This window comes from Micromonospora echinaurantiaca, from assembly GCF_900090235.1.
Classification (GTDB): Bacteria; Actinomycetota; Actinomycetes; order Mycobacteriales; family Micromonosporaceae; genus Micromonospora; species Micromonospora echinaurantiaca.
Map to the genome: position 1 here is coordinate 4,344,936 of NZ_LT607750.1, position 115,343 is coordinate 4,460,278.

Below are 115,343 nucleotides of genomic sequence, written 5' to 3' on the forward strand. Positions count from 1 at the left end.
GCGAAGACGAGCACCCTCCGGACGCACCCGGCAGCGTCCTCCGGTGCTCAGTCGTTCTCCCCGTCGGGGCCATCCCGACCGACGGTCCCGCCGCCACCCCGGCCGGGCGCCGCGAGCGCCAGCAGCCCGATCGCGAGGACCGCCAGGAGCGCCAGCAGCGGCGCCGTGACCAGGCCGGCCGACGGGGCGTCGAGGATCGCGGTGGCGACGAAGGCCTCGGAGCGGACTCCGACCGCCAGGAACGCCTGTGGCTCGGCGACCGCGTCCGCCTCGGGCCAGACCATCGGCCGGGCCGGCCCCGTGGCCGTCAGGTCGGCGCTGAGCACGGCGGCGGTCAGCAGCAACGCGCCCAGCACGGCCGGCACGCCGGAGCGCCACCGCCGGCCGGCGGCCACCACGAGCACCGCCAGCGCGGCGGCGACCGCCACCATGGTCGGCACCCGGGCGGCGAGCGTGACCAGCCGCCGGGCCAGCGTCCCGCCGCCGAAGTCGACGAGCAGGACGACCGCCACCACCGCGACGACGGCCCAGCCGATCCGGCGCGGCCACCGCGCCTCGGTCCGCGGCCGGTCGGCCAGTGTCAGCACCGTGCCACCGCAGATCAACGACACACCCAGCAACGTCGGCCAGTGCTCGGTGAGCTGGGCCGACAACGCCTCACCCAGCCAGGCCAGGTCGGTGCCGACCGAATACGGACCGGGCGTGCTCAGCGGCGCGTAGAACGGCGACAGGTACCTCGGCCCGCCCAAATCCCGGGCCGCCACCACGGCGTCGACCGCGAGTACGGCGACACCGGCAGCCACGGCGGGGCGGCCCCGCCCGCCGCCGAGCAGCACGATCGCGGCAAGGCCGGCGAGAGCCACGCCGGTCGCCTGCCCGGCGAGCACCGGCGCGTCCGACAGCGCGCCGAGGACGTGCACCACCGCCGCGCCGCCGACCACCGACCAGCACACCGTTCCCGCAGACAGCCGCACGGCGCACATCCAATCACGCCGATCCGGGTCGGCGCGCGGCGGTTCGACCGCGGGGAGCGCCGCCGCACTACGTGCCGAAGGCGCTGAGCTCGCGGGCCGGGACGGGCACCACCGCCATTGATGATCGACTTGTGTTGAGCTGATGACGGCGGACGGCAGGGTAGGCTCACCTTCCGGGGTGCCCGGGAGGCGACGCGACCCGAGGAGGCACGACATGGAGAAGGCCAAGGTCGAGCAGACCGGCACGAAGAAGCTCGCGCTCAAGGTCCGCAAGCTGGAGAAGCTGGAGACGACGGCCGTCCGCGACGCGGTCGGCGGCTGATTCCACGCCCGGCACTTCGGTCGCCATCAAACATCGGGGGTGGCGACCGAAGTGCCGTCTCCACACCAGGTTCCGTCCGGACCCGGTCCGGGTCGGTCCGGGTCGGGCCCCTGTCCCAGCGAGCGCTTGTGAGGTCGCGGATGCCCATACTCAGGCCGCGCGTCAAGAGCGTGCACCAGCCGTACCGCCTGCCGGGAGACCGACTGCTCATCGGCCTGATGCAGTACGGCGTGGCCGCCGAGATCCAGGACGACGAGGACGGCACCATCGCCCGGCTCCTGACGTTGCTGGACGGCACCCGCGACCTGGCTGAGATCTGCGCGGACCTCGCCGTCACTCACCCGGGTCTCGACGAGGAGAGCGTCCGCGAGGTGGTGAACCAGCTGATCGAGCAGGGGTTCATCGAGGACGCCGGCGCGCCGCTGCCCGACGGATTCCCGCCCGAGGCCGCCGCCCGGTACGACCGTGCACGACACTTCTACTCCTGGATCGACCCCGCTCCGCGGCAGTCGCCCTTCGAGGTCCAGGCGCGGATCGGCCGGGCCCGGGTCGCCCTGCTCGGCCTCGGTGGCACCGGTACCGCGGTGGCCGCCGGCCTGGTCGCCAGCGGCGTCGGCAGCCTGCACTGCGTCGACTTCGACGTCGTCGACGAGCCGAACCTGACCCGCCAGTTGCTCTACACCGAGCGCGACGTCGGCCAGCCGAAAGTGAAGGTCGCGGTGGAGCGGCTGCGGGCGATGAACTCCCGGGTGGAAATCACCGGTGAGGAGTGCCAGGTGCGCTCCGCCGAGGACGTCGTCCCCCTGATGGCCGGCTGCGACGCCTTCGTGCTCTGCGCCGACAAGCCCGTGCGGCTGATCCAGAGCTGGACGAGCGAGGCCGCGCTGCGTACCCAAACGCCCTGGTTCATGGCCCTCTACACCGGCCCGATGACCGTCGTCGGCTCGTTCCTGCCGTACCAAACCGGCTGCTACACCTGCCTGTGCCGCCGTCAGAACCAGCACGAGTTCTACACGAACGGCACGCCGCTGATCCAGGTGGAGCGGCCCAACGCAGTCATCGCAGCGAGCGCCAACGTCACCGGGCACATGTGCGCACTGGAGGTCCTCTACCACCTCGGCGGGCTGCCGCGGCAGGTCGTCGGGCGGGTCTTCCACCACAACGTCGCACGCTGGGAGCATCAGTACTTCGTGGACGTGTCGCGCGACCCCGACTGCCCCTCCTGCGGGCCCGGAGCACCGCTGACGGTGCGGAGATGACCGGGATGGAGGCGGCGTCGGCAGGGTCGGGCGTGGCGACCGACAGCCTTGTCCGGTTCCACCCGCTTCGGGTCCGTCCGTCCGACGACGACCCGGACATGGTGGTGGCGGGTCGGCCGGACGTCGGCGAGTTCGTGGAGTTGCCGGCGGTCGGCGCCCGGGCCGTCGAACTGCTCGACGCCGGGCTGTCGATCGGCGCGGCCGAGCACCGGCTCGTCACCGAACACGACGTCGACGTCGATTTGGTGGACCTGGTGGAGGCGCTGCGCGAGGCGGGCCTGGTCGCGAAAATCGACGGTCGGCCGGTCGTCGACCCGCACCGCCCGCTCCGACCGCACCTGCCCGGCCTACGGGCCGGGCACGTGAGCTGGCTCTTCGGCCCGGCGGCGAAGCTGGCCTACCTGGCGCTGGTCGCGACGACCCTGGTCACCGTCGTACGCGATCCCGACCTGCTGCCGTCGTACCGGGACTTCTTCTGGACCGACTACGTCGGCCTCGCCGTGCTGGTCAACACCGCGCTCTTCTCAGTCACAGTGACGATTCACGAGCTGAGCCACCTGGTCGCGGCCCGCTCGCTGGGCGCGCCGGCGCGGATCCGGTTCGCGACCCGGCTGCACCACCTGGTGCTGGAGACCGACGTGACGGCGATCTGGTCGGTGCCGCGCCGGAACCGGTACCGGGTCTACCTGAGCGGGCTGCTCTGGGACCTCGCCGTCGTCTGCGGCGCGCTACTGCTGATCGGGTACGCCGGGCCGCCGCCGCTGGTCGAAGGGCTGCTGGCCGCCGTCGTGCTGGTGATCGTCATGTCGATGGTGCTGCAACTGCACGTCTACATGCGCACCGACCTCTACTTCGTCCTGCTCGACCTGCTGCGGTGCCGCAACCTGTTCCACGACGGCCTCGCGTACGCCCGACACCTGCTGCGCCGGTGCGGCCACGCGGCGCTGCCCCGCCGGGTGGCGGCGGCCGGGACGGATCCGAGCGCCGAGCTGCCGGCGCACGAGCGCCGCGCGGTGCGGCTCTACTCGGCGGCGGTCGTGCTCGGCAGCCTGGTCGCGCTGGCCAGCTTCGTCGGCTTCGGGATCCCGATCCTGCTGAACGGGGCGGTCCAGGCCGGCTCGGCGGTGATCGCCGGCGCGACCGGTGGAAGCCTGCTCGCGGCCGTGGACGGGGCGCTGGTGCTGGCGGTCGAGGGCACCCTGCAGGCGATCTACCTCGGCACGCTCTACCGCCGGCACGCCCGTCGCCGCCGGACGCCGGCCAGCAACCGGGACGTGCCGCGGGCCGCGCCGATGCCCGCCGGCTGACCGGGCGGGGTGGCCCGCTCGGCCGGCCGCCACCCCACCCCGGGACGCCACGTTGCCCATTTCCCGCCCTCGCCTACTGTCGAGCCTGACACGGCGACCGCGAGCCACCGATCGCGGTCGCCCTGACCGGCGCTTCGGAGGGCGAACAGGTGCCAGCGGTGACGTTCCGGCTGCTCGGTCCGGTCGAGGTGCGCGTCGACGACCGGCCGGTACCCGTGGGCGGCCCGCGTAGCCAGGCCATGATGGCCGCGCTGCTGCTGGAAGCCAACCGCCTGGTCCCGGTCTCCCGGCTGGTGGACGCCGCCTGGGGCGACCATCCCCCGGCGAGCGCCGAGGTGCAGGTCCGCAACCGGGTGGCCGCCGCGCGGCGAGCGATGCGCGAGGCCGGACTTCCCGCCGACGTCATCGGCACCCAGGGCTCCGGCTACCTGCTGACGGTCGCCGACGGTCAGCTCGACCTGGACGTCTTCGAGGCACGGGTCCGCCAGTCCGACCGGCACCTCGACCAGGGCGCGCCGGAGGCCGCCGTGGCCAGCCTCCGGGAGGCGCTGGCGCTGTGGCACGGCCCGGCGCTGGACGGCCTGCGTACGCCGGCGCTGACCGCCGCCGCCCAACGCCTCGACGAGCGCCGGATGACGGTGGTCGAGCGGTGCCTCGATCTCGAACTGGGCCTCGGCCGGTACGACGAGGTGATCGGCCGGCTGCTGGAACTCGTCGAGGCGTACCCGTGGCGCGAACCGCTGGTCGGCCGGCTCATGCGGGCGCTGTACCTGACCAACCGGCCGGGCGAGGCGCTGGACCGCTTCGACCAGTTCCGCCGCCGCCTGGTCCAGGAGCTCGGCGTCGACCCGACCCCGGAGCTGGCCCGGCTACGCGACCTGATCCTGCGCAACGACCCCAGCCTCCAGGTCGTACCAGAGCCGGTGGTGAAGGACCTCCACCAGGAGGTCCGCCGCGGTGCGCCGCGGCCGACGGGCCAGCCGACCGCCGACGCCCGGACCAGGACCGCGGCGCCGGAGCGACGTGGTGCGTCGGCCGGCGAGGTGCTGTGGTTCGGGTTGCTCGGCCCGCTGCGGGTGGAACGCGACGGCTCGGCGCTGCCGGCCCTCCCACCCCGCTCCCGCATCGTGCTGGCCTGCCTGCTGGTGCGGGCCGGTGACCCCGTCGATCTCGACACCCTGGCGGAGGAGATCTGGGGCATGGATCCGCCCGCGGCGGCCCACGCCGAACTGCGCGAACTCGTCGACGCCGTCCGGCACCACCTCGGCCCGACCGGTCAGGACCTGCTGGTGCCCGCCCGGGACGGTTACGTCCTGCACCTGACGCCGGACCAGCTCGACGCGCAGACCTTCCGGCAGCTGACCGGCGCCGCCCGGACCGGCAACGATCAGGATCAGGCGCTGTCCCTGCTGGACCGGGCGTTCGCCCTGCGCCGCGGAGTGACGCTCGCCGACGTACGAACCGGACCGCTGCTCAGCTGGTACACGGCGCAGCTCGACGCGGAGTTCACCTACGCCGTGGAGGAGCAGGCCGCCCTGCTGTTGCGCCTGGATCGGGCGAAGGACGCGGTGCCGCTGCTGCGCCGGCACGTCGCCGCCAATCCGACCCGGGAACGGGCGCACGCCCTGTTGATGAACGGGCTCAGCCAGGCCGGCGATCCGGCGGGGGCGCTGGAGGCGTACGAACGTGCCCGGCTGGCCCTGCGTGAGCAGCTCGGCATCGAACCGGGGCCGGATCTGCGGCAGGCCCACCGTGCGGTGCTGACGCATGACAAGACGCTCTGGACGCCCGGCGATCCGGTCACCGGTCCGGCGCCGTCGGCGGAACCGGCCGGGGTCCGACCGCGGCAGTTGCCGCCCGCGCCAGCCGTACTGGTCGGCCGGGTTCGGGAGCGCACCGCCCTGCGGCTCGCCGCCGGTGCGTCCCGCACCGGAGCGCGTCCGGCCGTGCTCGCCCTCAACGGCCCCGCCGGCTCCGGAAAGTCGACCCTGGCGGTGTGGCTGGCGCACCGGTTCGCCGACCGGTTCCCGGACGGCCAGCTCTACCTGGACCTGCAGGGTTCCACCCCGGCGCTCACCCCGCTCACGCCGCTCGCGGCACTGACCCGGCTGTTGACCGGCCTGGGCCTGCCCGCCTCGGCGATCAGTGGCGACCACGCGGAGGCGACCGCCCAGTTCCGCTCCCTGTCGGCCAGCCGCAAGGTGCTGATCCTGCTCGACAACGCCATCGACGCGCACCAGGTCGCCACGCTGTTGCCCGCGTCGGCGGACTGCCTGGTGCTGGTGACCAGCCGGATAATGCTCAACTCGCTGGACGGCGCGGTGCACGTGCCGGTCGGCCCGCTGTCACCCGCGGAGTCCGTACGGATGCTCGCCGAGCTGGTCGGTGCGGAACGGGTGGCCGCGGAGCCGGAGCAGGCCGCCCGGCTCGGCCGGCTGTGCGAGCACCTTCCGTTGCCGCTGCGGGTGGTCGGTGCCCGGTTGGCCGCCCACCCGGCGCTGTCGCTCCAGCGGCTGGCGGACCGGCTGACCGACGAGCGCAACCGGCTGGACCTGCTGGAGCTCCCCCAGTTCAGCGTCCGGGCCTGCCTGCGCTCCGGGTATCAGCAGCTACACGAATCCGGGACCCTGGTGGACCAGCAGGCGGCCCAGGCGTTCCGCCTGCTGGCGGAGCTGGCCGTGCAGCCGTTCGACGCCGCCGCCGTCTCCGCGCTGTTGGACGTGCCGGCGGCCCGAGCCGACGCCGTCGTGGAACGCCTGGTCGAACTGCAGCTGCTGGAGCTGCTCGAGTCCGACCGGTACCGCCTGCACGACCTGCTGCGGCTCACCGGCCAGGAACTGATCGACGCCGACGGAGGCGGGCCCGAGACGCGCGCCGCCGCCGAGCGGATCATCGCCTACTACGTGGCGACCGCCTGGCGGGCGGCCAACATCGTCCGGCCGGGACCGCTCGACCGTGGGCCGGTCGAGTCCCCGCACGCGGTGACCTTCCCCGACCCGACGGCCGCCAACGGCTGGCTGGAGCGCGAACTCCCCACGCTGCTGGCCGTCGCCCGCCGTCATCCCGGCACGGCCGCACTGGATCTGCTGCGGGCGATCGGCCCCTACCTGGCGCCCCGGTCCCGTTGGGCGGAGCTCGGTGAGCTCGCGGCGCTCGCCCGGGACGCCGCCGCCGGCGATCTGGCGGGTGAGTCGCTGGCCCTGACCTCACTGGGGCTGGCCCGGCACCGGCTCGGTCACCAGCAGGAAGCGCTGGCGCAGCTCGAGGCCGCGCTGGCGATCCGGAAGCGGACCGGTGACCCGCTGCAGGCGACGACGTTGCAGATCATCGGGTTGATCTACTACGAGATCGAGCGGCCCGCCGACGCCGTCTCCTGTTTCGTCCAGGCGTACCGGCTGTACCGGAAGGCGGGTAACGGCTTCAACATGGCGGTCAGCCTGCACAACCTCGGCGAGGCGTACGACGTCCTGGGCCGCCCGGCGGCCGCGGAGCGCTTCGCCCGCCGCGCGTTGGCGGCCCGGCAGGCGCTCGGCGACCGGTTCCTGGCGATGTCCCGCGTGTCGGTCGGCCGGGCCCTGGTCCGGCAGGGCCGGGCCGAGGAGGCCGGCTCGTGGCTGGACCATGGCATCGCCGAGGCCCGCGAGGTGGGATACGGCGAGGCGGAATGGCACGGCCTGATCGTCCGGTCCGAGGTCGCGGTGCGCCGCGGCGAAGCCGAGGCCGCCCTCGCCGACCTGCACCGCGCGGGTCACCTCGCCGAGGGCCTGGGCCGCCCCTTCCTGTACGGCATCGTGCTGCGGCAGTCCGCCCGGGTGCACGAGATGACCGGGGACCTCGGCCTCGCCGAGTCGAGCCGGGCCGCCGCGCGGGAGATCCTGGACAACTGCGTGACCGGCCGCGATCCCGGGATCGAGAGGTTCCTGGCCGACACCGATCCGGACCGCCGGACGGCGCGTGCCGCCGACCACCGCCGGCCGGGCGACGGCGACCACGGCGGCGCGGACCGGTCCGGGGCGGCAGCCGTCGCTGGCCGGGTCGGCACCGTCGGCGTCCGGCGGCGGTGAGCGACGCTCAGCGGGCCCGCAGGTTGGCGCGCAGGGCGCCGAGGACCACGCCGGGCGTGGCCAGCGAGCGTGGGTGCGCGCGCATGGAGACGACGTCGTTGAAGCGCCGGGCGGTCGGCACGTCCGTGACGGTCGCCGTGACGATCTGCCGGCTGACCCAGCTGGAGAGCCGGTAGCCGCGCGGGTAGGGCCCGTCGACGTGCGGCAGCGCCAGGTCGGCGGAGGTCGACATCGACCAGGCGGCGTCGACCACCACCTTCTGCAGGGCGAGGAACTGGCGCGCGGGCACCCGCAGATCCGGCCCGGACCGCAGGTACGTCGACAGGCAGGCCGCGTGCAGCGCCGCCGCCGTCATCCCCTGCCCGTACACCGGGTTGAAGGACGCCACCGCGTCGCCGACGCTGATCAGCCCGGCCGGGAACCGCTGCAGCGCGGCGAACTCCCGCCGCCGGCTGTCGGCGTGGCGGTAGGTCTGCACGTCGCCGAGCAGTTCACTGCCGGCGACCTCGCCGAACTCCGGTGGGAACTGCTCCCGCAGCCGGCGGACGAAGTCCTCGGCGGTACGCCCCGGCCGGTTGTCGCCGTAGCCGGCCATCATGGCCATCCACCGGCCGTCCTCGATGGCGAAGAACGCGGCCCCGGCCACGTCGGACGCCACCCTCGGGGTGTGCAGCGCCATGACGACCGTCAGGTCCGGATCCGCCTCCCGGCGGCGGAACAGCGCCGTCGCGTAGTTGAGGTGCACGGTCATCCGCCGGGTGACCGGCCGCTCCCAGCCGGCCTGTTCCAGCCAGTCGGACAGCCGGCTCGACCGGCCCATGGCGTCCACCACGAGGTCCCCGCTCTCGACGCCGGACATCCCGTCGACGTCGAAGCGCACCCCGGTGGTCACGGCGCCGTCGACCACCAGGCCGGTGGCGCGGGCGGTGACCGTCTTGACGTTGGGCAGGCGGAGCACCTGCTGGCGGATCAGCCCTTCCAGCAGCGGCCGGCTGCCCGCCAGGCTGTCGGCGTCGTCGGGTACGACGACCTTCCGTCGGCCGTCGAGGTAGCTCCGCCGGGCTGCCGGCGGGGCCTCCACCGCCCCCTGGGCCAGGGCCTGCTCGCGGAACCCGGGAAACAGCTGCTCGAGCTGGAGGAAGCCGCCGGGCAGCAGCGCGTGCAGCTGCGTCCCCTGTGGCACCCCGGGCCGCCCGCCGGGCGCGTGCAGGTCGTCCCGGTCGAGGATGACGACGCTCTCCGCGTGGTCGGAGAGCACCCGCGCGGCGAGCAGCCCCGCGACGCTGCCGCCGACCACCACGGCCTTGCCCAGCACCGGCCACGACCGCTCGGGGGGTCGCACCGCGTTCAGCGCCGCGAAGACCCGAGCCGGGGAGAGGGACATGGTGCTCTCCAAGGGGTACGAGGTGTGGCCTCTGCTCGCCTGGCGGCGATCGTGCCTGGGCGGGCCGGCGGACGAGCCGCCCGACGATCGTCGCACGGACCACGGGCCACCGCCCGGACGGGTTTCCGACAAATCAGGCGTCGTACCGCCGCTGCCCGGCCGCACCATGCTGCTCGGCAGTGGGGCAGGGTCCGGCGGGTGTGCGGCCGGCCACCGGCGACGGTACCGACAGCCGGACCGACGACGGGCGGGCCGGTCGGCGTACGCCGACCGGCCCGCAGGTCGGGATCAGGCGAGGTCGAACCGGTCCAGGTTCATCACCTTGACCCACGCCGCGACGAAGTCCCGGGCGAACTTCTCCCGCGCGTCGTCGCCCGCGTAGACCTCGGCGAGCGCGCGCAGCTCCGAGTTGGACCCAAAGACCAGGTCGACGCGGCTGCCGGTCCACCGGACCTCACCCGTGGCGGCGTCGAGACCCTCGAAGGTGTTCGCGTCCTCGGACGTCGCCCGCCACGTGGTGCCCAGGTCGAGCAGGTTGACGAAGAAGTCGTTCGTCAGCGAGCCCGGGGTGCTGGTGAGGACACCCAGCGGCGACTGCTGGTAGTTGGCGCCCAGGACGCGGAGACCACCGACGAGGACGGTCATCTCGGGCGCGGTCAGGGTCAGCAGGTTCGCCTTGTCGACCAGGAGGAACTCGGCCGGCAGGCGGTTGCCCTTGCCGAGGTAGTTGCGGAACCCGTCAGCGGCCGGCTCCATCGCCGCGAACGACTCGACGTCGGTCTGCTCCTGGGTCGCGTCGGTGCGTCCCGGGGTGAAGGGAACGTCGATGTCGAAGCCGGCGTTCCGCGCGGCCTGCTCGACGCCGACGCCGCCGGCGAGCACGATCAGGTCGGCGAGCGAGACCTTCTTGCCGCCGGTCTGGGCGGCGTTGAACGACTCCTGGATGCCCTCCAGGGTGCGCAGCACCCGCGCCAGCTCGTCGGGGTCGTTGACCTCCCAGCTGTTCTGCGGCTCCAGGCGGATGCGCGCGCCGTTGGCGCCGCCGCGCTTGTCGCCGCCGCGGAAGGTCGACGCCGACGCCCAGGCGGTGGAGACCAGCTGGGGCACCGACAGGCCGGAGGCGAGGATCTGCGCCTTGAGGGCGGCGACGTCGTCGGCGTCGACCAGCTCGTGGTCCACCGCCGGGACCGGGTCCTGCCAGACCAGTACCTCGGTGGGGACCTCGGGGCCGAGGTAGCGCTGGATCGGGCCCATGTCGCGGTGGGTCAGCTTGAACCAGGCCCGGGCGAAGGCGTCCGCGAACTCGTCCGGGTGCTCGTGGAAGCGCCGGGAGATCTGCTCGTAGACGGGGTCGAACCGGAGGGCCAGGTCGCTGGTCAGCATCCGCGGCTCGCGGCGCTTGGTCGGATCGTGCGCCTCCGGCACCATGTCGCTGCCCGCGCCGTTCCTCGGCCGCCACTGGTTGGCACCCGCCGGCGACTTCACCAGCTCCCAGTCGTAGGCGAACAGGATGTGGAAGAACTCGTTGTCCCACCGGGTCGGGTGGTAGGTCCAGGTCACCTCGAGGCCGCTGGTGATCGTGTCCGCGCCCTTGCCGGTGCCGAAGCTGCTCTTCCAGCCCAGGCCCTGCTGCTCGATCGGGGCGGCCTCCGGCTCCGGGCCGACGTGGTCCGCCGGGCCGGCGCCGTGGGTCTTGCCGAAGGTGTGGCCGCCGGCGATCAGCGCGACCGTCTCCTCGTCGTTCATCCCCATCCGGCGGAACGTCTCGCGGATGTCCCGGGCCGAGGCGACCGGGTCCGGGTTGCCGTTCGGACCCTCGGGGTTGACGTAGATGAGGCCCATCTGCACCGCGGCGAGCGGGTTCTCCAGCTCCCGGTCGCCGGTGTAGCGCTGGTTGCCCAGCCAGGTGGTCTCGGGGCCCCAGTAGACGTCCTCCTCCGGCTCCCAGACGTCGGCCCGGCCGCCGGCGAAGCCGAAGGTCTTGAAGCCCATCGACTCCAGGGCGACGTTGCCGGCGAGGATCATCAGGTCGGCCCAGGAGATCCGCTGACCGTACTTCTTCTTGACCGGCCACAGCAGGCGGCGGGCCTTGTCCAGGTTCCCGTTGTCCGGCCAGCTGTTGAGCGGCGCGAAGCGCTGCATGCCGGCGCCGGCGCCGCCCCGGCCGTCGCTGATCCGGTAGGTGCCGGCGCTGTGCCACGCCATCCGGATCATCAGCGGGCCGTAGTGGCCGAAGTCGGCCGGCCACCAGTCCTGCGAGGTGGTCAGCAGCTCCGCGATGTCGCGCTTCACGGCGGCCAGGTCGAGGCTCTGGAACGCCGCGGCGTAGTCGAACTCCTCACCGAGGGGATTCCGCACCGCGGGGTTCTTGGCGAGGATCTTGAGGTTGATGCTCTCCGGCCACCAGCCGCGGTTGCCGCCGCCCTGCGTCGGGTGGGGGGCGCGACCGTGCGCGACCGGGCAGCGGGACTCGCTGCCCGCCTCCGCGTCGTGGACGACGGCCTCGTGGTGCTGGGACATCGGGTTCTCGGACAACGCATTCCTTCCGTGGTGGGCGGAACAGTGGGATCAGGAGTTGCCAGCGGTGGAGCAGTCGGGGCAGCGGCCCCGGTAGACGACCTCGGCCTCGTCGATCGAGAAACCGTGGTCGTCGGACGCGGTCAGGCAGGGCGCCGCGCCGACGGCGCAGTCGACGTCGGCGATCAGGCCGCAGGACCGGCACACCACGTGGTGGTGGTTGTCCCCGGTCCGCGCCTCGTAGCGGGCCACGCTGCCGGGCGGCTCGATGCGCCGCACCAGGCCCGCGGCGGTCAGCGCGCGGAGCACGTCGTACACCGCCTGGCGGGACACCTCGGGGAGGTGCCTGCGCACGGCACCGATGATCGCGTCGGTGTCGGCGTGCGGGTGCGCGTGCACCGCGTTCAGCACCGCCACCCGGGGACGGGTCACGCGCAACGCGGCCCCGCGCAGCATCTGCTGGAAGTCCAGAGCCGTGGCCACGCCCGGAAGTCTGGCCGGTTTTCTGGAATGAGTCAAGAAAAAATCTCGGACGTCACCTCGGCCCGGCCAGGGCCGTCCGCCCCCGCCAGCTCACCGGACCTCGGCGGGCGGGGTCCGGCCGCCATCGAAAGTCGTTTGCCGCCGTACGGCCGGCTCCGGCAGGGTGACCTCCATGACGTTCTGACGGACCCTCGCCACGCACCGAGGCCCCCGCAGCGCCCCCGCAGCGCCGCCAGGGCGCCGCCGTGCCCTTCCGTCCATCCCTCTCCCCGAGAAGTGAGCGTCGTTGTCCCAGCAGCACGTCCGGCAGGAGTCCCTGCCGCAGCCCACCTCCGCCACCGTCACCGTCTTCGCCTCCCCCACCAGCTGGATCGAGTCCGACGCGGTCGCCCAGTGCCACCAGGTCGCCACCCTCGACGGCATGATCCACGTCGCCGGCATGCCGGACCTGCACCCCGGCAAGGGCGCGCCGATCGGCGCCGCCATGACGTCGACCGAGCTGTACCCGTTCCTGGTCGGCTCCGACATCGGATGCGGCATCGCGGTGTTCCCGATCAACCTCCGGCGCGTCGTACCCGAGAAGCTCGCCGCCCGGTTCCCCGACCTGGACCGCGCGCTCGACCCGGACCGGGACGCCGACGACCCGGCCTGGTCCGTCCTGACCGGCGAGGTGCCCGCCGGCCACGTCGACGGGCTCGGGACGGTCGGCCGGGGTAACCACTTCGTCGAACTGGCCCGGATCGGCACCGTCTTCGAGCCCGGCCACGCGAGCCGACTCGGGCTCGACGCCGGCGACCTCGTGCTCGTCGTGCACAGCGGTTCCCGCGGGCTGGGCGAGCGCATCCTGCGGGCGCACACCGAGGTCCACGGCGCCGGCCCCACCCCGGACCCCGCCGCCTACCTGGCGGCGCATGACGACGCCGTACGGTGGGGATCGCTCAACCGGCGGCTGCTGGCCGCCCGGGTGGCGTACGCCCTCGGGGCCGAGCCGACCGAGCCGGTGGTCGACCAGTGCCACAACCTGGTGCAGCGCCGCGACGGGGTCTACCTGCACCGCAAGGGCGCGGCGCCGGGCGACGGCCGGGACGTGCTGGTCGCCGGCACCCGCGGCACCCCCTCCCACCTGGTGGCCGCCCACGCCGGGCCGGAGGCCAACCACTCGGTGGCGCACGGCGCGGGGCGGAAGATGTCCCGCGCCGACGCGCTGCGCCGGGGCCGGGTCAAGCACACCGTCGAGGAGCTGCGCCGCACCCCGGTGGGGTCGCTGGTGGTCTGCGGCGACCGCCAACTGCTCTTCGAGGAGGCGCCCACGGCCTACAAGCGCATCGAGCGGGTGATCGGCGACCTCGTCGACCACGGCCTGGCCAGCCCGGTGGCCACCACGGTTCCGGTGGTCACCTACAAGACGCCCGACGTCGGGTCCACGCCCCGGCCGGACCGCCGGGACGACCGCCGCCGGCGAGGCCGGCGATGAGCGTCCACCTGCTGCTCTCCGCCGGGGACGGGAACAGGGTCAGCACGGCGGTCCGGGCCACCCACCGCCCCACGGGCCTGGTCGTCGTGGTCGACACCGAACGGCGGTTCAGCCTCAACCGCCGCACCGCGATCGAGCTGCTGCGGCAGCGCGTGGAGCCGGGGGGACGAGGCGGCGCGGCAGGCCGCCGACACCGCCCGGTGGCGCATCCACGACGACCTCGTCCGCGGCCACCCCATCCGGGTCGAACGCCCGTGACCGCCGGCGCGACGGTTCGTCAGTGCGCCGCCACGACCACCGGGTCCGAGCCCAGCTCGGCGAGCCGGGCCGGCCGGACGACCACCAGCAGCACCGCCGTCGCGGCCACCATGCCACCGGCGACCACCACGGCCATCGCCACCGCGCCGGTGCCCAGCACACCGACCAGCGGCGCGGCCAGCGCGCCGACGCCGAACTGCACGGCGCCGAGCAGCGCGGAGGCGGTGCCGGCCGCCTCCCCGTGCCGGGACAGCGCCAGGGCCGGCGCGTTCGGCATGGCGAGGCCCGCGGCGGCGAGCACCACCCACAGCGACACCAGCAGGCTCGGCAGCCCGCCGAGCCCGGTCGCCGCGAAGCCGAGCATCGCCAGCCCCGCCGCGGTCCCCACGCCCAGGGCCACGACGAGGATCCGCTGCGGCGGATAGCGGCGCAGCAGCCGTACGTTGAACTGGGTCGCCGCGATCAGCCCGACCGCCCCGGCGCCGAAGGCCAGCCCGAACTGCTGCTCGTCCAGGCCGTACTGCTCCTGCAGCACGAACGACGACCCGGCCACGTACGCGAACAGCGCCGCCATGGCCAGTCCGGCGACCAGGACCAGGCCCACGAACGTCCGGTCCCGCAGCAGCGAACCGTACCCGCTCATCGTCGCGGCCAGCCCGAGCGGCCGGCGGCGATCGGCCGGCAGCGTCTCGCGGAGGCCGAGGACGGCGACCACGACGAGCAGCACCCCGAACGCGGCCAGGGCCACGAACACGCCGCGCCAGTCCGTCCAGCGCAGCAGCCCGCCGCCGAGGGTCGGCGCGAGGATCGGCGCGGCACCCATGACCAGCAGCAGCCGGGACAGCAGCCGGGCGAAGGCCGCGCCGTTGAACAGGTCGCGGACCACGGCCATCGCGACCACCGAGGCCGCCGCGACGCCGAGGCCCTGCACCACCCGCAGGGCACCGAGCACCGCGATGTTCGGTGCGACGACACAGAGCAGTGACGCCACGACGTGCAGCGCGATGCCGGCGATCAGCGGCCCGCGCCGGCCGACGGCGTCGGAGAGCGGGCCGATCAGCAACTGGCCGAGGGCGAGGCCGGCCAGCGTGCCGGTGAGGGTCAGCTGGACCGCGGCCGACGTGGTGTGGAAGTCAGCGACGATCGCGGGGAGCGCGGGCAGGTACATGTCGATCGTCAACGGCCCGACCGCGATCAGCGACCCGAGCACGAGGACCAGCCGCAGGCGTTGCCGGGCGCTCATCAGGTCACCGGGCGTCAGCGGAGCCGCCGCAGCCTCGGGGACGTCGACGGTGGCGGTCATCGGATCGACTCCGACCGGTCGGCGGGCAGTCGGGCGGGAAACAGGTCAGGAGTCACACCTGACTCCAAATCCGGATCCGGTGATCTGATTCCCGGTCCGGCCCGAGGTAACGGAGGTCACAGGCGATCGTCCGGCTCCGTCCTCAGGTCGGGGATGCGCCGGCGGGGCGCGGCGGAGTCGGCCGGGCGGCCAGCTGTCGGCTCAGCCGGCGACCGGGACCGGCGCGCTGAGGCCGCCGGAGTTCCCGCTGCGGTCCAGGCCGGACACGCAGTAGGTGAGCGAGCCCTCGGCCGGTGCGCTGCGGTCGACCCAGCCGGAGCCGCGGGTGGTGCCGACGAGCCGGGCGGTGTCGCCGTCCACCCGGTAGACGGCGAAGCTGGTCGCGCCGTCGCCGCGCCAGGCCAACGCGACTCCGCCGTCGTCCGCGCGCCGCACCTCGGTGACCGTGGGGGCGGCCGGGGGCGCCGCCGGTAGCTGCGCCATCGTGGGCACCAGCGCCGGGCCGGCGTAGTGCGCCGCGCGGTAGCGGCTGACCGCGCCGAGCCGGTCGGCGCGTACCTGCTTGGCGCTGAAGTGCACGCTTCCGTGCACGCCGTGCCGCCGGTTGAGGGCGAGCTGGCGGTCCAGCTCGGCCGGGTCGCGCCAGGCGCCGCGCTCGCCCACCCGGTAGTCGGCCTGGCCGATGTAGAGCTGCACCCGGGTGCCCTTCACGGTGGCCGTCCACCACGGCAGCAGCTTGGCGTAGTCGGCCTTGTCGAACCCGATGTGCCAGTAGAGCTGCGGCACGACGTAGTCGAGCCACTGCTCGCGTACCCAGAGCCGGGTGTCGGCGTAGATGGCGTCGTAGCTCTGCAACCCGGCGGTCGCCGAGCCGGCCGGGTCGGTGCGCTTGTTGCGCCAGATGCCGAACGGGCTGATGCCGAACTTCACCCACGGCTTGATCTCCTTGATCCGCTCGCTCATCTCGCGGACCAGCGTGTTCACGTTGTGCCGGCGCCAGGCGTGCTTGTCCGGGAAGCCCCGGCCGTACCGGGCGAACGCCGCGTCGTCCGGGAAGTCCTGCCCGGCCTCGGGGTACGGGTAGAAGAAGTCGTCGAAGTGGACCCCGTCGACGTCGTAGCGGCGGACCGCCTCCAGCATCGAGTCCTCGACGAACCTGCGCGCCTCGGGGATGCCCGGGTTGAAGTAGAGGCGGCTGCCGCGCTGGTCGGCGCTGGGGTAGGTCACCACCCAGTCGCGGTGTCGACGCAGCGGATGCGTCGGCGCCAACTGGTCCAGCCGGGGGCCGGGCCCGCCCACGGTGGCCGGCTGCCCGCCCCGGTACGGGTTGAACCAGGCGTGGAACTCCAGGTTGCGGGCGTGCGCCTCGGCGACCATGAACTCCATCGGGTCCCAGCCCGGGTCGCGGCCGTCGCGGCGCCCGGTCAGCCACTCCGACCAGGGCGCGTAGCTGGACGGCCAGAGCGCGTCCCCGCTCGGTCGCACGTGCACGAAGACCGCGTTGTGGTTGTTCCGGACGGCCAGGTCCAGCCAGGCCCGGAACTCCGCCTGCACCGTCTCGGTCGGCAGCCCGCGCCGGCTCGGCCAGTCGATGTTGTTCACCGTCGTGATCCACATCCCGCGCAGCTCGCGGGGCGCCTGGATGGGCCGCCCGGCGCAGTCGGCGGCGCCGCCGTCCGGGGTGGCGCGGACGGCGGCCGCGTCACCCCGCATACCCTCGCCGACGACCCGGTCCCGCAGCGACCAGGCGCCGGCCCCGACGGCCACCGCGAGCGCGACGAGCACCGCGACCGGGGCCTTGGTACGACGGCGGTGGCTGGCGGGAGCGGACGGTTCGGCGGCGGACATCGCCCCAGTCTGCCCAGCCCGGCCCGCCGGATGAACAGCCGGGCCGATTACTTAACGATCAGCTAAGCCGCCGCCGGGCCGAACGACACGCCGGTCAGCGCCTCACGCGGGCGCGGAGCCGGTCGACGTGGCGGCGGGCCGGGCGCCGACGCGGGTCACCAGGTAGCCGAAGGCTGCCGCGGTGAAGAACATGACGATGCCGTACACGGCCCCCGGGATCGCCATCCGGGTGTTGTCGAGCAGCGCCGGGCTGAGCGCGATCGTGATGGCCAGGGTGCTGTTGTGGATGCCGATCTCGAAGCCGGCCGCCGTCGCGGCCGGCCGGTCGACCCCGGCCAACCGTGGCACCCCGTAGCCGATCGCGAGGCTCAGCAGGTTGAACGCGAGCACGGCCAGGCCGACCGAGACGAAGTAGTCGGCGATGTTCTCCCGTTCGCCGAGCACCGCGCCGGCGATCACCGCGACCAGCACGACGACGGAGAGGATCCGGACCGGACGGTTGAGCAGTTCGGCGACGCGCGGCACCCGGGCCCGGATCAGCATGCCGATCGCGACCGGGACGAGGACGATGGCGAACACCTGCAGCACCTTGTCGAACTGCAGGCCGATGCTGCGCCCGTCGGCCAGGAAGTGTCCCGCCGACAGGTTGACCACGACCGGCAGGGTGAACACGGCGAGCACCGAGTTGATGGCGGTCAGGGTGATGTTCAAGGCCACGTGCCCGCCGAACAGGTGGCTGTAGAGGTTGGCGGTGGTGCCGCCGGGGGAAGCGGCCAGCAGCATCATCCCGACGGCCAGTTCCGGTGCCAGGTCGAAGGCGAGCACCAGGGCGAAGCAGAGCGCCGGCAGCAGCAGCACCTGGCACACCAACGCGATGACGGCGGCCTTCGGATGGTGGGCCACCCGGCGGAAGTCGTCGACGGTCAGCCCGAGACCCAGGCCGAGCATGATGACGCCGAGGGCGATGGGCAGTCCGATCAGGGTCAGCGCCGAGTCCATGACACGACATGGTGACCGCCCGGTAACCGCCTCACAATCCCCCGTGCGGCCGGCCGCCGGCGACCCGGGGGCCCTTGACCGGCGGCGGTGATCCGCTTAGCTTCATCGATCAGAAAGGTGTCTTAACTAATTCTTCGCTCCGTCCTCGTGGGAGTGCCGATGCGACCATTCCGTCACCGCCGCCTCACCGCCCTCGCCGCCCTGGTGACCGTGCTGGTCGCCGGCGCACCGCCGACCGCCGCGAGCGCGGGTGACGGCGGGCGACACTCCGCCGGTTACCACCGGGTCGGCTACTTCACCCAGTGGGGCATCTACGGTCGGGCCTTCCCGGTCCGCAAGCTCGACACCTCAGGGGCAGCGAGCCGGCTCACCCACGTCAACTACGCCTTCGGCAACGTCAGCGAGGACGGTCGCTGCTATCTGGACGGTGGGCCGGGCGAGGGCGACGCCTGGGCCGACTACCAGCGTCCGGTCCCGGCGGAGGAGAGCGTCGACGGCGTCGCCGACGCCTGGGGCGAACCACTCAACGGCAACTTCGGCCAGCTGGCCAAGCTGAAGGTTAAGCACCCCGACCTGAAGGTGATGATCTCGCTGGGGGGCTGGAGCTGGTCGACGTACTTCTCGAACGCCGCCCGCACCGACGCGTCCCGCAAGGCGTTCGTCGCCTCCTGCATCGACCTCTACCTCAAGGGCAACCTCCCGATCCTCGACGGCGGCAGCGGCGGCCCCGGTTCCGCCGCCGGCGTGTTCGACGGCATCGACCTGGACTGGGAGTGGCCGAACTGGCCGGGCGAGCCGGGCAACGTGGTCCGCCCGGAGGACCGGGAGAACTTCACCAAGCTGCTCGCCGAGTTCCGCTGGCAACTCGACGCGTACGGCCGGCAGACCCGCAAGCACTACCAACTGACCGCCTTCCTGCCGGCGAACCCGGCGGCGATGGACGCCGGTTACGAGGGCCGCAAGATCTTCCGGTACCTGGACTTCGCCACCGTGCAGGGGTACGACTTCCACGGCACCTGGGAGACGGTGACGAACCAGCAGTCGGCGCTGCGCGTGCCGGCGGGCGCGCCGGACAACCCGGACTTCTCCGTCGAGGTGGCCATCGACGGCTGGATCGCCCGCGGCGCCCCGCGCGGCAAGCTGGTCCTCGGCATCCCGTACTACGGCCAGGGCTGGACCGGCGTCACCGGCGGCGGCAACGGCCTGTTCCAGCCCGCCGCCGGGCCCGCCCCGGCCACCCACGCCGCCGGGTTCGAGGACTACAAGCAGCTCAAGACCCTGCCCGGCAAGGGCTACGCGGTCCACCGTGACCTGCGCGCCGGGCACGCCTGGCTGTTCGACGGTACGACCTTCTGGACGTACGACGATCCGGTGGTCGTGCTGCAGAAGACGCTGTACATCCGGCGGGCCGGCCTGGGCGGCGCGATGATCTGGTCGCTGGACGGCGACGACGACAACGCGACGCTGACCAGGACGATCAGCCTCGGGCTCGCCACCCGGTAGCCGTACCTCGGGCGGCCCGCCCGGCACTCCCGCCACCCGATCCGACGATCCCCACCGGTCCGCCGCCGAATCGCCCGGCGGCGGACCGGTGGCCGTTCGCCCGCGGACCGCGCCGACCGGTCGACCGGACGGCCGTTGGGGGTCCGGCCGGATCGCCCAAGGTCGGGATCGCCCCGGGCCGGGGTCGCTCAGGCCGGGGTCGCGCTGGACGGGCCGGCGCGCTCGTCGAGGTCGCCGTGGAGCGCATCGGGGGCGCGCATCCGCCACGCGTCGGTGACGAGTTCGTGCAGGCGTGCCGCGCTCACCTCCGCCAACCGCACCATGACCAGCGGCAACCCGTCATAGGCGGGCGTGGTGAAGAACAGCTCCGGCTCGCCGAGCAGGAGGGCCTGCTTCTCCGCCTCGTCGCCCACGTACAGCACCGCGATGTCGGTCCGGATGACCCGCGGCCGACCCGGGCTGCGCTCCGGATAGGACCAGACGAAGCCCTTGTCGGCCACCCGGAAGTCGAAGCCTTCGCTGTCGATCTCGATCACGTGCGGCAGGGCGAGGGCCAGGCGACGGACGTCGTCCGCGTCAGCCATCGACGTCGCCGCCGGAGGTCGCAACCCGCATGCGCACAGGTTAGCCGCCGCCCCGACCACGCCGACCACGTCGACCCGGCGTCCGTCGCCGGCTCAGGGCCGCGGGATGTCCAGCGCGCGCAGCGGATCGCCGCCGTCGACGAAGAGCCGGGCGGCCGCGGTGGTCGCCATCGCGATCCGGCGCAGCGCCTGCCGACCGGCCTCGGGGTGCCGCCCGTCCAGCGCGCCGACCCGGACGGCGAACACGATGTCGTACGGCTCCTCCCCCGGCTCCAGCACGAAGTCCTCGGCCGCTACCTGCCGGACGCTCATCCGGCCCGACCCGATCTCGGCCGCCGCCGCGGCCCGCGCCTGGTCGACGGCGCTGGCGGACCGGTCGATGGCCAGGATGTGGCCGGTGGTGAGCCGGGCGGCTACCGCGCGCGCGGCCGCGCCGGGACCGCACCCGATCTCCAGGACGCGGGAGTGCGGCTGGAGCGGAAGGGCGTCCACGATCGCGGCGAGGCGGGGCGACAGGCGGGCCGGCACGAGCGCCAGGATAAGCGATCCACTCCCGGTGGGCGGCCCGCCGACCGCGCCGGCGCACGCCGGCTCTTACTTTTAAGAAAGTTAATTGATAATCTCGCATTCATCGACGAGGAGGAATGTCATGGGACTTCGACGGACGATGCCCGCCGCACTGGCCGGCGTGGCGCTGGTGGCCACCCTCGCGGCACTGCCGGGAGTGGACGGTTTCGCGGCGACCACGACCGGCCAGCACACCATGATCGTCTGCACGGCGCCGGCCTGGGCGGAGGGCACCACCTACCCCGCCGGTAGCCGGGTCAGCTACGCGGGCCGGTCGTACCAGGCGTTGGTGACCCACACCCCACCACCGGGCGCCGGCTGGAACCCGGCCGCCACCCCGTCGCTCTGGACCGATCTCGGCGCCTGCGACGGCGCGCCGTCGCCCACGCCCACCGGCACCTCGTCGCCCACCCCCACCCCGACGCCCACCGCAACGGTCACCCCGCCCGGCCCGGAGACCTGTGCGGGCAAGCCGAAGCCGCCCGGCAAGGTGCTCCAGGGCTACTGGGAGAACTGGGACGGCGCCGCGAACGGCGTCCACCCACCGCTGGGCTGGATCCCGATCACCGATCCGCGGATCCCCGCACACGGCTACAACGTGATCAACGCGGCGTTCCCGGTGATCCGCGCCGACGGCACGGTGCTGTGGGAGGACGGCATGGACGCCACGGTACGGGTGCCCACCCCCGCCGAGATGTGCCGAGCCAAGGCTGCCGGGCTGACCATCCTGATGTCGATCGGCGGCGCCACCGCCGGAATCGATCTCAGCTCGTCCGCCGTCGCCGACCGGTTCGTCGCGACCGTCGTGCCGATCCTCAAGCGGTACAACTTCGACGGCATCGACATCGACATCGAGACCGGGCTCACCGGCAGCGGGAACATCTCCCAGCTCTCGACGTCGCAGGCGAACCTGATCCGGATCATCGACGGGGTGCTCGCGCAGATGCCCCCGACCTTCGGCCTCACCATGGCGCCGGAGACCGCGTACGTCACCGGCGGCAGCGTCACCTACGGGTCGATCTGGGGCGCGTACCTGCCGATCATCAAGCGGTACGCCGACAACGGGCGGCTCTGGTGGCTGAACATGCAGTACTACAACGGCAGCATGTACGGCTGCTCCGGTGACTCCTACCCCGCCGGCACCGTGCAGGGCTTCACCGTCCAGACCGACTGCCTCAACGCCGGCCTGGTCATCCAGGGCACCACCATCCGCGTTCCGTACGACAAGCAGGTCCCCGGCCTGCCGGCACAACCCGGCGCCGGCGGCGGCCACATGCCCCCGGCGACCGTGGCGCAGGCGTGGAACACCTACCGCGGCGGCCTGAAGGGGCTGATGACCTGGTCGCTGAACTGGGACGGGTCGAAGGGCTGGACCTTCGGCGACAACGTCAAGGCGCTCCAGGGCCGCTGAGCCGGGCGTGCGGATGCCAGGGCGCCGGGCGGAGCCCTGGCATCCACGGCCCGGTGCGGGCGGTCGCCGGCGGCTGCCGGCTCAGCGCCACGCCCCCGCCGCCACCGCCGCGGCGACGTAGGACTCGAAGTCCGCCGGCTCCCGGTTCAGCACCTGCCGGACGCCGTCCACCGGCTCGGCCAGGATCCCTTCCCGGGTGACCTCGAACAGCGAGCTGAGCAGCCCGACCCACGGGTCCTCGACGCCGCCCGCCCGCAGCTCCGCCTCGTACTCCGCCGGCGTCAGTTCCACGAAGCGCATCGGCCGGCCACTGACGCGAGCGATGATGTCGACCGCCTCGGCGTAGCTGACGGCGCGCGGCCCGGACAGCTCGTACGTCCGGCCGGCGTGCCCGTCCTCGGTCAGCAGCGCCACCGCGACCTCCGCCAGGTCGTCGGCGTCGACGAAGGGCTCCGGGACGCCGCCCGTCGGCAGCGCCAGCCGCCCGGCCAGCAGCGGCGCGTGGTACAGGTCCTCGCTGAAGTTCTGGGCGAAGTTGTTCGCCCGCATGATCGACCATTCGGCGCCGGAGTCGCGCACCGCGTGCTCCGTGGCGATCATGCTCTGGTCGGCACCCTCGCGCTGCGCCCACACGTCCACGCCGCGTCCGGAGAGCGCCACGAACCGCTCGACCCCGGCCGCCGTCGCGGTCTTGACGAACTCGGCGGCCAGGTCGGCGTCCTCCGGCGCCACCAGGTACGCCGCGCGTACGTCGCGCAGCACGGCGGGCCAGGTCGCGCGGTCGCGCCAGTCGAAGTGCGCCTCCCCGGAGCGGGACGCCGGACGGGTCGGCAGGCCCCGCGCCCGCAGCTGCCGCACCACCCGACGTCCGGTCTTGCCGGTGCTTCCCAATACCAAGGTCATTCCTGCGGTCATGGGTCCAGTCAACCGAGCCGCGTCCGGCCGGGACATACGTCAGCGGCTCCGGCGCATGTCCGTCCGGCTACCGTGAAACCCGTGGATGTGCTGGGAGATCTGCTGCGCGGGGTACGCAGCAACGGGGCCGTGCTGGGCGAGACGATGCTGTCCGCGCCGTGGTCGCTCCGGTTCGCCGACGGGGCGGACCTGACCCTGTGCGTGCTGACGCGCGGCTCGGGGTGGCTGGTGCCCACCGGCGGGGAACCGCGGCAGCTGCGGACCGGCGACATCGCGGTGGTTCGCGGGCCGGAACCGTTCCTGTTCGCCGACGGCCCGGCGCCGCGCGTCACACCGACCGACGTGCGCTGCCTGGACCCGGCGGCCTGCGACGCGGTCCGGTCCGAGATCTGCGCCGGCGACGGCGCCACCGTGCTGGCCGTCGGCGTGTACCGGAACGACCAGGACACCGGGCGTCGGCTGCTCGGCGCCCTGCCGCCGGCGCTCGTCGTGCCGGGGACCTGTGATGACAGCCTCCTGCGCCTGATCAGCGCGGAGATCACCGAGGATCGCGCCGGGCAGACCGTGGTGCTGGACCGGTTGCTCGACTGGCTGCTGGTCTGCACGCTGCGGGCGTGGTTCGACGGTCCGGACGCCGCGCCGCCCGCCTGGTACCGGGCGCTCGCCGACCCGGTCGTCGGCCCGGCGCTGCGCGCGATGCACGAGGACCCGGCCCGGCCGTGGACGACCGCCGCGCTGGCGGCGCACACCGCGGTGTCCCGCGCGGCGCTGGGCAAGCGGTTCACGGCGCTGGTCGGCGAGCCGCCGTTGACCTATCTGACCTCGTGGCGGATGGCGCTGGCCGCGGAGCTGCTGACCGACGGCGAGGTGACGCTCGCCGCCGTGGCCCGTCGGGTCGGCTACGCCAGTGAGTTCGCCTTCAGCGCCGCCTTCAAGCGGGTCCGCGGCGTCAGCCCCAGCCAGCACCGCCGGCTCGGCCGCGGCGTCGAGCCGACGGCCTCGCCCGCCATCAGCGGCGCCGCCCGCGCACCGGGCCTCGTCGCCCTCGGCGCGAGCGGGTGACGAGGCCCGGGTTGGGGCTCAGCAGTACAGGTTGGCTCCGGCCGGCACGCCGAGGATGCCGACGAACTGCTGGTACCTGGTGACCCGGCTCTGCACCTGGGCGGGGTTGCCGCCGTTGCACTCGATCGAGCCGTTGATGCTGCGGATGGTCTCGCCGAACCCGGCGCCGGTGACCATCGCGTTGTGGGCGGTCATGGTGCCCGGCCCGTTCTGGGTCATCCAGTACCAGATGGCGGTCTTCCAGGCCACCGCGGCGTCGTTCTGCACCAGCCAGGGGTTGGTGAGCAGGGGCAGGCCGAGGGCGTTGCCGGCGGCGTTGTAGTTGAAGTTCCAACTCAGCTGGATCGGCCCGCGCCCGTAGTAGGCCGCCTGCCCGGCGGGGCAGCCGTACGGCTGGCTGTAGTCGCAGTAGTGCGGGTAGTTCGCGCTGTTCTGCTCCACGATGTGGACGAGTCCGCCGGTCTCGTGGTGCACGTTCGCCAGGAACGCCGCGGCCTCCTGGCGCTGGACGGTGGCGCTGCCGGTCTTCGTGAACGCCGGGTAGGCGCTGAGCGCGGCGACGAGCCCGGAGTACGTGTAGAAGGAGTTACGGCTCGGGAACATCTGGTTGAACTGGGCCTCGCTGACCACGAAGCCGCCGGGGTTGGGGGGCGGCGGGCTGCTGGTGGGCGGGGTGCCGCCGCAGGTGTAGGGGTCCCAGTACCAGGTGCTGATGGTGGGGTCGTAGCCCGGGTTGTCGTGCTCGGCGATGTAGTACAGGCCGTTGGTGTACCGCACGACGGCTCCGGTGGTGTACCAGGTGCCGGCGACCCAGTTCGGGTAGCTGCAGCTGCCCGTGGGCGGCGTGCTGCCACCACCGCACGCGCCGAGGTCCTGCCAGACCCCGGTGGTGCCCGGCGGTGCCTCGTTCTGGGTCCACCACTTCGCCTGGTAGTTGCGGCCGTTGTGGGAGACCTGGGCGCCGCCGGTGTAGACGGCCGAGGACTGCCAGGGGGCCGCGCAGGCGGCGGCGGACGCGGCGGTCGACGGGATGATCGCCACCAGTCCGCCGGCGACAGCGAGTGCCGCGAGCGCGACCAGGGCGCGCAGTCTGAGCATCTGACCACTCCTTCCGGTGAGACGGGCCGATGGCCGGTCATCCATCGACAGGGATGACTGTAACATCTTCTGTTCACAAACCTTACTATTGCTGGGGTGACCCGTTCGGGGTGCCGGTGCATCACCGGCGCGGTTCGGGGAACCACCGGCCGGTGCCGGACGTGACCGCTCTGCCCTGGCCCCTGCCCTGGAGTGCCGGCGTGTTCGTCCTGGCCGGGGTCGTCACCGTCGCGGGGAGCATCCGCCTGGCCGGCCTCGGCGACGCCCTGGCCGACCGCACCGGCTGGGGCGAGGCCCTGTTCGGGGTGGTGTTCTTCGGCCTCGTCACCGGGCTGTCGGGCGTCATCATGACCATCGTCGCCGCCGGCAGCGGCGAGGCCAGCCTCGGCTACAGCAACGCCGTGGGTGGGATCGCCGCGCAGACCACGGCGGTCGCCGTCGCCGACGCCTTCCACCGACGGGCGAATCTCGAACACGCCGCCGCGTCGGTGTCGAACCTGCTCTCGGGCTGTCTGCTCATCGCGCTGCTCGCCCTCGCGCTGCTGGCCAGCTACGTCCCGGAGACCACCATCGCCGGGGTGGACCCGATGTCGGCCGTCCTCGTCGCCGCCTACGTCGGCGGGCTGGTGCTCATCCGCCGCGCCGGGGCACAACCGATGTGGCAGGCGATCGCCACCGCGGAGACCCGACCCGACGTCCCGCACAACGAGAACCCCCTCAACCGCCGACCGCCCGGTTGGCTGTGGACCCGGTTCGCCATCGTCGGGCTGCTGGTCGCCGCCGGCGGGTGGGTCGTGGCGCTGGCCGCCGAGAGCATCGTCGACGTCACCGGCCTCACCGCCGGGTTCGTCGGGGCGGTGCTCATGGGCATCGTCAACGCGCTACCGGAGACCGTCACCGCCATCGCCGCCGTGCGCCGGGGCGCGGTCACCCTCGCCATCGCCGCCGTGCTCGGCGGCAACATCCTCGACGTGCTCACCCTGGTGGCCGGCGACGTGGCCTACCGGCAGGGATCGATCTACCACAGCGCGGGCGCTGCCGAACTGCTCGCCACGACCACCAGTCTCTTCATGACCGCCACGCTGCTCGGTGGCCTGCTCATCCGCCAGACCTGCGGATGGGGCCGGCTCGGCTTCGAAGGGATCCTGCTGCTGGTGAGCTACGCCGCCATGATCCTCATCCTCGCGCTCTGACGGCCGCTCAGCGGCCGCGGCGCGGGCACCACGGGCCGGCGCCGAGCGGGCAGAACACCTAGGCGGCGGTCAGCACGGCGGGCGGGACGGCGAGGCCGGCGCCGAAGACGTTGTCCGGGTCGTGGGCCGCCTTGATCCGGCGCAGCGCCGCCCAGTTCCCGGCGGTGAACGCCGACGGCATCCGGGACGGGTCGTGGAGGAAGTTGAGGAAGCCGCTGCCGATCCCGCAGCGGTCCAGCGCCGCCGCGGTCCGTGCCGACGCGACGGTGTCGAGGACGATCGACAGCGGCGCGTCCCGATGGGCGGCGGCGCCGGAGTCACGGGCGATGCGACCGCCCCAGTGGCGGATCTCGACCGTGCTGTCCGGCTCGTCCAGCAGTGCGGCGAGGAGGTCGTCGTCGAGCGTACGGACCTGGTCGAAGGTACGCGCGAAGGTCCCGCCCATCGCCGCGTGGGCGTAGTCGACGACCCGCATGCCGTCGTCGAGGACCGGTCCGGCGACCGTGCGCAGCGGTTCCAGCAGCGCGCGGCCCCGGTCGGGGTCGCCGGCGTACATGGCCTTCAGCACGAGCGACCCGTCGCGGGTGAGCAGCACGGCGGAGCTGAGCGCGTCCGGCACCCGCTCGATCCACTGCCGGTAGTAGCCGAGCGTCTCGGCGGCCCGGTCCCGCCCGAAGGTGAGCGCGCCGGCGTACACCCGGGTGACCGGGTAGAGGCGGAACTCGAGCGCGGTGACCACGCCGAACGAGCCGCCGCCACCACACAGCGCCCAGAACAGGTCGGGGTCACGATCGGCGCTGACCGTCCGCAGCGTGCCGTCTGCCGTGACGAGCTGTGCGCGCAGCACGCTGTCGGCCGCCAGGCCGTGCGCCCGGGCCAGCCAGCCCAGGCCGCCGCCCAGGGTGTAGCCGGTCACCCCCACGTCGGGCGAGGAACCGGAGAGCGGTGCGAGCCCGAACGGCGCGGCGGCCCGCAGCACGTCGCCCCAGCGGGCACCGGGGCCGACGCGGGCGATCCGGCGGTCCGGGTCGACCACGACCGCCGCCATCGCGCCGGTGTGGAGCAGCAACGCGCCGTCGTGCGCCACGTGCGTACCGTGGCCGGTGGCCTGGACCGCGAAGGGCAGCGCGTGGCGCCGCGCGGCCAGCACCGCCCGGCGTACGTCGGCGGTGCCGGCGGCCCGGACCACGACGGCGGGCCGGGGGTCGAGCGCCGGATTGAGCGCCTTGCGGTGGTCGTCGTAGCCCGCGTCCCCGGGCAGGAGGACTCGGCCGTCGATGCGCAGTGTCTGCTGAATCGTCATGCCGGTCAGACCATGGGGTCGTCCCGGAGTCATCGCTGCGACAGCGATGACTTTCCCGGCGCCCGCCGGTCCTACCCGGGTGACGACCTCCACGATCCGCTTCACCGTCGGTGGCGCAGTGACCCGCGCGGACCTGCCCGGCCTCTGCACCGACCTGGCCGACGTGCTGCGGGGCCGGGATCGTGGCGTGGTGATCTGCGACGTGACCGGCGTGACCCGCCCCGACCTGGTCACCATCGAGGCGCTGGCCCGGCTGCGGCTGACCGCGCGGCGGCACGGTTGGCGGCTCGTGGTCAGCGGCGCCGGCGCGGGTCTGCGCGAGCTCGCCGGCCTGTTCGGCCTGACCGACGCGCTATTCGAGCCGGTCCGGCAGGCCGAACAGCGGGAACAGGCGGGCGGTGTCGAGGAAGTTGTTGACCGCGGCGATCCGCCCGGCTGAGAGCTCCAGCACGATCAGCGCCCACGGATCGTGCCCGGCGCCGTCGAGGCTGGGCCGGTACTGCCCGAACGCCGGCATGCCGTTCGCCACCACCGGCACCAGGCGGGACCCGCGGCAGCCGCTGCCGGTGCCGGACATCCAGGCGAGGATGTCGGCGTGCCCGCGCAGCCACAGCGGCAGCGGCGGCATCGACAGCGTCGCGTCCTCGTGCAGCAGGGCGGTCAGCGCTTCCAGGTCGTACGCCTCGAATGCCCGCACGTAGCGGGTGAGCAGCGACCGCTGCTCGTCGTCCATCGGCCGGTGGACGTCGGCGTTGACGTCGGCGCTCGCGAGGGTGGCTCGGGCCCGCTGGAGGGCGCTGTTGACGCTCGCCACCGAGGTGTCGAGCAGGGTGGCCACCTCCTGGGCCGACCAGGCCAGCACCTCGCGCAGGATCAGCACGGCCCGCTGCCGCGGCGGCAGGTGCTGCAGCGCCGCGACGAACGCCAACCGGACCGACTCGCGCCCGGCGACCACCTCCGCCGGGTCGCTGCCCTCGGGCAGGACCCGCTCGTCCGGCATCGGGCCCACCCAGATCTCCTCCGGGCGCGGCTCGCCCGGGTGGGTGGCCGCACCGGACCCGGCGGGGCCGAGATCCATCGGTCGGACCCGACGTTGGGCGCTGGAGAGCATGCTCAGGCAGACGTTCGTCGCGATCCGGTACAGCCAGGTGCGCAGCGCCGCCCGCCCCTCGAAGCGGTCGAAGCCGCGCCAGGCCCGGACGAACGTGTCCTGCACGGCGTCCTCGGCCTCGAAGGCGGAGCCCAGCATCCGGTAGCAGTAGCCGGTCAGCTCCGGCCGGTACGCCTCCAGGTGCGCTTCGATCGGTGCGCTCGTCGCCACATCGCTCACCCGGACAACCGTAGCCGCCCAGCGGAGGAATTCATGTCCCCCGCGCCGATGAGTCCACGGTCCCGGTCCGGTCTACCAGGCGTCACTTCAGCACGGACAGCAGACGAGGAGCACGTCATGACCACCACGCAGTGGAGCGCCGAGACCACCACCCCCGGGCAGTACGCCGACGTCAACGGCGTCCACCTGTACTACGAGACGCACGGGACGGGCCGCCCGATGATCCTGCTGCACGGCGGCCTCGGCTCGGGTGAGATGTTCGGGCCCATCCTGCCGACGCTGGCCGAGCACCACCAGGTCGTCGCGGTCGACCTGCAGGGGCACGGCCGTACCGCCGACGTCGACCGGCCGCTGGACGTGACGCTGATGGCCGACGACGTCGCCGCCCTCATCGACCACCTCGGCCTGGAGAAGCCGGACGTCGTCGGCTACTCCCTCGGCGGCGGCGTGGCGCTCCAGGTCGCGATCCGGCACCCGGAGAAGGTGGGCCGGGTGGTCTCGGCGTCGGCGAACATCCGCCGCAGCGCCATCTACCCGGAGATGCTCCAGCAGCAGGGCCAGGTCAGCGGGGCGGCCGCCGAGTTCATGAAGGACACCCCGATGTACGAGCTGTACCAGCGGGTCGCGCCGCGCCCCGAGGATTTCCCGCGGCTGCTGGACAAGATCGGTGCGGCGATGGCGAAGGACTTCGACTTCACCGAGGAGGTGCGCGGCCTGCGGGTGCCGACGCTGGTGGTCGCCGCCGACGCGGACATGGCGCCGCCGAGCCACTACGTCGAGGTCTTCAACCTGCTCGACGGCGGGCTGCGCGACGGCGGCTGGGCCGGCGAGGGCCGGCCGGCGGGCGGCCATGCCCTGGCCATCCTGCCCGGGCTGACGCACTACGACATCTTCCTGTCCCCGCTCTTCGCCGCGGTCACCCTCGCTTTCCTGGACAAGGCGAACTGAGGCATGACGCAGTCGCCCCGCCCGGCGGTCGCCTGGTCGACCGCCGGGCCGTCGGCGTCGCCGAGGAGTCAGGGGTCGGGGAATGATCCGTCGCCGAAGAGGATGCGGCTGGCCGCGGCCCGGCCGAGGGGCGTCCGGAGCAGCGTGAACGCCGCCGCCGCGAGGGCGGGCGTACGCACCTGGGCCAGCCCCCGGCGCAGGGTCAGCCGGCCACGGAAGCGGGCCCGCAGGGCGGCCCCGTCGTACCGGGTCAACGCCTCCGGCCGCCCAATTCGCAGGGCCTCGTCGAGGACGGTGGCGGCGAGCTCGGACAGCCGCAGGCACGGGTCGAGGCCGCCGGCGGTGAGCGGCGAGACGGCCCCGGCGGCGTCCCCCACCAGCAGCCCGTCCGCGCAGCTGATCCGGCGCAGCACCCCGCCGACCGGGATCGGGCCGCCGCGCCGCTCGACCTGCTCGGGGTGGTCGACGCCGGGCAGTCCGGGCGCCGCCGCACGGAACCGCTGCAGGGCCCGCCGGAGACCGTCCGGGAAGCGGTCGGCGTAGCCGGCCACGCCGACGTGGGCGTGCCGGCCGTCGTTGACGACCCACGCCAGGTACCCGGGCGCGAGCGACGGGTCGAGCACGCAGTGGAACGCCGGCGCCTCGCCGCCGGCCGGGATCGCGAACACCTCCTCGGCACCGACCAGCAGGTGCTGGTTGCGGTCCAGGCCGAGGTCCCGGGCCACCCGCGAGCGGGCGCCGTCGGCGCCGACGACGAACCGCGCCCGGACCCGGGTCGGGCCGTCCGGACCGACCAGCAGGACGCAGTCGCCTCGCCGTCCGGCGTAGCGGGTGCCGAGCAGGATCCGCACGCCGGCGTCGGCGGCGGCGCGGGCCGCCGTCACGTACAGCGCGGCCATGTCGGCCACCCGGTACTCGTCGCGGGCACTGACCAGGGTCACCGGCCGGCGCAGCCCCGGCGGATAGAGCACCACGCGTCGGATGGGTGGCCCGAGGCACCCGGGCGGCAACGCGAAGTCGTCGAGCGTACGCCGGACGAAGATCCCCGTGGTGCGGATCGCGCCGGTGAGCGTGGATCGCCGTTCGACCAGCAGCACCTCGTGGCCGGCCCGCGCGAGTCGCGTGGCCGTGTGCAGCCCGGCCAGCCCGGCCCCGACCACCAGCACGTCCACGGTCATCGGTTCGCGTCGTCGCGGATCAGCCGCAGCCCGCCGAGCAGGAGCGCGCCGGCGGCCCAGGCCAGCAGGACGAGCACCGACGACGACGTCGTCATCCCCGGCACCTCGCCGAGCAGGAGGAACGCCGCGCCCGTCCCGGGCAGGACGTCGGCCAGCGCGGACATCCACTCGTAACCGAACTGCGGTAGCAGCAGCGGCAGCACCAGCATCAGCAGGAACACCGCGACCAGGGCGCCGGCCGTGTTGCGCAGCAGGAAGCCGAGCCCGACGGCGAGAACGGTGCCGGCCGCGAGGACGAAGGCGACGGTGGCCAGCACCTCGGCGCCGTCGCCCACCGGCAGGCGGAGGCCCGGCCGGGCGGCGGCGAAGGCGGTCAGGGCGGAGGCGAGCCCCAACAGCACCCCGGCGACCGTGGCGGCGCCGGCCGTGACGACGGTGCGGGCGAGGAAGAGGACACCGCGGCGTGGCGTCCACTGCAGGGTCGGCACGATCCCGCCGGTGGCGTACTCGGCGGTGACGGCGGTCAGGGTGAGCGCGAGCAGGGCGAACTGCGCCGGCATGGCGCTGATCCCCGAGATGGCCCAGGCCGGTTCCCCCTGCGGCGGATCGGGGCTCGCGGCGGCCTCGAAGCCGGCGATCGCGCCGATCCCCACCGTCGCGGCGGCGGCCGCGGCCAGGAACCACCAGGTGGCCTTGACCGTCCACAGCCGGGTCCACTCGGCGGCGCAGGTACGCGCGAACAGGCGCCCGGTGGCGGGTTCGGCGGCCGCACCGCGCTGGACGGGAATGGTCGACGAAGCGGTCACCGCTCCCCCTCCGTGCTCACCCGGGCCGCCGTCCGCTGGCGGCCGTGGTACTCGACGTGGTTGCCGGTCAGTTCGAGGTACGCCTGCTCCAGGGACTGCTGGACCTCGGAGAGGTGGTGCAGCGGGATGTGGCCGGAGTTGGCCACCTCGCCGACCTGCACCGCGGTGCCGCCCTCCACCAGCAACTCGTCCGCCTCGACCCGCCGGACGGTGAGGCCGCGTTCCCGGAGCCGGGCGAGCAGCGCGTCCGCCTGCGTGCTGCGCACGCGTACCTCGACGTGTCCCAGTCCCCGCAGGATGTCCTCGGTCGTCGTGTCGGCGATCAGGCGGCCCCGACCGATGACGATCAGGCGGTCGGCGGTCTGCTGCATCTCGCTCAACAGATGGCTGGAGACCAGCACGGTGCGCTGCTGATCGGCGAGTTCGCGGAGCAGCCCGCGGATCCAGCGGATGCCGTCCAGGTCCAGCCCGTTCATCGGCTCGTCGAACAGCAGCACGCGGGGGTCGGCGAGGAGCGCCGCGGCGATCCCGAGCCGCTGGCGCATGCCCAGCGAGTAGCCCTTGATCCGGCGCCGGGCCGCGCCGCCGAGGCCGACCTGCTCGATCACCTCCGCCACCCGGCGTTCCGGGATGCCGTTCGCCCGCGCGGCCACCCGGAGGTGGCTGCGTCCGGTACGACCGGGGTGCACGGCGCCGGGATCCAGCAGCGCACCGACCTCGCGGAGCGGTTCGCCGAGGGTCGCGAACGCCCGGCCGTTCACCAGGGCCCGGCCGGCGGTGGGTCGGTCGAGGCCGAGCACCATCCGCATCGTCGTGGACTTCCCCGCCCCGTTCGGGCCGAGGAACCCGGTGACCTTCCCCGGCTCAACGACGAAGCTCAGGTCGTCGACGGCCAGGACGTCGCCGTAGCGCTTGGTGAGCCCACGAACCTCGATCATCGGCGTCCTCCCCACGGGGCTTGCGGAACCGCCGCCGTGACGCCACTCTGCCCTGCGATCATACATCGACTATCACGCGCTACCTATCGAAAGTCAATAGATATCGACCGCGAGTCATCTGATGGGAGGCAGGACGCCCCGGCTCGGCCGGGCGGACGGCCGTTCGCGCGGCCGGTCCCGCCGGCCCGACGCCACCCGGCCGGTGGGCCGCGCTCGCCGGCGCCATTAGCACCAGTACGAGCCCGAAGTGTGGGCGCCAAAAAGTTTTGTTCAGTTCCTACAAACGGCGCCGCACAGGGTTCGGTGGTTACGACATGGCGCGGCCCGCCGGCAGGCGGAAAGGTGACCAATGCCGGGGGGCGGGATCTCGCGGCGCGTACATCGTGGGTCTACCGGAGGGGTCGGTCGGGTGTTCAGCCGTGTCGCCATCGTCAACCGTGGTGAGGCCGCGATGCGGCTCATCCACGCCGTCCGGGAGCTGGCCGCGGAGACCGGGGTCCGGATCGAGACCGTCGCCCTGTACACCGACGTCGACCGCACCGCCACGTTCGTGCGGGAGGCCGACATCGCCTACGACCTCGGTCCCGCGTCCGCCCGCCCGTACCTGGACCTGAAGGCGCTGGAGCGCGCACTGGTGGAGACCGGGGCCGACGCCGCGTGGGTCGGCTGGGGCTTCGTCGCGGAGGACCCGGCGTTCGCGGAGCTGTGCGAGAAGGTCGGGGTCACCTTCGTCGGGCCGAGCCCCGAGGCGATGCGCAAGCTCGGTGACAAGATCGGCGCGAAGCTGATCGCCGAAGAGGTCGGCGTGCCGGTCGCGCCGTGGAGCCGGGGCGCGGTCGAGACCCTGGACGCCGCCCTGGCGTCGGCCGACGAGATCGGCTACCCGCTGATGCTGAAGGCGACCGCTGGCGGCGGCGGGCGCGGCATCCGCGTGGTCAGCAACTCCGCCGAGCTGGCCGACGCGTACGAGCGCACCAGCCAGGAGGCGGCGCGGGCGTTCGGCAGCGGCGTGGTGTTCCTGGAGCGCCTGGTCACCGGCGCCCGGCACGTCGAGGTGCAGGTCATCGCGGACGGCCAGGGCACGGCGTGGGCGCTCGGGGTCCGCGACTGCTCGGTGCAGCGGCGCAACCAGAAGGTCATCGAGGAGTCGGCGTCGCCGGTGCTCAGCCCGGCGCAGGCCGCCGAGCTCAAGGCGTCGGCCGAGCGGCTGGCCGTCGCGGTCGGTTACCGGGGCGCGGCGACCGTCGAGTTCCTCTACCACCCGGGCGACCGGCTGTTCGCGTTCCTCGAGGTCAACACCCGGCTGCAGGTCGAGCACCCGATCACCGAGGCGACCACCGGGTTCGACCTGGTCAAGGCGCAGCTGCACGTCGCCGCGGGCGGGCGGCTCGAGGGCGAGCCGCCGGCGGAGCGCGGGCACGCCATCGAGGCCCGGCTGAACGCCGAGGACCCGGACCGTGACTTCGCGCCGTCCCCGGGCCGGATCGCCCGGCTGGACCTGCCCGCCGGGCCGGGCATCCGGGTGGACACCGGCGTCAGCGAGGGCGACACCATCCCGGCCGACTTCGACTCGATGATCGCGAAGATCATCGCCTACGGCCGCGACCGCGACGAGGCGCTCGGCCGGCTGCGCCGGGCGATGGCGAACACCACGGTGATCATCGAGGGTGGCGCCACGAACAAGAGCTTCGTGCTCGACCTGCTCGACCAGCCCGAGGTCATCGACGCGAGCGCGGACACCGGCTGGATCGACCGGGTCCGCGGCGCCGGCCGGCTCGTCGCGCACCGGCACTCCGCCGTCGCGCTGGCGGCCGCCGCCATCGAGGCGTACGAGGAGGAGGAACGCGTCGAGCGGCAGCGGCTGCTGTCGACGGCGTCCGGTGGACGCCCCCAGGTACGGCACGCCAGTGGCCGACCGCTCGACCTCAAGCTGCGCGGCGTCGGCTACCGCATGCGGGTGGCGCGGGTCGGGGCGCACCGGTTCCGGGTCGGCATCGAGGTGGGCGCGACCGTCCGCACCGCCGACGTCGAGCTGGACCGCTTCGACCGGCACACCGGCCAGATCGCCGTCAACGGCGCCCGGTACCGCCTGCTCACCGGGACGCACGGGCCGATCCACCTGGTCGAGGTGGACGGCGTGACGCACCGGATCAGCCGCGACGAGGGCGGGGTGGTCCGCTCGCCCATGCCGGCGCTGGTCGTCGCCACCCCGCTTGAGGTCGGCGCCGAGGTGGAGGCGGGCGCACCGGTGCTGGTGCTGGAGGCCATGAAGATGGAGACGGTGCTGCGGGCGCCGTTCAAGGCGCGGCTGAAGGAGTGCGCCGTCTCCGTGGGCAGCCAGGTGGAGGCCGGCGCGCCGTTGCTGCGGTTGGAGCCGCTGGCCGAGGCGGCCGACGAGGCCGCGGACGCCCCGGCCGCCGCGTCCGTCGAGCTGGACCTGCCGGCCGCCAACGGTGCGGTGCCGGTGCGCCAGCGTGCCGCGCGGGGCCGGGAGGACCTGCGCGGGCTGCTGCTCGGCTTCGACGTCGACCCGCACGACGACCGTCGGGTGCTCGACGACTACCTCGCCGCGCGACAGGTGGAGACGGCGGACGGCCACCGGCCGCTGGCCGAGGAACTCGACCTCGTCACCGCCTTCGTCGACCTCGCCGAGCTCAGCCGCAACCGGCCCACGGGCGAGGACGGCGGCGGGGAAGCCCACGTGCACAGCGCCCGCGAGTACTTCCACACCTACCTGCAGAGCCTCGACGTCGAGCGGGCCGGACTGCCGAGTTCGTTCCAGGCCAAGCTCGCCAAGGCGCTCGGGCACTACGGTGTCACGGACCTGGAGCGCTCCCCCGAGCTGGAAGCCGCCGTGTTCCGGATCTTCCTCGCCCAGCAGCGCGCGTCCGCCGACGCCACGGTCGTCGCGACGCTGCTGCGCGCGTGGCTGCGCGAGTCCCCGCCGGACGAGACGCTGCGCGAGCCGGCGGGCCTCGCGCTGGAGCGGCTGGTGGCCGCCACGCAGGTCCGTTTCCCCGTGGTCGCCGACCTCGCCCGCGGCGTGGTGTTCGCCTGGTTCGCCCAGCCGCTGCTGCGCCGCAACCGCGCCCGCGTCTACGCGGAGGTCCGCCGGAACCTGCGCCACCTGGACGCGTACCCGGACGCGCCGGACCGCGCCGAGCGCGTCGCCGAGATGGTCCGCAGCACCGAGCCGCTGGTTCGGCTGCTCGGCCAGCGGCTGGTGCGCGACCACCTCGACAACGCGGTGATGCTCGAGGTGCTGACCCGGCGTTACTACGGCAACAAGGGGCTGACCCGGGTCGGCACCCATCGGGTCGCCGGCTGCACGTTCGTGGTCGCCGAGCGCGCCGACTCGTGCGTGGTCTCCGCCGCGGTGCGCTTCGACGCGCTGGGCGGCGCGCTGCGCGGGCTCGCCGAACTGGCCAGCGGTGAGGAGGCCGTCGACGCCGACATCTACCTCGCCTGGGAGAGCCAGCCGGAGGACTTCGACGCGACGGTGGCCGAGTTGCTCCAGGTCATCAACGCGCACCCGCTGCCGCCGCAGGTCCGTCGGGTCACCACCACCGTCGCCGGTCGAGGCGGAGCGGTGATGCACCATCACTTCACCTTCCGCCCGTCGGACGCCGGGATGGCCGAGGAGCGGCTGATCCGCGGCCTGCACCCCTACATCGCGCAGCGGATGCAGTTGGAGCGGCTGCACCGGTTCGACCTGACCCGGCTGCCGTCGGCGGACGAGGAGGTCTACCTCTTCCGGTGCGTGGCCCGGGAGAACCCGTCGGACGAGCGGCTGATCGCGTTCGCGCAGGTGCGTGACCTGACCGAGCTGCGCGATCACGACGGCCGGCTGGTCGCGCTGCCGACGACCGAGGACACCGTGGCCGCCTGCCTCGACTCGATCCGCCGCGCCCAGTCGCGGCGCCCGTCGAAGTCGCGGTTCAACACCAACCGGATCGTGATCTACGTCTGGCCGCCGAGCGAGCTCACCCGCGAGGAGATGGAGATGATCGCCGGGCGGGTGCGCCCGACGACCGGGGGCGCCCGCCTGGAGGAGATCCTGTTCATCGCGCGCCAACGCGACCGGACGACCGGCGAGCTGACCAAGATGGCGGTCCGGATCTCCTTCGACGCCACCGGCGCCGCCAAGCTGACCATCGGCGAACCGCCGGTCGACCCGGTCGAGCCGCTCGACGACTACCGGCTGAAGGTGCTGCGGGCGGCCAGCCGCAACACGGTGTACCCGTACGAGCTGACCGGGCTGCTCGGCGACTTCGTCGAGCACGACCTCGACGACGACCACGCGCTGGTGCCCGTCGACCGGCCCCGGGGGCGCAACACGGCGGCGATCGTCGCCGGTGTGGTCACCACACCGACCCCGCGGCACCCGCAGGGCGTCACCCGGGTCGTGCTGCTCGGCGACCCGACCAAGTCGCTGGGCGCGCTCTCCGAGCCGGAGTGCCGCCGGGTGATCGCCGCGCTGGACCTGGCCGAGCGGATGAGCGTGCCGCTGGAGTGGTACGCGCTCTCCGCCGGCGCCCGGATCTCGATGACCTCGGGCACGGAGAACATGGACTGGGTGGCCGCGGCGCTCAAGCGGATCGTCGAGTTCACCCAGGCCGGCGGCGAGATCAACATCGTGGTCGCGGGGATCAACGTCGGCGCCCAGCCGTACTGGAACGCCGAGGCGACGATGCTCATGCACACCAAGGGCGTGCTGGTGATGACGCCGGACTCGGCGATGGTGCTCACCGGCAAGCAGTCGTTGGACTTCTCCGGTGGCGTGTCGGCCGAGGACAACTTCGGCATCGGCGGCTACGACCGGGTGATGGGCCCCAACGGGCAGGCGCAGTACTGGGCGCCGAGCCTGCCCGCCGCGCGGGACGTGCTGATGGCGCACTACGACCACACGTACGTCGCACCCGGCGAGGACGCACCGCGGCGGGCGACCACCAGCGACCCCACCGACCGGGACATCTCCGACTTCCCGCACGCCGTGGCCGGCAGCGACTTCACCACCGTCGGCGAGATCTTCTCCGCCACCGCCAACCCGGACCGCAAGAAGCCGTTCGACATCCGCACCGTCATGCGGGCGCTCGCCGACCAGGACCACCCGGTGCTGGAACGCTGGGCCGGCATGGCCGACGCGGAGACCGCGGTGGTGCAGGACGTGCACCTCGGTGGCATCCCGGTGTGCCTGCTCGGCATCGAGTCACGGGCGGTGCCCCGGTGGGGCTTCCCGCCCACCGACGGCCCGGACACCTACACCGCCGGCACCCTGTTCCCGCGCTCGTCGAAGAAGGCCGCGCGGGCGATCAACGCGGCCAGCGGCAACCGGCCGCTGGTGGTGCTGGCGAACCTGTCGGGCTTCGACGGCTCGCCGGAGTCGATGCGCAAGCTGCAACTGGAGTACGGCGCCGAGATCGGCCGCGCGATCGTGAACTTCCGCGGGCCCATCGTGTTCTGCGTGATCTCGCGGTACCACGGCGGGGCGTTCGTGGTCTTCTCGAAGGCGCTGAACCCGAACATGACAGTGCTGGCGCTGGAGGGTTCGTTCGCGTCGGTGCTCGGCGGCGCGCCCGCCGCCGCGGTGGTCTTCTCCGCCGACGTCGACGCCCGCACCGCGGCCGACCCGCGGGTACGGGACCTGGAGGCCCGTGCCGCGGCCGCCGCCGGCGCGGACCGGGCCGCGCTCACCGCCGAACTCGACGAGCTCCGCGCGTCGGTACGGGCGGAGAAGCTCGGCGAGGTGGCCACGGAGTTCGACCGGGTGCACAGCATCCAGCGTGCGGTCGAGGTCGGCTCCGTCGACGCGGTCATCCGGGCGGCCGAACTCCGTCCGCGGGTCATCGAGGCCATCGAGGCACACCTGCGGTAGCCCCCGGGGCTGCGATCATGCCCCTCCCCCCGGGTACCACCGGCCGGGCGGCAGCCGTCCTGGTGTCCGACGGTTGGGCCCGGCCGGGTGGGGTACACCGCCGCGACTGGCGGGGCGGTCCCCGGCCGGGTTTCGCCCGGCGGGGACCGGCGGGACGGCGCGGGGGGCCGATGTCGGATGGGTCAGCGCGGTGGGGCGGGCCGGGGACGCCCGACGACGTGGTGGAGTTGCGGGTGCACGGGGCCGCCAGCGCGAGCGCCGGCGAGGTGCTGGACCTGCCGCGGATCGAGCAGGTCGCGGGCGACCGCAGCGGGGGCTTCTACCGGACCCGCCGGTGCTCGGACACCGACGACGCCGGGCAGGTGACGCTGGAGGCGTACCGCTGGGGTGATCTTCCCTCGGGGACCGTGGCCCGCACCCTGTCGCTGGTGTTCCTGCTGCCGTTCATGCTGGTCAACGTGGCGATCTGGATGCGCCCGGCGCAACCCGGCTCGGACGCGGTGGCCAGGTCCCTGTGCCGGTTGCTGGCGCTCACCCTCACCGCCCTGTACGTGCTGGCCGCCGCCGGCGTCGCGCTGGACCTGATCGGGTGGAAGTGCCTGACCTCGGCGCCCTGCCTGGAAGGGCGCAGTTGGTTGTCCTGGTTGGCCGGGCGACCGGTCGGACTGCGGCTGGCGGTGCTCGCGCTGGTGCCGGCCGCCGCCATCGGCCTGCTCTGGCGGGCCAGTACCCGCCCGGGGCGGGTGTTCGAGGCGTTCCGCGCTCCCGAGGCGCAGGTCTCCCGGCACCGGCTCAGCGCGGTCGGCCAGTGGGACGCCGAGCCGCTGGTGGGCCGGCTGCGCGCCGTCCACGTCGCGGCGGCGTTCGCGACACTGGACGTCACCCTGCTCGCCGCCCGGGTCTCGGCCGGGCCGTCGGCCGGCACCGTCGCGCTGGCGGTCGCCGCCGGGACGGTCCTGGCCGCGTGTGCGGTGCTGCTCTGCACACCCCCGCTGATCGACCGGGGTGCCACGGACCGGCGGCTGGACCGGGTCACCCGTACGCTGCGGACGATCTCCGTCGTCCTCACCGTCGTGGTGGCGGCCCACCTCCTTTCCAGCCCGGCGCGCTGGCCCGAGGGGGGCGGCCTGCCCGGCTACGACTCGATCCTCACCGGCCTGTTCGCCGCCCAGACGACCCTGCTGATCGCACTGGCCGCCGTGCTGCTCTGGAGCCGGGAACGCCGGCCGGAGGACACGCCGCTGTTCGGGCTGGGCGCGCTGGCGGTCGCGGCCGCCGCGATCAGCGTGGCGGTGGCGTACTCCGCCGAGCTGGTCTACCGGGTGGCGGACTTCCTGGATCGCGACACGCCGACCGCGACGGGGGTGGCCGACGGGCCGCCGCGGGCGTACACCTGGGCGATCTACGGCCTCCTCCGCGCGGTGCTGGTCACGCTGGTGGTCGTGGGCCTGGTCGCGCTGATCTCGCGGCGCGGCCGCTACCGCACCGCGGCGACGCTCATCGCGCACGACTACCCGGACCCGCCGGCGGAGGCGGAGCCACGCCTGCACCAGGTGCGCGGGGCGGTGGCCCGGGCCCGGTTCACCGAACTGCTGATCCCGCTGGCCGTGGTCTACGCCGGCCTCGCCGGGCTCGGCACGGCCACCACCACCATCGGACTGCTGGGGCTCTATCCGGCCGGCGCTCTGGAGCGATTCGCCGGTGTGCCGGCCGACCTGGTCACCTTCGCCGTGGCGTTCGGCAGCTGGGTGATCGCGGCGATCATCCTGGGCCTGGTGCTCGGTGGGATCTTCGCCTACCGGACCGTCGAGTTCCGGCGCCACGTCGGTGTCCTGTGGGACCTGGGCACGTTCTGGCCGCGAGCCGCCCACCCGTTCGCGCCGCCCTGCTACGCCGAGCGCGCCGTGCCGGAGCTGACCCGGCGGATCACGTACCTGGTCGGGCGCGGCAACGCGGTGCTGCTCACCGGGCACAGCTACGGTTCGGTGCTGGCCGCCGCGACGGTGCTCCAACTGCCGCCCGCGGTCAGCAACCGGGTCGCCCTGCTCACCCACGGGTCGCCGCTGCGCCGGATCTACGCCCGGCTCTTCCCCGCCTACATCGACGACGAGGTGCTGCACGAGATCGGCGCCCGGGTCGGCTGGCGGTGGGTGAACCTGTGGCGCGACACGGACCCGATCGGCGGCTGGGTCTTGTCTGCGCACCTGCCCACCGCGCCGGCCCCCGTCGGCCCGGCGGCGGCCGTGGACCGCCGGCTCCGGGATCCCGCCGACGTGGTGACGCCACCGGGCGACAGCGTCCCGCCGCCGATCCAGGGACACCGGGCCTGCGAGTCCGACCAGCGCTTCGTCGAGGCGGCGCGGGAGCTGGTCGAGCGCCTGCGCCCGCCGACGGAGCCAGGGCCGCCGCGGGCCGAATAGCGATCCGCGGCCCGGGTCGCCTGGTGCCGGCGCCGCTGGCCCACCCCGGCGGCCGGTGGTCGCCGGTCAGGTCGGTGGCGACGGCACCTCGGGTGGGCGCCCCCGGGCGCGGGCCACGTCGGAGGCGGCCACGCCGGCGAGTACGGCGGTGGCGGTCAGGGCGGACGGCAGCGGCGGCACGTGGCGCATCGCCGGGATCAGGGCGACCGCCGCGAGCAGCCCGATCAACCGCCCGCGGGACAGGCGGGCGAATACGGTGTACTCGAAGGCGGCCCGTCCGGCCAGGAACAGCGCGGGACCGCCGAGCAGCACGGCGCCCCAGGCGGGTTCGCTGTGCCCGAGGGGATGGGCGATGACGAGTTCCGCGCCGACCGCGGTGAACACGGTGCCGGCCACCATCGCCAGGTGGGTGTACGACACCGATCGGGCGAGGCGGGCCCGGTCCGGGGCTGCGTCGATGGCGGCGGAGAGCAGTTCCCCCGCGCGGTAGATGTAGATCCGCCACAGCAGCACCGTGGTGGTGATCGACACCAGGAAGGCGATGCTGCCGTACGCCGTGAAACCGGTGCCGCGCAGCGTCAGTCCGGTCACCAGGATCAACTCGCCGAGCGCGATGATGAAGAACTGCCGGTACCGCTCGGCCAGGTGCTCGGCCACGCTCGGCAGCTGCGCGATGGGCGTGCGGCCGATCCCGGGGGTGGGGTGGCGGAAGACGTACGCGGCGTAGTCCAGGCCCACCGCCAGTGCCCACAGGATGCCCCGTGCCGTACCGGGCGCCAGCGCGCCGGCGAGCCACGGCAGCGCGGACACGCCGAACCAGAACAGCCCCCGCAGGGCCGTGCACCGCAGTTCGTGCCCCCGCAGCAGGACCACCAGGAAGAGTTCGCGGCCGAGGTGGATGGCGACGTACGCGCCCGCGAAGACCAGCCCCTGCCCGCCGAACGCGTCCGGCAGCGCGACCGCCATCACCAGGACGCCGATCATGATCGCGATGGTCAGGGCCTGGATCTCCGGCCGCTGCGGGTCGAACAACTCGGTGATCCAGGCGGTGGTGAACCAGACCCACCACACGGCCAGCAGCAGCACCAGCGCGTCGACCGCACCGCTGAGGGAGAGGTCGGTCAGCAGCGCGTACGACAGCTGCGCGAGGGCGAAGATGAACGCCAGATCGAAGAAGAGTTCCAGGTACGTGGCCCGGGGATCTCCGGGTCCGCGCAGCAGCCCGCCCACCCTGCCGGTTGTCATAGGTTCGCCTGTTCTGCCGGACTTGTACCGGGCTAGAGCAGTCATACCACGCCAGCTCACCTCCCCGCCCCCGGCGGCGGCCGATCCGCTCGTGCTCGACGTAGTGGGTTCCCGCTACCCGGACAGCGACATCCGCGCGTAACCCGCGCCGAGACCGAGGCAGATCATGAAGATCAGCGCGACGTCCCGCCGCCGGAGAACCCGGGGGCCGGCCGGATACCCTCGCCGTCGTGACGCGCGAGAAGGAGATCACCGGGCCGGTCGACCTGTGCCTGCCGAACGGGCGGCTCAATCCCTCGGCGGTGGGCTGGAGCCGCCGGCCGGTGCACCGGGCGAACCTGCGTGGCTGGGGCCGCAACAAGCGCTGGGAGTACTGGGGCATCGTCACGCCGAGCCACATCGTCGGCCTGGTCGCCTCGTCGCTGGACTACGCCGGCGTGCACGGCCTCTACGTGCTCGACCGGGCCACCAAGGTCGAGATCGACCGGAACGCGGTGGTGCCCTTCGCCCGGGGCACGCTCTTCCCGCCGGCCAGCGGGGCGGGTGCGGTGCGGGCCCGCGGCGGCGGGCTCTCGATCGACATCGCGCAGGCGGCGTCGGGCACCACGATCCGCGCCAGCGCCCCCGGTCTGGAGGTCGATCTGGTGGTGCCGCTGCCGGCGGGGCACGAGTCGCTCGGCGTGGTGGTGCCCTGGAGCACCCGCCGGTTCCAGTACACCGTCAAGGACGTCGGCCGCCCGGTGCGCGGCACGCTGCTGGTCGACGGGGTGGAGCACCAGGTCGCCGAGGCGGACTCCTTCGCCGTGCTCGACCACGGCCGCGGCCGGTGGCCGTACGCGATCTGGTGGAACTGGGCCGCCGGCAGCGCTCCGGGGCGGGCGATCCAGCTCGGCGGCACGTGGACCGACGGCACCGGCTCGACCGAGAACGGCCTCTTCGTCGACGGCCGGCTGCACAAGATCGGCGACGAGCTGCGCTGGGTGTACGACCGCACCGACTGGCTGCGGCCGTGGCGGATCAGCGGTGAGCGGGTGGCGGTGGAGTTCCACCCGTTCCACGAGAAGGTCGCCCGGACCAACCTCGGGGTGCTCGCCAACGAGACGCACCAGTGCTTCGGGCACTTCACCGGCTGGGCGGCGACCGACGACGGCGAGCGGATCGACCTGGCCGGCCTGGTCGGCTGGGCCGAGGAGGCGCGCAACCGCTGGTAGCGTCCGGCACCGGCGGTCGGCGCAGGGCCTAGGGTGGGCGGCATGGCAAGCCTCGCCGCCGACGGCTCCCCGGCGCACAATCCGCTCACCGTGCTGACGCTGGCGGAACTCCGGCGGCGCACCAGCGTGAAGTGGCGCCTGCACCCGCCGGACGTCCTTCCGCTCTGGGTGGCCGAGATGGACGTGCCGCTCGCTCCCGTGGTGGCGGACACGCTGCGCCGGGCGGTCGACCTCGGCGACACCGGCTACCCGCACGGCACCGGGTACGCCGAGGCGCTCGGCGAGTTCGCCGCCGGGCGCTGGGGCTGGCACGACTTCCGGGTCGACCGCACCGCTGTCGTCCCGGACGTGATGATGGGCGTCGTCGAGGTGCTCCGGCTGGTGACCGACCCGGGCGACGCGGTGGTGGTCTGCTCCCCCGTCTACCCGCCCTTCTACGCGTTCGTCGGCCACGCCGACCGCCGGGTGATCGAGGCTCCGCTCGGACCGGACCTGCGGCTGGACCTCGCCGCCCTCGACGAGGCGTTCCGCCGCGCGCGGAAGTACGGCCGCCGGCCGGCGTTCCTGCTGTGCAACCCGCACAACCCGACGGGCGTGGTGCACCGCCGGGACGAACTCGAGGCCGTCGCCGACCTGGCCGACCGGCACGGCGTACGGGTGGTCTCCGACGAGATCCACGCTCCCCTGGTGCTGTCCGGGGCGCGGTTCACCCCGTACCTCACGGTGGCCGGCGCCGAGAACGCGTTCGCCCTGACCTCCGCGTCGAAGGCGTGGAACCTCGCCGGTCTCAAGGCAGCGCTCGCGGTCGCCGGGCCACGGGCCGCCGCCGACCTCGACCGGATGCCGGAGGAGGTCAGCCACGGCCCCAGCCACCTCGGCATCCTCGCGCACACCGCCGCGTTCCGCGCCGGCGGCCAGTGGCTCGACCTGCTGCTGGACGGCCTCGACGCCAACCGCACGCTGCTGGAGACGCTGCTGGCGAAGCACCTGCCGTCCGTCGGCTACCGCCGCCCCGAGGGCACCTACCTCGCCTGGCTCGACTGCACCGGGCTGGGCGTCGACACCGAGCGGCCGGCTGCCGGCGAGCCGGGGGTGGCCAGCGACCTCGCCGGGCCGGCGCAGATGTTCCTCGACCGGGCCCGGGTCGCGCTCAGCTCCGGGCACGTCTTCGGCACCGGCGGCACCGGCTTCGTCCGGCTCAACTTCGCCACCTCACCCGCGGTGCTCACCGAGGCCGTCGCCCGCATGGGCCGCGCCGTCGGCGCGCGGCAGGCGTCCGCGCGCACCGGCGCCGACAACGCGGTACGCGCGTAGTCGAACCGGTCGTTACTACTGGCCTGCGGCAGCGGGCGCGGTCAGCGACCGAGGCTCGCGGAGAGCCGGCGGATGCCATGGACGAGCAGGTCGGGCGCGCGGTGACCGGCGTGGTGCCCGACACGGTCGACCAGAAGTCAGCTCAGCCTGCGGAGACCCTCGACGACGGCGGCGCGGAGCAGCTCACCGTATTCGCCGGCCGGCACCGCGTCGACATGCTCCGCCGCCCGCTCGAAGGCGGCGCGCGCGGCGGCCATGTTGCCCAGCCGCTCGTTGGCCATCGCCACACCGACGTGCAGCGAGGGGTGGAACGCGGCGACCCGGTCATCGCCGACGGCGTCGGCGTGCCGCAGCGCCGCCTGGTTCCACCGCAGCATCTCCTCGGGGTCGTCCTGCTGCCGGGCCAGATAGTGCGCAGCGACGCAAGCGTCGTAGTCGTCGGTACGCCTCGCCCAGGCCTGTTCGAACAACGCCCGCGCGTCGGCCGGCCGCTCCTCCGCCTCCGCCCGCATCCCGTCCTGGCACAGCCGCAGCACCGGATTACCGAGATCCATCGTCACTCCCACTGATCGCCGACCGGCTGACGCGACGATCCTGGGGGCTCGACCAGGTTGAGGGGCAAACAGGCGAGGCGCATCAGGTGCCGCGACGGCCCTGGCTGCTGGTTGCTGCCGGCCGAGGTTCGCCGGCCCGGGAGTCTGGCAGGTGGGTGCAGTGCGCGACCGTGGCGTCGTCCGGCGCATCGGGGCCGGCGACGGCGCGGGCCTCGGCCTGCCGGACCCGCCGGATGACCTCGGCCGGCCCGTAACCGCGCAGCAGTTCCAGGACGCCCGGCCAGTCGGTCAGGCGGTACGGGCTGACGATGCGGCTGGCGCCGTTGCTGAGCAGCGCCACGCCGGCCAGTTCGGCGAGGGGCCGGCTGCCGGTCACCGCTTCCTCGGCCGCACGCGGATCCTCCTTGGCGATCCAGTAGCCGCCCGGCTGGTTCCGGCGGGCCCGCAGCGCCTGGCGGCACGAGTCGAGGACGCGGTCGTACTCTGGGGTTCCGCCGGGCACACCGTCCAACGGCGCCGCGCAGACCCGCCGGGCGGCGACCTCCCGCTCGTCGGTGAGGACCTGCGGGCCCCCGCGGACCGGGTCGAGGACGAGGAAGGAGTCCGCGAGCAGCAGATGGTCCAGCCGGCCCCGATCGACGCGGACGATCGCCACGGTCGCCTGCGGGCTGCTCGGGTCGGTGAGGTCGCAGGTGTGCCGGTGATCCTCGGCCGTCTCGGCGATGGCCTCGGCGAGGATGGTCGTGAGAGTCCGCCCGTCGTCCCGCGACAGCCGGCCGAGCAGCACGCCGCCGAGGCGGTGGGTGTACCAGGCGACCCCGTGGCGGCAGATCGACTCGGTGCCCGGGATGCCGGCACCGTCCAGCAGCACGACAGCCCCGGGAACGGCGCCGACGAAGTCCTCGTTCGGTCGGCCGGCCCTACCGGCGCTGGTTGTCATGCCGACGCGCAATGCGGGCTCCCAGGACAGGGACAGCAGGAACGACCATCGATGATGCCTGCCGAGCCGGGCCGCGGCGAGGGGCCTCGGACGCCACCGACACCGGCAGGGCCACGCTCAGCCGGCCTGGCCGGTCGCCCGCATCGGGCATCCGGTGCCGACCCGCGCCTGGAGGTCGGCCCGTAGCGCGGCCAGCTCGGCCATCCGCGCGTCGATGACCTGGATCTTGTCTGCGAACAGCGCGGACAACGCCTCGGCGGCGTCCGGGGCGTCGCGCAGTTCCGCGCCGTGCCGGGCGATCTCCGCGAGCGTGAACCCGAGGGCCTGTGCCGTGCGGACGTACGCCAGCCAGGGCACCGTCTCGGCTGGGAAGTCGCGGTAGCCGTTGGGCAACCGTCGACCCGAGACAAGGCCGACCTTCTCGTAGAACCGGATGGTGTCCCTGGTCATCCCCGCTTGCGCGGCCAGCTCCCCGATGCGCATGACCCTCCGCCGGATCGCGGTCTTGACCTTGGAGCGTACTCCACTGTCTACCGTGAGGCGTCGCTGCCGTGTGATCAGCAGGAGTCTCGTCGTGATCCGTTCCTTCACCCCTTACCACCCCGGCTACCTGCGCGTCGTACGGGCGAGCGCCTGGTACGACCTCGTCGTCACCGCGGGCTTCACGACCCCGTGGACGTACGCGCTGGTGCACCGCGCGCTGTCGGCGCTCAGCGGCACGCTCGGGCTCGGCACCCTGCCCGCCCTCGACCCAATGCAGACGCTGTACGCCAACCTCATGGGCTCGGTCGTGGTCGTCTGGGCGCTGCTGCGCATCGTCCGGCCGCTGCCGGTGCACGGCCTGGCCGACGGCGTCGCGCGCACGCTGTTCGCGGCGTGGCAGGCGTACGCGCTGGGCCACGGCGCCTTCCGGCTGCTGTGGCTGTTCCTCGTCGTCGAGGTGGCGCTCGGGGTCGTCCAGCTGGTGCCCTGGTCGCGAGTTCGGCGCACCGGGCTCACCGGCGGCGTGGCGTGATCAGCCCCGACTCGTACGCCCAGACGACCAGCTGGGCACGGTCGCGGCAGTGCAGCTTGGTCATCGCCCGGTTGACGTGGGTCTTGGCGGTCAACGGACTGATCACCATGCGTTCGGCGATCTCGTCGTTGCTCAGCCCCCAGGCGACCAGCTCGACGATCTCCTGCTCCCGGGCGGTCAGCACGTCGCGTCCGGCCGCCGGGTCGGCCGGCGGCGGGCCGGCGACGAACTCGCTGATCAACGTACGCGTGACCGCCGGGGCGAGCAGCGCGTCGCCGCGCGCCACGACGTCGACGGCCTGCAACAGGTCGGCGGGGTCGGCGTCCTTCAGGAGGAACCCGCTGGCGCCCGCGCGGAGCGCGGCGAAGACGTACGAGTCGAGCCCGTAGTTGGTGAGGATGAGGACGCGGACCGCGGCGAGGTCGGGAGCGGCGGCGATCCGCCGGGTGGCCTCGATGCCGTCGAGTCCCGGCATCTGCACGTCCATCAGCACCACGTCCGGCCGCAGGCGTCGGGACAACTCGACCGCCGCGGCGCCGTCGGCGGCCTCGCCGACGACCTCCAGGTCGTCGTCGGCGTCGAGCAGCGCCCGGAACCCGGCCCGCATCAGCGCCTGGTCGTCGACGAGCAGCACCCGGATCATGCCGGCTCCTCCCTCCGGTCGGAGCCGCCACGATCCGTGACGAACTGAGCTGGCTGGACCTCACGCAAGCGCTCGGTCATGCCGGCCCATCCAGCGGGAAGGTGGCGCGTACCGCGAACCCACCGCCGTCGCGGGCGGCGGCCCGTAGCGTGCCGCCCAGCCCGGTGACCCGTTCCGTCATGCCGCGCAGGCCCACCCCCGGCGTCACCGGGCGGTCCGGCGACGCCTGGCCATCGTCGTCCACCGCGACGGTGAGCTGGGCCGGGGCGTAGTCGATGTGGACCTGGGCGGTGGCGGGGCCGGCATGGCGGGCCACATTGGTCAGCGCCTCCTGGACCACGCGGTACCCGGCCTGGTCCACCTCGGCGGGCAGCTCCCGCGGCGGGCCGGTGACGGTCACCCGCACCGGTACGCCGGCCGCCCGGGTCCGCTCCGCCAGCTCGTCCACCCGGGCCAGCCCGACCCGGTCCCCGTCGGCGGGCGAGCGCAGGACGTCCAGCGTCGCCCGCAGCTCCCGCATCGCGGCGCCGCTGGCCTCCTGGATCGCCAGCAGCGCGGCCGACGGTTCCTCGTGGTGCTTGCGGGCCAGGTGCACGGCGATCCCGGCCTGCACCTTGATCACGGAGATGTTGTGGGTCAGCGAGTCGTGCAGGTCGCGGGCGATGCGCAGCCGCTCCTCGCCGGCGCGGCGCAACGCCATCTCCTCGCGGGTGCGTTCGGCCTCGATCGCCCGCTGCTCGACCTGTTCCAGGTACGCCCGGCGCTGCCCCGCGACGAGCCCGGCGACGTTGGCCGCCACGAACCAGCCCAGCAGCAGCGAGGTCCGCTCGACGATCAGCTGCCCGGGGCGGTCGGTGGGCGCGACCGAGACGTCGCGGGCCAGGAAGACGCCGAGGAAGACCAGGCTGGCCAGGACGGCGGGCGCCCGGTGTCCGCGCCAGGCGGCGACGTAGACGGCGCCGAGGACGGGGAACGAGGCGGCCGCCCCGGGGTGCACCCGGACGTGGAGGGCCAGCATGGCGGCGGTCACCACGGCCAACGCCACCACCGGGAAGCGCCGGCACACCGCCAGCGCGGCCGCCATGAGCAGGACCAGGGCGACGTCGACCGCCCGCACCGGTGCGGCGTCCGGGGCGAGCGTGGCGTTGCCGAGCAGCAGGCCGCCGAGGGCGAGGCCGCCGAGGGCGTACGGCAGATCGCGGCGCATGATCGAACTGTAGAGCGGCCGTCGGCGGGGGGCATCCTCCTGGCGCGGTAGCTGGGGCGTACCGCGGACGTGGTATCGGCGGCCGGGCAAGTGCCTGCGGCGGCACGACGCCTTACCGGCCCGCCGCGGCGAGCATCGAACCCATGACATACCGCTTCTTCACCCCAGCGAAGGCGTCGACCGCGACCGGTCTCACCGCGGCGGTCTACCGGCAGCTGCGGGACGAGTTCCTCGGGCCGGTGCCCACCTTCCAGGCGCTCTCGCCGGTGCCGGAGGTGCAGGCCGCGACCTGGGCGCTGATGCGCGAGGCGCTGCTCGCCGGGGACGCGTCCCGGGTCGACCGCGAGCTCGTCGCGGCGGCGGTGTCCCGGGCCAACCGGTGCCGGTTCTGCGTCGACGCGCACGTCTTGCTGCTGCACGCCCTGGGCGAGCACGAACTGGCCGAGGTCATCGCCCGGGGCGGGATGCCAACGGAGCCGAGGCAGGTCGAGCTCGTCGGCTGGGCCGAGGCCAGCCGGAACCCCCGGGCCGCCGACTGGACCAGCCCGTACCGCCCGGAGGTCACCGGCACCCTGCTCGCCTTCCACTTCATCAACCGGGTCGTCTCGGCGCTGCTCGACCCGGACCTGCTGCCCGGCGGTCTGCAGCGCTCCCCGCTGGTGCGGTCGGTGGGCGGCCGGCTCTACGCCAGGGCGGCCCGGGAGCCGAAGGAGCCCGGCGGAAGCCTGTCACTGCTCGCCGCCGGCACGACGGCGGCACCGGCCTGGGCCGGGGACAGCCCGGTCGGCGTCGCGTACGCGGCGCTGCGGGACGCCGCCACCCGGGGCGGCGAGCTGCTGGGCGATGTGGCCCGCCAGACCGTCACGGCGACCGTGCGGTGGGAGGACGGGCGGTACCCGGTCCGGCCCGCGGACTGGGCCGTGGATCTGGTCCGGGACGTGCCGGGCGCGGACCGCGTCGGCACCCGGATCGCGTTGCTGGCGGCGTTCGCGCCCAGCGCGATCAGCCCGGGCGACGTCGCCCTGTGGCGGTTCACCCATCCGGACGACGCCGACCTGGTGCGGCTGGTCGCGTACGGCGCGATCACCGCCACCGCGCACGTCGCCCAGGCCCTGTCCCCGGCTCACCACTAGGAGTTCACCATGCGCAAGGCCTTCGTCATCGTCAGCACGTTGTCGCTCGTCGCGTTCGCCCTGCAGTTCATCTTCGCCGCCGTGGGCGCCTTCACGAAGCCCGCGGGCGACGGCGCGTACCTGTTGCACAGCGTCACCGGGATGGCGGTCATCCCCGTTCTCACCCTGCTCACCATCCTGTTCGCCGTGCTGGCGAAGGCACCGGGCCGGGTCGTCGGGCTGGCGGTGCTGCCGCTCGGCCTCGTCGTCCTGCAGGTGCTCCTCGCCGGGCTCGCGAGCGGCTTGACCGACGCCGCCGGCGCCAGCACGCCGTTCGGCCTGACCATCGCCGGGTTGCACGCGCTCAACGGCATCATCGCGGTGCACGTCGTGGTCGGCGTCCTCCAGGCGGCTCGGCAACTGGCCAACCCGACGCCGGCCGGTGCCGCCCCGGTGGTCGTACCGGAAGGCGAGCCGGCATGACCACCGGCTCGCTGCTCGCGGTCGACCTGGTGATCGCGGTCCTCGCGGCCGCCGGGTGGCTGGGCGCCGGCGGCGCGTCGGCCGCCCGGCGCCGGCCGCTCGCCCTGGGGCTGGCCGCCCTGGCGCTGCTCGCCATGCTCGCCCGGGCCGTCACGGTCACCGCGCTCGCCCGCGCCGGCTGGTGGTTCGCGGCGGAGAAGGTGCTGATCGCCGCGCCCCTGTCGGTCGCGGGCGTGGTCGTCGCCGGGCCGCGGCTGCTGCGGGCCGCGGGCGACGTCCGCGCCGTCGCGGTCCCGCTGCTCTTCGCCGGGTACGCCGCCGGCGCCGGCCTGCTCGTCACGGTCCTGCACGGCTACCCGGCGTCGGCGGGTGTCGGGCTGCTGGCGCTCGCCGGCGTCGTCGCGGCGACCGCGGTCAGCTGGCGGGTCCTCGGCACACGCCCGTCCCCGACGGTGTCCCGGGCGGCCGTCGCGGTGGCGGTCGCGGCGCTGGTGACCGGCACCGGGCTGACCGTCACCCCGGAGCCCGCTCCCGCCGTACCGCACGATCACCAGTACCGGGAGGCGGGGACCGCGGGCGAGCCGACCCGGCGGTTCACCCTGACGGCCGGGACCGCCACGGTGACCGTGGCCGGCCGGGACGTCGCGGCGTGGGCGTTCAACGGGCAGGTACCCGGGCCGGAACTGACCGCCACCGTCGGCGACGTGCTGGAGGTGACGCTGCGCAACCGGGACATCGGGCGCGGGGTCACCCTGCACTGGCACGGGTACGACGTGCCGAACAGTCAGGACGGGGTGCCCGGCGTGACGCAGGCGGCGGTGCTGCCCGGGCAGGAGTTCGTCTACCGGTTCCGGGCCGACCAGGTCGGGACGTACTGGTACCACACCCACTCGGCGTCCGACGTCGGCGTACGCAAGGGGCTCTACGGCGTCCTGGTGGTGCGCCCGGCGCCGGTGACCGGCGTCGACGTCACCGTGCCGGTGCACACCCTGTCCGGCGTTTCGCTGCCCGCGGCGAGGACGGAGCCGGTCCAGGCGGGGACGCCGGTGCGGCTGCGGCTGATCAACACCGACAGCACCACCCATCGGTACGCCCTGGCCGGCACGCCGTTCCGGGTCGCCGCGATCGACGGTTACGACCTGCGGGGCCCCACGCCGCTGGTGGACACCGCCGTGCTGATCCCGGCCGGAGGCCGCTACGACCTGGTGTTCACCGCACCCGCCACGCCGGTGGCGCTGTTCGTGGACGGTCGCCAGGTCTACGCGACCGGGCCGGTGTCGGTGGCGACCGACGGGTGGCCGGTGCTGGACCCGCTCGGCTACGGCGTCGCCGCCCCGGCGCCGTGGTCCCGGTTCGACAAGACGTTCACCCTCGTCCTCGACCGCGGCCTCGACCTGCGCGGACTGCTCCCCCGGTACGCGCACACCGTCAACGGTGCGGCGGATCCGGACATCCCGCCGCAGGTCGTCCGGCTCGGCGACGTCGTCCGGTTCACCATCGTGAACCGGTCCCAGGTGGTGCACCCCTGGCACCTGCACGGGCATCACGTCCTGGTGTTGACCCGCGACGGGAGACCGGCGGCCGGCAGTCCGTTGTGGCTGGACTCCTTCGACGTGCGCCCGGGCGAGGTGTGGCAGGTGGCGTTCCGGGCCGACAACCCCGGGATGTGGGCCAACCACTGCCACAACCTGGCGCACGCCGACGCCGGGATGACGCTGCACCTGATGTACGCGTAGTCCGCGGGGCAGCGCCCCGGCGGGTGGGCGTTCGTCGATCTCTTGACGATCCGCACGGCGGGACCTGTCCTCCTGAGGCACGATTGCGGGTCGCCCAGGCGCCGGATGCTCCCGGAGCCGCATGCCCCGGCATCGCCGGGTGTCGCCGAGCGGTGGCGCCCGTTGCAGGGGTGCTGCTTTCCCGCGGTGGTCGCTGGTGGGAGGTCGGTTCTTCATCGTTCGGTATCCCTGGTGTCGCGCCGACGAAGGAAGGTTCGCCGAGCGGTTCGGGGTCGGTGGGGAAACGGCGGGCTCCTTTGTGGAAGGGATGGCCGGGATCGGTCCGGGTCGAACGGGCGGGTCCGACGTCCTGGACCACCGCCGAGACAAGCAAGGCCTGCCACCGCGACGCCGGGCGTGGACCGGCAGCGCGACGACGTCGATCAAGGCTTCGGGCATGGGACCAACGATCGCTCCGACCGCCGGTGGGAACAACGCCAAAAATCGAACCGCCGGATAAGCCACCGGTTATCGGTCCACGTCCTGCGCGGCCACCACTGGGCGGGCAGCCGCTGGACCGTTCACGAGGTGGCGATGAGCTTGTCGACGTCGGGGGCGTAGACGGTCATCCAGTGCGGGTGCAGCCGGTAGTAGACCACGTCGTTGTCCCAGTCGAAGGCGTCGGCGCCGTAGAAGTCCTTGAAGTACCCGAGCAGATACGGCCAGTCCGCGGCCGGCTCGCCGTCCCGGGGGTTGAGGATCTCCACCGTCCCGTGCGTGAACACGCCCAGGTCCTCGCCGCGCAGGTGGGCGACGCTGGCGGCGGGCCGGGCGGCGAGGTGCCGGGCCTTGGCGGCGTTACGCGCCGTACCGAAGTGCCACCTGCCGTGCAGGAAATGCCCGTCCGCGCCGCTGATCCGTGGCTCGCTCTTCGCTGTCACGGTCGACAGGGCGAGCGTGCACATTCCGGTCAGGACCTGCGTGAGCTGCTCCGCGGTCATGGTGCGCTCGACGACGATGGAGCGAAGGTGAGCGGTGGAACGCGACAGGGACGCGTCGAGCAGCGCCTGAAGCGTGGTGAGCTCTTCGGGGGTTTCGCGCATTGAGGTCCTCATCCATCCGGGGCCGCGTCACGTTCGTCGTCGACGCCGGCCGGTGAGGGCATTCTCCGCCGAAAACCTGACACCCTGTGTCGCATCTGCGGGACGGCCATTCCGCTCAGACGGTGTGCAGCGAGTCTCGCAGGTCGTGCCGCCGGGCCGGTGGTGGGCGTTAGTCGAGGCCGCCCAGCGGGCACGCCCCGGCGGGCCCGGTCGCCCGCCGGAGCAGATCGAGGGCTGCCGCAGCCCGACGGTCGCGGAGCTGGGCGTGTCGGCCAGCCGCTCACCCGCCAGACCCGGTCCCGAGGACGTGCCAGCGGCGACCGGTCCCCGGCGCGGCCCGGTAGCGCGACCGGCGCTCGACGGCAGTCGCGCCACCGGGCGGGGCACCGCTGGGCCTCGGCACTGCCGGCGCGGCGCACCCGTGGGGCGGGGCGCCGAGCCGCCGGGGTCAACCGAGCCGGCGGTCCGCGCGGACGGCGGCGACGGCGGCCGCCATGCGGGCGAGGCGTGCGCCCTGGAAGCGGGCCGCTTCCAGGACCGCCTTGGCGTACTCGGGATCCCGGCTGGCGCGGCTCTCCACCTGGCTGACGCCGTACGGGTTCCCGCCGGCGGCGTGCGCGATGTCGTAGTTCAGGTAGCCGGTGGGCAGGATGGTCGACCCCCAGTGGTGGAAGGTCTGGTAGAGGCTGAGCAGGGTCGCCTCCTGGCCACCGTGTTCCTCGTAGCTGGCCGTGAAGCCGGTCGCCGGCTTGTCGGCCAGCTCCTCCGCCTGCCACGGGGCGGTGGTGGTGTCGAGGAACTGGCGCAGCTGGGAGCAGATGTTGCCGAAACGGGTCGGCGTGCCGAAGGCGTACCCGTTGGCCCACCGGAGGTCGTCCAGGCTGGCGAGCGGGATGTCGGCGGTGGCGTCGAGGTGGGCCCGCCACTCCGGCTTGGCATCGACGACCTGTTCCGGCGCCAGCTCTGCCACCCGGCGCAGGCGGACCTCCGCGCCGGCGTCGGCGGCGCCGTCGACAAATGCCTGCGCGAGTCGGTGCACGGTGCCGGTGGCGGAGTAGTAGATGACGGCGATCCTGGCGTCCGCCTGCATGGTTGCCTCCTTGGGTCGGCTCGGTTCCCGATCAACCGTGCCGAGGCGGCTTACCGGCTGCTGACCGTCCGCTTACCGACGACGTCGAGCGCGGCTTCGTCGAGGTCGAGCCGCGCGCCGCGGCTCATCTCGGCAGCGAGTTCCGCGCTGCCGAGCGCCTCGCGGAGGCGGGCGGTGATCCGCCGTACGTCATGCTGCTCGCCGGCGGGCAGCGGCGCTCCGGCCGCCTCGCGCAGCGCCCCGGCCGCGCCCAGCAGCCGGGCGGCCCGGCGGTGGTCACCGCCGAGGCTGGCGGCGCCGGCCAGGCCCTCGAGGGCCAGGGCCACGGCCCGCTGGTCTCCGGTGGCGCGCGCCGCGTCGAGCGACTCACGGTGCCGGCGCTCAGCGAGGGCGGCATCACCGCGGTGTTCGGCGATGAACCCCAACTCGGCCAGCGCGAGCGCACAGCCCGGCAGGTAGCCGGCGTGGCGGTTCCACTGGAGCAGGTCCCGCTGCCGGGTCTCGGCGGCGTCCAGGTCGCCGCGCCGGCGCGCCGCCAACGCCAGCCCGGTGCCGGCGAACGCGCCGGCGGACCGGCTCGACTGCTCCTGCGCCACCTGTAGCGCGCGCTCATGCCAGGCGACGGCTTCGTCGTGGTCGCCCCGCAGCAGGGCGAGCCGGCCGAGGTGCGCCAACTGCCGGGACACCAACGTCCACAGCCGCAGGTGTTCGGCGATGCGCAGCGCCTCGCGGTGCCACGCCTCGGCGCGGTCGTAGTCGCCGCGGATCTCCGCCAGACTCCCCAACAGGCTCGTCGGATGCACCTGACCCCAGCGGTCGCCCAGTTGCCCGAACAACGACCGGCTGACCTCGCAGTCCCGCTCGGCGGCGGACAGGTCGCTGCGGAGGACGAGCGCGAGGTCGGCCCGGGTGGCGCAGGCGGCGGCGATGCCCCACCGGTCGCCGTGCGCGCGGAACGCCGCCAACGCCGCGTTGACCAGTACGGCGGCCTCGCCCGGATCCCCGGAGCCCAGCATCATCGAGGCGAACAACCACTGCGCGAACGCCCGGTCCGGCCCGTCGGCATCCGGGTAGCTTTCCAGGACCCGCTGGCGGGGAGCGGTCGGGTCACCGTCGCGGGTGGCGAGGGCGACCAGCCACATGTCCGCACGGCGGCGAAGGGCGTCCGGCGCGACCTCCTCCTCGCTCGTCGCGACGATGTCCAACGCCGTCCGCAGGGACCGGCCCAGCTCGCCGAAACGGCCTCGGAGCAACCGGTACCAGGTCAACGAGGTGGCGAGCGTCAATCCGGCGCGGGCATGACCGTCGGTGGCGGCGACGTCGAGCGCCGCCCGAAGGTTGCCGTTCTCGACGTCGAGCTCGCCCAGCACGCGACTCTGGTCGTGGCCCCGAAGCCGTCCGGCGGCGCGCTCGGCGAGCCGGGCGAAGCAGGCGGCGTAACGGCGACGGGTGGTGGAGAGTTCACCGGCGCTGTCGAGCTGTTCGAGACCGTAGGCGGCCACCGTCTCCGGCAGCCGGTAGCGTCGCGGACTCTCCCCGTGCCGCACCATGACCAGTGACCGGTCGATCAGGCGGGCCAGCACGTCGAGCAGGTCGTCCGGGGCCACCTGCCCGCCCGAGCAGACCTGCTCGGCCGTCGCCAGGGTGGCGCCGTCGGCGAAGACCGCCAGCCGGCGCAGCACCGCGCGTTCGGGAGGCGACAGCAGCTCCCAACTCCAGTCGATCATGGCGCGGAGCCCCTGCTGACGCGGGGGCGCGGTGCGCCGGCCGGAGGAGAGCAGTCGGAAGCGGTCGTCCAGCCGCGCGGCCAGCTCCTTCGGGTCGACCACCGGCAACCGGGACGCGGCCAGTTCCAGCGCCAGCGGCACGCCGTCGAGACGCCGGCAGATGGTGGCGATGACGTCGCTGTCTTCCTGGTCGACGGCGAACCCGGGCTCGATGGCGCGGGCGCGGGCCACGAAGAGCCGGACCGCCGGGGCCTCGACAATCTGCTCCGCCGTGGCGCCGGGCTCCGGCAGCGCCAGCGGCGGCACCGGGAAGACCACCTCGCCGGCGATCCCGAGCGGTTCGCGGCTCGTCGCCAGGATGCGCAGGTCGGCCGCGGCGCCGAGCAGCATCTCGGTCAGCTGGGCGATCGGCTCCACCACGTGCTCGCAGTTGTCGAGCAGCAACAGCATCTTCCGATCCCGCAGCGCGGCGACCAGCCGGTCCATCGGCTCGCGCGGTGAATCGCCGGGCGGGCTGTCGTCCCGGATCTCCAGCGTCGCCGCCACCAGGTCGACGATCTCGGTGCAGGTCGCCGCGTCGCCGCAGCGCGGCTGGCCGGCCAGTTCGACGAGCCACACGCCGGCGGGAAAGGTGTCGGCCAGCATCCGCGCGACCTCGAGCGCCAGTCTGGTCTTCCCCACCCCGCCCAGACCGGTCAGGGTGACCAGCCGCCCGTTCGTCAGGCGCTCCCGAACCGCTTCGACGGCCTCGTCGCGGCCGATCAACCCGCCGTACGGACCGGGCGACAGGGGCGCCGGCAGGTTGGTCCGGGCCGGATTCGGCGGTGGCGCCGGCGGTTGGAGCGCCGGGTCCTGGCGCAGGATCGCCCGGTGCAGATCGGCCAGTTCCTGCCCGGGGTCGATGCCCAGTTCGTCGCGCAGTTGCCGACGGAACCGCTCGTAGGCGGCCAGGGCGTCACGCTGGCGTCCCGAGCCGTACAGGGCGCGCAGGTGCGCGGCCCGTAGCCGCTCGCGCCACGGGTGGCGGGCGACCAGGTCGGCCAGTTCACCGGCGAGCAGGTGGTGCTCACCAAGCTCGAGTCGCGCCTCGGCCAGTTCCTCCAGCGCGGCCAGGTACTGGTCGTTGAGCCGCTCGGCCGCCTGGCGGACGAACCGCTCGTCACCGAAGTCGGCGTACGGGGAACCGCGCCAGAGCGACAGCGCCTCGGTCAGCGTCGCCGCCCGCCGCGCCGGCTCCCGTTGCGTGCGCGAGCGCGCCAACAGCGCGGTGAAGCGTACGGCGTCGATCGATTCCGCCGACGTCCGCAGCCGGTAGCCGGCATCACCGGACTCGACCAGCGAACGGCCACCCGGCTCGGCCCCCTCCAGCGCGCGGCGCAACTGCGACACCTTGGTCTGCAGGGCCCCGAGCGCGTTGCCCGGCGGCTCGTCACCCCAGAGATCCTCGATCAGGCGGTCGGCGGACACCGGGCGCCCCTCGTGAACCAGCAGGTCAGCCAGGAGACCACGAACCTTCAGCCCGGGCACGGTGACGGGTTCGCCGTCCGACGTCCATACGGCGATCTCACCCAGCACCCCGAAGCGCACGGCTTCAGCCTAGCCAGCCGGTTGTCCCGCCCAGCGGCTCCGTCGACCGTGGGCAGGACCCGCGCCGACGGGCACGGTCGCGCCCGGAACGGCGCAGCCGGCTGTGCCTGACCAGCGCCGACTGTCCGCGGACGCGTCCGCCCGGCCGCCCCGACCGCCGAGCCGGGCAGCGTCGGTTTCCCGGTGTGCCCGACCCGTACGTCAGGCGACCGTCAGTCGGCGGTAAGGGCGCTGGGCAGGCTCGATCCAGCCGATTGACACCGGAGGAGTGCGATGGATCACCTACAGCACAGCGCGGCCGCTCGCCGCGGCGGCCAGCCCGCATCGGACCGGGTGGCCACACCCTGGCTCGCCCTGCTGGCCGGCCCGCTGTCGTACGGGATCGCCGGGCCGGCGCTGGTCCTCGACGACGTGGCGCGGGCGATGGGTACCGGGGAACAGACAGCGGCCTCCGCCGTGACCGCCTTCGGCTGGGGGATCGCGTTGGGCACGCCCCTGTTGGCGGCGCTGCTGGCCCGCCGCGGCGTCCGGGCGGTCCTGAGCGTCGCGACCGCGCTGATGGTCGCGGGGACCGTCCTGCTCGTGCTGAGTCCGAACGTGCCGGTGCTGGTGGTCGGTGCGGCGGTGCAGGCGCTGGGATCCGCCGGGCTCACCGTGACGGCCATGAAACTGGCCGACTCGGCTCGGCGGATGGGGGTGGTCACCGCGTCGCTGGCGGTCGTCGGCAGCACCGGTCCGCTGAGCGGCGCGCTGGTGGCCGACGCTCTCTCCTGGCAGGCGGTGCTGGCGTTGCCGCTGCTGGCGGTGCTCGCCGTGCCCGCGGCGCGGCGCGGCGCGTCACCGCGGGAAGCGGCGCCGGCGTCGTTCGATCCGCTCGGCATGGCTCTCCTCGCCCTGCTGGTCACCGCGGCGGTCCTCACTCCGCACCGGCCGCTGGTGGCCGGCCCGGCCACTGTCGCGCTGCTGCTGGTGCTCGCGGCCCGGACGAAGGCGCGTCCCGACGGCTTCCCGGCCGCCGCGGTGGCCCGCAACGGCCGGTTCCTCGGGGCGTGCGCGCTGGCCTTCGCGCTGGGTGTGGTGAACTTCGCCCTGCTCTACACCGCGCCGGAGCTACTGCGGGAGCACGCGGGGTGGGACGGCACCCGCAGCGGGATCTGGTTGCTGGCGCCGTACCTGCTCGGTGGCTTCGGCTCGGGATTCCTGGTCGCGGCGTCCGCGCGGGTGCCGCACCGGGCGGTGGCCGCCGCGCTGCTCGCCGCCGGCGCCGCCGCGCCGCTGCTGGCGGCGGCCACCACCGTCGTACCGCTGCTGCTCGGGGCGATGGCGCTCGGCTCCCTGGCCGCCTCGACCGGCCAGGGCGTGCTCGCCCTGCGAGCGGCCGGCGTCGTGCCCGCCGCGCACGAGGCGGAGGCCCTGGGTCTGTTCAACCTCGCCTACCTGCTCAGCGTCGCGTTCGGACCAGCGATCGCCGTGATGCTGTCCCAGTGACGGGTGGAGAGCCGGCGGCGCGGCGACCGGCGCGGCGGCCGGCGCGGCGGCCAGCCTGGCGCCGATCGGCGCCAGGCGCTCAGCGGGCCAGCGCGGCCAGCCGCGGCACCAGGTCGGCCGGGTCCGGCATGGCGGCGATCTCCCGGCCGACCTGGGCCGCGGCGTCGCGCAGCGCGGCGTCGGTGAGCAGCCGGGTCAGCACGGCGGGGGTACGTGAGCGAAGAACGGACACGTGGAGCCGATCTGGCCGTCGGAGGATCATGTCGGCGCTCGGTTTGGATCTACCCGTCTCGACCAGGCTTACGTGACGAGCCGAGACGTCTGCAGCGATCGCCAGGTCCAGTTGGCTGAGCCCCCGGCGTTGCCGCCACTGCCGCAGGAGTTCCCCGACGGCATACACGATCATGCAGCGTACGCATCGTCGCGCCGAACGCCATGACATCCGAGTTCATCGACAACCGCAGCGGCCGCGGTGGTGGCGACGGTGGATGCGGGGCTGAGATGCCCCGCATCCACCCGCCGTCAGCCGATCGGCGTCACCGGCACGTCCCGGCGCACCGTGCCGTACGGCGCGTCGAGCCGGAGCTGCGCGGTGCCGGGGAAGTGACCGGCGGCGTCGACCGCCAGGTCCCAGGCGCCCAGCGGCACCCGCAGCGTGAACGTGCCGGTGGCGTCGGTGACGACCTCCTCCTCGACCTCCTCCAGCCGCAGGAACTGCACCGTCGCCCCGGCCAGCGGCGCGCCGGTCGTCGCGTCGGTGACGACGCCGGTGACGGTGCCCGGCGGCAGGAACCGCACCGACTGCCCGGAACGCAGCCGCTCGTCGTGGTAGCTGTACTCCTGCGCGTGGAAGGAGTCGGCGTCCTCGATGCCGACGGTCGCGCCGTCGCCGCGTCCGGCAGCGGTGTCGGGCAGCAGCCGGTGCTGCACGTCGATCCGGCCGTCCTCGTGCAGCACCGCGTCGACACTGATCCGCTCGCCGTCGAGCAGCATGTCCTGCCATGAGACCATAAACCGCCGGTTCGGCGCCGTGCCGGCGGTGCCGTGGGTCACCCGGGACGACGCGTCCATGGCCAGGGCGTCCCAGAACGCGTACACCGCGGCGTCCGGGCTGGACGTGCTGGGCAGGAAATTGTTGGAGCCGCTCTGGTGGTCCGACGGCTCGAACGTCAGGTAGCCGTAGCGGGACACGTACGTCGTGCGGTACGGCTGGCCGTACAGCCGGAACTCGAACGGCAGCGCGACCGCGGTCGGCGGCCCGTACTCGCTGGTCGTCACCGCGGTGCCGGCGAAGCTCGGCTCCACCGAGCCCAGCACGCACTGGTAGCCGAACCCGTCCGCGCCGTCCACCACGCCCATCGGGGCGATCACCGTGATGTCGTTGACGGCGTCACCGCCGATGATCGTCGGCAGGTAGAGCCGCCCGTCGCGCTGGCAGCCGGGGACGCTGGCGTAGACGTAGGTGGCCACGTCGGACTCGGGGACCTTGGTGAACCGGTACGCCCCGTCCGCGCCGGTGGTCATCCGCACGGTCGGCAGCTCGCTGTGCGCGAGCCACACCTCCGCCCCCCGCACCGGTTGACCGAGCGAGTCCCGGATCACGCCGCTCACCGTGCGCTCGTTGAGCGACAGCCGCACGTCGTGGCGCACCCGCGCGCCGCTGGTGTCCAGCACCACCGTGGACCGGTGGATCCCGAACGTGACCAGCGAGACGTCCACGGTGTAGGTGCCCAGCGGCAGGTGCAGCACGTACGTGCCGTCGGCCGCGGCGGTGGTGGTCACCGCGGGCGCGTCACCGGTGACCGCCGAGATCAGCGCGTTGGCGGCCGGTGACCCGTCGGGCTTGGTGACGGTGCCGTACAGCGACCCGGCCGCCCGGAACGTGACCGCGCTGTGCGGGCGCAGCGCCGCCACGTCACGGGAGTACTCCAGCCCGACCGTGCCGGTCTGGTTCTCCACGCCCACGCTCGCGCCCGCGCCGCGGGCCACGGCGGCGGAGGTCAGGTCGCCGTAGTGCACGGTGACCGCGCCGGTCTCCGACAGTTCGACGGCGAAGGTGACCCGCTGCGTCTCGTCCTCCCAGAAGGTCACGTTGCGCCACTCGACCACGAACCGCCGGTCCGGCGCGGTGCCGTAGCTGGCGGTGCGCACCGTGGCCTGGGCGTCGACGACCAGGTCGTCCCAGAACGCGAAGACCGACGCGTTCGGCGTGGACGGGTTGGGCACCTCGCGGTTGATGGAGTTGTCAGCGGCCCGGTCGAAGCTGAGGAACCCGTTGGTGGCCACCCACATGGTGGTGTGGTTGCGGCCGTAGAACGGCACCGCGAACGGCAGGTTCACCTGCGCCGACTCGTCGTCGCCGGTGAGCGCCAGCGCGGTGGTGCCGGTCGGGAACGGCGCGGTGGTGCCGTTGCACTGGTAGCCGGAGCTGTCCACCTGGGCCGGCGGGTACAGGTCGACCGTCTCCGGCCCGTCGACCGTCACCTGCCGGCTGCCCGCGCTGAGGCAGCGGCCCGCCCCGAACGTGAGGGTGTACCCGCCGACCGGCACGTTGTCGATCCGGTACGCCCCGTCGGGCCCGGTGACGACCGGGGGCAGCGGCGTGGCCAGCAGCTTCACCGAGATGCCGGCCGCACCCACGCCGCCCGGGTCACGGACCACCCCGCTGACCGGGTGCCGGGCCAGCGCGACGAGGGTCAGGTCGGCGGTGGCGGTGCTGTCGGCGGTCACGGTGACCGACGTGGCGCCGTCGCCGAACCCGAACGCCTTCACCGCCACCGTGTAGCCGCCGGGCGGAACGGTGACGCTGTACCGGCCGGTGGCGTCGGTGGTGGCCACCCGCTCGGTGCGGTTGGGCCCGTTGAGCCGCACCGACGCGCCGGCGACCGGTCCGTCGGCCCCCCGCACGACGCCGGTGAGCGTGCCGCGGGGGCCGCGGGGCGCGGCGGCGACCGCGGCGTGCACGTCGAGGCGGCCCTTGCCCCACACCGGGTTGTCGGCCGCGGTGCCGCCGCACTGCGCGTCGGCGACGTCGATCGCGCCGCCGTCGAGCAGGGCCCGGGTCGCCGGGATGTCGCCGATCAGCTCGGGGGCCGCCGACCACAGCAGCGCGACCGCCCCGGAGACGTGCGGCGCCGCCATCGAGGTGCCGTTGTACGCCTCGTAGCGTCCGCCCGGCAACGAGGAGACCACCGCGACGCCGGGTGCGGCGATGTCGGGCTTGATCTCCGCGGCGGCCGAGCCCCGGCTGGAGAAGTCGGCGATTGCGCCCTCGGCGTCGAACGCGGCCACCGCGTACGCCTGGGGGTAGTCGGCGGGTGATCCGACGGTGTCGCAGTCGGGGCCGCTGTTGCCCGCGGAGAAGACCGGCATGATGCCGACCTCGATCCACCGGCTGACCACCTGGCTGTAGAACGGGTCGCTGTTCGGCGAACCCCACGAGTTGTTGACGATGTGCGGGGCGAGGTCGGGACGGCTGGTGAAGGTGTCATCGAACGGCGCCATCACCCACTCGCCGGCCAGCAGCAGGGCCAGTTCGGTGCAGCCGCTGCCGACGCAGCCGCGGGCGGCCACCCACCGCGCGCCGGGCGCGACGCCGATCTGGGTGCCGTCGCCGTCGTCGCCGACCATCGTGCCCATGGTGTGCGTGCCGTGGCCGTTGGTGTCGCAGGGCGCGGTGCGGCACTGCCCGTACGGGTCGTACCAGTTGAACCGGTGGTCGAACACGCCGTCGCCGACGTTGCCCCGGTACTGGCGGACCAGCGCGGGGTGGTCGAACTGCACCCCGCTGTCGATGCTGGCGACCACGATGCCCTCACCGCGCACGCCGTACCGCGACCACACCTGCGGTGCCTGGATGCGGTCGATGTTCCACTCGACCGCCGCGGCCGCCGCGGCCCGCTGCACCGGGGTCGGCTCGGGCAGCTGGAAGGTGCGCATCGTGCGTACGGTGCGCACCTCGGGCCGGCGGGCCAGTTCGGCGGCGAGCTTCGCGTCGGCGTCCTCGACGTGGACCGCGTTGACGATCCAGAACGGGTGGTGACCCACCCGGCGCTGGGTGAGCAGCTGCCGGATGCCGCGCTGGCTGCGTTCGGCGAGCGCGGACAGGGTCCGCTGCCCGTAGGCGGTGCGCTGGGCGTGGGTGCGCAGTTCGCGGGCCGGGCGCAGGTCGGCGCGCTCGACCAGCTCGACGATCAGGTCGGCGGTGCGCCCGCCGGCCAGCGCCTGACGCGCCGCGGGCTGGAGCTTGTCGGCCGGGGCACCGGTCGCGGGGGCGGGAGCGGTGAGCAGTGCGGCGGCCAGCACGCCGGCCACCGCGGCGGCGAGCCGCCGCACGGCGCGGGACCGTGGGGCGGGAAGGGATGGATGCATGGAGGTCCTCGTCTGGGCGTGCGGTGGTGGCGGGCGCGGGTGCGCCCGCCACCACCGGAGAAGGAATCAGCCGACGTGCGTGTCGAGATACGACAGCGCCTGGTTGGCGGTCAGCCCGGACAGCGCCGGGAAGTTCGCCTTGCCGAGTTCGGTCTCGATGACCGACGCCAGTTCGCCGCCACCGGCCGCCCGGTCGGCGGCCGCGTAGTCGCGCAGCAGCGTCTCCAGCTCGGTGAGCATCGCCGCCGTCACCACCGTGCCGTCACCGTCCGGGGTGCCGACGGTCTGCAGCACCGGTTGCAGCGTCTGCATCGCGTGGGCGGTGCGCCGGCGCAGGTCGTCGTCGGCGGTCATCAGCGCGATCGCCCGGTCGCCGCCGTCGGCGTAGATGACCTCGTAGTGCCGCAGGGCCGGGGTGCGCCCGTCGGCGAACAGGTCCCGCACGTGCAGCAGCGCGCCGAGCACCGCGTCCACGCCCGGGCCCTGCGGTTCGAGGCCCTCCGGGCCCACCCCGGTCAGCGAGGTGTCGGCGATGCACAGGCAGTCCTGCCGATCCTGCTCGTACACGCCGTCGACCCCGACCGCGGTCCACGCGGCAGCCGCCTCCTTGGCCTCGGTCGAGCCCTTGCCGTACAGCTTGTTGGCCGACTCGATGAAGCCGACCCGGGAGTCGGTGAACCGGGCCCGCGGAGCCAGGTACGTGATCAGGGTGCGGTAGGCGATCCGGGCCGCCTTCTCGATGCCGATCTTCTGCGACAGCAGGTAGAACGCCTTGTTCTGGATGCCCGAGTTGGTGTGCACGCCACCCATGTCCAGGCAGCTGCGCTCGAAGTCGCGGTAGTGGCCGGGATCGCCGTAGGACGGCGGGTTGGCCATGCTGCGCAGCGCGCCGCCGGGGATGCCGGTGCCGACCAGCCAGTCGTTGCTGCCGGTGGCGAACTTCTCCACCGCCTCGGCGAAGATGTCGGAGAAGCTCTCGTTGAGCGCCCCGGACTGGTACATGTACCACAGGTCGGCGGTCTCGAAGGTGACCCCGTGGGTCAGCTCGTGCGCCACCACGTCCAGCTTGGTCATCTCCTCGCCGAACACCATGGTGTCGATGACGTCCGGGATGAACATCGCGTTACGCATCGGCCGGTCCGGGTTCTGCCGCACCCGCACCAGCGCCCGCAGCTGCCCGCCCTCGTCGTCGAAGCTGTCCCGGCCGAAGGTCTGGTGGTAGTAGTCGTAGGTGTGGCCGAGGTTGTCGTACGCCTCGTCCACGTCCTGGATGCCGCTGGGTCGATCGCCCTCCGCCCGCTTCGGGGACACCGGCACCTTGTCGTCGGAGAGCTTGTTCAGGTCGTAGATGCGCCGGTCCTTGGCGTGCGCGGTGCGCGGCAGCGCGTACACCAGCCGCCCGGTCGCCGCATCGACGAAGTACGACGTCGACACGCCCTGCCGGACGTCAGTGAGCCAGACGTGCCAGGCCAGCACGGTCGGCGTACGCCGGCCCGGATCCGCCCCGGCGGGCAGGAGGTACAGCTTCGCCGGCTCCACCAACGACCCGTCGGGCAGGGCGCGGCGGGCGTTCGCCGTCGCGGTCTCCGCGCTGACCGCGGCGCTGACCCGGTCCACGATCAGGTCCGGCTCCAGCGAGTTGGTCAGGAACTCCACCGTGCGGCCGGTGGCGTCCAGGTGCACGCCGACCCGGGTTCCGTAGACCGGCACCCCGCCCACGTGCTGCTCGAACCACACGTGCCGCTCGCCGGTCCGCTCGCGCTGCTCGCGCAGCGGCCGTAGCTGGGCGCTCGCGTCGGCCACCCCGAACAGGCCCGAGTTGCGCCGCAGCCAGCCCGGCACGTCCCCGCCGAGGCGGCTGGACAGGCTCAGCATCGACGGTGTCCCGCGCCACGGCTCGAACGCGGCGAGCGGTGCCTGGCCCTGCTCGGCGGTGACCCGCGCGAGCGCGGCGGCCACTCCGGCCCGCCGGTAGCCGTTGGGCGCGGGCGTCGGGTCGCCCTCGAACGGCACCACCCGCTCGGCCGGCGGTCGCCCGGGCTGCGCCGCGGCCGGCTGCCCGACCACCACGCCCGCCGCCACCAGCACCAGGGCGAGCACCCCGGCCCGGGCCGGGGTGGCCAGCGCCGGCGTCCCGCGCCGGGGCAGCGCGGCCGCGACCAGCTGGGCGGTTCCGGCCCAGGCCAGGGCGGCCAGCCCGGCGAGCCAGGCCGGCGAGGCGAGGTGCACCAGCGGATCCGTCGCGGTGGCCGCGCCCGCGGCGGACAGGCCCGCGATCAGGGTCGCGTAGCCGCCGGCGGCCAGCGTGGCCGCACCGGGCGACCGCGGGCGGCGGCGGGCCCGCCAGGCCAGCAACACCGCCGCGGCCAGCGGGCCGGCCACCAGCAGGGCCAGCTGGGAGCCGCTCAGCAGCATGGAGATCGGATACAACCGGCCGCCGGTGGCGCCGATGCTCCAGTCCAGCGGCGCGCCGGTGCTCGCGGCGACCGCGGCGGCCAGGCCGGTCAGGTCGCCGGCCAGGTAGGCGCCCACCGGCCCGGCCGCGCCGCCGGCCAGCGACCGCAGCACCAGCCAGCAGACGGCGACGGTCAACGCCGTGGCGAGCAGGGCGTCGCCGCCGGCGACCAGCCACGGTCGCAGGCGGCGTACGAGTACAGGCACGATGAACCTCCCAGTGGACGCGATGGGCGGGTGACGTAGCTCCCCGGACGGATCGATCCTCGTGAGATCCGATCGCGCGAAGGATCATCCCGGCCGGTTGCAGAAAGCCTGCAGACGGCTTGCCGCGCGGCGGCCATAATGGACGACCGGAGGTGACCAGGTGGAGTTCCGCGTCCTCGGTGCGGTCGAGGCGTACGCCGCCGGCACGTCGATCGATCTCGGCTCCCGCCAGCAGCGCCTGGTGCTCGGACTGCTCCTGCTGGAACCCGGCCGCCCGGTGACGGTGGACCGGCTCGTCGAGCTCGTCTGGGGGTCCGACCCGCCGGCTTCCGCCCGGGGCACGCTCCAGGCGCTCGTCTCCCGGCTGCGCGCCTGCCTGCGCCGCGCCCGCGACGCGACCGGCGCCGACCCGCCGGACAGCCACGAGATCCTGCGCACGGGCGGCGGCTATCTGCTCCGGGTGGATCCGGGCGAAGTCGACGTGCACCGCTTCACCGACCTGGTCACCCGCGCGCGGCAGGCCGACGACGCACCCGCGGTCGAGCTGTTCGACCTGGCGCTCCAGCTGTGGCGGGGCGACCCGCTGGCCGACGTGGCCCCGACGGACGTGCGCGACCGCCTCTGCGCCGGCCTGCGCGAGGTGATGTGGACGGCGGTGGAGGACCGGCTCGAGGCACGGATCCGGCTGGGCCGGTCCCGGGAGGCGCTGGACGAGCTGACCAAACTGGTCGCCGAACATCCCTTCCGGCAGCGGCTGGCCGGTCAGCTCATGCTGGTCCTGCACCGGGAGGGGCGCACCGACGAGGCCCTGCGGACCTACCGCGACCTGCGGGCCCGGCTGGTCGCCGAGTTCGGCCTCGACCCCACACCGGAACTGCGGCAGCTGGAAGCCGCGATCCTGCGGGCCGACCCCACGCTGGAGGTCCCACCGGGCCGGCCGACCGGCAGCCGGCCGCGCGGCAGCCGCGCCGATCCACCCGTACGACCGGCCGAGCTGCCACCCGCCCACGGCGTGTTCGTCGGCCGGCACGCCGAACTCGCCACCCTCGACGGCCAGCTGGACGCCGCCCGGTGCGGCGACGGAGCCGGCGTCGTCGTCATCGACGGCATGGGCGGAATCGGCAAGACCGCCCTCGCCCTGCACTGGGGCCACCTGCACCGGCGCGACTTCCCGGACGGCCAGGTCTACCTGGACCTGCGCGGGTTCAGCCCCGGTGACACCCCGATGCGGCCGGCGGAGGCGCTGCCCCGGCTCCTGCTCTCGCTCGGCGTGCCACCGGCGGACATCCCGCCCACGGTCGACGCCCAGAGTGGGCGGATGCGCAGCCTGACCGACGGCCGCCGGCTGCTGCTCGTGCTGGACAACGCCTACGACGCCAGCCAGGTCCGACCGCTGCTGCCGGGGAACCTGGCCGGTCTGGTCGTGGTGACCAGCCGCCGCCGGCTGACCGGGCTCGTGGTGCGCGAGCAGGCGGTGCCGCTCAGCCTGGCGCCGCTGCGGCCGACCGAGTCGGTGGACCTGGTCGCCGGATGCCTGCACCGGTCCCGACCCGACGAGCGGGAGGCGCTGGCCGACTACTGCGGGCACGTACCGCTGGCGATCCGGATCGTCGCCGCCCGCGCGCTGGAGCTGCCCGACCGGCCGCTCGGCGACCTGCTGCGGGAGCTGCGGCGGGGACGCCGCCTCGACGCCTTCGCCGAGCCGGACGGTCCGGACGTCAACCTCCGTACCGTCTTCTCCTGGTCGTACCGCTGCCTGTCACCGCCGGCCGCCGAGCTGTTCTGGCGGCTGGCCCTGCACCCCGGCGAGAGCGTCGGCGTCCACGCCGCGGCGGCGCTCGCCGGGCTCGACCTGCCTCGGGTCCGCGAGTTGGCCGCCGAGCTGCACCGGGCCAGCCTCCTGCAGCTGCCGGCTCCCGACCGGTACCAGTTCCACGACCTGGTGGGCGCGTACGCCAGGGAGCTGGCCGAGGCACCGGAGAACGCGACCCACCGGCGGCTGGCGTTCGACCGCCTGCTGGACTGGTACCTGCGCACGGTCGACGCGGCGGGCCTGGTGCTGCAGCCGCACCGGCCGCACTTCGCGCCGCCGGCGCCGGCCCTGGTCGAGCCGGTCCGCGTCGACACCTACCAGACGGCGTTGAGCTGGTGCGAGAGCGAACGGACGAACCTGCTCCCGGTGATCCGCGCGGCGGCGTCCGGCGGGGCGTCCGGGCACGCCTGGCGGATCGCGCTGGGCGCCTCGGCGTACTGGTACATCGCCAAGCGCCGGGAGGACTGGCGGGCGGCGACCCGCATCGGGGTGGCCGCCACCCGTGCCGACGGTGACCGGCGGGCCGAGGGAGCGCTGCTGGCCAGCCTGGCGACCGCGCTGTGCGAGAGCCGACGCTACGCCGAGGCCATCGAGCTGTACCAGGAGTCGCTGCGACTGCACGAGGCCAGCGGCGACCGGGACTGGCGGGCCACCAGCCTGAACAGCCTGGCCGTCGCGCACGCCGAGGCGGGCCGCCCGGACGAGGCACTGGCCACGTTCGCCCTCGCCCGCGCGGAGCACCGGCTACGGGGCAACCGGCGGGGTGAGGGCGTGGCGCTGCAGAACATGGCCCAGTGCCACGTCCTGCTGGGCCAGCCCGGAGAGGCGATCGCCCGCCACGAGGAGGCGCTGACGGCGATGCGCGACGCGGGCGACCGGTACGCCGAGGCGATCTGCATCGCCAACCTCGGTGAGGCGCACGCCGAACTGGGCGATCACGACCGGGCGATCCTGCGCTTCCGCGAGGCGGTACGGCTGCACCGGTCCACCGGCAACGAACACGGCCGGGCGCGGACCCTGCTGGCGCTGGGGCGGTCGCTGGGCGAGTTGGGTGACGCCGACCGCGCCCGGTCCTGCTGGCGTCGGGCGCTCGCCGTCTTCGACGAGCTCGGCGACCCGGAGGCAGACGAGATCCGCGCGCTGCTGGGCGAGCCGGCGGGCGCCTGACCTGCTGCCCCGCCCCGTTGCCCTCGGCGAGGCTCCCGCGAGCGGGAAAAGTTCGGCCGGTGATGTCGAGAACCCGTGGGCGGCTCCGTCCCCGGGGTGAACGTGACCAGAATGGGTCACCCGCATCGAGGAGAACCACGATGGCCAAGTACCTGCTGCTCAAGCACTACCGGGGCGCTCCGGCCGCGGTCAACGACGTGCCGATGGCCCAGTGGACGCCGGAGGAGATCTCGGCGCACGTGAGGTACATGAACGACTTCGCGGCCCGGCTGGAGAAGACCGGCGAGTTCGTCGACAGTCAGGCGCTCGCCCCCGAGGGGACGTTCGTCCGGTACGACGGCGAGGGCCGCCCGCCGGTGACCGACGGCCCGTTCGCCGAGACCAAGGACCTCATCGCCGGCTGGATGGTGATCGACGTGGACAGCTACGAACGCGCCGTCGAGCTGGCCGGTGAGCTGTCCGCCGCCCCCGGGGCGGGTGGGAAGCCGATCCACGAGTGGCTCGAGCTGCGTCCCTTCCTGACCGCGTCGCACACCATCACGGAGTGACCTGATGGACGAGGCCCTGCTCCGGAGCCTCACGCCGGCCGTGCTCGGTGTCCTCGTCCGCCGCGGAGCCGACTTCGCGGCGGCCGAGGACGCCGTGCAGGACGCGCTGATCGAGGCGGTCCGCGGCTGGCCGGCCGACCCGCCCCGCGACCCGAAGGGTTGGCTGGTCACCGTGGCCTGGCGCAAGTTCCTCGACGCGACCCGGGCCGACGCCGCCCGCCGCCGGCGGGAGGGCCTCGTCGACGAGGAGCCGGCGCCCGGGCCGGTGCCCGCGGTCGACGACACGCTCCAGCTCTATGTCCTCTGCGCCCACCCGTCGCTGACCCCGTCGTCGGCGGTGGCGCTCACGCTGCGCGCCGTCGGCGGGCTGACCACCCGCCAGATCGCCCAGGCCTACCTGGTGCCCGAGGCGACCATGGCGCAGCGGATCAGCCGGGCCAAGCGCACCGTCTCCGGCGTACGCTTCGACGCGCCCGGCGACGTCGCCACCGTGCTGCGCGTGCTCTACCTGGTCTTCAACGAGGGCTACTCCGGCGACGTCGACCTGGCCGCCGAGGCCATCCGGCTCACCCGGCAGCTCGCGGCGGTGATCGACCACCCCGAGGTGGCGGGGCTGCTCGCCCTCATGCTGCTGCACCACGCCCGCCGCGACACCCGGACCGCGCCCGACGGCAGCCTGGTGCCGCTCGCCGAGCAGGACCGCCGCCGGTGGGACACCAGGTCGATCGCCGAGGGCGTGCAGATCCTGCAGGCGGCCCTGGCCCGCGACCGGCTGGGCGAGTTCCAGGCCCAGGCCGCCATCGCGGCACTGCACGCCGACGCGCCCACCGCCGAGGAGACCGACTGGGTGCAGATCGTCGAGTGGTACGACGAACTCCTCCGCCTGACCGACAGCCCGGTCGTCCTGCTCAACCGGGCGGTGGCCGTCGGTGAGGCGGACGGACCGCGCGCCGGGCTGGCGGCGCTCGCCGGGCTGGACGACTCCCTCCCCCGCTACGCGGCGGTGGCGGCGTACCTGCACGAACGCGACGGCGACCGGGCGACGGCGGCCCGGCTCTACGCCGAGGCGGCCCACCGGGCCGCCAACCTCGCCGAGCGCGACCACCTGACCCGCCAGGCCGCCCGGCTCAACACCCGCCGAGGTCGCTGACGTCGACGGGCGCCGGTGGTCTCGGCCCCCCGGCGCGCCGCGGCGTCAGCCCGCCGCCGACACCTGCCGGATCGGCTGCCACAGCGGCAGCAGTGCCACCAGCATCAACAACCCGGCCAGCGGCATGAGGTCCAGGTTCACCGGTGGCAGCAGCACCGCGACGAGCAGGACCACCGGGCTCCACCACGGCAGCCGACCCGCCCCGGCGGCCAGCGCCGCGACCACCACGATCCCGACGAAGAGGAACAGTGGCCCGACGTCGTAGATCGCGGGTCGCACCCCGGGCAGGCCGGCGAAGTCCTGCTGCAGGCTCCGCAGCTCTTCCTTGTCGGCGGCCATGACCGCGAGCACGATGTCCGCTCCGAACTGGACCACGGAGGCCGCCAGCCCGAACAACGTCGCGCCGACCGCCACCTCGCGGACCGTTCCGGCAGGCACCAGCGTCCGCAACCCCAGGACCAGCGGCACGAACAGCAGGAAGCCGGCCAGGCCGAGGAGGTGGGCGAGTTGCCAGTCGAATCCCGGCCCGTACACGTCGTCGAGCCTGCCGATGGTACGGGCCACGCCGTAGCCGCTCAGTGCGAGCGACCCTGACCGTCCTGGAGTCACCAGCTCGTCATGCCCGCCGCGGTGGGCGGCGGTGGAGTCGCGTCACGTCGTCGCGGTCCGCGTGGTGAGCCAGTGGCTCAGCGTCGTGGCCAGCTGCACCGGCTGGTCGAGCTGGACCAGGTGACCCGCCGCCTCGATCACCTTGAGCTGCGCGCCGGGGATGAGTTCGGCCAGTCGGTGCGCGCGGTCGACCGGGATCCACGTGTCGTCGCTGCCCCAGACGACCAGAACCGGCAGGTCGATACGCGGATAGAGCTGCTGGATGTCGTCCGTGTAGGACTGATCCGCCTGGGCGATCTGCCGGTAGAACGCGGCCTGCCCCTCGGCGTCCAGCCACGGCGCGACGAGCGCCCGCAGCTGGCTCGGCGCCAGGCCGACGTGACTGGCACCGGTGATGTAGGCCCGGAGCGCTCCTTCGTGCACCGCACTCGGCAACGCGCTGAACACCTCGGCGTTGTCCCGCACGAGCCGGAAGAAGTCCGACCCCCACGGAGCCAGCGCCACCACGTCGACCAGCGCCAACGACGCGTACCGGCAGCCGTGCAGGAGATGGGCCCGCAACGCGACGGCGCCGCCGTAGTCGTGGGCGACGACGTGTGGAGCCGCCAAACCCCAGTGCGCCACCAGGTCAGCGAGCAACTCGCCCTGGACGTCCAACGACACCCGGTGCTCCGCCGACTTCGAGGACTGCCCGTAACCGGGCATGTCCCACAGGTGGACCGTGAACCGATCGCTCAGCGCCTCGGCGTAGGGGCGCCACAGCTGCGAGGACCACGGGGTCCCGTGGCAGAAGACGACGTCCGGGCCGGAGCCGGTCCGGCTCCAGCGAACCTCGCGTCCACGCCACTCGAACTTCTCGGTCAGCGTCATCCACCCAGCCTGCCAGGCGGTAGGTTTCCCGGTCATGGCCACCTGCGCGGACGTCCGTCATGACCTCGCCGGCCTCGCCGACCCGCGCCGGGCGGCGGAGGTCAGCCGGTTCCTGCAGATGGTGCCGGGCGGGTACGGCGAGGGCGACCGGGCCATCGGTGTCCCGGTGCCGGAACAGCGCAGGGTGGCCGGCCGGTACTGGCGCGACCTGCCCCTGGCAGAAACCGGGAAGCTGCTGACCAGCGGTGTGCACGAGGAGCGGCTGACGGCGCTGTTCATCCTGGTGCGGAAGTTCGCCAAGGGCGACGACGAGGAACGGGGCCGGATCTTCGACCTGGTCCTGGCCAACACCGGCCACATCAACAACTGGGATCTGGTGGACTCGTCCGCGCCGTACATCGTCGGCCCCTGGCTGCTCGACAAGGACCGCGGCGTCCTGGACCGGTTGGCCGGGTCGAGCCTGGTGTGGGACCGGAGGATCGCCGTCATGGCCACCTTCGCCTTCATCAGGGCCGGCGACTTCGACTGGACCTTCCGGCTCGGTGAACGGCTGCTGCGCGACCCGCACGACCTCGTGCAGAAGGCGGTGGGTTGGATGCTGCGCGAGGTGGGCAACCGCGACCGAGCGGCGGAGGAGGCGTTCCTGGCCGGGCGTTACCGGGTCATGCCACGGGTCATGCTCCGGTACGCGATCGACAAGTTCGACCCGCAGCGACGCCGGGAGTACCTGTCCGGCGCGGTCTAGCGGTCCGCGGGGACGCCGCGCCGTCCGGCGCCGGCCCACCCGAGGTCCGCACCTGGGGTGGCCGGCGACGACATCGCGCTGGTCCTCCTCCCGATCACCCCCGCCGTGGCGGGCGTGCCGAGCGGTTACCCGACAAGGAGGAGCACGCTGATCGCCAGCATCACCGCCGCGGTGGCGCCGTGGACGCCGTAGACGGCCGCCTTGGGCCCGTTGCTGCGCAGCACGATCAGCGCGTCGCCCACGGGTATGCCGGTGGCGGCCAGCATGAACCAGCCCAGCAGGTGGGGCGACCCATTGGCCAGCAGGATGAGGATGAAGAGGCCGGCGGCAATGTCGCGCGCGGCCTTGACGCCCAACCATGCCTGGAAGGTACGGTCCCCGGTCGGTGTGTCGGGGATGCCGAACCCGGCCGCGGCCTGCGGCGCCCTGAAGGCGTTTACGCCCATGACGATGACGCCGGCGCCGATCAGTCCGGCGAGCACGGTGGCGACGTTGGTGAGCATGATGCTTCCTCCCGATAGCAGCACGCAGGAACGCTAGCGGCGCTAGTTGTCTTGCCGACGATAGCCGTACCTTCGACAGGATGTCTAGCGTTGCTAGGATCACCACATGTCCGCCATCAAGCAGCGCCGTGAACGTGAACGCGCCCAGCGCCATCAGCTGATCATCACCGCGGCCCGCGAACTCGCCGAGGCCGAAGGCTGGGAGGCGGTGACGACGCGCCGGCTCGCTGAGCGCGTCGAGTACAGCCAGCCCGTGCTCTACAGCCACTTCACCGGCAAGGACGACATCGTCCGCGCCGTCGCGATCGACGGCTTCGGCGAACTCGCCGCCCAGCTACGCCGCGCTCGGCTGGCCCACCCCGAGCCGCAGCAGGCGCTGCACGCCGTCTGCCGCGCCTACCTGGAGTTCGCCACCGAGCGGCCTGCCCTCTACCAGGCCATGTTCGTCATGCCCACCGACGTGAAGTTCGCGCACGCCGAGACCCCACCCCCACTGCGCGCCGCCTTCGACGAGTTCGTCAGCTGCTTCCGCCCGGACAACCCGCGACGCGAACTGTTCGCCGAGGTCATCTGGAGCGCACTGCACGGCATAGCCACCCTGTCCGCCAGCGGCCGCATTCCCTCGGACGTTCAGGAGGAGCGACTCCACTTCCTCATCACCCGGCTCGCCGACACCCCGAGCTGACCGGCACACCCTGAATCGGGCTCCTTGGAAGGCCAAGGATCGCCGAGCCGTCCCCGGCCGGTGGACAGCTCGCCGACAAGCCCACCTCGCGGGACGCGACCCGGTGCCCGCGCCATCCGCCGGCCTCGGCACGAGGCGCGGACGTCGCGGCGCCCGACGGTCACTTGGCCGGCAGGCCCCGGGTGTGGGTGATGCCCCGGTCGACCCAGCGGCGCAGGTCGCCGTCCGTCGCGCAGGCCGACGGCTCGACGGTGATCCAGCCGCGCAGGGGCCGATCGCGCATCCGCGTCGGGTGGGCGCCGGGCTCGGCCAGCAGCCGCTCGGACCACGCCGGGTCGACCCGGACCATCAAGCCACCCTCGCCGCGGATCACCACGGCCATGTTGCCGTTGAGCAGCAACGCCAGGCCGCCGAACATCCGCCGCTCGCCGATCCCGGGCTCCCGCCCGAGCAGGCTCCGTACCCGGTTCGCGAGATCCTCGTCGTACGCCATCCCCGCATCCTGGCACCAGGCTGTGACGCTCGGCCCGACGTACGACGACGCCGGCCTCGGCCGATGCCACCACGGCGGTCGCCGAGGACGAGCTGGCCACCGCCGGCGGGTGACCCGGCTGGCCGCATGCCAAGCGGCATGCGCCCGGTAGGCCCACGAGGGGCGGCACCCGGTGGTGCCGTGGTCGGCGCATCCGTGCACGGCGAGACCACGAACCGACCAGAAAAGATCATTGCCGGGCGGAGTCGGGTGGCAGTACGGTCGGGAGCGTGACTGCCGGGTCGGCCATGGGCCACGAGCGGACAGGGCACCCGGCTACCTCGTGAGCCGCGGGCGGGCCCGCGGCCCGCCGACCCCGCCACAGGTCCGCCGCCACGCGCGCATGCTCGCGCGCCGTCCCCGTGCCCCGCGCCGGGTGACCACCACCGTTCTCTCCCTCGCGCCGGCCCGACCACGGGCGGCGGGCGCGACCTCCGTGCGGCCACCGATCGGCCGTACGCCCTCGACCGAAAGCAGCGCATGCCCAACGACTTCAACCAGCAGATCATCGACGAGTTCCGGGCCAACTCCGGCCAGGTCGGCGGCCCCTTCGCGGGCGGCCGGCTCATCCTGCTCACCACCACCGGGGCGCGCACCGGCACCCCGCACACCACCCCGGTCGGCTACCTGCCCGACGGCGGGGAGCGGATCCTGGTGATCGCCTCCGCCGGCGGCGCACCGCGACACCCCGACTGGTACCACAACCTGGTGGCCGACCCGCAGGTCACCGTCGAGGACGGCGTCTTCACCTACCAGGCTCGCGCCGAGATGCTGACCGGCGCCGACCGCGACAGCGTCTTCGCCCGCGCGGTGGAAGCCGACCCCGGCTGGGCCGCGTACCAGGAGAAGACCAGCCGGGTCATCCCCGTGGTGGCGCTGTACCGCGTGGCCGGCGGACCGCCCAACGCCCCGTCCCTCGGCGCGGGCCTCAAGCTGCTGCACGACGCGTTCCGGCGGGAACTCGCACTGATCCGCGCCGAGGTGGCCCGCTCCGGGCCCCGGCTGGGCGCCCAGCTGCGGATCAACTGCCTGACCGTCTGCCAGGGACTGCACCACCACCACACGATGGAAGACACCGGCCTGTTCCCCGCCCTCGACCAGCAACGTCCGGACCTGGCCGCGACGCTGACCCGGTTGCGGGCGGAACACCAGCGGATAGCCGAACTGCTGGAACAGCTGCACGGGGTGCTGGCCGACGCCGCCATCGACCCGGACGAGCTGCGCCGGCGGGTCGACCACCTCACCGACGAACTCGAACAACACCTGACCTACGAGGAGGAACAACTGATCCCCGTCCTCGACGGCACCCGCTGAACCCAGCGGATCCGACGGGTTCAGCTCACCCTTCGTACGGCAGACGCGGCGGCGCGCCCGCTGACATCCGTCGGTGCTCGCGGGCGCGCCGTTCGAGGTACGCCGCGACGACGTCCGCCCGGGTCTCCCGCCCGAGCCAACGGCTCAGGTTCGACCGCTGCGGCGCGGGGGCCACCACTCGGCTGCCATCGACGCAGGTGATGGTGATCCCGTGATAGCCCGCGTCACACCGCACGACGGCTGACCATGGGACGCGGATCGTGCGCCACTGCCCGCGCAGGATCAGCCCCTCCGGGCCGGCGGACAGCCGAGGATGGAAGTTTCGCCGCCACATGGCGAATCCGAGCAAGCCGTAAGGGCCCCGATGGCGAGCGGCGCGAGCAGGTTCCCGTCGGGGGCGGTGGCTTGCCAGAAGAAGAACACGACCACCACCACGGCCATGCCGCCGATCAACAGTCCGGCCATGATCCGCGTCGCGAGGCCCAGTCGCCATACCCGCACCTCCGCCAGGTCGCTCGGCAAGGTCGCCCCTCCATCCATCCGACTCGGGCACAGCACCGGCACGCCGCACCCGTGGCACCATCATCGGGCACCGTCGCTCATCGGAGGGGCGGCGAAGCCCGAGGACTCGACGTGAGCGGCACAACGCCATGCAGACCGTGCCGGAACTCCTGGTCCGGGCACAGGTCCTAGTTGGCGCCACCTCCATCGGGTCGCCTTGACGATCCAAGGATGACGCCTAGGTCGAGCGGCTCGCCGGTCGGTACGCGCACGGCTGGACATGGTCCTGACCTCGTCCTGAGACCACGACCTGCTGCCGCGGCGGCCGGGCCCCGGCCCCGGTGACCGCGTCCTGACGCACCCGCGCGCCGCCGCTCAGCCGAGCGTCCAACCGGTCGCAACCCGACCGGGAGGGAGGGCGTGTATCCGGATATCGCAGTCCACGCTGATACCGGAGGAACGATGAACCTGACAGCTCTGCGCACCCTCGCGCCCCTGGCCGTACTGGCAGGGCTGGCCGCCTGCACCACGACCTCACCCGCCCCCGTGGCCGGGTCCAGCACACCGTCACCCACGCTCGCCTCCACTGCGGCGCCATCCACCTCCAGCAATGCGCCGCCGGCCCAGAGCGCACCGTCCGCCACCCCGGCCACCACCGGGTCCGCCTGCCCGGTCAGTGCCGCGACCCTGCAGCGGGCGTCGGGGCTCGCGGACACCCACCGGATCGACCCGGCTCACATCAGGTGCGCGGGCCGGTGGGCCACGGCCGGTGTGATCGCTGCCGACCCGCGGATGCAGGGCGACGGCGTGCTGCTGTTCGAGTACTCGGCCGGTAGGTGGAAGAAGCTGGGTGAGGGCAGCGCGCTCGAATGCAGCCCGTTCGGCATCCCGAAGAAGCTCGGCGACCAGGTCGGCTGCCGCGACATCGGCTGAGCCACCACCGACCGCCTGGGCAACTCGGCGGCCAGCGGTCAGGATGGGTGCCGTGACTGTCGTTCGTGGCCTGGCCTTCGATGCATCCCGTGCCCTCGGAGCCATCACGGCACTCCTGACCGGACCGATCCCGTCCGCGGGCAACCCCACCCTGATCGACTCCGATCCGCACACCGGCGAGTGGCTGGCGACCCGTGGTGGCGGCTTCGTCCTCGCGCCGCTGTGGGAGGGGCCGGACCTCATCGGCCTGCGGGACCCGGAGTGGACCGAGCAGCTCGAGCTCGGCGACCGACACCTGGCCACCTTGGCGGGGACGTTGGATGGGCGGTGGGGGCCGCACCGCCTCCTCACCATCGACCACCTCATCCGCAATCCGCAGGCGGACCGTCCGCCGGTCTACGAGGCGTTGCTTCGGCAGGACCTCTACGGCGACCTGCACGTCTGGGCGCCCGACCAGGCGGACGACCGGCGCCTCGCCCTCGTCCTCGGGCACAGCGACGGCGACCAGCCCCTCACGCTCGCCGCGCTGGTCACCGCCGGCCCTCTCCCCGAACTGCCCGACTGACCGGGGGCTGCCGCGTCCCCGGACGGGTGCCGGGCACCTGAACGCCTGCGCCGTGAGCCACGCCGTAAGGCGCGTTGAGCACTGGGATCCGTGGGTGGCGTCATCCTGCGATCATCGGTGCCATGCGCTGCAAGGTTGCCGTGACGCTGGCCGTTGTCCTGCTGGCGTCGGGGTGCACCGGCACGGGTGCCGGCACGAGCACCTCGTCATCACCCTCGGAACCCTCCGTGACCGCCGCCAGCGGGTCACCCGAAGCCGTCGTCACCGACCCGCCGGCGCCGACCTGGCGCCTGGCCACGCTGCCGGAGCTGGCCGGGCCGACCAGCGTGCTGTGGGACGTCGTGTCGGTGGACGCCACGCACGCGTGGGCCGTCGGCAGCGAGGCCTACTCGCCCGAACAGCCGAACGACACCGGCACCCCGTTGATCCTCGAGTGGAACGGGACGCGCTGGGCCCGCGCGGCACTACCGGCGATCGCCTGGCACGGTCGGTTCGACCTCGTCGCGGCCGACTCGCCCTCGAACGTCTGGGCGGTTGGCAGCACGGCCGCCGCCGGCCCGGAGGACCAGGTCACGCACATCCTGCACTACGACGGGACCGCCTGGCGCGAGGTGCCGTTCCCACGGGGCACCGGCGGGAACTACGAGCTGATCACCGGACTGACCGTCGTAAGCGGGCACACCTGGGTGGTGGGCAATCGCCAGAGCGAGGTGATCATCGAGCAGTGGGACGGCCGGTCCTGGCGGTCACACCAGTCGCCCGCCGAATGCCGCACCGGCGGCACGTCCTTCGGTGGCATGCCGAACTTTTGCACGGTCACCGCGATCAAAGCCTTCCGCCCGGATGACGTCTGGGCCGCCGGCAACGGCGCGTGGCAGGGGTTCAACGGCCCGCTGCTCTTCCACTGGAACGGCTCAGGCTGGCGTACGGTCCAGGTCGGCATCAACGAGCAGGAATCCTCGTTCGAAACGCTCGCGGGTCGCTCGTCCGGCGAACTGTGGGCGGTCGGCGACAGGGGGCTGGCGGTACGCGGCGGCGGTGGAGCCTTCGAGGTGCTCCGGGACGCGCCAGGAGGGGCACTGCCCGACATGGCGACCGACCCGGCCGGAATGCCGTGGCTGATCGAGAACTCCCCGGCGCCGAGCGCGGCGCTCGCCACGTACAGCAATGGCGCGTGGGTCGACATGCCCGCGCCGCAGCCGTCGGATGCGATCGGCATGAGTCTGCACGGGATTGCCGGGACCCCGGGCAGCCCGCTGATGTTCGCGGTGGGAGCGGCCGATCTCCCCACCAGCCCGCGCTACCTGCGGGCGGTCGTGCTCGAGTACGCGCCAGCCCCGTCGACCGACTCGCGCGCCTGACCCGGTCCGATCCGGGCGTGAACGGGACCGGAGTTACCGGGACGGCTCGGGCGGCACGGCAGTTCTCCGACCCGAAGCGTGTCGGGCAGGTCGCCGGTCCGGTGCTGTCACGTGCGGTAGTAGAAGTCGGCGGCCTCGTCAGCATGTGCCGGAGCGCTGATCTTCAGGGGCTTCCCGTGATCACTCATCGTTGTGGTCATCGTCAACGTCGGGCCCTCCCTGGAGGTCAACTCCACCCTGATCGAGGTGACCCAGCCCTGGTCGTCGGTGACGATCGTGAAGGGCGACAGGGGTGTGCCGATCGAGACGATGCTCGGGGCGCCTACCGGGAGGAAGGACTTGGTGTCCTTGCCGTCGGGGTCGAAACGGCCGGTGTAGGTGTGCTGGTCGGTGCGGTGCGCCGAGGTGATCGACGAGGTGAATGCCGTCAGGCCGGTCGGGTCGGCCCAGTCGAAGCGCAGGAAGGGATCGTCGCGCTTCACCCGCTTCAGATCGACGTGCACCCAGTTCTTCTCGTCGGACGGCCGTACGTAACTATCGGTGCCGATCACGATCCGGCTTCCCGCCGACGGGTGCTTTCCGCCGGTGACCGCGATGGTGGCCTGGAAGCGGCGCTTCTTCGGATCGAAGGCGCCGGTGCCCTTGACGTTCTGCCTCTCGGGCAGGCTGCCGCTCACCGCGTACCGGTGGGCGACCCCCTGCGACCGTTGCAGTGCCTCGACCAGTTCGGTACGGGCGTCGGGCGTCGGGGACGGCGCTACGGTGGCGCCCTGGGTCGGTTTCTCGGCGGGGCTGGGCTCCGGCGTCCCGCTGCATCCGCCAGCCAGGAGCAGGCTGCCGGTCAGGACGAGCGTGAGCAGGATGCTGTGCTTTCTCATCTGTGTTCCCCCGTGGACCGCCGGCTGGTAGCCAGGACAAGGAACGATAGCCGACGCCGTCAGCGCCGGACGCACCTTGACGGCGGACCGGCAGAGACACACGACAGCCGTCTGCCGCAAGTGGGTCGGCGCCGTCCTCAGCGACAACCTCTCGCCTGACTCACTCCCCGCTGCCGGCTGCGGCACAGCCCCCGAGCCGCGCGAAGGCAGGGATGGTTTTCGAAAACGCCGGCTAGCTTCCCCGGTTCGGATCGGTGAGCGCATTCCACTCCTCGGCGTTGGAGATCGTCTGCCAGTAAGGCAGATAGAAGGCCCGCCGTGCTGGCTCGGCCACCGTGAACGGCTTGAACTCGGGGTCCGCGATCAGCCGGTAGATGAACTCCGTGGTCGACATGTCGAACCGATGCCACGGATCGCCGCCGTACTTCTGGGCGACGACAGGCCACCGGTCGGGTTCCACCGAACGATCCGCGAGCCAGTAGTACTGCCCCTCGACCTGGTCGTCACCCCACTGGATCAGCCCCGATCCCTTGCCCGGTCCGTAGATCCCGTACGGCGCGTACACACTCGCGAAGGACTCGCTCCGGCAGAGGGTCCACGCCGCGAGCAGGTCCCGCGACATGTGTTCATCGGTTGGCCTCAGCAGATCCAGGTAGGCGTAGAACGATCCTGGCACGAACCGCCGGCACAGTTCCTTGAAGTCCGCCGGCAGGGCGACTCCCAGCTCGCCTTCCGCCTGCTCCCAGCCGGCGCTGTCGGCAGGCTCGTGGCGCCACCCGGTCACGTCGATGATCCGGTCGATCCACGTCAGCTGATCATTCACGGCCGGCAAAGTAACAGCACGGGCCGACGTCTTCTCGCCCGATCGTCACCCGCCGGCTGATGCGTGCTGCCGTAGCTGCCGTACGACAGCGGAGGGCCACCTGCGGAACCGCGGATGTGGCCGGTGACCCGCGTGGGCGATTCAGCCGGTACTGGCCCGCGGGCAGCAGGTCACGGGTGGGGATGGCTGGTGATGCCGTCCAGGATGGTGATCAGGTTGTGGTGGAAGGTTTCCTCGGCGTCGAGGTGGGCGCCGTCGATGACGAGTCGCGCGACGGTGGGATAGCGGCCCGTTTCGAGCATGCGGGTCAGGTAGGGCCCGAGGGCGGCCTGCCATGCGGACACGTCGGTGCCGGTTGAACGGGCGGTACGGCGCTCGGTGATCTCCGTGCGGAGCGCTCCGACGATGAACGCGTTGAGGGCGCCCACAGCCCGCTGGAGATCGGCGACATCGCGCACGCCAGGGGCCTGGCTGAGCGCTGCCGCGATCGATTCGCCCACGGCGAGCGCGTGAGGCCCTAGGTGTGGCCTTGCGCCGAGCAGGTCGGCGATCCATTCATGAGCAAGAGCAGCGTCGCGGGTCCGGTGAACGATGGCCAGTACCGTGGCGCGCCACTCGGGGTGTTGACCGGCCTCGGCGATCTGGGCGTACACGGCGTCGACCATCAGATCGAGCAGTTCCGATCTGTTGATCACGTAATCGTAGAGCCGCATCGGACCGACGCCGAGCTCTTTGGCGATCTTGCGTACCGACAGCCCATCGAGGCCGTGGGCGTCGGCGACCCGGATCGCCGTGGCGGCGATTTTCGCGCGGCTCAGCGGCACCGGAGCCGCCCGTGGCTGAGGCTCGGGCCGTTCCCAGACGGGCAGCGGTGCGCTACCGTACGGCGTATCCATAAGATACAGCGTACGGTAAGGAAGATGATGATGCGAATCGCGATCGCCGGCGGCGGCCTCGGCGGCCTGACGCTGGCCCGAATCCTGCACCGGCACGGCATTGACGCGGTGGTGTACGAACGCGAGGCAAGCCGATCCGCGCGATCACAGGGCGGATCGCTCGACCTGCACCCGGAGTCCGGGCAACGGGCCCTGGCCGACGCGGGCCTCGCCGGCCGATTCCGGTCCGAGGCACGGCCGGAGGGCGAGGAACATCGCATCCTCGACCCGGCCGGACGCACCCTCGTGCACCACAAGCCACAACCCGGCTCGTTCTCCGGACGCCCCGAGATCGACCGCGGCGCACTGCGTGATCTCCTGCTCGATTCGCTCCCCGGCGACGCGGTCGCGTGGCAGCACCGACTCGTCGCGGCGACGCCACGACCCGACGGCGGCTTCGGGCTCGTGTTCGGCGGCGGCCACAGCGCCGACTGCGACGTCCTCATCGGCGCGGACGGCGCACGTTCGGTCGTCCGGTCGCTGCTCACCGACGCGACACTGTCCCCCGTGGCCACCCTGGCCGAGCTCGGCATCAGCGACGTCGACCGGCGCCACCCGGATCTCGCCGAGCTGGTCGGCCCCGGAAACCTCTGGTGCATCGGCGCGAACCGGGTCCTGGCAGCGCAGCGCCTCGGCGACGGAAGCGTCCGAGTCGGCATCTCCCTACCCGCGGACGACCGCCACCTGGACGCCTACCGCAGCAAGCGCGCTCTGCTGGACCTGTTCGACGGCTGGGACCCCGGCCTCACCGCACTCATCGAAGCCGGCGACAGCCCGCCGACCGCACGCCGGATCGAGGCGATGCCCACCGGTACACGCTGGACCCACCAGCCGGGCATCACCCTCATCGGCGACGCCGCGCACCTCATGCCGCCGGTCGGCGAGGGCGCCAACCAGGCCATGCTGGACGCCGCCGAACTCGCCGCCGAACTCGCCGCCGACCCCGCCGACCCCGACGCGGCGATCCAGGCGTACGAGGAGGCCATGTTCGCCAGGATCCACCCGATCGCCGAGATGTCCGCACGAGTCCAAGCGATGATGCTGTCCCCCACCGCGGCCGACGACATCGTCCGCTTCTTCACGCCGCAGCCCACCGAGCCGGCACCCGCACATTGACACCTGCGTTCAGTCGATGACCGCGGTGGCTTCGACCTCGACCAAGAGATCGGGCTCGCCCAGCGCGGCAACACCCAGCAGCGTGATCGGCTTGACCGGGTCGACTCCCAGCTTCGCGGCCGCCCGAGCGACCCCTTCGCCCAGCAGGGGCATCTTGTCGGGGGTCCAGTCGACGACGTAGATGGTCAGTTTTGCCACGTCGCTGGCTTGTTACGCCACGGCTGGCGCGGACGGTTCAATCGAGCGGAGCACTGCGACGCGGGCGGAGTTCGGGCTGGTCGCCTCCCCGCCGGCGGCCTGGCGAGCCTTGCGACGGGGCCTTAGCCCGACTGTGCGCCGTGCTCGTTGATCGCCGCTACCAGTTCACCGAACATGACCTCATAAGCCTCACTGAGGCGTTCCACCAGTTCGTGCGGCAGAAGGTCGGTTGTCCAGACCAAGGTCGCCGCACCATCGCCGTCCGTCAGCACCCGCATCTCAGCCTGGTGGTGCTCTGCCCCGGGGAAGCTGGGTATCGTGTAGACGGCCCGCATCAATGCGGGGTCGACGGTCACGTTGCGCTCCCAGATCTCAGTGCCGTCGGCCAGCGTGACCACGCGGTAGTCGTCCTCTTGGCGCTCGCTCTTGCAGGCTGAGAAGGCATGCACCTCCGAGCGTGTGTAGCGATCCAGGAAATCCCACGCAACGTCCGCCGTTACCGTCAGCTTCGCCTCGCGATAGATGGTTCCCATCCGCCCCACTTGGTTACTCGGTCCAACTCCCGGCCTCGCCGCCAACCCTTGCACATCCGACGCTTGACGAGCAACGACGCGGATCAGTACGGCAGCCGGGTTCATCGTGTGGATGCCGATTGACAAATAGTGCGGTACGTCGATGCGCGAACGCGGAGCAGCCGACCGGTTGGGGACCGGCCGGCTGCTCGCTTCATTCCAGTGGGTCGGCGCGCGTTCCACGGATCCACGCGCGTGTGCTTGGTCAGCGCAGGCCGTACGCCTCGTGCACGGTCTGGGTGACGGTGTTGCCGGCCGCGTCGGTGGCCTGCACCCGCAGGCTGACCGCCTTGGCCTTGGCGGGCGGTGGCGGCAGGGTGGCGGTGGCCGTACCCCCGTCGGGGGTTCCGGTCGACGCCGCCTGCCAGGTCTTTTCGCCGTCGTAGCTGACCCACGCCGTGATCGAGGTGATCGCCGGTGCGGTTCGAGCCGACACCTCGTGGTACGCGTGCAGCTGGATTCGGTGCACGCCGCGGCGGACGGTGTTGTCGAGACCCAGGTTGAGCCGGTAGCGCAGGTAGACCAGCGGCTGCACCGCACACGCCTCGGTGGAGATCCCGATCGCTGTGCCGGCACAGTCCAGATGGTTCTTGTTCTCCTCGCTCACCCGGGCCGAGGTGAAGCCCCACTCGGTGCTGACCCGCCGGTCGTGGAACCGGTCCCGGAGGCTCTCCGCGATCGGGTTCAGCTCGTGGGTGAGCCGGTAGCGGGCCTGCTCGGCCGGGAGGGTGTACGCGGTGATGTAGCCGAGGAGCGGAGTGGGTTCGATCTCCTGGTCGCCCCGGTAGAGGTGCATCCGGCCCACCGGTATGGGTTCGAGGTAGAACGACTCGATGTGCGGGTCGGTGAAGGTGGCCGGGAGGAGCGGGCTGAAGACGTCGCCCTGCCGGCACGCCCCGCACAGCGCCAGGTGGGACCGGTCCGGGGTCGTCTCGGGCGCACCGGGAACGACCGGTCCGCCCCACCACTCCTCGTGGCTGGTGGCGCCCGCCCGCAGCGTGTAGTACGAGTTGGCGGGCGGCATGTCGGGTTCCACCCCGGTGCTGTTCGCGCCCGCGTGGTCGTGAACCCGGAACACGATGTTCTCGGCGTACTGGCCCGGGTTACCGACCGGCCCGACATACCGTTCACGGTCCCGCGGCCCCTGGTCGAAGAAGAGCTGTTGGGTGGGCGGTAGCTCGCCGGGTAGGAGCTGGCTCCAGCTGTCCACGACGCTGATCGGCTCCTCGGCGTGGAAGTCACGGTCGATCCGCTGGAGCTGTCGCGCCGTCGCGGTGTAGTGCTGATCGGCCGACACCCGGTCGTGCTGGTAGAACTTCAGGTGGTAGGAGTACGCGCTCTCCGGTTGGCCGGTGATCCGGATCGAGAGGGAGGCGTCGGTCCGGCGCAGCTCGCGCAGCGCCCTCCCCTCGGCGGGCGGCAGGGTCAGCGCCGGGATGCTCGACCGGTGCGGGAAGATCGTATTGACGACGCCCGTAGGGCAGTGTGCCTGGGGGAAGCCCACCAGTCCGGCGGCACCCGCCTGCGCCATCGCATCGACGTACGCGTCCGGCACCGTGCAGGTCCAGCTGTCACCGGACCTGCTCCAGCCGTCGTCCAGCTCGATCATCACCAGCTTGCCCCTGACGATGCGCAGGTCGTCGGGGAGCTGGCCGGCCACGTCTTCCTGGGCCTTCAGCACGCCGAGGTCGACCAGTTTCAGGTTCTGGACGCCGCTGAACTTCGTCCACCAGGGAACCCACTGGTTGTACAAGGGGTGCAAGGGCATCGACGGCGCCGACATCGTGATCAGCGGGGCGGTGGCGTCACGTTGGTGCTGGAAGAGCAGGGAGCCCTTCCGGATCTGCTTGGCCGGGGTCGCCCAGAGGGGCGTGCCGTAGTTGGGCATGAGCGACATGGCCGCCACCGATTCGGCGTTGCCGTATCGAGTGAGGCCGATCTCCTGTTGGATCGCCTCGCTCGGCTTCGGTGTGGCGACGGTGATCCGCCGCGCCTTCGACGCGTCGAGCACCACGGTGGTCGGCCCGATCACCTCGACGTCGTCGGCGACGACCAGCGCGAACTGTTGCCGGTCGGTGGCGGGGTCGACCCAGCCGATGTAGGACTGGAAGCCGTACCGGCCGGCCCGGAGCCGTACCGTCGTGGGGGCCGAGGCGGTCATGGACAGGGACTCCACCCGGCCGTCGTCGATGTTCATGTACCACGGAGTCGAGACATGCGAGCAGTGGTACCAGCCGGTCTCGCCGCAGAGCTTGCCATCGTGACCCCGGAACTCGACGCGGACCGGGAAGGACGGTGGTGCGATCTCGAGTCCGACGGGCACCCGCAGGACGATCTGTCCGGTGGCGTCGGTGGCGACCACGGCGCCGCTGTACTGGGCCAGGGGCAGGGCCGGCGCGTCGATCGAGACGGTGACCGTGGCGGTCCCGCCGGCCGGGACGGTGACGGTCGGGGGGCGCTCATGATCGCGGAGGGGTCGGCCCGTCCGCAAGGGAACGTCCCGCCGCCCGGCCATGGGCCGATGGCGCCCGACATGCGCTAGGTGATGACGCGCGGCGCTGCCGCATCCGGCTGGGCGCCGGGGCCAGAACACCAGGTCGAGCAGGGCGGTGAGCACGCACCGCTCGGCCAGGCGCTGGTGTCAGCTCGGCAGGAGCTCGACGACATCCCCCAACCCGACACGACCAGGGCGCTCGACCGTTGCCCATACGCCGAGCGTCATGTCGTTGTGCTCCGCGACCGTCCTCAAGAGCTGTCCGTGCTCGGGAAGGTCCTCCTGGGCAAGGTCGATCATGACGCACCGGGTCAGCCGCTGGCGTGGCCGCAACACGACCTCCGGCCCGATACGGATGGCTCGGCCGAGCCATCCGTCTTCGACGAAGTCGCCGCCGGGTACGTCGACGAGAAGATTCGCCCGGAACCGCGCCGGGTCGACCGGCTCCCCGAGAAGATCATGCAGTCGTCGCAGCGCTGCTGTGCTGATCAGGCTCACCGGCCCCTCGTCATGGTGCCTGACCTCCGCCTCGCGCTCGATGGTGACGCGACGAGCGAGCACCTCGCTGACCACCTCGTGTGCGGCCGGCTCATCGGCACCGAAGCGGCGCCCGTCGGGCAACTCGACGACCGGCACCGGGTCACCACGGTGCCCGCGGAGCATGAACAGACCCGGCATCCGGCGAAAGCGACGGGTGTTCTTCCCGCTGCCCAGCTTCCCGTCCGCGTCCCGCACCGCCCACAACCGGTCACCGACCAATCCGCGCTGCTCGACCTCCACGGTCGTCAACTGCTCACCGAGCAGCGATTTGATCGGATACCTGCGGATCTCGGTCACCTGCATCCGCCTTACCCTAGATCACCGAGTACGCAATGATCATCTAGCCGGGCTGGTGCAGCCAAGCATCCAGGTGGCTGGCGGGGGCCGGCGCTGTCGTGGCGGTCGTCGCTCCTGATGGCCCCGGTCGGCATCAGGGTTGGGGCCGCCGGGAGTCGAGCACAGCTACCCTGCGTGGCCCGGCTGTACGTCGGTAGCTGGCGTCGAGTAGCTCGTCGATCTCATCCCAGTCGGTGTCGCCGGTCAGGTCCACCCCGATCCACCCGTAGGCACCCAGGTAGGCCGGCACGTAGCAGCGGTCCTCCCCCACCAGCGCCGCACGCTCGTCGGGATCAACCAGCACGAGCACCGACTGTTCATGCTGCCGATAGACGCCGTCGACCTTCACCGATCCCCCGTAGTAGGCGAAGACCTTGGTGGTGAAGAAGGCGGGGTGTCCGTGGGAAATCTTCTCGGCGGCGCCCGGGAAGGCCAGGGCGAGCGCCCGCAGCCGGTTCAGGAGCGGGTCCGCCTCGTCAAACATGATGGGATGCGGCATATCAGAAGGTAAGCACACGGTGCCGGCTGTCGCGCCCCGCCGCTACCCCGCGGAAAGTCAGAAACGAGTGGTCTGCGATGCGGTTCGGCTGAAGCAGCGTCTACCGGGCGTTCGAGGGCCGCGGTGCGGTGTCGTCATGGTGGCGAGCCAGAGCCGTCACTCATATCCCATGGCCGGGATGACCTTGCCGAGCGCTTCTCTGATGAACTCGCGGGTCTCGTCGTCGAACTGGTTGTTGCGGCGCGTCAGCTTGTGCGACTGGAACGTTGAAGGAGTGGCGAAGTCGTCGACGCCGAGCCGTTCGAACAGGGCGCGGCGCTGCCCGGGCCAGTCGGCTGCGAGATCTTCCGCTTTCACCTCGATGTATCGCCTACCCGTCAGGTCGACCGTGTTCTTCCAGGTGAGCCATCGGTGGTAGACCGGCTTGAGGTAGGCGAGCGCACCGTCGACGGTGGACGGTGCCCAGGACTGGGCCAGGTGGGATGCGAGCACTGAGACCGGGTGACGCTTGATGTGCACGATGGTCGCTTCGGGGACCAGTTCCCAGAGGAACTCCATGCACAGCAGGTTGAACGGTGTCTTCTCGCACCAGGTCGGCTTGCCCGCGTCGGCGGCTGCTCCGCCGAACAGGGTGTCGATCAGACCCCGCAAGATTCCGAGCAGTTCGCCCCGGTCGCTGAAATACCTGGGAAGTACCCGCCGACGACTCAGCGGATCGAACGGCCCGGCAGGCCGGTCGACGTCCCAGAAGCCCTCCGCGGGCGCCGCCTCGTCGTAGGTGTACGCGACCAACTGCGGCCAGAGCTGTTGCACCGCGTCCCGGTAGCGCCGCTCGCCGACCAGCTCGGGAACGGTCTTGCCGCGATCGTCGCGCCGGCCGGGCACTCGTACGGTGAGGAAGTCGCTCAGCCGGCGCAGGGCGTCCTCACCGACGGTGGGGTCGTATCGATCGGTGAGCGCGTCGGCCAGGTCCCGCAGGCCACCCGGGTCGACGAGGAACCGGGTCTCCATGGGAATCCGGTGGATCAGCGGATGTTCGCCGATGATGTCGGCGATCCGTGACGTTCCCGAACGACCCGTACCCGCGACGAAGACCGGTGAGGGGGAAGGCATGGCGGCAGCCAACTCTCAGCCCGGCGCCTGTGCAAGCCATTTATCCCCGCCACCCGCTGCTCCGAGCCGGACCCGCACCCACCGCGCCAGTGCGTGGCGGACGGCCACCAAAACAAGCAACGAATCATGGTTGTGCCACATTGACGGGAAATAATCCTTATTCGCCGGGGACGGTCAGCCGCGCAAGCTCGGGCAGCGAGGTCAGCACCCGACGCCGGGCGGTGGCCGGATCGACGGCGACCAGCTCACTGCCGTCCGCAGTCCAGCGTTGCAGGAGGACCTCGGTGCCGGCGAGACCGAGGAAGTACTCACCCTCGTCACCCCGGGATGTCACGAGTTCGATCCGGCCGGCCGGTCGGCCGGACCGTAGGTCGACCCCGACCAACGTGTTGGGGGTCGTTGCTCGCGTCCCCTCCGGCTGGCCGGTCAGGACCTTCCCCTCCTGTCCTATGACCAGAGCCCATACCGCTGGCGGGTTGCCGCCACCGCGCACGAGCGGGGCGAGCGCGTTGCGGATATCGCCGGGGCTTACCTCCTGGGTGGTGGGGAGCGACACCGCACGGGCGGTGCGGCCGTCGGCGTCATGAATGGCGATGGTGAGCTGCTGGTGCGGTCGGGCGTTCGGGCCGAGGTTGAACTCTGCGCTGACTATTTCTCGCCCGTCCAGGAATGGCAGCATCCGGCGGTTCGGCGTCCCGCGTAACGCCAGTGGGCGCAGCTCCCCGCCGGGCAGGGTGAACGCTGTGTACATCTCAACCGCGCCGGAGGGTTGGCTGAGCAGCAACGCCTGTCCGTCGGTCGACCACTGCCGCAACGCGTACCCGGGCGGGACCGCCCGCTCGGTGATCCCGGTGAGGTCGCGGAGCCGCCACTGCCCGTCTCGGCGCTGGACCAGCCACCGCCCGTCCGGGGAGAGCATGTGACGGGACTCGCCCACGGTGGGCGCCATCCCGACGCCGAACTGTTCACCGGAGGCGGTCACCAGATACATCGGCCGTTCAGGGAAGGCGCCGGCCGCCGCGTCGAACCCGTTGGTGTCGTCGATCTGGTAGAGCAGGGCTCCGCGTCCCACGGCCCGATCGGTGGGCAGCGCGGTCGGGTTGGCCGGCGGCAGCAGCCGGCCGGGCAGCCCGGCGAGGAGTTCCTGGGCCGTGACCGGGGTGACGACCTCGGCGGGTGCCGGTGACCGGGTGGCGCTCGTCCGCCAGACCGTCACCCCGGCGGCCCCGCCGATGAGCACCCCGGCGAGCGCGACCGCCAACCATCCACGAAGGCGGTGCGGTTCCGGCGGCGTAACGTGTGCCGGTTCCGGTGCCGTGGATTCCATCGTCGCGCCCCCCGATCCGCGTCCTGTCCGCGCATAGCAGACGGGAGACGCATGGAACCGTCAACGGCCCAGTCGAACTCGACTCCCGACCGGGGCGCAATCGTGATCTTCGCGGATGTGTTCGTCGGTGAGCGCCTCGCGCAGCCGGGAGCGGGGAACGCCGTTCTGGCTGGTCGGGACTGCGGTGCCCGCTCACATGTCGAGTGGGTCGATGACCTGTTTCCGGGCGTGTTGATAGATCACTGAGCTGCGGAAGCCGACGATCTCGCGGCGTCCGCTGAACTTGTCCATGAGGAAGGCGTGCAGGCTGTCCACGCTGGGCACGGCGACGTGGACGAGGAAGTCGTCGCCGCCTGCCACGACGAACACCGACAGCACCTCGGGCAACCCCATCGCGTACTTCTTGAAGCCGTCGATGACGGTGCGGCTCAGCGGCCGGACCTGCACGTGCAGCAGTGCCTGAACGCCGCGGTTGAGGGCGGTCAGGCTGATCTCGGCGTGGTACCCGGTGATCACGCCGCGCTCCCTCAACGCCCGTACGCGCTCGAGGCAGGTCGACGGCGCGATGCCGACCGCGCGGGCCAGTTCGCGGTTGGTCTGCCGCGCATGTGTCTGCAGATGCTGGATGATCGCCGCATCAAGTTCGTCCACGACCGAGATCTTGCCACCTTCTCCGAACGACGTTCGGTGAGAGCCAGTTGATACCGGCCAGGTGCTTACTGTCGTTCCCGTTCTGACGAGCAGGCGAGGGGAAGCCATCATGGTCGCGACCGACATCGACACCGAGTCCATGCACGAACACGTCGTCGTCAGGCGGGGCGCACGATCCGGTCTGCCGATCGTCGTCGCGGTGCACTCCACCGCGCTCGGCCAGGCCATCGGTGGATGCCGGCTGGCGCACTACCCACACTGGCGCGACGGCCTGGACGACGCGCTGCGGCTCTCGGCCGCGATGTCGGACAAGTGCGCGCTGGCCGGGCTGCCCAACGGCGGCGGCAAGAGCGTCGTCGCCCTGCCCCTCGGCATGACTCTGGACGGCGCCTCCCGCCGGGCGGCGCTGCACGACGTGGGCGACGTCATCGCCGGTTTGACCGGCACCTACGCGACCGGCCCGGACGTGGGCACCGGCCCGGACGACATGGTCACGATCGCCGAGCGGACGCCGTACGCGTTCTGCCGACCGGTTGGCGCCGGTGGCAGCGGCGACTCCTCCGAGCACACCGCGGTCGGCGTCCTCGCCGCACTGCACGCGCTGTGCGCCGAGCGGTTCGGATCGTCCGACCTGTCCACGCGCAGCTTCGCCGTGCTCGGCCTTGGCCGCGTCGGCGGCCACGTGCTGCGGATGCTCGCCGACGCCCGCGCGACGCTGGTGGCAAGCGACGTCGACGACAGTCGTCGTACGCTCGCCGGCGCCGCCGGCGCGGCCTGGGCCAGCCCGCGGGATTGCCTGACCGCCGACGTGGACGTGCTCGTCCCCGCGGCCCTCGGCGGCCTGCTCACCTTGCACACGGTGCCGAAACTGCGCTGCGCCGCGATCGCCGGACCGGCCAACAACCAACTCGACACCCCGGCCACCGCTGACCTGCTGCACCAGCGTGGCATCCTCTGGGCCCCGGACATCATCGTGAGCGCCGGCGGCATCATCCACGCCACCGCCGTCGAACTACATGACGAGACCTCGGCCCAGGCCACCGTCCGGGTCCACGGCATCGCCGACACCCTCACCGACATCCTGCGCACCGCCCGCGCCACCGGCTCGACCCCGGCCGACGCCGCCCGCTCCCACGCCCGCCAGCGCATCCGGAGTGGCCACCACTGACCGCAGCCGCCACCAACCTCCGATCACGCCAAGCGCGCCCATATTGTGGGAATCATGCTGGTGGGCTGTTGGCGATGACGGGGGATGCGGCCATGGCAGCGGACCTTCGCTTTCGGTGCCAGGCGGCGCCGAACATGACGAGCCCGAGCACGATCATGCCGATCACGGTCGGCCAGCGCAGGTCCTGCCTCAGGTAGGTGGCCAGGAACCACGTGTGGCGCTCGGCACCGTCGGCGACGAAGAACGCGGCGACGACACCCTGGGGAAACAGCGGGACCGCCGCCAGGGCGAAGCCGACCCATTCGGCGTTCTGCGCGCGTGCGGGCAGGGCGGGCAGTCGGGGTGCGGCTTGGGCCGGTGGCTTTCGGCCGGTACGCATGGCGTGCAGAAGTTCCGGTGCCCGCGCGGCCAGGCGCTGCGCTGCCAGAAGGCCCAGGCCCCAGTAACAGAGCAGGCCTGACACGAGGCCGACGGGCACGGCGGCCCAGCCGTACCGCAGGGCGAGCAGTGCGGCCGGTGCTGCGGCGGCCGCGACGAGGGCGAGCGTGAGATAGGTCAGTCCGGTCAGGCCGCTGTTGTCGTCGCTGAGTCGCAGCGGGTTGGCGCCGCGCTTGTGCGGGTCGATACCCGGGACCAGTCCGTACACCGCCAGCAGGGGCACCAGGCCGGCCGCAGCGCCGAGCAGCGCGGGCAGCAGTACGAGCATGAGCGGCCACGGTCCGCCCGCGATGGCGGTGCCGGCCAGCGTGACGACGGTTGCGGCCGGTCCGACGGCTGCCAGCCAGGCTCGCTGCCGGCCGCGGACGTCGCCGCCGTCCGGGTTGGTGATGGTGAGCCAGAGGGCGGTGCCGTCGGCGCCATAGAGGTTCACGGTCATGCCCGCGGCCATCAGGATGAAGATCGGGCCGGCGTAGGGCAGCATGCCGGGCCAGCCAAGCAGGAGCGGTGTCGCCCCGAAACAGATACCGAAGCAGAGCGCGAAGACGATCTGGTAGTTGCGGGCCAGGTCCCGGGACCAGGTGCGCAGTTCCCGGGCCACGATGGCGCCCTGGGCGGTGGTCGCGGTGATGGGTCGGCGGGGTCGGCCCGAGGTCGGTGGGGCTACAGCCGGCTTGGCCAGCAGGCCGGCCCAGACCGCCAGGAGCAGCAGGTCCAACAGTGCCAGGCCGGCCAGTGCCAGGTAGTCACCACGGATGGAGCGCAAGCCCCAGCTCGAAGGGAGGTAGGCGACGAACCGCGGGATGCCGTGCTGGTCGAACAGCGCGAGGAAGACCCAGATCTGGCACAGCGCAGCCAGGACGGCGCCGTTGATGACGCCTGCCGCGACGGCGCCGATACGTGATCGCAGGGCCAGGCGCAGTAGTCCCACGGCGACCTTCGACAGCAGGACGAACAGGGCGAGCTGCAGAATGATCGCCGGCACCGCCGCCAGCGCACCGGCCAGGTCCTGCCGGATCCCGGACACGAGCAGCCCGAGCAGCGCCGTCAGGCTCACCAGCGGCGCCAGACCGACGAATGCCGCCGCCAACAGACCTGTCGCCTGGCGGTGGGGCTTCAGGCCGAGCAGTGCGAAGTGCTCGGGCTTGAGGGTTTCGTCGCCGCCGCCCATCGCCACGGGCCCCAGCGCCCAGCCCAGCATCCACAACGCGTAGACGGCTGCCAGCAGCTCGAGATCTCCCGTGGCGGCCAGGTGGAGCGTGCCTCCGGCGAGCAAAAGTCCGATGGTCAGGCCGGTGAGGGTCATCGGTTGCTGCCGGCCGCGCAGCGAGTGCCGCAGGAGCGTGGCCTTCATCCGGGCCAGGGTCAGCGCGACAGCCACGACAGCTCCTTCCCGGTGGTCCCGTTCCCGCCCACCAGGTCGACGAACACGTCCTCGAGGCTGCGCCCGCCACGGACCTGTTCCAGCGGTCCCGCTGCTGCCACGCGACCGCGGTCGATGACGGCCACGTGGTCGCACAGCTGCTCGACCAGCGCCATGACGTGGCTGGACAGCACGATCGTGCCGCCGCCGGCGACGAATCCGCGCAGGATCGTCTTGATGGTCGCCGCGGAAACCGGGTCCACCGCTTCGAACGGCTCGTCCAGGACCAGTAGCCGTGGAGCGTGCAGCAGGGCTGCGGCCAAGCCGATCTTCTTGCGCATCCCGGTGGAGTACTCGATCACCAAGGTCCGCTCAGCCCGATCGAGTTCCAGGACGCTCAGCAGTTGCCCGGCCCGCCCGTCGGCGACGTCCTTGGGCAGGCCGCGCAGCAGACCCAGATAGGTGAGCAGCTCCCGGCCGGTGAGGCGCTCCGGCATGGCCAACCCGTCCGGCAGGACTCCCACCAGGGCTTTGGCGCGGGCCGGCTTCGCCCACACGTCCACGCCGAACAGGTGCGCAGTGCCGCTGTCGGGCCGCAGCAGCCCGACGGCCATCGACAGCGTGGTGGTCTTGCCCGCGCCGTTCTGCCCCACCAGTCCCAGGAACGCGCCCGCGGGCACGGTCAGGTTCACGCCCGCCACGACGGGCGTTATCCCGAACGTCTTGGTCAGCCGGTCCAGCCGCAGAGCCGGTTCGTTGTCTGTCGTGCGCACGTGTGCTGCCTTCTTCCGGTGCTCGCCTGGTCAGCGGCAGCTTTCCGCGCAGTGCGGCCGAAGATCAACAACAGGCTCGATAACATGGCATTAGCTCACACTTATTGATCGAAGGGACGCGATGGAGCTGCGTGACATCGAGATCTTTCTGGCGCTCGCCGAGGAGCTGCATTTCGGCCGCGCGGCGCAGAAGCTGCATGTCACGCAGGCACGTGTCAGCCAGTCGATCAAGAAGCAGGAACGCCGCGTCGGCGCCCCACTGTTCGAGCGCACCAGCCGTATGGTGCGACTGACCCCGGTCGGCCAACGTCTGCGCGACGACCTTCGGCAGGCGTACGACCTCATCCAGAGCGGCCTGGCCGGCGCCGCCGCCGAAGCCCAAGGCGCCCACGGCACGCTGCGCATAGGCGTGATGGGCGCGTTGGGCAACGAACTGAGACCGCTGATCGAGAAGTTCACCGCCGACCACCCCGCCTGCACCGTCGAGACCGCCGAGTTCCACTTCAGCGACCCGTTCTCCGCCCTACGCTCCGAGCAGGTCGACATGCAGCTGATGTGGCTGCCCGTGCACGAGGACGACCTCACCACCGGACCTGTCGTCCTCACCGAGGGACGTGTACTGGCCGTGCCTGCGACCTCCGACCTCGCCGTACGCCAGACGGTGTCCGTGGAGGACCTCGCCGGGCGCACAGTGCTCAACCCAGGAACCGACGCACCGGACTACTGGGTAGAGGCCATGCTGCCCGCCTTCACCCCGAGCGGCCAGCCCATCCCCCGCGGCCCCCGCACACGCACCTTCCACGAGGTCCTCGCCCTCATCGCCGCTGGACAGCTCGTCAGCCCACTCAACGCCCATGTCACCGGGTACTACACCTACCCCGGCGTCGTCTACCTGCCCATCCACGACGCCCCGCCCACCGAATGGGCTCTCGTCTGGCGCACCGACCGGGAGACACCGCTCGTCCGCTCCTTCGCAGAGTTGGGACAGAACCGCGGGCCACAGCCGATCAAACCGACCGGCCAGGAATAGCGGTGTCCCGGCGCACCATGGCGCCGATGCCCAGCCACGCGGACATGAGCTGGTCGACGAAGGTCTCCTTCAGGAACCGGCACTCAGACGGAGCGAACCCGCGCTCGGGGGCGCGCTCGCCAGCGCTGACTCCTGCACCCGTATCGGTCGATTGCGCAGCACGTTCACGAACGCCGCGCCTACCAGCGGCATATCCGGATGTCGAAACGCGGGCAGTGGCCGTGGCATCAAGCGACGCAGAACTCGTTGCCCTCGGGGTCCTGCATGACGACGTGACCGAGCGCGTCGCCGTACCACTCCTCGCGGATCACCGTCGCGCCGGCGGCGACCAACTCGGGGACCTTCTGCCGGATCAGTCGGGCGCGCTCGACCATGTCCCAGGGGCCTGGACCGGCCACCCGGACATCGATGTGCATACGGTTCTTGCTGGACTTGCCCTCGGGCACCTTGAGGAAACTGATGGCGGGGCCCCGGCCATCCGGGTCGACGATGGACGCGTTGTCGGGCTCCTCGAAGCCTGATTCCTTGACATAGCCGAGGGCCAGGGCCCAGAAAGCAGCGATCCGCTGCGGATCGTCGGCATCGCATCCCAAGGTCCAGAAAGTCGCCATGGCGCCAACGTACGGGGACTGCGACCCGCTGTCATCGGCATGAGCGCGCGACAGCGCCAGTCACGCGACGTCGCCCAGGCGCTCCTGTGCCGCCTCCGCGCGTTGACGCCGGACGACGGGCTTGCCCTGCTGCGAAATCAGCTAGGGTGCAAGCGCGACCACCCCCACCTACCCCCTACGCAGGCCATGTCGAATGATGCCCCTGGCAAAGCGGTTACGGCGTTGGCGCGACGCCTAGAACTCGGCCGATTCGAGCGGCGGGTGCGCCGCCGGCCCGGCCTTCCTGGGCGTTCTTCTGCTGTCTGCTGCTGATCGTCGCCCTGAACTTCCTCAACAACGGTCCGTACAACGCCGTGACCGTGACTGGGATGGCGCTGGTTCTGCTGAGCATCGCCGCCTGGGTCTACGTGTGGTTCCGGCGTACGCGCGGCGGCCTCTACGTCTTCAACGGCGGCTTCGTCTACGCCGCCGGCCGGCGCCTTGTCGGCGTGCGGTGGGCCGACGTGGTGTCCATCAGCACGGAGCAAACCGCGTACACGTTGAACTCGCTGCCGGCCGGCACGACGCTGCACTACACGCTGAAGCTGCGATGCCCGCCACGGCCGGACACCGTTGACTGGACCCTCAACACCACCTACGCCGACGTGGACCAGCTGGCCAGCCTGATCTCCCGTCGCGCCGGTGTTCCGATCAACACTGTGAGCAAGCCCAGTCCGTAGCCCGCAAGAACGCCCAACGGGGACCCGAGCAACCAGCAGCGGGTGGTGAGCGGTGAACGCGCCGCGTCTATTAGCGGTGGTACCGGCACGGGGTCCGGTTCGAACGCGGCGTTCTGGTCGAGCGTCCCGAGGTCCTCGCCGCCGACGTCACTGGAGGCGGATGACCAGATCGGCGACGTCGGCGAAAACTCGGTCTCCGGCCGCCGCCGCAGCGGGTGAGATGGTGTCGAGGGTAAGGAATCCGTGCACCATCCCGGCCTCGCAGCGATGTCTGACCGGTACGTCCGCGGCCGCCAGCCGAGCCGCATAGGTATTGCCCTCATCTCGGAGCGGATCGTGCTCCGCCGTGACGACAACGGCGGGCGGCAGCCCGCGAAGGTCGCTGTTGAACACCGGACTGACGTCGGGGTCGGCGCGCTGCTCACGACGCGCCGAGACGATCGAGTCCGCGGCTGCCACAAAGCCATCGCCCTCCCCCGTAGCGATGCGACTCGACAAGCCGAAGAAGCTGCTCGGAAGCTGGAACGAAACGGTCGACCGACGGCTGCGCGAACCCGTCCTGAAGAACACTGACGGCTTTGAGAGGCTGCTCGACGGGGAGGCGACCAGCGCTGTTGGCACCGCCTACACGCCGGTCGAGGAGCAGTACTCGAACGAGCTCGGAGTACACCGCCCAGGCGACAGCCGGATCATCCTGATCAGCGGAGTGTCCGGCATCGTCGCCGACCCCGACGCAACGCTAGACCAGGTCTTCGCCGCCCGGCCGGCCATCACCGACCTGGCCCCGGTCCCCCCAGGCCCGCTCGGCGGCGCAGCCCGCTGTGGCAGCAGCCAAAGCAGGGACGGCCTCGTCAACCTCTGCGCATGGGCCGACGTCTACACCATCGGCATGGTGATCTTCATAGGCTTCCCCCAGACCGACAACCCAACCGACTCGTTTCCGCAGATCCGCTCGGAACTCGAGCACCCGGCACCATGACAGCACCGGATCTGCCGAAGAGGTGGCGGGCGAGCTGACCCCGCAACCCCCCAGGTCTCCGGACGGCCCAACCCGATGCTGATTCGGTACTCCGGCTGAGGGTCCCGCAACGCGAGTGGCCGCGATGCTACTTGTGCCCGAGCATGGAAAAGCGAGATCATCACGCATGCTCGACCCCTCGCCCGAGGACGACGGGACTTCACCGACGGTCTCTACGCCGCATTTCGTGGGTCGTGATCGGGAGATGACGGCGCTTCGCGGCGCCTTGGCCCGGCCACCGGCGATCGTGCTGGTAGAGGGCGAGGCGGGGATCGGGAAGAGCCGACTGCTGCGAGAGTGGCTGGCCGCGCCGGACCAGCGCACGGCCTTGGTCTCGGTGTGCCCACCGCTTCGCGAGTCGCTGACGTTGGGGCCGATCGTCGACGCGTTCCGTGGGATCGACCGCCCGGTGTCGCGACTGCGGCTCACCGAGCTCGCGGGTGCGTTACGACCCCTGTTCCCTGAATGGTCCTCGGACCTGCCGCCCGCACTGCCGCCCTTGGACGATGCGAAGGCGGCACGGCATCGCCTGTTCCGCGCCCTGGACGAGCTGCTGCGGGCCCTGCGTGTCGACGTTCTCGTGCTCGAGGACGCCCACTGGGCCGACGAGGTGACCTTGGAGTTCCTGCTATTCGTCACCTCCCGACAGCAATCGGACGGGCCAAGCCTCGTGATCTCCTACCGGCCGGAGGAGGTGGACGACGGATCGCTGTTGCTGCGGCTGACGTCCCGGTTGCCCGCCGGCGTGACCCAGCTGAGGATCGCCCTGGCGCCGATGCGACCCAACGACACGGCAGCGCTGGTGTCCTCGATGCTGGACGGCAACCCGATATCGCAGGAGTTCACGGCGTTCATGCACGAGCGGACCGGTGGCGTTCCTCTCGCGCTGGAGGAGTCGGTTCGCCTCATGTGCGACCGTGCCGACCTCGTCTTCCGCGACGGACAGTGGGTCCGGCTGAAGTTGCGCGAGCTACAGGTGCCGCCGACGGTGCGCGACTCCACCCGGGAGCGGGTGGGCCGTCTGTCGCCGACGGCGCAGCAGGCGTTGCGAGCCGCGGCCACGTTGGCTGAACGGTCGTCGCTGGCCACGATCGCGATGACCGCCGGTCTGTCACCAACTGCGTGTCGAGGCGCTGTCGCGGAGGCTGCCGACGCCGGAGTCCTGGACGGAGACGACCGCGGCCAGTGGCGATTCCGGCACGTGCTGGCCGCCACGGCTGTCTACGAAGCGATCCCGTTGACCGACCGCCGACACTTCCACCTGCTGGCCGGCCGCGCCTTGGAGGACATCCAGCCGCCGCCTGTCGCACGCCTTGCCCACCACTTCCGGGAGGCGGGCGAGACGCGGTCCTGGGCGCGGTACGCCGAGCAGGGTGCCGAGCTGGCCATGGCCTCGGGTGACCACACCAAGGCAGTCGACCTGCTGGTCGATCTGTTGTCGTGGGCTGTGTTGCCGCCGGCGGATCGGGCCCGGGTCGCGCGCATCGCCGGAGTGGCCGCACTGGGCCGTCGCGAACCGGTCGACGAGGTCCACCACCGCGTGATCCGTACCTTGCGGTCGGTGCTGGAGACCCCCGGTATCTCCGCCCGCCAGCAGGCCGAGATCCGCAACCCCCTGGGTCGGCTCCTGATCACCGGGGGTGAGGCGCAGGCCGCACTCGGCGAGCTGGAGCAGGCGGTGGCCAACCTCGACCATGACCCGGTCGAGGCGGCTCGGGCCATGACCTACCTCGGATGGGCCTATGCGGGACCGTGGCCGGCGTCGACCCACCGGCGTTGGCTGGATCGCGCCGCCGAGCTCGCCGCCGAATTCGATTCCCCCGCGGAGCGGCTGAACCTGGCCGGCAACCGAGCCGCGGCGTTGCTCATGCTCGGCGAAGAGGAGGCCTGGGACGTCGTCGCCGGCCTGCCCACCGACGGCGCGAGCTCGGCGGAGCGTCTCGACGTGGCCCGCATCCATGCGAATGTCGGGACCGGTGCACTGATCTGGGGTCGGTACGCCGACGCGGACAAGCACCTCGCCGTGGCCATGCGCCTTGCCGAGACCGAGCAGGCGGCCCGGTTGCAGCACAACGTCCGACTCGAACAGGCCAACCTGGCGTGGCTCACCGGCCGGTGGGAGGGTCTCGCGGAGCGAAGCGCGGCACTCGCCGATGCCGACCGGGACCGGCCGGCGCACTACCTCGGCAGCATTCGCCTCGCGGCCCGGCTGGCAGCCGCAGCCGGACGGCGGCGCGCTGCGGAGGAGCAGTTCCGGCTCGTCCTCGAGGAGTCCGCCCGGCTCGGCGCAGCCGACGACACGATGGAGGCCGCCGCTGCGCTGGCCAGACTGTGGCTGACGGACGGAAACAGCGCCCGGGCGCTGCAGGTCACGAACGAGCCGATGGACACCGTCCGGAGAAAAGGCATCTGGGTCTGGGCGACGGACCTCGTCCCCGCCCGGGTCGAGGCGCACCTCGCCGCGGGCGACCTGAAGGCTGCGACACGCCTGGGCGACCAGTTCGCCAGAGGACTGCGTGGCCGGACGGCGCCTGCGCCTCGCGCCGCGCTCACCGTATGCCGCGCCCTGCTGCTCGCCGCAGCCGGAGACCACGCCCGCGCGGCGACGGCATACGACCGGGCGGCGCGCGCCTGGAGCGCGTTGCCGCGCCCCTACGACGCCATGCTCGCCCGCGAGCGTCAAGCCGAGGCGCTCATCGCGCAAGGCCAGATCGAACCAGGCCGGGAGCTGCTGGCCGCACAGTACGAGCAGCTGTTCAGGCTCGGGGCCCGCGGCGACGCGGACCGTGTCGCACAGCGGCTTCGCGAACACGGCGCCGAGGTTCCGCGACTGTGGCGCGGCGGCCGACGAGGGTACGGCGACCAGCTCTCCCCTCGCGAGCTCGACGTGGTCCAACTGGTTGTCGCCGGCAAGACGAACCGGGAGATCAGCCGGATCCTGGCCAAGTCGGCGGCCACGGTGGATCAACAGCTACGTGCGGCGATGCGCAAGCTGAAGGTGACCTCCCGGACCGCGCTCGCGGTCAAGGCGGTGGAGGCCGGAGTGTTCGCAGAAGAGGATTCCCTCGACGGCGCGTCGTGAATATTGACGTATCCGCTGGATAGCGAAGGACGCTCGTCGCGCCCGAGCATGACTCCATGATCCATAGCCCTGGGCCGATGCATGGCTGAGCGACCTGTCGCGCGTGACGACTCTGCCATCGAACACCAGCCACCTCTCGAGCTGTCGCGCGAGCCGGGCGTCAGCGCAGGCGACGTCTCCGACGCTCGCGACGCCGATGGTGTCGACGACCACGAGAGCCACGACCCCTACCAGCCCCTGTAGGCAGAAGGACTTTTCATGAGACTCAAAGCCCTCGCGGCTTCGCTGGCCGCAGCGGTCGGCCTGAGCATCATTCAGCCATTACCGGCGTCCGCCGCTGAGCCGGATCCCGGCGCGGCCGCCAAGAAGATCGAGTCGAGCCTGAAGGACCGCTTCCGCACGCAGCCGGCTTCCGACTTCTGGATCACGTTCGACACCAAAGCCGACCTCGGGCCGGCCAAGAAGATCGCCGACTGGACCGCCCGCGGTCAGTTCGTCTACGACGCGCTGACCGCGGCGGCGAAGGACTCACTGGCATCGGTCTCCACCGAACTCGACCAAGCAGGCGTCAAGTACACCTCGTACCCGATCGCCAACACCGTGCTCGTCAAGGGGGGCACCGAGAAGCTCGCCCTCGACGTGGCCTCGAAGGTGCAGGTCGCCGAGATCCACGCGACGCCACAGGTCGCGCTGGTCGATCCCGTGGACGAGAAGGTCCCCGCCGACCGGGCTGCCCGCCCCGCCGCCCCGAAGGCCGCGGCCGAGGAAGGCACCGCCACATGGGGTCTGGACGCCATCCACGCCCCCGAGGCGTGGGCCATGGGCGCCACCGGTGCGGGCATCACCGTGTCCAACCTCGACTCGGGCGTCCAGTTCGACCACCCCGCCCTGATGCACCAGTACCGCGGTGCGAAGCCCGACGGCACCGTCGACCACAACTACAACTGGATGGCCACCCGGGGCACGTGCACGGGCGCGCCGTGCGACGACAACGGCCACGGCACGCACACGATGGGCACCATGGTCGGCGACGACGGCACCAACCACGTCGGCGTCGCCCCGGACGCGCAGTGGATCGCGACGAACGGCTGCTGCGACAGCACCGGCGTCGAGTCGCTGCTCCGGTCGGGCTGGTGGCTGCTCGCCCCGACCGACGTCCAGGGAAACAACCCTGACCCGGCCAAGCGCCCGCACGTCATCAACAACTCGTGGGGCCAGACCGTCGAGCACAACTTCGACGACTTCTTCCGGGCCATCGACGAGGCGTGGAGCGCCGCGGGTATCTTCAGCGTCTGGTCGTCGGGCAACACCGCGCCGTACGCGGCCTGCGACACCGTCTCCTCGCCGGGCTCCGCCGAGAGTGCCTACTCCGTCGGCGCCTACGCCTCGGACGGCAGGCTCGCGTCGTTCTCCCGCAAGGGTGAGGGTGAAGGTGGCCGGATCAAGCCGGAGATCTCCGCCCCGGGCGCCGGCGTCCTGTCGTCCTACCCGGGCAACACCTACACCGAGATGTCCGGCACCTCGATGGCGGCACCCCACGTCGCCGGCGCCGTCGCGGCGCTGTGGAGCTACGACCCGACCCTCATCGGGCAGGTCGAGCAGACCCGCCGCCTGCTCGGCGAGTCGGCCGTCGACGTCGACGACACGGAGTGCGGCGGCACCGCCGAGGTCAACAACAAGTACGGCGAGGGCCGGCTCGACCTCGTCCGCCTGCTCGAGCTCGCGCCCCGGGAGGGCGGCACCCTCACCGGTGTCGTCACCGCCGACGGCGCCCCGGTCCCCGCCGCCGAGGTGACGATCAGCGGGCCGTTCAGCCGGTCGATCGGCACCGACAAGGACGGCCGGTTCACCACGAACCTCCCGGTCGGCGACTACCAGCTCAGCACCAAGGTCTTCGGCTACCTGACCGCGACCGCCAACGTCACGATCTCCCTCGGCCAGGACACCTCCGTCAAGCTGCCGCTCACGGCCGCCGCGAAGCACGACATCAGCGGCAGGGTCGTCGACGACAAGAAGCGGCCCGTCCCGAACGCCGACGTCTCCGTCAAGGGCACGCCGCTGAAGCCGGTACGCACGGACGCCAACGGCGCGTTCACGATCAGCGCTGTCCCCGAGGGCGGGTACACGCTGACTGTCAAGCCCAACGCCTGCTTCTCGCCCACGACGGTCCCGCTGACCGTGGGCGCGCAGAACGAGTCGCGCGAGATCCCGGTCGGGCTCGTCGTCGACGAGGGCGGCTACAGCTGCGCCGTCTCCGACGGCGAGTACCTGCGCGGCACCGACCCGGTCGCGTTCACCAGCGGCGTGTGGGCGACGGTGAAGCTGCCGTTCCCGGTCGCGCTCTACAACGGGAGCCACGACACCCTCGGCCTCGGCCTGCGCGGTGTGATCTCGCCGGACACCAGCACCGGACCCGGTAGCGGCGGTGCGGGCGTCTTCCCGTTCTACGTCGAGACCCCCGTCGAGTTCGCCCCCGGCGGGGGAGTCTTCACGGCGGTCACCAAGGTCGACGGCGAGGACGCGTTCGTCGTCGAGTTCCGCAACGCCAAGATCTGGGCCTACCCGATCCGGTCGGAGTACACGGAGCCGGTCAACTTCTCGGCCACGCTCACCCGCTCGGGCAGGGTGATCTTGGGGTACGGCGACGGCGTCGGCACCGACGACCCGGTGACCGGCGGCGCCCGCACCGTCACCGGCATCCAGGGCTGGGCCGGCGTCGACGGCATCCGGTTCTCCGACAACGCCCCGGTGCTGCGCGACGGGATGATCGTCACCTACGACCTTCCCGACTGGGGCTACCTCGACGCTACTGTCGTCGACCAGAACGACGGGCTGCCGGTGTCCGGTGCCAAGGTGTCGTTCACCGACAAGGACGGCCTCGTCGAGAGCGTCACGACCAACGGGACGGGCATCGTGCATCGCCAGCTTCCGGTCGGCGATTACACGATGACCGTCGAGGCGCCGAACTACACGACCGCGGCGTACCCCTTCTCCCTCGACAAGCTCTACGCCAAGGCCACGGTCGACGCACGGCTGACCACGGGTGTCGCCGGCCTGAAGGCCGACGGCCTCGACGCGGTGCTGGGCACCGACCAGATGGGCGTCGGCACGCTCACGCTGACCAACACCGGCTCGGCACCGCTGACGTACAACCTGGGAGAGGCCGCGCGCCACCCCGAGCTCGACGCCGCCGGCGCCACGACGCGTACCGGGAAGGGTACGGCCAGCACGATCGACCTCACCGCGTGGAAGGCCGGTGCCAGCGGCATGAAGCCGTCGAACGCCGACGGCAAGGCTGCGACGGCGACCAAAGCGGAAGCACAGGCGGCCGCCAAGGTCGGCCCGACCTCCGGCGGGGACGTCATCACCCGGATCCCCATCCCGGGCACGATCGCCGAGAAGGAGCCCACCGGCATCGGGTACGACGGCGACGTCTGGGTCCACGACTACAACGCGCGGACCAACACCGCCTACACGGTGACGGGCAAGCGGACCGGGAAGGTCTTCGACGCGGCGTGGAACCCCCAGTACCGGGCGTTCGACATGGCGCTCGACACCAGGACCGGTGACATGTGCCAGATGGAGGACAGCCCGGCCAGCTACATCCACTGCTTCGACCGGGAGACCGGGAAGGAGACCCGGCAGATCAAGGGTGACTGGTCCACGCTGCAGCTGACCGGCCTCGCCTACAACCCGGCGGAGGACGTGTTCTACGTCGGCGGCCGGATGAACGGCATGATCGGAACCGTCGCCGGCACGTCGCACGACAACGCCGGTGCGCTGCTGTCGTTCTGCGCGCCGCCGCTGCCCGAGGTGGCGGGCCTGGCCTACAACCAGGCGTCCGACACCATCTGGTACACCGACCTCACCTCGAACCGGCCCACCCGCCTGCTGCAGGTCGACCCCGACGACTGCTCGCTGGTCAACGCGTGGTGGTTCCCGGGCCAGAAGGCGACCCAGGGCGGCGGCCTCGAAACCGACTCGACCGGGGCGCTGTGGGCGGCGGACCAGGTCGCCGATGACGTCGTGCTGGTCGACGTCGAGGACGATCTGCTCACCGACCTGCCGTGGCTGTCACTCTCCTCGACCGGCGGCACCCTCGCCCCGGGCCAGTCGACGACCGTCAACGTCTCGCTCTCCTCCAAGGACGCCAAGCCAGGAGTCCTCGGCGCGAACATCGTGGTGCGATCCGACACCGGACGCCAGTCCAAGACCTACGTCCCGGTGACGCTCACGACCACGAAGTACCAGGTCGGCGTCAACGCCGGCGGAAAGTCGTTCACCGACGGCTCCGGCTTCACCTGGTCCGCCGACCAGGCCGCCGGCAAGACGGCGTGGGGCTACGAGGGGAAGACGAAGGTCGCCTCCACGCAGGCCGGGATCGACCGTACGACGGACGACGCCCTGTTCCAGTCGCAGCGCACCACGGCGGACAAGCAGTTGTTCTACCGCTTCCCCGACGCGCCCAAGGGCACCTACGCGATCGACCTCGGGTTCGCCGAGACCGAGAAGGTGGCCAAGGGCAAGCGGGTGTTCGACGTCCTCGTGGACGGGACGCTGACGGACTACGCGTACGACGCGGCCGCGGTCGTGGGGCCGAACGCCGCCGACTGGCGCACCGCCGTCGTCAAGCACGAGGGCGGTCCGCTGACCGTGGAGCTGCAGGGCTCGAAGGGCCTGAAGGCCCCGACCATCGCCGCGCTGCGGGTGACGCTCGACCCGCGCGCAGACACGGCGGAGCCGGAGCCCCAGCCCGAGCAGCCGGATCCGGGTCCCGTGCCGGTGGCCCCCGCCGGTCGCTCGTACACGATGAAGCTGACCGACGGGCTCTACCGCCAGGGCGCGCAGGAGTCCGGGTGGCACGGCGACGACGTCTGCGGCGTGCTGTGGTTCGACACCAGCTTCCTGTTCCCGTTCTACGACACGGCCTGGGACGGCGTGTGCGTGACGACGAACGGCCAGCTGATCTTCGACCAGGCCAGCGCCGTGGGAGGCAACACGGAGCTGCCGTCGCCGTACGCGTTCGACGCGATCTATCCGTTCTGGGACGACCTGATCGTCGACGACGAGGCGGGCATCTACTTCGGCATGATCGAGGTGGACGGCCTGGCCGCTGAGGTCATCGAATGGCGCAACGTCACCTTCTACAGCGACCGGACGGCTCGCGTGAGCTTCTCGGTCACCCTGATCGCCGACGGGCGCATCCAGATCGGGTACGGCGACGGCGTCGGCGGCGACAACCCCCTCACCCGGGGGTCGTCGGCGACGGTCGGTGTGGAGAGCCTGACGCACAACCCCGCGGGCCAGCACTCCTTCAACCAGCCTGTCCTGAAGGCCGGCCTGGGGGTGGAGTACACACTCCCCGCCTCGGGCACGATCGAGGGCACGGTCACCGACAAGAACGACAGCAAGCCGATCGAGGGCGCGATCGTCACGCTCAAGGGGCCGAACGGTGAGCGGGTCATCACGACCGACGCGAAGGGCCGGTGGAAGGCTCAGGCGCTGGTCGGCGAGAACACCGTGGAGGTCTCAGCGCCGAACTACGTCACGGCCAGCCACCCGGTGACCATCGCCAAGAAGGATCAAGCTGAGGTCGTCGACACGGCGTTGACCACGGGCGTCGCCACCCTCACCGGAGGTGACTTCGACTGGCTCCTCGACAAGGACCAGAAGGCGACGGCCGACGTGACCGTGACCAACACCGGCTCCGCCCCGCTCGAGGTGCGGCTCAGCGAGCAGAAGCGCACCAGCGACGGCGGGCACGAGGCCGCCGACCTTCCGTGGCTGACCCTCACGGGCGCGGCCGCAACCGGCACGGTCACGCTGGCGGCCGGGGAGTCCACCACGGTCACGGCGGCGGCAGACAACTCCGGCGTCGAGCCCGGCGTGCTCGTCGGGGACGTGCTCGTGGCGTCGAACGCCGCCAAGGGCGAGACCCAGCTCAAGCCGGTCCGCCTGGCGACCTCGGCCTACTGGCAGGGCGTCGACGTGGGCGGATCCGGGTACGTCGGCACCGACGGCTTCGTCTGGTCGCCCGACCAGCAGCTCGGCTCGCGGCCGTGGGGCTACGTCGGCGGCAAGGCGCGTACCACCAAGGCCGACATCGCCGGCACCGAGGACGACGCGCTATTCCGCACCCAGCGGACCGGCGAGACGTTCAGCTACGTGTTCAAGAACGCGCCCGCCGGAACGTACCGGATCGGCCTCGACTTCGCGGAGATCGAGAAGGTCGAGGTCGGCAAGCGTGCCTTCGATGTTCTGGTCGACGGCAAAGCCGTGCTCCACGACCACGACGTGCAGGCGAAGGTGGGTGCGCTGACCTCGGACGTGAACACGGTCACCGTCGAGCACGCCGGTGGCGATCTGAAGATCGAGCTTCGCCGCGAGATCGGCGAGCGCGACCCGATCCTCAACGCCCTGAAGGTCCAGCAGGACCCGCGCCTGTGAGATAGCCGAACCAATCCACCAGCAGTGGTCAGAGCCTCCTCGGAAAGGATCGCCGCGGAGGCTCTGACCACGACTACCGAGTTTGCGGCTTCGGACCGTACTCGCGCACTTGATGGCAAGGAATGCGAGTTCCTCAGCGCGAAGGCCCGTTACCGGTGGTTCCGGCGACGGGCTCGCTACCTGCAGATATCCATGGTGGGTGACACTGGGATCGAACCAGAGACCTCTTCGGTGTGATCGCGGGTGGGGCCCACCGTTGGGTGCTGTCGCGCACCGTTCTGTGGTGCCGGCCATGACTGTTTCGCCATCCCGTGTCGTCCGCCGCTGGCCGTTGCTGCTGCTTTCGCTGCCTCCTGGCTGCCTCACTCACCCGTTTGACCCGGGCTCACCTGTGGAGGCACTCCTCCTGCGCTGCCACTTATGATTGCCCGATGTCGCTCGCAGTGCGCTGGACTCGGCTGCTGATGGTGGTATCGGCAGCCGGCTTTATAGGCGCGGCCTTCACAATCCGCGCCGCGATGGACGGGCCTATCGAACAGTACTCAGGCGCCGCCTTGTCCGCGGCCATCGTCTACACGATAGTGATCTTCATATGGCCGCTGATCTCCCCACTTCCCGCCGGCAGCGCCGCGATCGCATACTGCTGGTTCATCGAGTTTGCACAGCTCACCCCCATACCCGCGGCACTCTCCCAACGCAGCTGGCTCGCCCGCCAGCTGCTAGGCGCCCAGTTCGACCTCATTGATGTTGCCTGGTACCCCGTCGGCGTTATCCCATTGGTCGCCGCGCATTGGTTCCTCGCTGCCAGCACACGTTCCCCACCAAACCCGACACCCGCTGAGCCTTAGCCCCCTCCCGCGCTGGCGTGGACTTGAGCCCTGAGCCCCTCTCGCATGTCGTCGAACATGCCGAATCGGACGGATCGGCTCGCTGACCTGGGTGGCATCTTCCGCTGCCTTACGGCAGATGACAGCCCCTGTCAGCGTCAGTTGTGCCCGGCATTTGCCCAATGATCTTGCCGGCTCATCGCTCGACGTCCAGGTCCCGTCGCCCATCGGCCGCCAGCAAAAAATGCGCGCCGGAGTGTAGCTCGTGGCTCAGGAGTAGAACTCTGTCCAGTAGTCCTCGTGGCTCTGCGTGAATTCGTCTGGGCGGGTTGCGCGGAGCAGTGCGTGCCGTTCAGCCAAGGCGTCCAGGGCATCCGGGATGGCGCACTCGCGGGCTGCTCGGATCGCTTGCGCAGCCTGGATCCTCCGGCCTGCGAGGATAAGCCTGTCGACTTGGTCCCAGTCCCCCACCCGCACATGATGCCTCGCGTCGGGTAGGTCCACTTCGGACGCTTCTTGATCAGATTCGACGACCTGGCCGCCGGTTGCTTCGACAAGATGCGCTCATTCCCCGCGTTCACCGAGTAGGCCGAGGAGAGCTACCTCACCGACTTCGATACAGGTCCTAGCCGGACGTGTCATCCACGTCGCGAGACTGGTCCGTCACGCAGGTCCTGAGACCCGACAAATCGGTCCCCATCATGTCCGGTCTCGTGACCTGCGGGACAGATCGTTATCAGGACCTGAGTGACACTTCGCCATCGTGGCGGTAGCCACACCTGGCCACGGTTTGACGAGCTTGATCAGAACCGGTGATGACTGGACGTGATCGGCCTCTACCTCCGTCCGCCACGGGCCGTTCGACCCCGGGTTGGCAGCAGTACATCCACCAGGGGCCTGCCGGGTGGTACCACTGTTGAGGGGTTGACGAGGCGGCAGAAGCGGAGCGAACCGTTGGCGAGAGATCCAGCCCGGCCGGCCCGGAGACCGGAGGAACAGCAGACGACGTTCCTGGACCTGTTCCTCGACCTGGTGTTCGTCTTCGCGCTTCTCCAGCTCTCGCTAGTGCTGCTGGACCGCATGCATTGGAGCGGCGCCGCCGAGACGCTGCTGCTGCTGCTCGCCGTATTGTGGGTGTGGGACGCGACGAGCTCGGTGTCCTATACGTTCGACCCGCGCCACTCGGCGATACAGGCGGTGGTCATCGGGTGCATGTTCGGCAGCTTAGTGATGGCGGCCGCAATTCCTGAGGCGTTCGGCGCACATGGTCTGGTATTCGCCGGCGCGTACGTCGCCGTCCACGTCGGTCGCAGCCTGCTTGTCGTGATCATTAGCCGCGGCGACGAGCGGCAGCGTCTGCAGGTGCGGCTGACGCTCTGGTATGGCGTGTCGGCGGTGCCATGGCTCGCGGGCGCTGTCGTGCAGGGTTGGCCGCGTGGGGTGCTGTGGGCGCTAGCGCTGGCCGTGAACATCACGGCGTTCTGGATCGGCTGGCCTGTGCCGAGGCTGGGGCGCGCCAATGCTTCGGATCTTGCGATCACAGGCATGTTCCTGGCCGAGCGGCATCGGCAGTTCTTCATCATCGCGCTCGGTGGGATGATTCTGGACATAGGGCTGGGGCTCAGCAGCAACCCCTTTGACGCTGATCACGTCGCGGCAGTGGTTGTGGCGTTCGCGACCACGGTGCTGCTGTGGCGGATCTACATCCACCGGGCTGGGGAGGTTTTGGCCGAGGCCTTCGCTGCGTCCTGCAGTCCGCTCCGCGTCACCGGGAGGGCGGTGAACGCCCACCTGGTCATGATCGCCGGCACCGTCGTGATCTCCGCCGGCATCCATCTCGTCGTCAGACACGCGTTCGGGCACACACGACCGTCTTGGGCCGCCTTCATCCTCGGCGGGCCGGCACTGTTCCTCGTCGGGCGGGCCACCTTAGAACATACGGTGTTCGGCCGGTTGTCCCGCAGCGCATGGTCGCGATCTTCGCGCTCCTCGCCATCGCGCCGGCAACGGTCTTCCTGTCGCCGCTGCTGGTCGCCGCCTTCGCTGCTCTCGTCCTGGTCGGTGTCGCCGTAGCCGACGCGGTTAGGACCCGAGGACGCCCACCCGAACCCGCCGCACCACCTTGCTAGCCGGGAAGTGTCACTCACGTCTTCGGACAGTCTGCTGACTACCAGAGATGATCCCCTATCCAAGGGAATCCAACGGAGGAGGGAAATAGGCCATGAGCTGGCCGGATGACATGGTGGAGCCTAGGGGACTCGAACCCCTAACCCCTGCCTTGCAAAGGCGGCTCGATGCAGTGGGCCTTTGCTGATCAATGTCGGCGAGTGGCGTTGAAGTCGACGACCTTGCTGTCCCCTGCCGGCGGTTGTCGCTTGTTGTCGCGCGTCTCGCTGACTTCTTGCTGACGTGGTCCCATCAGGCGGGTCGCAGGAGAGACCGATCCAGCTGCGCGGCTATTCGCCAAATGGGGGTTAGTGGTACGCGGCGGTACAGTGGTTGATCTTCAAGTAGCGCCTGGATGGGAGGACAAGGCGCGAATCGGATGGGGCGCTCCAGCCGAGCCAGCGGCTAACGTCCAGGTGCGTGCCTGTGCATCTGCCGTTGGGCAACCTCAATGGCTGGCCTTTGCCGGTGGTACGTGGGTTGCACGGCAAGCCTGCCTACCACTGATAATCCGATCACGCGGGCAAGAGTCGCGGGTGCAGCTCGGTATCGGCACCCACTGTGACGTGACCAGCACGTCCTAATTCTCCACCCTGCTTCCGGCGGCACTGCTAGCGTCCTCCAGCACTGTCAGTTTGGAAGGTGCCTTGATCTGCACCCTTGATCTCTCAAACAGGATGGTTGACCAGAGGTAGCGGTAGGTCTCTGTGGCGGGGCGGTCCGCTCAATTCTCCGTTGTTGCCCCCTGCTGACCGACTGAACGGGCACGTGTCGGGCACGCGACGGCCCAGCCGTGAGGTGCGGGCCTACTGTTGTCGCCGCGTTGTGGGGTCGCGCCGCAAGAGTTCGAGGAAGTAGGCGCAAGCCTCGCCCTCTGTCTGGAAGACTCGGAGGCCGTCCTTCATCCCGCGTAAATCACAGTAGTAAACCTCCCAGCCCGCCGGGCCGACGTCAAGCACGTAGCGTTCGTTAGCTCCGAGGCCGCCGTACACCCGGTAGCTGTCGGGGTTGAAGCCCTCACGTAGTAGGACGTTGGGCAAGTTTGTTAGCGTCACGTCGTCCACGAACTCATCATGCCCAATGACCGACTGGCCAGATAGTCGGGTCCTGCCCAGACCTCTTCGGTGTGAACTGTCGGCGAGCGGGTCGGGAAGGGATCGATGCGAGGTCAAAGGGCCTACTGAGGCGCTTCTCGGCTCGGTTCGGCTGGCATGGTTGCTGTACTTCGCTGCTGTACTGCTGGCGTCGGCAGGTCGGCCACCCTGACCCAGCCGAGGAAGCGGCGGTGCAGCACGCCGGCCGGCGTCCAGGGCATGTCCTCGGCGGCCTGGACGAGGTAGGAGCCGAGGTAGAGGGCCAACGACACCGGGGCGCCGGCATACTCCGCGCGAAGCTCCCGCCTCCGCGTCGGGCAGGGCCACGGCAGGTCGCAGCCGCCGCAGCTCCAGATCGGCATGACCGGGCCGTGGGTGGTCATCGCACACCAGCCAGGAACCGGGTGGTGATCGTCCGGGCCTGCCGCCTGATTGCCCAATCCACCTGCCAGCACGGGTACGGCACCAGCCGTGACCACCACGCTCGGCAACCGACGCACATCCCGTCGATTCCCCGGACGTGTACGGCGAGGATCGCCTGCTCCTGGTCGTCTTTCACTGCGCCTCCTCTCCCGGCCAGTGGCCACGGTTGATCGGGATGCGATGCCGGGCATGGCAGGGCAGGTCGGCTCCACAGCGGCAGATCCGCCGCCATTTCCGCCAGGACCAGACCGGCTGATGCCGGCGGGCGAAGGTGAGTGCGACGGCGACCAGGTACTCCTCGTACGAGACGCGCGGCACCGAATCTCCCTCGTCATTCACGAGGGCGTGCTGATCTGCCCCCGGAATTGAGAGGGACGCGGCGACCAGGCGAATTCGCACCGCCCGCCGCATCCCGTGAGGGAAAACCTACGTAGCGTTGCCGGGCGGAACGGGTACCGTTCCTACCCGTAGATCAGGAGACGAGGCCAACCTTCAACGCGAGATCGTGCACGTCGCCACGCACGGAACGCGCCTGGAGCAGATCCAGCGTGATCTGGCGGGCGTAGCCGTTGAAACGGATCGTCTCCGGCGCGGAGTCGTACGCCTGCCGGAGCGTCGCCACAGTGGCCTCGTTGTCGCCCTTGCCATAGTGGCCGCGGGCCACTTCGATCAGGTGGCGCGCGCGTCGCGGCCTCGACGGGATGGCAGCCGGATCAAGGCGATTGGCCTGTCGCACCGCCTCACCGGACTTCTGCAACTCGACGGCGACGGTCACGGCGTGGGCTCCCATGATGACCCGGGAGAACGACGTCTGCGGCTGGTAGAAGCCCTGCGGCAATCGCTGCGCCACCCGATCCGCGCGATCCCAGTAACGCCACGCACGGCCGTCCTCGCCAGCACGGGCGGCGGTGTAGGCGGCCTCGAAATTGAGCGCGCCCCACAGCGCGAGCAGATTGGCGTTTGCCTCGTCGGTTCGCGCCTCCAGCACCGAGACCACGTCCAAGGTCACCGTCATGGCGGTGTCCCAGTCCCCGGCGTCCCGGTGAACCTGGCACAGGAACCAGCCCGCGCAAGCCAACGCCTCCGGATCGCCCGACTCCTGCGCCGCCACCATCGCCCGGTCCGCGACCCGCCACAGCAACTCGGCAGCGGGCTGGTAGGCCAGGAACATCTGAGCCAGCCCAAGGACCTCTGCCAGCAGAGCATGCGCCCGGCGACGCTCGTCACCCTCGTATGTCAACGCGGCCTGCTGCGCATCTCGCACCAGATCCGGCAGCAAAGCGCCGAGGACCGTCCGGTGGTCCGACGCCTGATGGCGTGCCCGCCACGCTGCGTCAAGACGTTCCCTGATCGCCGCCAACGGTTGCGGAGGCAGAGCACCCGAGAACGAGAAGCGGTTGACGGCGTCACGGACCGAAGCAAGTGCGGGATGCTCCGGCCCGTTGACCACGGCGGACCGATCGCTCAACTCCCCGATCAACGCGGACACGTCGACCTTGAGCGCCCGGGCGATCCGATCCAGCATGTGGACGCGCGGCGGCAGGATGCGATCTGTCTCCACCGCCTTGACCCACTCGGCGCTCCGACCGACCAGCCCGCCGAGCACAGCGCGGGTCTTGCCCGACCGCTCGCGGTAGAGCTTCAGGCGCTGCCCAAAGGTCAGCTCTGGCATGGAGTCCATCCCGAACCCCCTTATAGCGCGGGATGCATCACCGGCCTGTCAGCCGCCGTCGTGCCCACGGTACTCACAGGCGGCGCACCTGGTAACCCACCATCTCGCCGACCCGCTCGTCAGCGCGTCGAATACCGAAGTGACCCCCGCCGGGGGGATGCGGTCTCAAGCTGTCGGCCCGTGCCAGCGGGTGACGTCTGGCGTCAACGAGCAGGCACCGGGCCTCGTCCATTGATGTTCGTGGCCGACTCGCATCGAGGCTCGCGCTGCCTTCTTGCTGCCTCGCTCCTGACGTCTCGCTGACAGCTTTGTGCACCGCGTCCGCGCACGTCCGGGAACGGGTTGCACGCTAGAACTGGCGTCCATCGCTGGGCTTGCCTGTCCGTCGCCGTCTTGGCCGGTTGCTGTCGGCGTTGCTGTCGACCCCGCAGCGGACAGGCATTTGGCAACCCGCCTGAAGCGATCAAAAGTAGCGTCATCCCATGGCCATGGAGAGTAGGGCGGGTGAACAGCCGGGGACATACAAGCAGTCCCAGCGGGCCGGCTTCGTGGAACTGCTGTTCGACGTGGTGTTCGTGTTCGCCTTCACCCGACTCTCCGACCGGATGGTCTCTGACCTCAGCTGGCGAATGGGCTACGCGACATTCGTGCTGACGCTGGCGCTTTGGTGGGTGTGGTACCGGCTGGTATGGGCGACCAACAGGTACGACTCGACCCGACCAGCGATCCAGATCATGGTCATCGGCACCACGCTCGGTAGCCTGCTGATGGCCATCGCCGTGCCCGAGGCATACGGCGACAGTGGTTTCCTCTTCGCCGGCGTCTACGTCGCGATCCAGACAATCCGCCCGCTCTGGATCATTCTCATCGGCACAAACACAGAGGTACGGCTGGTCAGCGTTCGGATCCTCTTCTGGGCCCTCATCTCAGCGATCCCGTGGATCG

Annotated in this window: 89 protein-coding genes and 4 pseudogenes (1 of these 93 only partly in view); 39 read left to right on the forward strand and 54 right to left on the reverse strand. The window is 72.1% G+C overall.

Annotation, left to right across the window (positions count from 1 at the left end):
• Positions 1 to 47 precede the first annotated feature (47 nt).
• Positions 48 to 974, reverse strand: coding sequence for a hypothetical protein (locus tag GA0070609_RS19505; protein ID WP_157748251.1), 927 nt, complete (start codon positions 972 to 974; stop codon positions 48 to 50).
• A gap of 462 nt (positions 975 to 1,436) precedes the next feature.
• Here GA0070609_RS19505 and GA0070609_RS19510 point away from each other — a divergent pair, with 462 nt between their 5' ends.
• The 3 genes from GA0070609_RS19510 to GA0070609_RS19520 all read left to right on the forward strand — a co-directional run bounded on the left by GA0070609_RS19510 (position 1,437) and on the right by GA0070609_RS19520 (position 7,926).
• The gene (locus GA0070609_RS19510; protein WP_088995115.1) at positions 1,437 to 2,555 is read left to right on the forward strand and encodes a ThiF family adenylyltransferase; all 1,119 of its coding nucleotides are present in this window, start codon (positions 1,437 to 1,439) and stop codon (positions 2,553 to 2,555) included.
• Positions 2,552 to 3,862 (forward strand): hypothetical protein, encoded by a 1,311-nt coding sequence (locus GA0070609_RS19515; RefSeq protein WP_157748252.1) that lies wholly within the window; start codon positions 2,552 to 2,554, stop codon positions 3,860 to 3,862. Before GA0070609_RS19510 ends, GA0070609_RS19515 begins: the two co-directional genes overlap by 4 nt.
• A gap of 158 nt (positions 3,863 to 4,020) precedes the next feature.
• Positions 4,021 to 7,926: an AfsR/SARP family transcriptional regulator gene (locus GA0070609_RS19520; protein WP_088995117.1), complete on the forward strand. Its 3,906-nt coding sequence runs from the start codon at positions 4,021 to 4,023 to the stop codon at positions 7,924 to 7,926.
• Positions 7,927 to 7,933: 7 nt separating this feature from the next.
• Here the strand turns inward: GA0070609_RS19520 and GA0070609_RS19525 are convergent, their stop codons facing one another.
• The 3 genes from GA0070609_RS19525 to GA0070609_RS19535 all read right to left on the reverse strand — a co-directional run bounded on the left by GA0070609_RS19525 (position 7,934) and on the right by GA0070609_RS19535 (position 12,283).
• On the reverse strand, positions 7,934 to 9,310 hold the full coding sequence (locus GA0070609_RS19525; protein WP_088995118.1) for an FAD-dependent oxidoreductase: 1,377 nt from the start codon (positions 9,308 to 9,310) through the stop codon (positions 7,934 to 7,936).
• Between the two features lie 288 nt (positions 9,311 to 9,598).
• Positions 9,599 to 11,830 carry a catalase/peroxidase HPI gene (gene katG, locus GA0070609_RS19530; RefSeq protein WP_088995119.1) on the reverse strand — a complete coding sequence of 744 codons (2,232 nt, stop codon included), beginning with the start codon at positions 11,828 to 11,830 and terminating at the stop codon, positions 9,599 to 9,601.
• Positions 11,831 to 11,878: 48 nt separating this feature from the next.
• Positions 11,879 to 12,283 (reverse strand): Fur family transcriptional regulator, encoded by a 405-nt coding sequence (locus GA0070609_RS19535; protein ID WP_197700373.1) that lies wholly within the window; start codon positions 12,281 to 12,283, stop codon positions 11,879 to 11,881.
• A 313-nt stretch (positions 12,284 to 12,596) separates the two neighbouring features.
• Between GA0070609_RS19535 and GA0070609_RS19540 the strand changes: the two genes are divergently transcribed.
• Together GA0070609_RS19540 and GA0070609_RS19545 are read left to right on the forward strand one after the other, a co-directional pair.
• Entirely contained in the window at positions 12,597 to 13,784 is a 1,188-nt protein-coding gene (locus tag GA0070609_RS19540) for an RNA ligase RtcB family protein (protein ID WP_088995121.1), read from the forward strand.
• 32 nt (positions 13,785 to 13,816) lie between these two features.
• Positions 13,817 to 14,042: pseudogene (locus GA0070609_RS19545) on the forward strand (peptide chain release factor family protein); the annotation flags it as partial.
• Positions 14,043 to 14,061: 19 nt separating this feature from the next.
• Here GA0070609_RS19545 and GA0070609_RS19550 read toward each other — a convergent pair.
• The 3 genes from GA0070609_RS19550 to GA0070609_RS19560 all read right to left on the reverse strand — a co-directional run bounded on the left by GA0070609_RS19550 (position 14,062) and on the right by GA0070609_RS19560 (position 18,192).
• Positions 14,062 to 15,285, reverse strand: a complete 1,224-nt coding sequence (locus GA0070609_RS19550) for a multidrug effflux MFS transporter (RefSeq protein ID WP_088997841.1) — start codon at positions 15,283 to 15,285, stop codon at positions 14,062 to 14,064.
• 261 nt (positions 15,286 to 15,546) lie between these two features.
• Entirely contained in the window at positions 15,547 to 17,193 is a 1,647-nt protein-coding gene (locus tag GA0070609_RS19555; RefSeq protein ID WP_231928342.1) for a glycoside hydrolase family 10 protein, read from the reverse strand.
• Between the two features lie 102 nt (positions 17,194 to 17,295).
• Positions 17,296 to 18,192 carry a bile acid:sodium symporter family protein gene (locus GA0070609_RS19560; protein WP_088995122.1) on the reverse strand — a complete coding sequence of 299 codons (897 nt, stop codon included), beginning with the start codon at positions 18,190 to 18,192 and terminating at the stop codon, positions 17,296 to 17,298.
• A gap of 159 nt (positions 18,193 to 18,351) precedes the next feature.
• Between GA0070609_RS19560 and GA0070609_RS19565 the strand changes: the two genes are divergently transcribed.
• Positions 18,352 to 19,695 carry a glycoside hydrolase family 18 protein gene (locus GA0070609_RS19565; RefSeq protein ID WP_088997843.1) on the forward strand — a complete coding sequence of 448 codons (1,344 nt, stop codon included), beginning with the start codon at positions 18,352 to 18,354 and terminating at the stop codon, positions 19,693 to 19,695.
• Positions 19,696 to 19,883: 188 nt separating this feature from the next.
• Here GA0070609_RS19565 and GA0070609_RS19570 read toward each other — a convergent pair whose 3' ends face one another.
• Positions 19,884 to 20,279, reverse strand: a complete 396-nt coding sequence (locus GA0070609_RS19570; protein ID WP_088995123.1) for an MmcQ/YjbR family DNA-binding protein — start codon at positions 20,277 to 20,279, stop codon at positions 19,884 to 19,886.
• Positions 20,280 to 20,372: 93 nt separating this feature from the next.
• Positions 20,373 to 20,807: an SAM-dependent methyltransferase gene (locus tag GA0070609_RS19575; protein WP_088995124.1), complete on the reverse strand. Its 435-nt coding sequence runs from the start codon at positions 20,805 to 20,807 to the stop codon at positions 20,373 to 20,375.
• Between the two features lie 121 nt (positions 20,808 to 20,928).
• Here GA0070609_RS19575 and GA0070609_RS19580 point away from each other — a divergent pair, with 121 nt between their 5' ends.
• Positions 20,929 to 22,257, forward strand: coding sequence for a carbohydrate-binding protein (locus GA0070609_RS19580; protein WP_088995125.1), 1,329 nt, complete (start codon positions 20,929 to 20,931; stop codon positions 22,255 to 22,257).
• Between the two features lie 81 nt (positions 22,258 to 22,338).
• Here GA0070609_RS19580 and GA0070609_RS19585 read toward each other — a convergent pair whose 3' ends face one another.
• Positions 22,339 to 23,172, reverse strand: coding sequence for an NAD(P)H-binding protein (locus GA0070609_RS19585; protein ID WP_197700170.1), 834 nt, complete (start codon positions 23,170 to 23,172; stop codon positions 22,339 to 22,341).
• An 81-nt stretch (positions 23,173 to 23,253) separates the two neighbouring features.
• Between GA0070609_RS19585 and GA0070609_RS19590 the strand changes: the two genes are divergently transcribed.
• Positions 23,254 to 24,234 carry an AraC family transcriptional regulator gene (locus GA0070609_RS19590; protein WP_088995127.1) on the forward strand — a complete coding sequence of 327 codons (981 nt, stop codon included), beginning with the start codon at positions 23,254 to 23,256 and terminating at the stop codon, positions 24,232 to 24,234.
• 18 nt (positions 24,235 to 24,252) lie between these two features.
• Here the strand turns inward: GA0070609_RS19590 and GA0070609_RS19595 are convergent, their stop codons facing one another.
• Positions 24,253 to 25,332, reverse strand: coding sequence for a glycoside hydrolase family 19 protein (locus GA0070609_RS19595; protein ID WP_088995128.1), 1,080 nt, complete (start codon positions 25,330 to 25,332; stop codon positions 24,253 to 24,255).
• Between the two features lie 152 nt (positions 25,333 to 25,484).
• Here GA0070609_RS19595 and GA0070609_RS19600 point away from each other — a divergent pair, with 152 nt between their 5' ends.
• Positions 25,485 to 26,525 (forward strand): sodium:calcium antiporter, encoded by a 1,041-nt coding sequence (locus GA0070609_RS19600; RefSeq protein WP_088997844.1) that lies wholly within the window; start codon positions 25,485 to 25,487, stop codon positions 26,523 to 26,525.
• Positions 26,526 to 26,583: 58 nt separating this feature from the next.
• On the opposite strand, the gene GA0070609_RS19605 is transcribed toward GA0070609_RS19600, so the two are convergent.
• A complete protein-coding gene (locus GA0070609_RS19605) occupies positions 26,584 to 27,828 on the reverse strand; it encodes an FAD-binding oxidoreductase (RefSeq protein WP_172899373.1) in 1,245 nt (414 codons plus the stop codon).
• A 79-nt stretch (positions 27,829 to 27,907) separates the two neighbouring features.
• On the opposite strand from GA0070609_RS19605, the gene GA0070609_RS19610 reads away from it, so the two are divergent.
• On the forward strand, positions 27,908 to 28,267 hold the full coding sequence (locus GA0070609_RS19610) for an STAS domain-containing protein (protein ID WP_157748253.1): 360 nt from the start codon (positions 27,908 to 27,910) through the stop codon (positions 28,265 to 28,267).
• Here the strand turns inward: GA0070609_RS19610 and GA0070609_RS19615 are convergent.
• A complete protein-coding gene (locus tag GA0070609_RS19615) occupies positions 28,181 to 29,158 on the reverse strand; it encodes a sigma-70 family RNA polymerase sigma factor (RefSeq protein ID WP_088995131.1) in 978 nt (325 codons plus the stop codon). The two genes, GA0070609_RS19610 and GA0070609_RS19615, sit on opposite strands and share 87 nt — an antisense overlap.
• Positions 29,159 to 29,275: 117 nt before the next feature.
• Between GA0070609_RS19615 and GA0070609_RS19620 the strand changes: the two genes are divergently transcribed.
• Positions 29,276 to 30,106, forward strand: a complete 831-nt coding sequence (locus GA0070609_RS19620; protein WP_088995132.1) for an alpha/beta fold hydrolase — start codon at positions 29,276 to 29,278, stop codon at positions 30,104 to 30,106.
• A gap of 68 nt (positions 30,107 to 30,174) precedes the next feature.
• Here the strand turns inward: GA0070609_RS19620 and GA0070609_RS19625 are convergent, their stop codons facing one another.
• Genes GA0070609_RS19625 through GA0070609_RS19635 form a run of 3 tightly spaced genes read right to left on the reverse strand, consistent with a single transcriptional unit; the run spans position 30,175 to position 33,028 of the window.
• A complete protein-coding gene (locus tag GA0070609_RS19625; protein WP_088995133.1) occupies positions 30,175 to 31,284 on the reverse strand; it encodes an FAD-dependent oxidoreductase in 1,110 nt (369 codons plus the stop codon).
• The gene (locus GA0070609_RS19630) at positions 31,281 to 32,090 is read right to left on the reverse strand and encodes a hypothetical protein (protein ID WP_088995134.1); all 810 of its coding nucleotides are present in this window, start codon (positions 32,088 to 32,090) and stop codon (positions 31,281 to 31,283) included. Before GA0070609_RS19630 ends, GA0070609_RS19625 begins: the two co-directional genes overlap by 4 nt.
• On the reverse strand, positions 32,087 to 33,028 hold the full coding sequence (locus tag GA0070609_RS19635) for an ABC transporter ATP-binding protein (RefSeq protein ID WP_088995135.1): 942 nt from the start codon (positions 33,026 to 33,028) through the stop codon (positions 32,087 to 32,089). The genes GA0070609_RS19630 and GA0070609_RS19635 overlap by 4 nt, the downstream gene beginning before the upstream one ends.
• A 409-nt stretch (positions 33,029 to 33,437) precedes the next feature.
• Between GA0070609_RS19635 and GA0070609_RS19640 the strand changes: the two genes are divergently transcribed.
• A complete protein-coding gene (locus tag GA0070609_RS19640) occupies positions 33,438 to 38,903 on the forward strand; it encodes an ATP-binding protein (RefSeq protein WP_088995136.1) in 5,466 nt (1,821 codons plus the stop codon).
• Positions 38,904 to 39,073: 170 nt separating this feature from the next.
• Positions 39,074 to 41,323: a hypothetical protein gene (locus GA0070609_RS19645; protein WP_088995137.1), complete on the forward strand. Its 2,250-nt coding sequence runs from the start codon at positions 39,074 to 39,076 to the stop codon at positions 41,321 to 41,323.
• A 66-nt stretch (positions 41,324 to 41,389) separates the two neighbouring features.
• On the opposite strand, the gene GA0070609_RS19650 is transcribed toward GA0070609_RS19645, so the two are convergent.
• Positions 41,390 to 42,568 (reverse strand): low temperature requirement protein A, encoded by a 1,179-nt coding sequence (locus GA0070609_RS19650; protein WP_088995138.1) that lies wholly within the window; start codon positions 42,566 to 42,568, stop codon positions 41,390 to 41,392.
• A gap of 230 nt (positions 42,569 to 42,798) precedes the next feature.
• Here GA0070609_RS19650 and GA0070609_RS19655 point away from each other — a divergent pair, with 230 nt between their 5' ends.
• Positions 42,799 to 43,779, forward strand: a complete 981-nt coding sequence (locus GA0070609_RS19655; protein WP_088995139.1) for a DUF2804 domain-containing protein — start codon at positions 42,799 to 42,801, stop codon at positions 43,777 to 43,779.
• Positions 43,780 to 43,821: 42 nt separating this feature from the next.
• Entirely contained in the window at positions 43,822 to 45,093 is a 1,272-nt protein-coding gene (locus GA0070609_RS19660) for a MalY/PatB family protein (protein ID WP_088995140.1), read from the forward strand.
• Positions 45,094 to 45,230: 137 nt separating this feature from the next.
• On the opposite strand, the gene GA0070609_RS19665 is transcribed toward GA0070609_RS19660, so the two are convergent.
• From GA0070609_RS19665 to GA0070609_RS19675, 3 genes are all read right to left on the reverse strand, one after another.
• Positions 45,231 to 45,647 carry a hypothetical protein gene (locus GA0070609_RS19665; RefSeq protein ID WP_088997845.1) on the reverse strand — a complete coding sequence of 139 codons (417 nt, stop codon included), beginning with the start codon at positions 45,645 to 45,647 and terminating at the stop codon, positions 45,231 to 45,233.
• Between the two features lie 82 nt (positions 45,648 to 45,729).
• The gene (locus tag GA0070609_RS19670; protein WP_231928343.1) at positions 45,730 to 46,587 is read right to left on the reverse strand and encodes a hypothetical protein; all 858 of its coding nucleotides are present in this window, start codon (positions 46,585 to 46,587) and stop codon (positions 45,730 to 45,732) included.
• Positions 46,588 to 46,704: 117 nt separating this feature from the next.
• Entirely contained in the window at positions 46,705 to 47,070 is a 366-nt protein-coding gene (locus tag GA0070609_RS19675) for a MerR family transcriptional regulator (protein ID WP_088995141.1), read from the reverse strand.
• Positions 47,071 to 47,161: 91 nt separating this feature from the next.
• On the opposite strand from GA0070609_RS19675, the gene GA0070609_RS19680 reads away from it, so the two are divergent.
• A complete protein-coding gene (locus GA0070609_RS19680; RefSeq protein ID WP_172899374.1) occupies positions 47,162 to 47,602 on the forward strand; it encodes a hypothetical protein in 441 nt (146 codons plus the stop codon).
• Here GA0070609_RS19680 and GA0070609_RS19685 read toward each other — a convergent pair.
• The gene (locus tag GA0070609_RS19685; protein ID WP_088995142.1) at positions 47,583 to 48,245 is read right to left on the reverse strand and encodes a response regulator; all 663 of its coding nucleotides are present in this window, start codon (positions 48,243 to 48,245) and stop codon (positions 47,583 to 47,585) included. The genes GA0070609_RS19680 and GA0070609_RS19685 overlap by 20 nt on opposite strands.
• A gap of 76 nt (positions 48,246 to 48,321) precedes the next feature.
• Complete coding sequence (locus tag GA0070609_RS19690; protein ID WP_088995143.1) at positions 48,322 to 49,452, reverse strand: sensor histidine kinase; 1,131 nt, start codon at positions 49,450 to 49,452, stop codon at positions 48,322 to 48,324.
• Positions 49,453 to 49,595: 143 nt separating this feature from the next.
• Between GA0070609_RS19690 and GA0070609_RS19695 the strand changes: the two genes are divergently transcribed.
• The 3 genes from GA0070609_RS19695 to GA0070609_RS19705 are packed head-to-tail and all read left to right on the forward strand — an operon-like array spanning position 49,596 to position 52,783.
• The gene (locus tag GA0070609_RS19695; protein WP_088995144.1) at positions 49,596 to 50,585 is read left to right on the forward strand and encodes a carboxymuconolactone decarboxylase family protein; all 990 of its coding nucleotides are present in this window, start codon (positions 49,596 to 49,598) and stop codon (positions 50,583 to 50,585) included.
• A 9-nt stretch (positions 50,586 to 50,594) separates the two neighbouring features.
• Positions 50,595 to 51,047, forward strand: a complete 453-nt coding sequence (locus GA0070609_RS19700) for a DUF6220 domain-containing protein (protein WP_088995145.1) — start codon at positions 50,595 to 50,597, stop codon at positions 51,045 to 51,047.
• Complete coding sequence (locus GA0070609_RS19705) at positions 51,044 to 52,783, forward strand: multicopper oxidase family protein (protein WP_088995146.1); 1,740 nt, start codon at positions 51,044 to 51,046, stop codon at positions 52,781 to 52,783. Before GA0070609_RS19700 ends, GA0070609_RS19705 begins: the two co-directional genes overlap by 4 nt.
• 560 nt (positions 52,784 to 53,343) lie before the next feature.
• Here the strand turns inward: GA0070609_RS19705 and GA0070609_RS19710 are convergent.
• The 3 genes from GA0070609_RS19710 to GA0070609_RS19720 form a co-directional block, all read right to left on the reverse strand.
• Positions 53,344 to 53,865, reverse strand: a complete 522-nt coding sequence (locus tag GA0070609_RS19710) for a pyridoxamine 5'-phosphate oxidase family protein (protein WP_088995147.1) — start codon at positions 53,863 to 53,865, stop codon at positions 53,344 to 53,346.
• A 448-nt stretch (positions 53,866 to 54,313) separates the two neighbouring features.
• Positions 54,314 to 54,955 carry an NAD(P)H:quinone oxidoreductase gene (wrbA, locus tag GA0070609_RS19715; protein WP_088995148.1) on the reverse strand — a complete coding sequence of 214 codons (642 nt, stop codon included), beginning with the start codon at positions 54,953 to 54,955 and terminating at the stop codon, positions 54,314 to 54,316.
• A 50-nt stretch (positions 54,956 to 55,005) separates the two neighbouring features.
• The gene (locus GA0070609_RS19720) at positions 55,006 to 58,269 is read right to left on the reverse strand and encodes a BTAD domain-containing putative transcriptional regulator (protein WP_231928344.1); all 3,264 of its coding nucleotides are present in this window, start codon (positions 58,267 to 58,269) and stop codon (positions 55,006 to 55,008) included.
• Positions 58,270 to 58,542: 273 nt separating this feature from the next.
• Here GA0070609_RS19720 and GA0070609_RS19725 point away from each other — a divergent pair, with 273 nt between their 5' ends.
• On the forward strand, positions 58,543 to 59,757 hold the full coding sequence (locus GA0070609_RS19725; RefSeq protein WP_088995149.1) for an MFS transporter: 1,215 nt from the start codon (positions 58,543 to 58,545) through the stop codon (positions 59,755 to 59,757).
• 79 nt (positions 59,758 to 59,836) lie between these two features.
• On the opposite strand, the gene GA0070609_RS33660 is transcribed toward GA0070609_RS19725, so the two are convergent.
• The 4 genes and pseudogenes from GA0070609_RS33660 to GA0070609_RS19740 all read right to left on the reverse strand — a co-directional run bounded on the left by GA0070609_RS33660 (position 59,837) and on the right by GA0070609_RS19740 (position 66,789).
• On the reverse strand, positions 59,837 to 59,989 hold the full coding sequence (locus GA0070609_RS33660; RefSeq protein WP_172899259.1) for a hypothetical protein: 153 nt from the start codon (positions 59,987 to 59,989) through the stop codon (positions 59,837 to 59,839).
• Positions 59,990 to 60,019: 30 nt separating this feature from the next.
• Positions 60,020 to 60,199 (reverse strand): annotated as a pseudogene (locus tag GA0070609_RS19730) (helix-turn-helix domain-containing protein); the annotation flags it as partial.
• Positions 60,200 to 60,279: 80 nt separating this feature from the next.
• Entirely contained in the window at positions 60,280 to 64,128 is a 3,849-nt protein-coding gene (locus GA0070609_RS19735) for a carboxypeptidase regulatory-like domain-containing protein (RefSeq protein ID WP_088995150.1), read from the reverse strand.
• A gap of 66 nt (positions 64,129 to 64,194) precedes the next feature.
• On the reverse strand, positions 64,195 to 66,789 hold the full coding sequence (locus GA0070609_RS19740) for a M4 family metallopeptidase (RefSeq protein ID WP_088995151.1): 2,595 nt from the start codon (positions 66,787 to 66,789) through the stop codon (positions 64,195 to 64,197).
• Positions 66,790 to 66,949: 160 nt separating this feature from the next.
• Here GA0070609_RS19740 and GA0070609_RS19745 point away from each other — a divergent pair, with 160 nt between their 5' ends.
• The 3 genes from GA0070609_RS19745 (at position 66,950) to GA0070609_RS19755 (ending at position 71,467) form a co-directional block, all read left to right on the forward strand.
• Entirely contained in the window at positions 66,950 to 69,769 is a 2,820-nt protein-coding gene (locus GA0070609_RS19745) for an AfsR/SARP family transcriptional regulator (RefSeq protein WP_088995152.1), read from the forward strand.
• Between the two features lie 140 nt (positions 69,770 to 69,909).
• On the forward strand, positions 69,910 to 70,317 hold the full coding sequence (locus GA0070609_RS19750) for a YciI family protein (protein ID WP_088995153.1): 408 nt from the start codon (positions 69,910 to 69,912) through the stop codon (positions 70,315 to 70,317).
• A gap of 4 nt (positions 70,318 to 70,321) precedes the next feature.
• Positions 70,322 to 71,467: an RNA polymerase sigma factor gene (locus tag GA0070609_RS19755; RefSeq protein ID WP_088995154.1), complete on the forward strand. Its 1,146-nt coding sequence runs from the start codon at positions 70,322 to 70,324 to the stop codon at positions 71,465 to 71,467.
• A 45-nt stretch (positions 71,468 to 71,512) separates the two neighbouring features.
• Here GA0070609_RS19755 and GA0070609_RS19760 read toward each other — a convergent pair whose 3' ends face one another.
• Together GA0070609_RS19760 and GA0070609_RS19765 are read right to left on the reverse strand one after the other, a co-directional pair.
• Positions 71,513 to 72,031 carry a hypothetical protein gene (locus tag GA0070609_RS19760; RefSeq protein ID WP_088995155.1) on the reverse strand — a complete coding sequence of 173 codons (519 nt, stop codon included), beginning with the start codon at positions 72,029 to 72,031 and terminating at the stop codon, positions 71,513 to 71,515.
• Between the two features lie 87 nt (positions 72,032 to 72,118).
• Positions 72,119 to 72,946 (reverse strand): alpha/beta fold hydrolase, encoded by an 828-nt coding sequence (locus GA0070609_RS19765; RefSeq protein WP_088995156.1) that lies wholly within the window; start codon positions 72,944 to 72,946, stop codon positions 72,119 to 72,121.
• Positions 72,947 to 72,980: 34 nt separating this feature from the next.
• On the opposite strand from GA0070609_RS19765, the gene GA0070609_RS19770 reads away from it, so the two are divergent.
• A complete protein-coding gene (locus GA0070609_RS19770; RefSeq protein ID WP_088995157.1) occupies positions 72,981 to 73,691 on the forward strand; it encodes a DNA alkylation repair protein in 711 nt (236 codons plus the stop codon).
• 125 nt (positions 73,692 to 73,816) lie between these two features.
• On the opposite strand, the gene GA0070609_RS19775 is transcribed toward GA0070609_RS19770, so the two are convergent.
• Positions 73,817 to 74,194, reverse strand: a complete 378-nt coding sequence (locus GA0070609_RS19775; RefSeq protein WP_172899375.1) for a DUF4267 domain-containing protein — start codon at positions 74,192 to 74,194, stop codon at positions 73,817 to 73,819.
• A 106-nt stretch (positions 74,195 to 74,300) separates the two neighbouring features.
• Here GA0070609_RS19775 and GA0070609_RS19780 point away from each other — a divergent pair, with 106 nt between their 5' ends.
• Positions 74,301 to 74,879, forward strand: a complete 579-nt coding sequence (locus GA0070609_RS19780; RefSeq protein ID WP_088995158.1) for a TetR/AcrR family transcriptional regulator — start codon at positions 74,301 to 74,303, stop codon at positions 74,877 to 74,879.
• A 160-nt stretch (positions 74,880 to 75,039) separates the two neighbouring features.
• Here the strand turns inward: GA0070609_RS19780 and GA0070609_RS19785 are convergent, their stop codons facing one another.
• Positions 75,040 to 75,372: a TfoX/Sxy family protein gene (locus tag GA0070609_RS19785; RefSeq protein ID WP_088995159.1), complete on the reverse strand. Its 333-nt coding sequence runs from the start codon at positions 75,370 to 75,372 to the stop codon at positions 75,040 to 75,042.
• A 519-nt stretch (positions 75,373 to 75,891) separates the two neighbouring features.
• Here GA0070609_RS19785 and GA0070609_RS19790 point away from each other — a divergent pair.
• The gene (locus GA0070609_RS19790; RefSeq protein WP_088995160.1) at positions 75,892 to 76,725 is read left to right on the forward strand and encodes a nitroreductase/quinone reductase family protein; all 834 of its coding nucleotides are present in this window, start codon (positions 75,892 to 75,894) and stop codon (positions 76,723 to 76,725) included.
• A 25-nt stretch (positions 76,726 to 76,750) separates the two neighbouring features.
• Here GA0070609_RS19790 and GA0070609_RS35265 read toward each other — a convergent pair whose 3' ends face one another.
• Both GA0070609_RS35265 and GA0070609_RS33665 read right to left on the reverse strand, forming a co-directional pair.
• The gene (locus tag GA0070609_RS35265; RefSeq protein WP_157748254.1) at positions 76,751 to 77,059 is read right to left on the reverse strand and encodes a PH domain-containing protein; all 309 of its coding nucleotides are present in this window, start codon (positions 77,057 to 77,059) and stop codon (positions 76,751 to 76,753) included.
• Positions 77,008 to 77,247 carry a hypothetical protein gene (locus tag GA0070609_RS33665; protein ID WP_172899376.1) on the reverse strand — a complete coding sequence of 80 codons (240 nt, stop codon included), beginning with the start codon at positions 77,245 to 77,247 and terminating at the stop codon, positions 77,008 to 77,010. The genes GA0070609_RS35265 and GA0070609_RS33665 overlap by 52 nt, the downstream gene beginning before the upstream one ends.
• A 441-nt stretch (positions 77,248 to 77,688) precedes the next feature.
• Between GA0070609_RS33665 and GA0070609_RS19800 the strand changes: the two genes are divergently transcribed.
• The 3 genes from GA0070609_RS19800 (at position 77,689) to GA0070609_RS19810 (ending at position 80,085) form a co-directional block, all read left to right on the forward strand.
• Complete coding sequence (locus GA0070609_RS19800; RefSeq protein WP_157748255.1) at positions 77,689 to 78,159, forward strand: hypothetical protein; 471 nt, start codon at positions 77,689 to 77,691, stop codon at positions 78,157 to 78,159.
• Between the two features lie 52 nt (positions 78,160 to 78,211).
• A complete protein-coding gene (locus GA0070609_RS19805) occupies positions 78,212 to 78,724 on the forward strand; it encodes a hypothetical protein (RefSeq protein ID WP_088995163.1) in 513 nt (170 codons plus the stop codon).
• Between the two features lie 227 nt (positions 78,725 to 78,951).
• Positions 78,952 to 80,085, forward strand: coding sequence for a hypothetical protein (locus GA0070609_RS19810; RefSeq protein ID WP_088995164.1), 1,134 nt, complete (start codon positions 78,952 to 78,954; stop codon positions 80,083 to 80,085).
• A gap of 107 nt (positions 80,086 to 80,192) precedes the next feature.
• Here GA0070609_RS19810 and GA0070609_RS19815 read toward each other — a convergent pair whose 3' ends face one another.
• From GA0070609_RS19815 to GA0070609_RS19825, 3 genes are all read right to left on the reverse strand, one after another.
• The gene (locus GA0070609_RS19815; protein WP_088995165.1) at positions 80,193 to 80,963 is read right to left on the reverse strand and encodes a hypothetical protein; all 771 of its coding nucleotides are present in this window, start codon (positions 80,961 to 80,963) and stop codon (positions 80,193 to 80,195) included.
• 232 nt (positions 80,964 to 81,195) lie between these two features.
• Positions 81,196 to 81,786, reverse strand: coding sequence for a hypothetical protein (locus GA0070609_RS19820; protein WP_157748256.1), 591 nt, complete (start codon positions 81,784 to 81,786; stop codon positions 81,196 to 81,198).
• A gap of 170 nt (positions 81,787 to 81,956) precedes the next feature.
• Positions 81,957 to 82,610 carry a TetR/AcrR family transcriptional regulator gene (locus tag GA0070609_RS19825; RefSeq protein WP_231928345.1) on the reverse strand — a complete coding sequence of 218 codons (654 nt, stop codon included), beginning with the start codon at positions 82,608 to 82,610 and terminating at the stop codon, positions 81,957 to 81,959.
• Between GA0070609_RS19825 and GA0070609_RS19830 the strand changes: the two genes are divergently transcribed.
• On the forward strand, positions 82,554 to 83,837 hold the full coding sequence (locus tag GA0070609_RS19830) for an FAD-dependent oxidoreductase (protein WP_231928346.1): 1,284 nt from the start codon (positions 82,554 to 82,556) through the stop codon (positions 83,835 to 83,837). The two genes, GA0070609_RS19825 and GA0070609_RS19830, sit on opposite strands and share 57 nt — an antisense overlap.
• Before the next feature lie 9 nt (positions 83,838 to 83,846).
• Here GA0070609_RS19830 and GA0070609_RS19835 read toward each other — a convergent pair.
• From GA0070609_RS19835 to GA0070609_RS19870, 8 genes and pseudogenes are all read right to left on the reverse strand, one after another.
• A pseudogene (locus GA0070609_RS19835) lies at positions 83,847 to 84,038 on the reverse strand (RidA family protein); the annotation flags it as partial.
• A 119-nt stretch (positions 84,039 to 84,157) separates the two neighbouring features.
• Positions 84,158 to 84,568 (reverse strand): SRPBCC family protein, encoded by a 411-nt coding sequence (locus GA0070609_RS19840; RefSeq protein WP_088997850.1) that lies wholly within the window; start codon positions 84,566 to 84,568, stop codon positions 84,158 to 84,160.
• Between the two features lie 244 nt (positions 84,569 to 84,812).
• Positions 84,813 to 87,098: a hypothetical protein gene (locus tag GA0070609_RS19845; protein ID WP_088995168.1), complete on the reverse strand. Its 2,286-nt coding sequence runs from the start codon at positions 87,096 to 87,098 to the stop codon at positions 84,813 to 84,815.
• Between the two features lie 150 nt (positions 87,099 to 87,248).
• Complete coding sequence (locus tag GA0070609_RS19850; RefSeq protein ID WP_088995169.1) at positions 87,249 to 87,944, reverse strand: MOSC domain-containing protein; 696 nt, start codon at positions 87,942 to 87,944, stop codon at positions 87,249 to 87,251.
• Between the two features lie 127 nt (positions 87,945 to 88,071).
• On the reverse strand, positions 88,072 to 88,461 hold the full coding sequence (locus GA0070609_RS19855; RefSeq protein WP_231928347.1) for an MmcQ/YjbR family DNA-binding protein: 390 nt from the start codon (positions 88,459 to 88,461) through the stop codon (positions 88,072 to 88,074).
• A 171-nt stretch (positions 88,462 to 88,632) separates the two neighbouring features.
• On the reverse strand, positions 88,633 to 89,601 hold the full coding sequence (locus tag GA0070609_RS19860; RefSeq protein WP_231928348.1) for a sulfotransferase family protein: 969 nt from the start codon (positions 89,599 to 89,601) through the stop codon (positions 88,633 to 88,635).
• 145 nt (positions 89,602 to 89,746) lie between these two features.
• Positions 89,747 to 90,850: a TolB-like translocation protein gene (locus GA0070609_RS19865; RefSeq protein ID WP_088995172.1), complete on the reverse strand. Its 1,104-nt coding sequence runs from the start codon at positions 90,848 to 90,850 to the stop codon at positions 89,747 to 89,749.
• 258 nt (positions 90,851 to 91,108) lie between these two features.
• Positions 91,109 to 91,567, reverse strand: coding sequence for an Lrp/AsnC family transcriptional regulator (locus GA0070609_RS19870; RefSeq protein WP_088995173.1), 459 nt, complete (start codon positions 91,565 to 91,567; stop codon positions 91,109 to 91,111).
• A 109-nt stretch (positions 91,568 to 91,676) separates the two neighbouring features.
• Between GA0070609_RS19870 and GA0070609_RS19875 the strand changes: the two genes are divergently transcribed.
• On the forward strand, positions 91,677 to 92,735 hold the full coding sequence (locus tag GA0070609_RS19875; RefSeq protein WP_231928349.1) for a Glu/Leu/Phe/Val dehydrogenase dimerization domain-containing protein: 1,059 nt from the start codon (positions 91,677 to 91,679) through the stop codon (positions 92,733 to 92,735).
• A gap of 52 nt (positions 92,736 to 92,787) precedes the next feature.
• On the opposite strand, the gene GA0070609_RS19880 is transcribed toward GA0070609_RS19875, so the two are convergent.
• Both GA0070609_RS19880 and GA0070609_RS19885 read right to left on the reverse strand, forming a co-directional pair.
• Positions 92,788 to 94,554 carry a hypothetical protein gene (locus GA0070609_RS19880; RefSeq protein ID WP_088995174.1) on the reverse strand — a complete coding sequence of 589 codons (1,767 nt, stop codon included), beginning with the start codon at positions 94,552 to 94,554 and terminating at the stop codon, positions 92,788 to 92,790.
• A complete protein-coding gene (locus tag GA0070609_RS19885; protein ID WP_088995175.1) occupies positions 94,539 to 95,309 on the reverse strand; it encodes an ABC transporter ATP-binding protein in 771 nt (256 codons plus the stop codon). The genes GA0070609_RS19880 and GA0070609_RS19885 overlap by 16 nt, the downstream gene beginning before the upstream one ends.
• A 121-nt stretch (positions 95,310 to 95,430) precedes the next feature.
• Between GA0070609_RS19885 and GA0070609_RS19890 the strand changes: the two genes are divergently transcribed.
• Positions 95,431 to 96,339 carry a LysR family transcriptional regulator gene (locus tag GA0070609_RS19890; protein WP_088995176.1) on the forward strand — a complete coding sequence of 303 codons (909 nt, stop codon included), beginning with the start codon at positions 95,431 to 95,433 and terminating at the stop codon, positions 96,337 to 96,339.
• 227 nt (positions 96,340 to 96,566) lie between these two features.
• Here the strand turns inward: GA0070609_RS19890 and GA0070609_RS19895 are convergent, their stop codons facing one another.
• On the reverse strand, positions 96,567 to 96,950 hold the full coding sequence (locus GA0070609_RS19895) for a VOC family protein (RefSeq protein ID WP_088995177.1): 384 nt from the start codon (positions 96,948 to 96,950) through the stop codon (positions 96,567 to 96,569).
• Positions 96,951 to 97,252: 302 nt separating this feature from the next.
• Between GA0070609_RS19895 and GA0070609_RS19900 the strand changes: the two genes are divergently transcribed.
• Positions 97,253 to 97,669: a hypothetical protein gene (locus tag GA0070609_RS19900; RefSeq protein ID WP_331716942.1), complete on the forward strand. Its 417-nt coding sequence runs from the start codon at positions 97,253 to 97,255 to the stop codon at positions 97,667 to 97,669.
• A 147-nt stretch (positions 97,670 to 97,816) separates the two neighbouring features.
• Here the strand turns inward: GA0070609_RS19900 and GA0070609_RS33935 are convergent, their stop codons facing one another.
• On the reverse strand, positions 97,817 to 98,128 hold the full coding sequence (locus GA0070609_RS33935; protein WP_231928350.1) for an alpha/beta hydrolase fold domain-containing protein: 312 nt from the start codon (positions 98,126 to 98,128) through the stop codon (positions 97,817 to 97,819).
• A gap of 25 nt (positions 98,129 to 98,153) precedes the next feature.
• On the opposite strand from GA0070609_RS33935, the gene GA0070609_RS34530 reads away from it, so the two are divergent.
• From GA0070609_RS34530 to GA0070609_RS19935, 5 genes are all read left to right on the forward strand, one after another.
• Positions 98,154 to 98,648: a hypothetical protein gene (locus tag GA0070609_RS34530; RefSeq protein WP_088995179.1), complete on the forward strand. Its 495-nt coding sequence runs from the start codon at positions 98,154 to 98,156 to the stop codon at positions 98,646 to 98,648.
• 166 nt (positions 98,649 to 98,814) lie between these two features.
• Positions 98,815 to 101,769, forward strand: a complete 2,955-nt coding sequence (locus GA0070609_RS19915; protein ID WP_088995180.1) for an ATP-binding protein — start codon at positions 98,815 to 98,817, stop codon at positions 101,767 to 101,769.
• 258 nt (positions 101,770 to 102,027) lie between these two features.
• Complete coding sequence (locus tag GA0070609_RS19920) at positions 102,028 to 108,216, forward strand: S8 family serine peptidase (protein ID WP_088995181.1); 6,189 nt, start codon at positions 102,028 to 102,030, stop codon at positions 108,214 to 108,216.
• Positions 108,217 to 108,647: 431 nt separating this feature from the next.
• Complete coding sequence (locus tag GA0070609_RS19925; RefSeq protein WP_088995182.1) at positions 108,648 to 109,064, forward strand: ribosomal maturation YjgA family protein; 417 nt, start codon at positions 108,648 to 108,650, stop codon at positions 109,062 to 109,064.
• Between the two features lie 933 nt (positions 109,065 to 109,997).
• Positions 109,998 to 111,116: a low temperature requirement protein A gene (locus GA0070609_RS19935; protein WP_157748257.1), complete on the forward strand. Its 1,119-nt coding sequence runs from the start codon at positions 109,998 to 110,000 to the stop codon at positions 111,114 to 111,116.
• An 899-nt stretch (positions 111,117 to 112,015) separates the two neighbouring features.
• On the opposite strand, the gene GA0070609_RS19940 is transcribed toward GA0070609_RS19935, so the two are convergent.
• From GA0070609_RS19940 to GA0070609_RS19955, 4 genes and pseudogenes are all read right to left on the reverse strand, one after another.
• A complete protein-coding gene (locus tag GA0070609_RS19940) occupies positions 112,016 to 112,273 on the reverse strand; it encodes a hypothetical protein (RefSeq protein WP_088995185.1) in 258 nt (85 codons plus the stop codon).
• 113 nt (positions 112,274 to 112,386) lie between these two features.
• Positions 112,387 to 112,686, reverse strand: coding sequence for a hypothetical protein (locus tag GA0070609_RS19945; RefSeq protein ID WP_088995186.1), 300 nt, complete (start codon positions 112,684 to 112,686; stop codon positions 112,387 to 112,389).
• Positions 112,683 to 113,042 (reverse strand): annotated as a pseudogene (locus GA0070609_RS35045) (hypothetical protein); the annotation flags it as partial. The gene GA0070609_RS19945 and the pseudogene GA0070609_RS35045, both read right to left, overlap by 4 nt.
• Positions 113,043 to 113,198: 156 nt before the next feature.
• Positions 113,199 to 114,407: a helix-turn-helix domain-containing protein gene (locus GA0070609_RS19955; protein ID WP_088995188.1), complete on the reverse strand. Its 1,209-nt coding sequence runs from the start codon at positions 114,405 to 114,407 to the stop codon at positions 113,199 to 113,201.
• A 473-nt stretch (positions 114,408 to 114,880) separates the two neighbouring features.
• Between GA0070609_RS19955 and GA0070609_RS19960 the strand changes: the two genes are divergently transcribed.
• Positions 114,881 to 115,343: the beginning of a low temperature requirement protein A gene (locus GA0070609_RS19960; protein WP_088995189.1), read on the forward strand. The gene runs 746 nt beyond the window's last position; the window shows 463 of its 1,209 coding nt (coding positions 1-463); the start codon lies at positions 114,881 to 114,883; its stop codon lies beyond the right edge, outside the window.

Coding starts and splice junctions, on each gene's coding strand:
- GA0070609_RS19685 (WP_088995142.1), bottom strand. CDS start 48,245: ATGATCCGGGTGCTGCTCGTCGACGACCAGGCGCTGATGCGGGCCGGG.
- GA0070609_RS19645 (WP_088995137.1), top strand. CDS start 39,074: ATGTCGGATGGGTCAGCGCGGTGGGGCGGGCCGGGGACGCCCGACGAC.
- GA0070609_RS19735 (WP_088995150.1), bottom strand. CDS start 64,128: ATGCATCCATCCCTTCCCGCCCCACGGTCCCGCGCCGTGCGGCGGCTC.
- GA0070609_RS19850 (WP_088995169.1), bottom strand. CDS start 87,944: ATGCAGGTGACCGAGATCCGCAGGTATCCGATCAAATCGCTGCTCGGT.
- GA0070609_RS19765 (WP_088995156.1), bottom strand. CDS start 72,946: ATGACGCTGACCGAGAAGTTCGAGTGGCGTGGACGCGAGGTTCGCTGG.
- GA0070609_RS19895 (WP_088995177.1), bottom strand. CDS start 96,950: ATGGCGACTTTCTGGACCTTGGGATGCGATGCCGACGATCCGCAGCGG.
- GA0070609_RS19920 (WP_088995181.1), top strand. CDS start 102,028: ATGAGACTCAAAGCCCTCGCGGCTTCGCTGGCCGCAGCGGTCGGCCTG.
- GA0070609_RS19915 (WP_088995180.1), top strand. CDS start 98,815: ATGCTCGACCCCTCGCCCGAGGACGACGGGACTTCACCGACGGTCTCT.
- GA0070609_RS19605 (WP_172899373.1), bottom strand. CDS start 27,828: ATGACGATTCAGCAGACACTGCGCATCGACGGCCGAGTCCTCCTGCCC.
- GA0070609_RS19955 (WP_088995188.1), bottom strand. CDS start 114,407: ATGGACTCCATGCCAGAGCTGACCTTTGGGCAGCGCCTGAAGCTCTAC.
- GA0070609_RS19580 (WP_088995125.1), top strand. CDS start 20,929: ATGGGACTTCGACGGACGATGCCCGCCGCACTGGCCGGCGTGGCGCTG.
- GA0070609_RS19650 (WP_088995138.1), bottom strand. CDS start 42,568: ATGACAACCGGCAGGGTGGGCGGGCTGCTGCGCGGACCCGGAGATCCC.
- GA0070609_RS19670 (WP_231928343.1), bottom strand. CDS start 46,587: ATGACAACCAGCGCCGGTAGGGCCGGCCGACCGAACGAGGACTTCGTC.
- GA0070609_RS19635 (WP_088995135.1), bottom strand. CDS start 33,028: ATGATCGAGGTTCGTGGGCTCACCAAGCGCTACGGCGACGTCCTGGCC.
- GA0070609_RS19675 (WP_088995141.1), bottom strand. CDS start 47,070: ATGCGCATCGGGGAGCTGGCCGCGCAAGCGGGGATGACCAGGGACACC.
- GA0070609_RS19690 (WP_088995143.1), bottom strand. CDS start 49,452: ATGCGCCGCGATCTGCCGTACGCCCTCGGCGGCCTCGCCCTCGGCGGC.
- GA0070609_RS19925 (WP_088995182.1), top strand. CDS start 108,648: ATGTCGCTCGCAGTGCGCTGGACTCGGCTGCTGATGGTGGTATCGGCA.
- GA0070609_RS19890 (WP_088995176.1), top strand. CDS start 95,431: ATGGAGCTGCGTGACATCGAGATCTTTCTGGCGCTCGCCGAGGAGCTG.
- GA0070609_RS19780 (WP_088995158.1), top strand. CDS start 74,301: ATGTCCGCCATCAAGCAGCGCCGTGAACGTGAACGCGCCCAGCGCCAT.
- GA0070609_RS19750 (WP_088995153.1), top strand. CDS start 69,910: ATGGCCAAGTACCTGCTGCTCAAGCACTACCGGGGCGCTCCGGCCGCG.
- GA0070609_RS19625 (WP_088995133.1), bottom strand. CDS start 31,284: ATGACCGTGGACGTGCTGGTGGTCGGGGCCGGGCTGGCCGGGCTGCAC.
- GA0070609_RS19815 (WP_088995165.1), bottom strand. CDS start 80,963: ATGAGAAAGCACAGCATCCTGCTCACGCTCGTCCTGACCGGCAGCCTG.
- GA0070609_RS19705 (WP_088995146.1), top strand. CDS start 51,044: ATGACCACCGGCTCGCTGCTCGCGGTCGACCTGGTGATCGCGGTCCTC.
- GA0070609_RS19700 (WP_088995145.1), top strand. CDS start 50,595: ATGCGCAAGGCCTTCGTCATCGTCAGCACGTTGTCGCTCGTCGCGTTC.
- GA0070609_RS19755 (WP_088995154.1), top strand. CDS start 70,322: ATGGACGAGGCCCTGCTCCGGAGCCTCACGCCGGCCGTGCTCGGTGTC.
- GA0070609_RS19785 (WP_088995159.1), bottom strand. CDS start 75,372: ATGGCGTACGACGAGGATCTCGCGAACCGGGTACGGAGCCTGCTCGGG.
- GA0070609_RS19525 (WP_088995118.1), bottom strand. CDS start 9,310: ATGTCCCTCTCCCCGGCTCGGGTCTTCGCGGCGCTGAACGCGGTGCGA.
- GA0070609_RS19515 (WP_157748252.1), top strand. CDS start 2,552: ATGACCGGGATGGAGGCGGCGTCGGCAGGGTCGGGCGTGGCGACCGAC.
- GA0070609_RS19790 (WP_088995160.1), top strand. CDS start 75,892: ATGCCCAACGACTTCAACCAGCAGATCATCGACGAGTTCCGGGCCAAC.
- GA0070609_RS19535 (WP_197700373.1), bottom strand. CDS start 12,283: ATGCTGCGCGGGGCCGCGTTGCGCGTGACCCGTCCCCGGGTGGCGGTG.
- GA0070609_RS19560 (WP_088995122.1), bottom strand. CDS start 18,192: ATGGACTCGGCGCTGACCCTGATCGGACTGCCCATCGCCCTCGGCGTC.
- katG (WP_088995119.1), bottom strand. CDS start 11,830: ATGTCCCAGCACCACGAGGCCGTCGTCCACGACGCGGAGGCGGGCAGC.
- GA0070609_RS19660 (WP_088995140.1), top strand. CDS start 43,822: ATGGCAAGCCTCGCCGCCGACGGCTCCCCGGCGCACAATCCGCTCACC.
- GA0070609_RS19800 (WP_157748255.1), top strand. CDS start 77,689: ATGAACCTGACAGCTCTGCGCACCCTCGCGCCCCTGGCCGTACTGGCA.
- GA0070609_RS35265 (WP_157748254.1), bottom strand. CDS start 77,059: ATGTGGCGGCGAAACTTCCATCCTCGGCTGTCCGCCGGCCCGGAGGGG.
- GA0070609_RS19875 (WP_231928349.1), top strand. CDS start 91,677: ATGGTCGCGACCGACATCGACACCGAGTCCATGCACGAACACGTCGTC.
- GA0070609_RS19695 (WP_088995144.1), top strand. CDS start 49,596: ATGACATACCGCTTCTTCACCCCAGCGAAGGCGTCGACCGCGACCGGT.
- GA0070609_RS19945 (WP_088995186.1), bottom strand. CDS start 112,686: ATGACCACCCACGGCCCGGTCATGCCGATCTGGAGCTGCGGCGGCTGC.
- wrbA (WP_088995148.1), bottom strand. CDS start 54,955: ATGCAGGCGGACGCCAGGATCGCCGTCATCTACTACTCCGCCACCGGC.
- GA0070609_RS19855 (WP_231928347.1), bottom strand. CDS start 88,461: ATGTTTGACGAGGCGGACCCGCTCCTGAACCGGCTGCGGGCGCTCGCC.
- GA0070609_RS19585 (WP_197700170.1), bottom strand. CDS start 23,172: ATGACCGCAGGAATGACCTTGGTATTGGGAAGCACCGGCAAGACCGGA.
- GA0070609_RS19665 (WP_088997845.1), bottom strand. CDS start 45,647: ATGGATCTCGGTAATCCGGTGCTGCGGCTGTGCCAGGACGGGATGCGG.
- GA0070609_RS19840 (WP_088997850.1), bottom strand. CDS start 84,568: ATGGGAACCATCTATCGCGAGGCGAAGCTGACGGTAACGGCGGACGTT.
- GA0070609_RS19775 (WP_172899375.1), bottom strand. CDS start 74,194: ATGCTCACCAACGTCGCCACCGTGCTCGCCGGACTGATCGGCGCCGGC.
- GA0070609_RS19570 (WP_088995123.1), bottom strand. CDS start 20,279: ATGGCTGACGCGGACGACGTCCGTCGCCTGGCCCTCGCCCTGCCGCAC.
- GA0070609_RS19620 (WP_088995132.1), top strand. CDS start 29,276: ATGACCACCACGCAGTGGAGCGCCGAGACCACCACCCCCGGGCAGTAC.
- GA0070609_RS19595 (WP_088995128.1), bottom strand. CDS start 25,332: ATGCTCAGACTGCGCGCCCTGGTCGCGCTCGCGGCACTCGCTGTCGCC.
- GA0070609_RS19725 (WP_088995149.1), top strand. CDS start 58,543: ATGGATCACCTACAGCACAGCGCGGCCGCTCGCCGCGGCGGCCAGCCC.
- GA0070609_RS19555 (WP_231928342.1), bottom strand. CDS start 17,193: ATGTCCGCCGCCGAACCGTCCGCTCCCGCCAGCCACCGCCGTCGTACC.
- GA0070609_RS19510 (WP_088995115.1), top strand. CDS start 1,437: ATGCCCATACTCAGGCCGCGCGTCAAGAGCGTGCACCAGCCGTACCGC.
- GA0070609_RS19710 (WP_088995147.1), bottom strand. CDS start 53,865: ATGCGCGAAACCCCCGAAGAGCTCACCACGCTTCAGGCGCTGCTCGAC.
- GA0070609_RS19770 (WP_088995157.1), top strand. CDS start 72,981: ATGGCCACCTGCGCGGACGTCCGTCATGACCTCGCCGGCCTCGCCGAC.
- GA0070609_RS19550 (WP_088997841.1), bottom strand. CDS start 15,285: ATGAGCGCCCGGCAACGCCTGCGGCTGGTCCTCGTGCTCGGGTCGCTG.
- GA0070609_RS34530 (WP_088995179.1), top strand. CDS start 98,154: ATGCGACTCGACAAGCCGAAGAAGCTGCTCGGAAGCTGGAACGAAACG.
- GA0070609_RS19565 (WP_088997843.1), top strand. CDS start 18,352: ATGCGACCATTCCGTCACCGCCGCCTCACCGCCCTCGCCGCCCTGGTG.